Genomic DNA, 115,343 nt, shown 5'->3' with positions numbered 1-115,343 from the left:
CGATCAAACATTTTTATTTTCTCCTTCTTCCACTAAAAATCTCTTTAATTGCACATTAAGCGATGAATGAGTAAAAATATACCCTGCACAATCATATACAAATTTATCTTCCAGAAACTCCATCTTTGCTAATAGAGTTTCCGTCTTTAAAAGTGTTAACAACTTACCTTCACTCGGAGGGATTTCCACTCGATAACAATCCATTTCTTTCTTCATCTTCGTTTCTATCGCTTCTTTTATACGCAATAAATCACTTTCTTCAAAAGCACTAGTCATTAAGAAATCACTTTTCGGAAACGGAATAAAGTTTTGATGCAATTCATCTTTTTTATTATATAACGTAATAATAGGAATATGGTTAATTTCAAGTTCTGATAATAATCGTTTTACTGTTTTTTCATGCCCTATGTAGTTAGGATCCGCGGAATCAACTACATGTAAAATGACATCTGCTTCCCCCGCTTCTTCCAGTGTCGAACGAAAAGCAGCGATTAATGAAGTGGGTAAATCTTGTATAAAACCAACAGTATCAGTTAGTAATACTGTATAACCAGAAGGTAACGGCATCTTCCTCGTCGTTGGGTCTAATGTTGCAAACAGAAGGTTTTCTTCAAACGTATCAGCTTCCGTTAATCTATTAAACAGTGTCGATTTCCCTGCATTTGTATACCCTATTAACGAAACTTGAAATACTTTATTATCTTTTCTTCTCTCACGATATCTTTTTCGATGTTCCACAACAACTGCAAGTTGTTTCTTTATTTCATCAATACGGGATCGAATATGACGACGATCCGTCTCTAATTTCGTCTCACCCGGTCCTCTCGTTCCAATACCACCACCAAGACGCGATAAGGACAATCCTTGCCCCATAAGACGCGGCATTGTATATTGCAACTGAGCTAATTCTACTTGAAGCTTACCTTCCCTCGACTTCGCACGTTGCGCAAAAATATCCAGTATTAGTTGCGTTCGATCAATTACTCTCGCATCTAATACTGAGGATAAATTCCGAATTTGACTCGGCGTTAATTCATTATTAAATACAATAACATCCGGCTCTAATTCTTCAGTTAACATTGTAAGCTCTTCTAATTTCCCTTTACCTATGTAAGTTGCCGGATGAAACTTTGGTCGTTTTTGCGTTGTTGACACTAACAATTCTGCTCGTGCAGTCTTCGCTAGTGATGCAAGCTCTTTCATGGAATACATAAATTTTTCATCATCATCTTGTGGCAATTGACAGCCTACTAATATGACTTTTTCTTTTTCTTCCATCAAATATGTTCACTCATCCTTTTCGAAATTTAAACCTTCTAATATAATAGCAGAGGAAGCACATTTCATCTAGTTAGCGGGGGAGAAAATTCATGGCATGGGAGATTTTTAGCATCATAGGCACAATCGCTTTCGCACTAAGCGGAGCCATTGTTGCAATGGAAGAGGATTATGATATTTTCGGGGTGTATATTTTAGGAATGGCAACCGCATTTGGGGGAGGTGCCCTTCGTAATTTATTAATCGGTTATCCGATTGTCGCGTTTTGGCAACAAGACATGTTATTCCAAATCGCACTTTTATCAATGACTATTATTTTTCTTTTTCCAAATAAGTTAATTAGACATTGGAAAAAGTGGGAAAATATCACTGACGCTATCGGCTTATCAGCATTTGCTGTACAAGGAGCATTATATGCCCAAAAATTAAATTTACCAATTAGCGCCACAATTGTAGCAGCTGTTTTAACTGGTATCGGCGGCGGTATCATTCGCGATCTTTTAGCCCGCAGGAAACCTCTCGTTCTTCGAGCTGAAGTATATGCCTTTTGGACAATTTTAGCAGGTTTTTTAATTGGCGCTCAAATTATTGTTAGCGATTGGGCTCTTTACATTTTATTCATTTTAATTGTTTGCTTCCGCATGGTTTCTATTCATTACAAATGGCATTTACCACACAGACGTATCGAAACGAAAGAACGTTCAATCCATAAATAGCAATCTAACCTCTTTACATATCGTAAAGAGGTTTTTCTTTTCTAACGATTTTTTCTTTATATAATGTTTATACTAATTTTTAAAGTGAGGTGAATACAAATGACAAACCACGTTAATAAAGGAGCTCAAAAAAGCTCAGTAAATCAATTTGGACACGATCCTAATTCAGCACACGAAAAGAGCGCTAAAATGGAACACTTCCATAAAGTACACCAAGAAAAAGAAAAAAAAGAGTAAACGAACTTATACACAAAAATCGACGCACAGTTTATGTACTGTGCGTCTCCTCTTCGAGCATCAAATCCATACTCGATATTCCAATTAAATCATTTTTATCATAGGCATCTTCTTGCAACAACCGCATCGCCTGTGTACGAATTGATTTTTCAACAATATTCCGTACATACCGCCCATTACTAAACGATGTAATTTGCGACGAATACTTTACAGCATGTAAATGATCCCTAAATTTCCATTCAGCCTCTTTCGATAACTGATATTCACGCTCTTCATACATTCTTTTCCCAATTTCCAACAACTGATTTACCGAGTAATCCGCAAATTCAATAATAAATGGAAAACGAGATTGCAGCCCTGGATTTAATGAAAGAAAGTGATTCATCTCTCTTGAATATCCAGCTAAAATCAATACAAAACCATGTTGTTTATCTTCCATATGTTTTACAAGCGTATCAATTGCTTCTTTTCCAAAGTCCTTCTCTCCTCCTCGAGCTAAAGAATACGCCTCATCAATAAACAAAATACCTCCCATTGCTTTTTTTATTAAGTCTCTTGTTTTTTGAGCTGTATGGCCGATGTACTCTCCTACAAGATCAGCACGTTCAGCTTCAACCAAGTGCCCTTTTGATAGAATATTCATCTCAAACAGCAATTTTCCTATCATTCTAGCAACAGTTGTCTTCCCTGTACCCGGATTCCCTTTAAACAGCATATGAAGTACTTGCTTCTCAGACTTCAATCCCTTCTCTTGTCTTTTTTTATTCACATAAATCCAAGCATATATTTCTTTTATTATCTTTTTTATATCATCCATCCCAACAAGCTTCCCCATCTCTTCTTCAATTCTCTGCAGCATTTCATGTTTAATTGCAGTTTCATTTGAAATTACCGTTTTATTTTCTGCGGCTGGCAAAGAAATTTTCTTTCGATGGTTTAACACAATATTAATTTGATTGTTGTTTTTCTTTCGCATCGATTGTTCCATACAATCACCTCATTTTATCCACTCACCAAATATTATTATTCCTGTCCCCCTTGTAAATGCCTATTTTCAGAAAAGTTTGCTATAATATAAGAAATAATTAAGGTGGTGGGACTATGGAGACAACGGAATTCCATGATACAATACAAGCCTTTTCTATTTTTTTATTGAATAAAGGCCGAAAACCCTCAACTATTAAACGTTATGTTTATGACGTTGAAGACTTCGGACATTGGTTAGAAAAAAACAAAAAGCTCCCTTCCAGTAATATATGGGCTACACTTTGTACAAAAGACTACGAAGATTACTTTTCCGATTTAAAAACGAATCGACATTACTCAGAAAAAACGATGCATCGTGTATTTATTGTACTAAATAGAATGCATCATTTTCTAAACATTCCTAATCCATTAAAAAATATGGAAATATCTATTCAACCAGACCGTACACTTCGTAACGAAGATTTCATTTCACCTGATGAAGAAAAAAGGTTAAAGTATATAGTCACTTCATTAGAAGGACTTTCAGAAAAACAACTTCCTGTGCGCCCCTTATTAATGGATCGCAATATCGCTATTTTAAATCTATTGATTGACTACGGTTTATCCTTACAGGAACTTACAGCATTAACAATGCATCACGTTCACTTTGAAACTAACACATTGTCAATCCCAGCAACCGCAGGTGTAGAAAGAACAATTACATTAGCAAAAGAAGACAAAAAACAACTATATAATTATTACAAAAGCATCCCAGAACCAGTTCGCCCCAAATACCATAGTGATGATCCATTATTTGTCGCATTCGATTTTAACCGTGGAACATACAGGTGGGTATATGAAAATGATGCACCAAAGGCATTAACGGAAATTGCTATACAAAAAATGATTCGCCTCGAAGTGGCTAGAGCCAATTTACGTAAAGGAATTTCAGGACAACATTTTCGTAACACCTATATTTTAAACTTAATAAAAAAAGAAACTCCTGAATCAGAAATTATAAAACTCGCTGGATTCAAATCAAAAATTTCATTAAAGCGATATTATCAATACGCAGAAAATAGAAAAAACGCCTTATTGTAAGGCGTTTTTTCTATTTTTTTCTTTAAACAAACGATTTTACTATGACCATTTAACTAATTTCTGCATCTACTATGATGAGTTTCGTTCACATTTTCGTGAGAAAGGAGAGATTTAATGTCTCGTTATAACGACAATCAAAACAAATTCTCCAAACCATGCTTTCCAAGTAGCGCTGGACGAATCCCAAATACTCCATCAATCCCAATTACTAAAGCTCAACTTAGAACATTTCGTGCGATTATTATTGATTTAACAAAAATAATCCCAAAACTTTTCGCAAATCCATCTCCCCAAAATATTGAAGATCTAATCGATACATTGAACCTACTAAGTAAATTTATTTGTTCACTAGACGCTACTTCCTCCCTGAAAGCACAAGGGTTAGCTATTATTAAAAACTTAATAACTATATTAAGAAATCCAACCTTTGTAGCAAGCGCTGTATTTATTGAGCTTCAAAATCTCATTAACTATTTACTATACATTACAAAATTATTCCGAATAGACCCTTGCACACTTCAAGAGCTCCTTAAATTAATAGCAGCATTACAAACTGCTCTAGTTAATTCTGCTTCGTTCATCCAAGGACCTACCGGACCTACTGGACCAGCAGGCGCCACTGGTGCCACTGGACCTCGAGGTAACACGGGTGCTACGGGTGCTACCGGTGCTACTGGACCTCAGGGACCTCAAGGTAACACAGGCGCTACCGGCAATACGGGCGCCCAAGGACCTGCAGGGGCTACCGGCGCTACTGGACCTCAGGGACCTCAAGGTAACACAGGCGCTACCGGCAATACAGGCGCTCAAGGACCCGCGGGGGCTACCGGCGCTACTGGACCTCAGGGACCTCAAGGTAACACAGGCGCTACCGGCAATACAGGCGCTCAAGGACCTGCGGGGGCTACCGGCGCTACTGGACCTCAGGGACCTCAAGGTAACACAGGCGCTACCGGCAATACGGGCGCTCAAGGACCTACTGGTGCTACTGGCGCTACTGGACCTCAGGGACCTCAAGGTAACACAGGCGCTACCGGCAATACAGGCGCTCAAGGACCTGCGGGGGCTACCGGCGCTACTGGTGCTACTGGACCTCAAGGTATTCAAGGTAACACGGGTGCCACTGGCGCTACTGGTATAGGAGTTACCGGACCTACCGGACCTTCTGGCGGGCCTCCCGGACCTACTGGACCTCAAGGGCCTCAAGGTAACACAGGTGCTACTGGACCTCAAGGTGCTCAAGGTAACACGGGTGCTACTGGCGCCACTGGACCTCAGGGTGTTCAAGGTAACACGGGTGCTACTGGACCTCAAGGTGCTCAAGGTAACACAGGTGCTACTGGTGCCACTGGACCTCAGGGTGCTCAAGGTAACACAGGTGCTACTGGTGCCACTGGACCTCAAGGTGCTCAAGGTAACACAGGTGCTACTGGTGCCACTGGACCTCAAGGTGCTCAAGGTAACACAGGTGCTACTGGTGCCACTGGACCTCAAGGTGTTCAAGGTAACACGGGTGCTACCGGTGCCACTGGACCTCAAGGTGTTCAAGGTAACACGGGTGCTACTGGTGCCACTGGACCTCAAGGTGTTCAAGGACCTACTGGTGCTACTGGCGCTACTGGACCTCAAGGGCCTCAAGGTAACACGGGTGCTACTGGCGCTACTGGACCTCAAGGGCCTCAAGGTAACACAGGCGCTACCGGCAATACAGGCGCTCAAGGACCTGCTGGTGCTACTGGCGCTACTGGACCTCAAGGCGTTCAAGGTAACACGGGTGCTACTGGTGCCACTGGACCTCAAGGCGTTCAAGGTAACACGGGTGCTACCGGTGCCACTGGACCTCAAGGTGCTCAAGGACCTGCTGGTGCTACTGGCGCTACTGGACCTCAAGGGCCTCAAGGTAACACGGGTGCTACTGGCGCTACTGGACCTCAAGGGCCTCAAGGTAACACAGGCGCTACCGGCAATACAGGCGCTCAAGGACCTGCTGGTGCTACTGGCGCTACTGGACCTCAAGGCGTTCAAGGTAACACGGGTGCTACTGGCGCCACTGGACCTCAGGGTGTTCAAGGTAACACGGGTGCTACTGGACCTCAAGGTGCTCAAGGTAACACAGGTGCTACTGGTGCCACTGGACCTCAGGGTGCTCAAGGTAACACAGGTGCTACTGGTGCCACTGGACCTCAAGGTGCTCAAGGTAACACAGGTGCTACTGGTGCCACTGGACCTCAAGGTACTCAAGGACCTACTGGTGCTACTGGTGCCACTGGACCTCAAGGTGTTCAAGGTAACACGGGTGCTACCGGTGCCACTGGACCTCAAGGTGTTCAAGGTAACACGGGTGCTACTGGTGCCACTGGACCTCAAGGTGTTCAAGGTAACACGGGTGCTACCGGTGCCACTGGACCTGCTGGTGCTACTGGACCTCAGGGGATTCAAGGTAACACGGGTGCTACTGGTGCCACTGGACCTCAAGGTGTTCAAGGACCTGCTGGTGCTACTGGTGCCACTGGACCTCAAGGTGTTCAAGGTAACACGGGTGCTACCGGTGCCACTGGACCTCAAGGTGCTCAAGGACCTGCTGGTGCTACTGGCGCTACTGGACCTCAAGGGCCTCAAGGTAACACAGGCGCTACCGGCAATACAGGCGCTCAAGGACCTGCTGGTGCTACTGGCGCTACTGGACCTCAAGGTGTTCAAGGTAACACGGGTGCTACCGGTGCCACTGGACCTCAAGGTGCTCAAGGACCTGCTGGTGCTACTGGTGCCACTGGACCTCAAGGTGCTCAAGGACCTGCTGGTGCTACTGGTGCTACTGGACCTCAGGGGATTCAAGGTAACACGGGTGCTACTGGTGCCACTGGACCTCAAGGTGTTCAAGGACCTGCTGGTGCTACTGGCGCTACTGGACCTCAAGGGCCTCAAGGTAACACGGGTGCTACTGGCGCTACTGGACCTCAAGGGCCTCAAGGTAACACAGGCGCTACCGGCAATACAGGCGCTCAAGGACCTGCTGGTGCTACTGGCGCTACTGGACCTCAAGGCGTTCAAGGTAACACGGGCGCTACCGGCGCTACTGGACCTCAGGGACCTCAAGGTAACACGGGCGCTACCGGACCTCAAGGCATTCAAGGACCAACGGGTGCTACCGGCGCTACTGGCATAGGAGTTACTGGACCTACTGGACCTTCTGGTGGACCTACCGGACCTACTGGACCTAGCTTCCCTATAGCAACAATTGTTGTAACAAACAATATTCAGCAAACAGTACTGCAATTTAATAACTTTATTTTTAGTACTGCAATTAACGTAAACAATATTATCTTCAACGGCACAGATACAGTTACTGTTATTAACGGTGGTATTTATGTAATTAGCGTATCCATTTCTACAACTGCGCCAGGATGCGCTCCTCTTGGAGTAGGCATTTCAATTAATGGGGCAGTCGCAACTGATAATTTCTCTTCAAATTTAATAGGCGACTCACTTTCATTTACTACAATCGAAACATTAGCAGCTGGTGCAAGAATCTCTGTCCAATCTACTCTTAATGAGATTACGATCCCTGCAACAGGAAATATTAACATCCGCCTTACTGTATTTAGAATCGCTTAAATTTCACTATATATTGTTTATGACAAATAAAAAAAGAGCGAGAAACTGAACTGCACCCCAATTGTTAGACACAATCTAACAATTGGAGGTGCAGTTTTTCTATGGCTAAATTTACAGCTGATGAAAAAATACAAATCGTTCTACGTTATTTGAACGGAAATGAAAGTTATCGAGAAGTGGGTAGATCGCTCGGTATAAGTGACACAATCATTTTGAATTGGGTAAACCAATATAAACAGAATGGTCTGGAAGCTTTTCTAAAACGATGTACAAATTACACACAACAATTTAAACTAGACGTACTAAACTTTATGATTTAGTAAAGAAAATAAATCGTCCAGATGTAGATGCTGATTTGAAAGCTGAGATTAAAGCGATTTATGAGGAAAATGAAGGTCGTTATGGTTACCGTCGCATTCGTGATGAATTAACGAATCGTGGCCAGAAAGTGAACCACAAGAAGGTTCAGCGCATTATGAAAGAGCTTGGGTTAAAGTGTCTTGTGCGTATGAAGAAATATAAATCCTATAAAGGAAAAGTCGGTAGAATTGCACCTAATATTTTAGAGCGTAATTTTCATACAGATGCACCGAATCAAAAGTGGGTAACGGACATCACAGAGTTTAAATTGTTTGGAGAAAAACTGTATGTATCACCTGTATTAGATTTGTATAATGGTGAAATTATTACCTATACAATTGGTTCTAGACCGACGTATTCGCTTGTTTCAGACATGTTAGAGAAAGCATTGGAACCTTTACCTGAAACCCACCAGCTACTGATGCATTCGGATCAAGGATGGCATTATCAAATGAGACAGTACGTCCGGACACTTGAATCAAGAGCTATCGTCCAGAGTATGTCTCGAAAAGGCAACTGTTACGACAACGCAGTAATAGAAAATTTCTTTGGGATTATGAAGTCGGAGTTCCTCTACATAAAAGAATTTGAAAATGTAGAGCACTTTAAAATAGAATTAGAAAAATATATAGATTATTATAATACGAAACGGATTAAGGCAAAATTAAAAATGAGCCCGGTACAATACCGGACTCACTTTTATCAAGCTGCCTAATGAAATAACCGTGTCTAACTTTTAGGGGTCACTTCAGAAACTCGCTCTTTTTTGTTATGTACAATAATTCATTACTATTCTAATTCAATTGAAACATTTTTTTGTGGTACAAATGTAGAAATTGCATGTTTATAAATAAGCTGTTGCTTACCTTCTGTTTCCAGCAGGACTGTAAAATTATCAAATCCTTTAATTAGTCCACGAAGCTGGAAACCATTTAATAAGTACAGCGTAACAAACGTATTTTCTTTACGGAGTTGATTTAAAAACTGATCTTGAATATTGATTGATTGCTTCATGTCGAATCCTCCTCTTTTTCTCTACTTACTATTATTCGACTTTACTTGTAACTTTCCTTCTATGTATCGTAAAATTTCTGACGTTTTTTCACCGTCTGTAACATCAAACCACGTGACATCCATTTTATTACGGAACCACGTTAATTGACGCTTTGCATAACGACGCGAATTCGTCTTTAATTGTGATACCGCATCTTCTAAAGAGGCTCGATTCTCAAAATAATCATAGATTTCTTTATATCCAATCGCTTGAATAGATTGACAATCTCGTATCCCTCTATTATACAGCCCTTCTACTTCCTCTAATAGGCCTTGTTCCATCATTAAATCCACTCGTAAGTTAATGCGATCGTATAGCATTTCTCGATCCATTGTCAAGCCAATTAATGAAACATCATAGAGTAACTCTTTTTCTTGTTTCTCAATTTGGTCACTCATTTTTTCACCCGTCGTGTGGAAAATTTCTAACGCCCGAATGACACGTCGTGCATTATTTGCATGAATACGCTCCGCACTTTCTGGATCTACTTCTTGCAATTTTTTATGTACATATTCCACACCGCGTTCTAAAGCTAACTTTTCCATTTGCTCTCGGTATATCACATCACCAGCATCATCTGTAAACTGATAATCGAATAAAACAGATTGTATATAAAGACCGGTCCCACCAACTATAATTGGTAATTTACCACGTTCTGTAATTTCTCGAATATGCTTGCGAACACGTTCTTGAAATTCCGCGACAGAAAATGAATCTTCCGGATTTTTTATATCGACCATATAATGTGGAATTCCGTCCATCTCTGCTTTTGTTACCTTTGCAGTTCCAATATCCATCGTTCGATAGATCTGCATGGAATCACCACTAATAATTTCACCGTTCAACGCTTTGGCAAGGTCGATACTTAACTTCGTCTTTCCAACAGCAGTTGGTCCAATGATGACAGCAACTTTTTCACGTTGCACTTCTCCCATATCATTCAACTCTCTTTATGTAATATACTCCATCTATTGATTATACCCAATCTTACCAATTTTAACGGCATGATTGCAAGTTCTTTCATTTTGGTACATGAAATTATATATAAAAAGAACATAGTTTGTCCAATTCTGCATATACATGATAAAAATAGTTTCGAGAGGATGAGTTAACTATGAAACAATCCACCATCAATTTTTCATCTTTGACAAAAGACCTCATTTTAGCTACTTCTACAAAAGAACAAAATTGTTCACAAGAGGAGTTATACTTCGCCCTAAATTGTTTACTACGGGCTTTTCATTCTACTCTCCATGAAACAACATTACATCCAGAGAATGAAAATACAGAATATATACAAACGCAATTTTGCAGTGCATATAAAATTATTACAGGTAAAACTATTTATCCTTTTCAATAACCCATAAAAAGCGGTTGCTTACATAATTTCAAGCAACCGCTTTTTATATTAATATCGATAACCTATTGTATAACTTTCACTTTTACAGATTTGCGCCCCCAGCTATTAGCACTACCATCTGAACCGACCAATACATCAATACGATTTCCTTTAATCGCACCACCAGTGTCTCCAGCAATCGCTTCTCCATACCCTTCTACCCATACTTTTGATCCAAGCGGAATTACTTTCGGATCAACAGCAATTACTTTCATATTTGGATTTGCTGTTAAATCATGCCCCATTGCAGTTAATACACGACCACCATACGAACCATTCTCACTCGGATCTGCTGTATATGCCGTCGCTTTTACCGTAATTTCACGACCACCAGCAGGCGCACTTGTTTCAGTAGATTTTGCAACTGGTTTTGCAGCCGGTTTTTCTTTTACCACAGGTTTACTTGATTCTACCTTCTTAATAGACTCTTTATTCTTAACTACTGTATTATTTTTAACCGGCGTATTTATTCTAGCTGGCGCTTCTTCTTGAGCTACAACCTCTTTCTTTTCGATTACAGGTGCTGTTCCTGTTAAAAATGGCACGTGAACATATCCAACTTTTCCATTGTAGTCGAATTGTAACCATTCATTTTGAACTTGATTCGTCGTTTCAATCACATCATTTTTATTAAGTTTACCTAAAATTTCAGAATCAGTATTCGCTCCAGCACGAACATTTAATACGCCCGCCGTTACATAATATGTGCTCTTTGTAAAATCGGCACTTACAAACGCTTCCTTACCGTTCAACTTAATTTTTGTCCATCCATTTTCTGTATTTATAACATCTAGTGTATTCCCACTGAACACTTTACCTACAAGCTTTGACTCTACATTTGGGTTTTCTCTAACATTTAATACGTCTGTTGTTACAATTGTTTCCGCTTTAGCAGAACCCGCAAAAATCCCAAGACCAAAAACTGCTGCTGTTGCTATACCTAATAATTTTTTCATGAATAGCCTCCATTTGCTTTGTTTTCGTATTTTCATTATAGCAACAGATTTTTAGAATTTTTAGAAATCACACAATTACAAAGCATTCGTAATATACGATTAACGAGTTGTAACATAAATTTCCATATTAATAAAATGTATTTCTCATACAATCTCCAGTGGTTTTCATATATTTTTCATATACGAGCACAAGAACTTTTTTCCAGAAAAAATTACAGTGTTACTTTTTTGTTACAAAAAATTCACAATTCGTTACATCTTTTACCAAAAAACATCAATATTCAATTGTTAACCTATTTTTTTGTAATAAAAAGAGAGCAGCTACTAAAAACTGCTCTCTTTTTATTTGTTATTGAACTTTCTTTTTCCAAACACCTAGCATAACAGCCGAGACAATTGTTCCAATTAATATAGAGAAAATATATAGTAACGGTTTATTTACTAACGCTATTACAAATAATCCACCATGCGGTGCCGGTAATGTAATTTGGAATAACATAGATAACGCACCTGCAATACTTGAACCAACAACACAACTTACGATTACTCGAACCGGATCTGCAGCTGCAAACGGAATCGCACCTTCTGTAATGAACGACGCTCCCATAATATAATTTGTTAAACCAGATTTACGTTCCGCTTCTGTAAACTTTGATTTAAAGAATGTAGTTGCGAATGCAATCGCAAGTGGTGGTACCATCCCACCAGCCATAACTGCTGAGTGCACTCCAAAATTCTGCGCTTCTATTGCAGCAATACCAAACGTAAATGCCGCTTTATTAATTGGCCCCCCCATATCAATTGCCATCATACCACCTAAAATAAGACCTAGTAATATAGCATTCGTACCGTTTAAACCATTTAACCACCCTGTCAACATTTCATTTAATGCTACTACAGGCGGAATTACTACTTTTTGCATTACAACTCCTGTAATCAATAATCCAAAGACTGGATATAACAATACAGGTTTAATTCCTTCTAATTGTACTGGTAGTCCTGAAAATAATCTTTTCAACCCTAAAACAACATATCCAGCTAAGAAGCCAGCAATTAACCCACCTAAAAATCCAGCATTCGCATTCGCTGCTAAAAATCCACCTACAACACCAGGCATAAAACCAGGACGATCAGCAATAGAACTTGCAATAAATCCAGCTAAAATTGGTACAAGGAATAAAAACGCACCTGTTTTTCCTCCACCAATTGACATGAACAATTCAGCTAAAGGACCTTCCGCCTTTATACCACCAAACGAAAACGCTAACGCTATTAAAATCCCGCCACCAACAACGAATGGAAGCATATTACTTACACCGCTCATTAAATGCTTATAAATTCCTAATCCTTTTTCTCCCTCAATACTTTCTGATTTCCCGTCCTCTTTTACACCTTTAAAGATTGGTGCATCTTGTTTGACAGCTCGCTTAAGCAGATTTTCCGTTTTTCGAATCCCATCAGCAACTGGCACTTGAATGACATGTTTACCAGCAAAACGATTCATTTCTACTTGTTTATCCGCCGCAACAATAATAGCTGTTGCACGTTCAATATCCTCTTTCGTTAAACCGTTTTTAATACCTGTTGATCCGTTTGTTTCAACTTTAATCGCTATTCCTAACTCTGTCGCTTTTGCTTTTAAGCTATCCGCTGCCATATATGTGTGAGCGATTCCAGTTGGACAAGCTGTAACAGCAAGTACGTACGGTTCATTTCCTTCTGGTTTTGCGACTTCAATCTCTTCTTCTTTTTCATTCTCTTTTTCATCAAATAGTTGAAGAAGCTCACTTTCATCCTTTGCTTCTAATAGTTGCTTGCGAAATCCTTCATCCATTAATAATGTCGATAAACGAGACAACGTTTCTAAATGAGTATTATTCGCTCCTTCACTTGCAGCAATCATAAAGAATAACTGTGCTGGCTGTCCGTCAAGCGACTCATAATTGATACCGCTTACACTTCTACCAAAACAAATCGATGGTTGTTTAACAGCCTTTGTCTTCGCATGAGGTATTGCAATACCTTCCCCTATTCCAGTCGTACTTTGGGCCTCCCGCTTTAAAATAGCTTCTTTAAATTCCGTTTTACTATTTAAACGATTTGCCCCGTTTAATTTCTCAACTAATTCATCTATGACAGCTTCTTTATTTGAAGCTGTCAAATCCATAATGACTGTATCCCTTTTTAATAGTTCTGTAATTTTCATATGTTGCTTCCCCCTATCGCTTAGCTACAATTACTTGCGACAATAATTCTTCTACTTTTTCCTTCTTACATAAATCAGCTGAAAATGCTGTTGCACTCCCTGTTGCAACGCCGTATTGAAATGCCTTTTCAATATCTTTTGTCTGTTCATATTTGCCTACAAACCCTGCAACAAGAGAATCCCCGGCCCCAACTGAATTAATTACAACACCTTTTGGAACAGTCGCTTCATATATACCTTCTGCCGTAAATAATAAAGCTCCCTCTCCAGCCATCGATACGATAACGTGTTTTACACCTTGTTCAATTAATTTTCTTCCATAAGGTAAAACGTCCTCTACTGTTGAAAGCTCCACTCCAAACAACTCACCAAGTTCATGGTGGTTTGGCTTAATTAAAAATGGCTTATTTTTAATTACATGTTGCAGTGCACTTCCACTTGCATCTACTACTACACGAATACCTTTTTCAGCTCCAAACGCAGCAATTGATTCGTAAAAGGTACTTGGAATAGAAACTGGTACACTCCCAGCAAGTACAACACAATCTCCATGTTGCATACTCTCAATTTTTTTCATTAACTGTTCGAACTGCTCTTTTGTTACAATAGGACCTTGGCCATTTAATTCTGTTTCTTCTTCCCCTTTTATTTTCACATTAATGCGAGTATCTTCATCTACTTGGACGAAGTTTGTTGTTACACCTTCCGTCTGTAATACCTCTTTAATAAATTGACCAGTAAATCCACCAGTAAATCCAAGTGCTATATTTTTAACACCTAAACGCTGAAGAACACGAGAAACATTAATTCCTTTTCCTCCAGGAAACTTCATATCTTTTTCCGCTCGATTTATTGTTCCTAAATCAAAGGAAGAAACTTGCACTACATAATCAATAGATGGGTTTAAAGTAACTGTATAGATCATTGTTTATCAGCCTCAATTACATTGGTTTGTTGTTTATATTTTTCTAAATCAATTTCTAAATGGTTTGTAATAATATTTGCATCTTCAACATTTGCAATTTTCGCAAACGCAACTTCTGAAAACTTACTTTCATCAATTAAGAAATATCCTTCGTTTGCTAATGTTAATGCCATTTGTTTTAAGAGCGCTTCTTCTGGATCTGGCGTTGTAAAGCCAAGCTGTTCATGTACACCATTTGCACCTAAAAAACATTTATCAAAACGATACTTCTGCATACTTTCCTGTGCCATAGCACCGATTAAAGCTTTCGTCCTACTCTTCATCATTCCGCCTAGTAAATACGCACGAATATTATTTTCAACTAAAGCTTCAATATGCATAAGTCCATTCGTAACGACAGTAACATCTTTATTTATTAAAAATGGAATCATTTCAAATGTTGTACTTCCTGCATCTAAATAAATACAATCACCTTGTTCAATAACGCTAGCCGCATACTGAGCAATTTGTTGTTTTATTTGAATGTTTTTGGATGATTTTTCAACCATCGTTGGTTCTTGCCCTTTTCCTGTTAAAACAGCGGCACCACCATGAACTCTTTTTAATAACCTTTGCTTTTCCAATTGTGCTAAATCACGGCGAATTGTCGACTCAGAGCTTTCTGTTCTTTCAACTAATTGCTGTAATTTTACAACTTTCTGTTCTTTTACAAGTTGCAATATCATTTGATGACGTTCAGGCGTTAACATTTTATTCACCTCTTCTTTGATTACAGTATAATGAAAACGGTCACAAAAATCAACCATAAACAATCAAAAATAATCACAAACATTCATAAACGTTTATAAAAAGCAAAAAAAGAAACCTATTCGATCAAACAATCAAATAGGTTTCTTTTCTAAATTCACTTATAAAGAAGCTTTATATATACTTAGAACATCATCTTTATTTAATTTTTTAAAGTTACCAAATTCACCATACGCCATCGCTTTATCCGCCATTAAATCAATTTCATTTTCTCCAATAGCGTAATCAGATAATGTTACTGGCGCCTCAATTGAAGTCCAAAATTGACGTAACGCCTGAATTCCTTCTAACGCAATTTCTCGATCAGTCTTTCCATCTGTTTCTACATTGAATACTCGAATAGCGAACTGTTTAAAACGACTTACATTTTCATCTACGACATGCTTCATCCAGTTAGGGAATAGAATTGCTAAGCCGCCTCCATGCGGTATATCATGAACAGCAGAAACTGCATGCTCAATATTATGAGTTGCCCAGTCACCTCTTACTCCCATCGCTAAAATACCATTTAACGCCATCGTTCCGCAATATAAAATTGTTTCCCTATGTTCATAATTTTCTAAATCACTTAAAAGCTTGGGAGCTGTCTCAATTACTGTTTTTAAAACAGATTCACAATAACGATCTTGTAGTTCTGTATTCGTTCCATGATGGAAATATTGTTCTAATACATGTGACATAATATCTACCATACCATAAATCGTTTGATCTCTCGGCACAGATGCAGTATGAACTGGATCTAAAATTGAAAACTGCGGGAATGTAACTGGGCTTCCCCATCCATACTTTTCATTCGTTTCCCAGTTTGTAATTACCGAGCCTGCATTCATTTCAGATCCTGTTGCTGCAAGAGTAAGTACAGTACCAAATGGTAATGCCTCATTAGCAAATGTTTTTTTCGTTACAATATCCCATACATCTCCATCGTACTTACTACCAGCTGCAATTGCCTTCGTACAGTCGATTACACTTCCTCCACCAACTGCTAAAATAAATTCAACACCATTCTCTTTACAAATTTGAATCCCTTTCTTTACAGTTGATACACGTGGATTCGGTTCAACACCTGTTAATTCAAATACTTCTGCATTAATATCCTTTAAAATAGAAATTACATTATCATAAATACCGTTTCTTTTAATGCTGCCTCCCCCGTATACGAGAAGAACTTTTTTACCGAACTGTGGAATTTCAGTTTTTAACTGTTCTAATTGACCTTTACCGAAAATAAGTTTCGTTGGATTACGAAATACAAAATTTTGCATATTTCTTTACCATCCCTTCTATATGAAAAGCAACTATACTTTTGTATACCATATTTTTTTCATTTCACAAAAATATTTGCTTAATAAAAAAATCCCAGCCTACAGGCTGAGATTTTTTTATTGGTAATAAGGTGAGATCATTAAGTAAACAATAACACCAGATAAACTTACATATAACCAAATCGGCATCGTCCAACGTACAATTTTACGGTGACGTGTTAATTGATTTGTAAAACCAAATACAAGCGCAAACAATGCAAGTGGTACGATAATTGCTGCTAGGATAATATGTGTAATTAAAATGATGAAATACACATATTTAATGAATCCTTCTCCGCCAAAATGTGTTGCCGGTGCTAAGTAATGATACGATAAATACGACACACAAAATAGTAAAGTTGTCGTAAATGCTGCAAGGATAAAACCACGATGCATTTTCACATTCTTTTTAATGATAGAGAATAACGCTGCTAATAAAAATACGAACGTAAAGCTATTAAAAATCGCGTTTAACATTGGTAAAATCGTTACATCAAAATGTACTTCTCCTTCATAGCCAACAGGTCCAAAGAACAAAAATAAAATAATCGCATTTACAATTACAGAAAGCGTTATCACAATAGGAGCATAGCTTTTCTGATTTGTTGATTGATCCACCAAAATGGTCACTCCCTCTTCCTTCAAGTATGTATACATAACCTCACTATTTTAACATATTATTCACAGTGTAAATGTGACAATAGTTTGACACAGCAAGACCAGACAAAGAAAAAAATCCTTCTTAATAAAACTTCTTAAGAAGGATTTTATCGCTTTATTATTCAAATAGCAATGCGATTAGTTTTTGTTAAAAAATGTATCGCTATATGCTTGAAAAATTTCAGACACTTGATATCCCATTAATGAAATTGCTGTTAATGAAAAGAAACCAATCATAAGAAATCGAAACCACATATAAATCTCCTCCTTGTATTTAGCTTAAAAAACGTTAGCTACCTTACAAGTTGAGTGGCACTCTTCATCATCACTTTCCTTTTTCCTTACAATTGCTGTAATAAATCGAATCATAAAGAAAACTACAAAAGGAAATTGTTCGTAATTCACATTGGCATAGTTTAGCAACGGCTCGCGCTGCACATCGAACGGAGATGAGAAGGAATAGAACATACCTTGCTCTTCCATATATACAATTACAATTTTCATGCAAAATACGATTCCTAGAAACGAAACAATATCTTGCCATTCTGTCGTATATAACAGGTTATACAGCTCTAATACGTACTCTTCCATCATCATCCCCCCTTCCTTTTTTACCATTTTGCTCGCCTTCGTATAAAAAGTCAAGAAAAAAGTTTATATTCACTATGACAATAGTAATTACTTGTTTCTATGATTATATATGATTCTTTTATAGCAATGATTGGGTGTAACTCTCTTCGAAAATAAGAAAATTAGAATCGAACAGATTCCTCATTCTTACTTTTAGGATGCAAAACTGTGATATTTTTATTTCTATTAAAAATAAAATAAGAAAGTATGATAAGAACAGTAACAAACATTGTTAAAAATGCTTGTGAACGTAAAGTATCAATTGCGAACATCGCAACTAAAACTGCTATAATAGCAGCAATTGTAACATACGTTACATACGGAAAAAGCCACATTTTCACTTTCAAATTTTGTTGTTCTACTTTCCCCATTTTTTTACGCATCTTTAAATGCGAAACTGCAATAACGAGATAAACTAGTAACGCAATCCCGCCAGATGCATTCACTAAAAACAAAAAGACTTTATCTGGAGAAATGTAACTAAACACAACTCCAATATAAGCGAAGAAAGTTCCAAATAAAACCGCTCGAACGGGAACACCACTACTGTTCAATTTTAAAAATGACTTTGGCGCATCTCCTCTTTCTGCCATTGAAAAAAGCATTCTTGAATTTGTATATAAGCCTGAATTTAAGCAAGAAAGTACAGCTGTTAAAACGATAAAATTCATAATTTGTGCTGCCGCTGGTATTCCTATATGTTCAAGTACAGCTACAAATGGACTTTTTAATATGTTTGCTGAATTCCATGGCAGTAGCGTAACAACTACCGCTATAGACCCAATAAAAAATACAAGAATACGCCAAATCACACTGTTTGTTGCTGTTTTTACTGCTTTTACAGGTTCTGCAGATTCACCTGCGGCTACTGCTACAATCTCTGATCCCATAAATGAAAATATAACAACAGTAATTCCAAGCAGGACCGAACTTATACCGTTTGGCATAAATCCACCTTGTCCAATTAAATTCGAAGTGCCGGGTGCTTCTGTTCCTGGAACAAATCCTAAAATAACAGCAAGACCTAGACAAAGGAACAAAACAATACTTATTACTTTAATAAAAGAAAACCAATATTCAAACTCTCCAAATGATTTCACCGAAAAAACGTTCGTCAGCGTTAATAAAATTGTTAATATTAAACTTAATAACCAAAGCGGTATTTGTGGAATCCAATATTGGATAATACCAGCACCTGCTGTGGCTTCTATTGCAATAACAATTACCCAAAAAAACCAGTATAACCAGCCTATTGTATAACCCGCCCAAGGACCAATCGCTTCTCTTGCATACGTTGCAAATGAACCACTTGTCGGATTAACAGCTGCCATTTCTCCTAGCATTCTCATGACGAAAATGACTAGAAGTCCTGCTAATGCATATGAAACGATAGAACCTGGTCCTGCCGAATGTACAACTGCACCACTTCCAACAAACAAACCAGCCCCTATTACGCCGCCAATTGAAATCATTGTAATGTGGCGTATTTTGAGGTCTTTCTTTAGATTTTTATCCAAATCTTGTACATCCCCTTCCAAACTAAATTTTGAAACTTATGTAAGAGTACTGTGCGAAAGATTTTGTCCTATACTTTAAAATATATCAAAATATTCTGAATTTAACAATTACAATTCAACCTTCTTCAAAAATTATTACATTAGGTTTAATACTTTCCCATACACAATTGTTGAGAAAATTATAGTCCCCTTACAAAAGAAAGAATTTTCAGATATTATTAAATAAACAAGATTATACATCTAGACAACTTTTTGTATAGGAGTGTTGATATGTTAAACAAGTTCAAATTTTTTTGTTGTATTTTAGTAATGTTCTTACTTCTACCGCTATCCCCTTTCCAAGCACAAGCAGCAAACAATTTAGGTTCAAAATTACTCGTTGGATATTGGCATAACTTTGATAACGGTACTGGCATTATTAAATTAAAAGACGTTTCACCAAAATGGGATGTAATCAATGTATCTTTTGGTGAAACTGGTGGTGATCGTTCCACTGTTGAATTTTCTCCTGTGTATGGTACAGATGCAGACTTCAAATCAGATATTTCTTATTTAAAAAGTAAAGGAAAGAAAGTAGTTCTTTCAATAGGTGGACAAAATGGAGTCGTTTTACTTCCTGACAATGCCTCTAAGCAACGTTTTATTAATTCCATACAGTCTCTAATCGATAAATACGGTTTTGATGGAATAGATATTGACCTTGAATCAGGTATTTACTTAAACGGAAACGATACTAATTTCAAAAATCCAACTACTCCCCAAATCGTAAATCTTATATCAGCTATTCGAACAATCTCAGATCATTATGGTCCAGATTTTCTATTAAGCATGGCTCCTGAAACAGCTTATGTTCAAGGCGGTTATAGCGCATATGGAAGCATATGGGGTGCATATTTACCAATTATTTACGGAGTGAAAGATAAACTAACATACATTCATGTTCAACACTACAACGCTGGTAGCGGGATTGGAATGGACGGTAATAACTACAATCAAGGTACTGCAGACTACGAGGTCGCTATGGCAGATATGCTCTTACATGGTTTTCCTGTAGGTGGTAATGCAAATAACATTTTCCCAGCTCTTCGTTCAGATCAAGTCATGATTGGGCTTCCAGCAGCACCAGCGGCAGCTCCAAGTGGTGGATACATTTCGCCAACTGAAATGAAAAAAGCTTTAAATTATATCATTAAAGGAGTTCCGTTCGGAGGAAAGTATAAACTTTCTAACCAGAGTGGCTATCCTGCATTCCGCGGCCTAATGTCTTGGTCTATTAATTGGGATGCAAAAAACAACTTCGAATTCTCAAATAACTATAGAACATATTTTGATGGTCTTTCCTTGCAAAAATAACAAAGTAAAACTATAATTAGCCCCCATAAATCGGACATTTATGGGCAATCAATGCAGGATAAAAACAGCAATAGGACCCTTTATAGGTCCTATTGTTGTTTTTTATTTATGAAAATTACTTTGTCACATCTAAAGTTTTAAGAAACTGTTTTCCATCGCCCAACATCGCACGTTCCTCCGAATCATATTGTTAAATATTCTAGTCACTCTTTTGCTTCAACACAAAAACTGAAAGTTCAGGTACACTACAAAATCTAACAGGCATCCTAGTAGTCCCAATACCACGATTTACATATAAATATGACTGCTTACTCTTCCCCTTCACTTCATACATACCTTCAACATAACTCTCAGCTAGTTTGGTAGTAATTAACGGACCTACAAAAGGGATTTGGACTTGTCCTCCGTGACTATGTCCTGACAGTTGAAGATCAACTGGGTAACGATTTATTTTGGTTACAACATCCGGCTCATGTACTAATAACATGTTGAAATCATTTTGTTTCAAGTTTTTTAAAGTTGAATCTATTTTCGGCTTCCCTAATAGAAAATCATCCAAACCTGATATTGTAATATATTTGCCGTTTTCCACTTTAATTTTCTGCACTTCATTTACTAATACAGAAAAACCAGCTTCCTCCATATATTTTTTGTAAAATAAACTACCGCCCCCGCCCCTATCATGATTCCCAAACACAGCATATTTCCCTAAGGGAGCATAAATTTTCTGCAAAATAACCTTCGCTTCCTCTCTTTCTGCACTATAAGAACCAAATTTATCTATTAAATCTCCGGTAAAAACTACTATATCTGGATGTAATTCATTCATCTTCTCCACCAAATGTTCAAGTTGCTTCAATGTAAACTCTGGCCCTAAATGTACATCTGAAAACTGTAATATTTTTTTATTATTAAATTCTTTAGGAATTGCAGAAGCTTCTATTTCATTCCATGTAACTGTTACTAGTTTTCGTTCTATTTCTGTCGCATAATAATACAAACTTACTAGTATCATTAATATACTTATAAAACTAATAATAAATATCTTTACGATTGATTTTTTTCGTTCTTTTTTTACATGATTTGTATTCATGTTTTCACCTCTAGAAACACTTTAAATCCTTATTGTTACATTAATGTGACAACATGAACTATGTTATTAATATGTAATTTCCTCCCTATTCACTTTGACAATTTTATACAGAAGTCATACCATATTTTTATAATACATATATTTTCGAATCTTTTTCTATTCATTCCATCATTTTATTACGGAGGGGTTATTCATGTCTGTATTTACACCAGAAGAAATTACGGAACTTGCTGCGAATTCCGGAAGGAAAAAAGCTCATTTATCATTACTCCCTATGCTAATTCTCGGTTTTTTTGGCGGTGCTTTTATCGCATTAGGGTATTTACTCGATATTCATGTTATTGGAACAATGCCAAAATATTGGGGATCATTTACTAGTTTTCTAGGCGCTGCTGTATTCCCTATCGGTCTTATTCTCGTTATTCTTGCAGGCGGTGAACTAGTAACTGGTAACATGATGACAGTTTCTATGGCTTGGCTTCAAAAGAAAATTACTTTATTTCATTTCATACGAAATTTAGTTATTGTTACGTTTAGCAATTTCATAGGGGCTGTATTTGTAGCCTACTTTTTCGGCCATATCGTTGGCTTAACTGAAGGAGCTTTTTTAGCGAAAACTATTTCTATCGCTCAAGCGAAACTACAAGATACACCATTGCAAGCATTTATTTCTGCAATCGGATGTAATTGGCTCGTTTGTTTAGCTGTTTGGCTCAGTATGGGAAGTAAAGAATTTATCGGAAAGATTATCGGTATTTGGTTCCCAGTTATGACTTTTGTTGCGATTGGATTTCAACACGTTGTAGCAAATATGTTTGTCATCCCAGCCGCAATTTTTGCCGGTCATTCCACTTGGGCTGAATATTTTCCAAACTTTATTTTTGTTTTCTTTGGAAATTTAGTAGGAGGTATGTTATTTGTAGCACTACCTTACTTCATATCTTATAATAAGAAACTATCTTCTTATCAAGAGAAGACTGAAATGAAGAACAAATCTCTGTCGGCTTAAATAGAATGTCTATAAAGGACCCTAAAAATATTACAAATTTCATTTTTTTTGCGAATATATGTACGTACACTTGTTCTCGAATGTTTTATACGTTATAATAACAACTTAAATAGCATTATTTACATATGAGGTGAAAAACATGAACAAAACAGAATTAATTAAAAACGTAGCACAAAATGCTGAGATTTCTCAAAAAGAAGCTACTGTAGTTGTACAAACTGTAGTAGAATCAATCACTAACACTTTAGCTGCTGGTGAAAAAGTACAACTTATCGGATTCGGTACATTCGAAGTTCGCGAAAGAGCTGCTCGTACAGGCCGTAACCCACAAACTGGTGAAGAAATGCAAATCGCAGCTTCTAAAGTACCTGCTTTCAAAGCTGGTAAAGAACTAAAAGAAGCTGTAAAATAATGAAAAATATCCTTCTCATTTATGAGAAGGATATTTTTTCATAACATAATTAATAAAAATCTGACCATTATGCTGTTTCTTTTGTTCTTTTATGCAAATAAAATCTTTACTTTCAAAAAAAGGTTTTGCGGTAATGCTCGCCTCTGTATATATCTCCCTATGTCCCAAGTTCACTGCTTCTTTTTCTAACTTCTGTAGTATGTATGAAGCGACTCTTTTTCCTTGATAATCTTTATGCGTAAATAAACGATCTACGTAACGATCATCGTTATAATCCCCAACCCCCACAATCATACCTTTATGATCCGCTACATAGCTAATATTCTTTTCTAAAGACTGTAACCAATTTTCTCTATCTAGTCGCTCCGGTGCCCACGCCTGTAGCTGTAACTCATTATAATCTTTTGCATTAACCGTATGAACTGTTTCATAGAACAATTGTAATACTTGATCTAAATCTTTTTTCTGGAATGTTCTAATTATAATATCTTTTAACATATATAAGTCTCCTTACCAAACTACCTCTTAACTTTTCTACTACATACGATTCTATATTTCTGCTTTATTATATCGTTTTAATTTCTATACGAACAAAAAAACAATACTTATTCAAGTATTGTTTTTTAATTCTATTCAATTACTTAATGTAGCTTTTTAAGGTTTTAATTTAACTCTTTGTAATCGTAATGCATTTAATACAACGGATACAGAACTAAATGCCATCGCTGCTCCAGCAACCCAAGGGGCTAAGAAACCTAATGCCGCAATTGGAATTCCTAACGCGTTATAAGCTAATGCCCAGAATAAATTTTGTTTAATATTTCTTATCGTCATTTTACTCATAAATATCGCATCAGCAATACTATTTAAGTCACCGCGGATTAACGTTATATCCGCTGCTTCCATCGCTACATCCGTTCCCGTTCCAATCGCCATACCAATGTTCGCTGTAGCAAGAGCAGGAGCATCATTTATCCCGTCTCCAACCATCGCTACTTTCTTACCATTTGCTTGCAGTTTTTTCACTTCTTCTGCTTTTCCTTCTGGCAATACTTCTGCAATTACGTGATCAATACCAACTTGCTTTGCAATTGCCTGAGCAGTTTGTGTATTATCTCCTGTAATCATCACAACGTCTAGACCCATTTTTTTCAGTCTTGCGATAGCTGCTTTTGAAGTATCTTTCACAGTATCTGCAACGGCAACTATACCAGCATATTCTTTATCGATTGCAATAAGCATTGCTGTTTTTCCTTCTCGTTCTAGCGCTTCCATTGATTTAGAAACTTCTTCAATATCAATATTGAATTTCTTCATTAATCGACGTGTACCAATTAATAAGTGTTTTCCTTCTACAACTGATTCGATACCAAATCCCGGAATCGCTTCAAACGTTTCTGAACTTGGGATATCAATTTTCTTTTCTTTAATTCCTTCTACAATCGCTTCTGCAAGCGGATGTTCAGAATTTCTTTCTGCTGCCCCTACTAATCTAAGCAGTTCATTTTCATTGAATCCATCTGCTACAATTACATCTGTTAATACCGGCTTCCCATTTGTCACTGTACCCGTTTTATCTAGAATAACCGTATCTAATCGGTGCGTTGCTTCTAAATGCTCTCCACCTTTAAATAAAATACCATACTCAGCCGATCTTCCTGATCCTGCCATAATAGATGTAGGCGTTGCAAGACCTAATGCACATGGACAAGCAATAACAAGTACTGCTATCATTTTCTCAAGTGCTCCGCCAAAATCACCAGGTGTAACAAATATCATCCATACTGCAAAGGTGATAATCGCAATCACAACTACAACCGGTACGAAAATACCTGAAATTTGATCTGCTACCCTTTGAATAGGAGCTTTTGAACCTTGTGCCTCTTCTACTACTTTAATAATTTGAGCTAATGCAGTATCTCTTCCTACCTTAGTTGCTTTCACTTTTAAAAATCCATTTTTATTTATTGTCGAACCTATTACTACATCCCCAATTGACTTATCAACAGGAATACTTTCACCCGTTAACATCGATTCATCAATTGCTGACTTTCCTTCTACAATCTCACCATCTACTGGTATTTTTTCACCAGGCTTTACATAGACGATATCACCAGCTACTACTTCTTCAATCAAAATTTTTATTTCTGTTCCATCTCGCACAACTGTAGCTGTCTTCGCTTGTAAACCCATCAATTTTTTAATTGCTTCTGATGAGCGCCCTTTTGCTTTCGCTTCAAATAATTTACCTAAAATAATTAATGTAATAAGTACCGCACTCGTTTCAAAATATAAATCTGTCATATGTTCCGAAGAACCAATAGATTGAATACTTAAATATACACTATAGAAGTACGCGGCCGACGTTCCAAGCGCCACGAGAACATCCATATTAGCACTTTTATTGCGTAACGCTTTATAAGCCCCAACATAAAACTGTCCACCAATGATAAATTGAACAGGAGTTGCAAGTGCTAGTTGCACCCAAGGGTTCATTAACATATCCGGTAAATAAATAAATGACGTAAATGAGAAATGACTAACCATTGCCCACAATAATGGGAAAGATAAAATAAACGAAATAATAAACTTCTTCTTTTGTCTTTCAATTTCTTGTAATCGATGATCAGTTGATGCATCTTGATCATCTGGTTTCACTTCTAATTTATATCCTAGCTTCGTAATCGCGCTCTTCATTTCATTTACATTAACTTCATCAGGGTTAAAGTCTACTGTGGCTGATTCTAAAGCAAAATTTACTGTCGCCTTGTTCACACCATCTAACTTATTTAAACGCTTTTCAACTCTATTTGCACATGCTGCACATGTCATTCCTGAAACAGTAAATTCAGCTTTATCACTTACAATTCCATATCCTAATGATTCAACTTTTTCTTTAAATTGTTGCGGATTTGTTTTAGTTGGATCGTACATTATTTTTGTTTTTTCAAGCGCAAAATTTACATTTGCCTCATGAACACCTTCTACTTTTTTTAGACCTTTTTCAATTCTATTTGCACATGCCGCACATGTCATTCCTGATATTTGAAGATTGGCCTCTTTTTTTTCATTCATGTCTCTCACCCCTATATACCCTTATGAGGTATAATGATTAGCAAAATAAATCGTACTTCATTTAAAGTACGATTTATTTCCATATCTAAAAATAATTATTGAACATCGTATCCTTGATCTTCGATTACAGCAACGATATCTTTTAATGTTACAGCAGACGAGTCGATAGTAACTTCAACAGTTCCTTCTGCTAATTGAACCTTCACTTGTTCAACACCGTTTAGCTCTTTCACACTGCTTTCGATAGCATTTACACAATGTCCACAAGACATACCTTCAACCTGTAATGTTAACTGTTCCATTTAAAATCCTCCTCTTGTTTATTCATTGTTTGTTAATCACAATTACATCTTACCATACCCCCCTAAGGTAATCAATGGTTTTGTATCATGATTTTTCAATTATTTTCTAAAAGTTTATTTTACACACACTTTTTCACTACAATACACCCAAATCCAATATGAGGGTAAACAAAAAAACAAGCCAGTTAAATACTAGCTTGTTTTTACGCTTTTGAAAAACGTTCAAATACTGTCATTAATTCTTCAATTGCTTCGTCACCATTTCCATTTTTAATAGCTCCTGAAACACAATGACTCGTATGATTTTTGAGAACGCCCATTCCTACTTTTTTCATCGCTGCATTAATCGCTGAAATTTGCACTAAAATATCTACGCAATAACGATCATTTTCAATCATGTTTTGAATACCGCGGACCTGTCCTTCAATTCTCTTTAATCTATTTATAATCTGTTCTTTTTCTTTTTCTGATCTATGTGTTACTGCTTCATGCTCTTTATGATCCATATTATCACCTTCTTAAAGTTTCTCTTCATCCAATAAAACAATTGTTTTTTATGAGTATACCAATTATAGCATTAAATATCTACGCATGATACCCCATAAGAGTATATTTACACTTTATGATTATTCTTAACAACGCATTAGCTTCTTAATCTCAATTTTCAGTATACCCTTTCCTTTTTGTCAAAAAATCATTATATCTCTCATCAAAATTCAATAAAGTGAAACAAGAATAAGCGGGGATTACCCGCCCCCGCTTATTCTTCGTCTATAATGTTTTAATTTAAATTTTCAGATATTTAACCCAAGAATTTTTTCTTTCCATATATAATTATTGCTGATCACATACTTTTGTATCATTCACTACTGAAGTTCCTTCAACGGTTACCGTATGAAAACAGTCATTTACTCGAACTGTCACAACATTATCTTGCCGATCAATGATATGATATTCATTAAAATTTTTATTTAGAGCACTGCGAATTTGTTCTCCTTCATAAATTGGAATGCCATGTGATAGAACCCAAATAAGTCCAGCGATAGCAAGAATAGTTTTCATACGATCTACCTCCTTGGGAATATAGTGAACTTTTCATCCATACTTTTTCAGCTCTACAAATCATGATCGGAATAAACCAAGCCTTTTTGGAAATAAGTTCATTTCGTCTATTTTATGTTTATGCTAATTGTGACCGATTTGTGACAACTTTTTGTCTCTTTAGACGAAAAGTTGAAACAAAACTTTCGAAAAGGACAATTCTACATATTAAAAAAGGTTATGGAATGTTTCATCCATAACCTTTTTTCCTATACGTAACTAATAAACCTCAATCCTTTACTTAAAGACGTCGGCACAACAGATGCATGATTCTCCCCTTCAGCTTCATAAAACTTAAATTTAAGTTTATCGTGGTTTACTTGGAGAAGGCGCTCTGATAATTCATTTGCACCTACAACCATATGCTCTCGTTCAAGTGATCCAACTGTAAGGAACACTCCTGTTTCAAACTTAGCATTGTTTAATTCATGTATAAGGTTCTCTTCTTTTTCAAGAACGGATTTATTATTCCACCATATAGATGGACTACTAATAAAATAATTTTGAAAAGCGTTTAAGTTTGTAAATAGTATATGCAAAGCAAATAGTCCACCTAAAGAATGTCCAAATAACGTTTGCTTACTTTTATCAATCTCAAAATTCTTTTCAATTTGTGGTTTCAGTTCTCCTTCAATAAAAGTAAAGAAATTATGTGCTCCTCCTGTTTTAGGCCACGGTTTACCGTCTGGTTTTAAAGGGGCATCTTTTGAAATTACGCTAGGCGTAAAATCATAGCACCTTTCTTCCCCTGAAAATGCGCCTTCAATCGGATAACCCACTCCAACTATAACAGCTGGTGAAACACCAGTTTTTTCCGCTCTTACTGATTGTATTTTAACTGCTTCATGAAATGTTTGAAAAAAGGCATTGCCATCTAATACGTAAATAACGGGATATCCTGAATCCGGTGCTGGTTGCCTCGGCTTTGAAATATGAATTTGATATTCCTTACCTTCTAATTTTGAATACATTTTCCACTGCTCTGTATTAGATGTTATAATCTGCTGTTTTTCAATTGTAGTATTCACCCTATCCCCCCCTTTTAACTTGTTACATATATTTCGATTTTTTCTTCTTGAGATACAACGCTATCATAACCGAAACAAACAGGAGCCCCATTATGCGGATCAATCATGACACGCGCATCAATATGAAATACTTCTTTTAACACTTCATTTGTAATGATTTCTTCTGGGCTACCAGTTGTAACAATTTCGCCTTCCTTCATTGCAATAATTTCATCTGAAAACCTTGATGCATGGTTAATATCATGTAATACCATAACAACCGTACAATTATGTTCTTTATTTAACTTCTCCACAATTTGTAATACATCTAATTGATGAGACATATCAAGGTATGTAGTTGGCTCATCTAATAGCAACACTTCTGTCTCTTGTGCTAATGCCATCGCTAGCCATACCTTTTGTCTTTGACCACCTGATAAATTTACAATTTGTCTCGTTCGAAATTCAGAAGTTTTCGTTATATCTAATGCCCAATCAATCATTTCTTTATCTTTTGTCGTTAACTTATTTACGTTATTTCGATGTGGATAGCGTCCATAAGAAATTAATTCTTCCACTTTAAGCTCACCTGGTGCAATTGGAGTTTGCGGGAGTAAAGCTAACTGCTTCGCAATTTCTTTCGTTGGAATTGTATGTAAATCCTGTCCTTGCAAATATACTTTACCGCTTTTTTGTTTTAAAATTCTTCCCATTGTTTTTAACAATGTCGATTTACCGCAACCGTTTGGACCTATAATTGTCGTTACTTTTCCTTCTTGTATTTCCACATTTAAATCGCGAAACACTGTAAGCTTTTCATAACTTGTTTCTAAATTTTTTGCACTTAAAATACTCACTTTTATTCCTCCTCTTACGCTTTCGCCTTATAAAGTAAATATAAGAAATACGGTACACCGACAATAGAAATAACGATTCCAACTGGTAGCTCTACAGGTGTAAAAACTGTTTTCGCAATAAAGTCTGAAGCAATTACAAGAAACATTCCGATTACGCCGCACGTAGGAATTATATACTTATGTTGAATACCGACAAGCCTTTTCGCTATATGCGGTGCCATTAAGCCAATAAAACCGATACTCCCTGAAACAGCAACACATGCGCTCACAAGCCCGATACTACTTAATAGTAAAATCGATTTCTCTCTTTCTACTGAAACACCTAAACTTGTAATACTCGTTTCTTCCAATTGAAATAAATCTAATAAATAAGCTTTCTTTTGTATAAGCGGAATTAAGATAATAAGCCATGGTAACATAGCCACAATATACTTCCAGTTTGCACTATATATGCTTCCAGACACCCACACTGCGGCCATTTCAAAATCAGTTGACTTCATTTTGAGTGATAAGTACATAGAAAAGGCTCCAAATCCTGATCCAATTGCAATCCCTGTTAATAAAAGTCGTTGCGAATCTAATTTACCGTTTTTCCAAGAAAACAGATAAATGATGATAGCTGCACCTAATCCGCCTACTAAACCAAACATTGGCATCATCATAATAGAAACCCAGTCTGTGCTTTTTAATTGCCCTTGAAAGAAAAACATAAAAATGACAATCGCTGTTCCTGCTCCGGCATTTACGCCTAAAATACCTGGGTCCGCCAACCCATTTCTCGTAATCCCTTGAATAACGGCACCCGCAACACCAAGGCCTAATCCTACTAATCCAGCAATTACGATGCGCGGAAGGCGAAACTCAAAAATAACTAAATCATGTTCTGGTACTGGATCAATTCTAAACAGTGTTTTAAATACATCTGTAATCGTAATGTCGAACGTACCATTTGTTAAACTAATATAAATAGCACATAGTATTAAAAATATAATAATCCCCATCGTCATTCCGAAACGTTGACTTGAACTTTTAAGCATGTCTCTCTCCTCCTCTAGTACGGATTAAATAAAGGAAGAAAGGAATTCCAATTAAAGAGGTAACGACTCCAATAGGTGTTTCAAATGGATAGTTTACAAATCTACTCAAAACGTCACATAACGCTAAGAAAACGCCACCAATAACACCTGCACATGGCAAAATCCACTTATAATCTACCCCAATTATAAAGCGCGTAATGTGCGGAATAATTAAACCTACAAAACCAACTTTCCCCACTAAAGCAACTGCTGTTCCTGTTAAGAAAATTACCGATAAAATTGCCATCGCTTTAACTAGTTTTGTACGTTGCCCTAAATTAATAGAAACCTCTTCGCCTAATGAAAGAATGGTAATAGATTTTGATATTAACAATGCTAAAATTATTCCAATTATCCCAAACGGTATCGTGATTTTAATGATATTAAGATCTACTTGATCTAACTTTGCATTAAACCAAAAACTAACATTTTGAGAAATTTGGAAATACGAAGCCATTGCAGCCGATACACTACTTAAAAATGTTCCAATAACTGTTCCTATAATCGCTAACCTAACTGGTGATAAGCCATTTTGAAGGAGCGAACCAAAACCAAACACGATACCGGCTCCTAGTGCAGAACCAATCATTGAACATACAACCATACCAATTGATGACATTCCCGGAAGAAAAATCATGCTAAGTGTAATAACAAAGGCAGCGCCATCCGTCACACCCATAATAGAAGGGGATGCAAGATAGTTTCTTGTCATCCCCTGCATAAGTGCTCCTGATATGGCTAGAAATGCTCCGACTAAAAGAGCTGCAACTACCCTTGGTAAACGTGAAGTAATAATAATATTATGATTTACATCGCTTGAATCAAAATGAAATAATGCGTTCCACACTGTTTCAGCGTCAATACTTTTTGCCCCATACAAAATCGAAAGTATAATTGTAAATAAGATGAGTATGGGTGCTATACATAATATAGTTACTGGTACTGCATTTGTTTTCTGCATATCATTCAACGCACCTTACTTATTGTATTATTTAGATAAATTTTTCACGGCTTCTTTTAAGAATGCTGTTTTACTCCAAGCTGTACCACCTTGTGCCATTGGATCTACAACATTTACAAATACTTTCTTTTCCTTCGCAGCATTCATACTTTGCCAAATTGGATTACTTTCAATTTCTTCTAACACTTTCGGGTTTTTATTTTCACTTGCCTCATATTGTAAGAAAATATAATCTGGGTTAAGTTCAGCAAGTTTTTCAAATGAAATTTTCTCTTGTGCTTTTACAGTTTTCAATTGTTCTGGAGCAGTTAGTCCAAGATCTTTATAAATTACAGGGTTGAAGTATACTCCTTCTGGATATAGGAATAATTCGTTTGCTCTTAGTCTTATGACAAGTACTTTTTTATCTTTTAACTTATCTCCTAGTTTTGCTTTTGCTTTTTCAGCGTCCGAATTGTAATCCTTAATAATTTTTTCTGCTTTATCTTTTTTACCAGTTAATTCTCCCATTAACTTTAAGTTATCTTCCCAATTTGTTGAAACGTGTGATACCGGGAATGTAGGAGCTACTTTCGTAAACTTTTCAGCTGTTTCTGCTGGGAATTTCGTACTCGATGTAATAACATCTGGTTTTAATTGTAGTAATGTTTCGAAATTGGGTTGCATTTTCTCACCAACAGATTTAGCACCTTCTAACTCTTTTTCAAGATATTTTGGTAATTTACCACCTACAGTAATGGCACCAACTGGTTTAATTCCAAGTACTGCCGCATCTTCCATTGACTCTAAACTAGCTGTCGCAATTTTATCTACTTTTGCTGGCACTGTATACTCTTTACCTAAATATGTGATTTTTCGTTTTTCATCTTTTTTCGTTTCCGTAGCTTTTGTCTGTTGTTTTTGCTCGCCTGAAGTTTTATCCGCACTATTACATGCCGCTAAACCTACACTTAAAACTGTAACCATCCCTAAAGTAAATAATTTCTTGTTCATCTTTATATGTCTCCTCTCGAATTTTCAAACTATATTCTCAATAAAATTTAACTATATGAACTTTGTCCCATATATATTTCATTAGATTAATAATTTTATCCAGAACTCATTCCCGTTCACTTCCCCTAGACTATAATTCTTTTACGCCTTCCTCACTTGATAATCATTTTCACTGATAATGATTATCGTTACTAAGTATATATTTAATATGAAATTATTTCAAGAATGATTTGAAAAATTTTAACAAACTGAATTAAAAAAAGAAGTATCTCCCTAATATTAGGGAGATACTTCTTTTTTTTGAAATTTATATGTAATTCAACTGGACAATGGTCTGACCCCATTACTTCACTATTAATTTTCGCTTCTGTTATTTTGTCTTTCATTCTTTCCGAAACAACAAAATAATCTAAACGCCATCCGATATTTTTCGCTCTCGCGCCCATACGATACGACCACCACGAGTATGCACCTTCTTGATTAGGATAAAGGTAACGATATGTATCAATAAATCCTTCTTCTAAAATACATGAAAATTTCTCTCGTTCCTCATCAGAGAATCCAGGATTTTTACGATTACTTTTCGGATTTTTCAAATCGATTTCTTTATGAGCAACATTTAAGTCTCCACAAAAAATAACTGGTTTCTTCTCATCTAATCGTTTGATATAGGACCTGAAATCATCTTCCCATTTCATTCTGTAATCTAATCCTTCTAATCCACGTTTTGAATTTGGTGTATATAACGTTATCATGTAAAAATCTTCGAATTCTAAAGTAATAAGTCGCCCTTCTTGATCATGCTCTTCAATGCCTAAACCATATGTAACTGAAAGCGGTTCTTTTTTCGAAAAAATAGCAGTTCCTGAATATCCTTTTTTCACAGCATAATTCCAGTATGTATAATATCCCTCTAAATTTAAATCAATTTGCCCTTCTTGTAATTTAATCTCTTGTAGACAAAATATGTCAGCACTTGATTCCTCAAGATATTCCAAAAATCCACCTTTTGCGATAACAGCTCGCAAACCATTTACATTCCATGAAATTAACTTCATCTATAGTCCTCCTCTTGATGTTTATTTCCAAATTTCATGCTATCACAAAATAGAAAACAATCATATTTTCACCTTTGTAATCTTGCTCTTACATTTATGAATACATACATACGCACTTTATTCAGGTTATACTAATTTCAGAGGTGATGTTCTATGCACAATGAAGGAGTTACATTAACAAATGAGTATTGGCAAGCAATTATTCATAATGATTCTTCCTATGATAGCAAATTCTTTTATGCTGTGAAATCAACTGGAATCTTTTGCAGACCATCATGCAAATCAAGAATACCGAATAGAAACAATGTACGAATTTTTCATCATGTAGAGCAAGCATTAAGTGAGAACTTTCGCCCGTGCAAACGTTGTAAGCCAAATGGGATCACTTTACCTAATGAAGAGTGGGTAGAACAAATTAAAGACTATATCGAAAAGCATTATGACGAATCCTTAACTCTCGACATGCTTGCGGAAATGTGTCACGGTAGCCCTTTTCATTTACAACGTACTTTCAAAAGAATAATAGGGTTAACTCCTATAGAATATATACAACAATTCAGGGTTCTTAAAGCAACCGAATACCTTTTACACACAAATCAATCTATTAAAGAAATTAGTACTGCTGTCGGGATAGAAAACCCAGAGTATTTCGCAACTTTATTTAAAAAGAAAACCGGATTTACTCCTACTGAATATCGAAAAAAGAACGAAATGAAAGAGAGATACGATAATGAATTCCTACAAAAATAATTATATATATTGGACGCTACTTACACATAAAAATTGGCGATTTCATATTGCTGCAACTGAAAATGGACTATGTTTCATTGGATCACAAGACGAAAACTTTGAAGAATTAAATATATGGGCTAGAAAAAAACTGCCCCAACATATATTGACCCATAGTCCAGATTACTTGCAAATATATACGCAAGAAGTTATCGAGTATTTAGAAAACAAGCGAGAAACTTTTACATTTCCTATCGATGCTTATGGAACTAATTTCCAATTATCTGTTTGGAGTACGGTACGTGAAATTCCTTATGGAAAAACATATTCTTATACAGAAATTGCTGAAAGAATTCAAAAACCTAAAGCTGTGCGCGCCGTTGCTTCTGCTATTGCTGCTAACCCTCTTCTTATTACCATTCCTTGTCACCGCGTTATTGGGAAGAATGGGAAACTAACCGGATTTAGGGGTGGATTAGAAATGAAGAAAAAATTGCTTACATTAGAAAAGTTGCAGGTGGAATTCATATGACAGCAGAATATAATAGCGCATTATCTATAGCAGTTCCAAAAGAATTTTGTTTCCAAGAAAATTTACGTTATCTATCACGCTCTAACAATGAATGTATGTTCCATATTGAAGATAACAAAATTTATAAAGTTATCCCTGTTCAAGATGTAAATCCTTTAGTTGAAATTAGTGTGAATACAGATGGGAATATTCAAATACGTTGTTTAGAAGAACCATATACATCTGAAAAATCGATACGTGAAGCTGTAGTTAACTATGTAAAAGAATGGTTTGATTTAACTACTGATTTAGCCCCATTTTATACATTAGCTAAACATGATTTACTCCTTCAAGGACCAATTGAACAATATTATGGCCTTCGTACTTTAGGCATTCCAGACTTATTTGAGGCACTTTCCTGGGGAATTATCGGTCAACAAATTAACCTAACATATGCTTATACACTAAAAAGGAGATTAGTTGAGCAATTTGGAAGTTATGTAGAATGGGACGGTAGAAAACATTGGATATTCCCATCACCTGAAACAATTGCAAATCTACATGTAGAAAATCTTCAACAATTAAAAATGACGACTAGAAAATGTGAATATTTAATCGGTATTGCGAAGCTTATTACAGAGAGAAAATTATCAAAAGAGGATTTACTGCAAACACAAGATGTAAAGGTTGCTGAGAAACAATTAACTGCTATCCATGGTATAGGACCATGGACTGCCAACTATGTTTTAATGCGTTGTTTAAGATTTCCTTCGGCTTTTCCAATTGATGATGTTGGTCTGCATAATGCAATTAAATTTATAACAGGTTCCGAAAATAAACCGACAAAAAATGAAATAAAAGATTTCGCGGCTAATTGGGCTAATTGGGAGTCTTATGCGACTTTTTATTTGTGGCGAGTACTATATTAAAAGAACCAAGTAGCACATTCGTACTACTTGGTTCTTTTTTAAGCTTGCTCCTCAAAACGTCTTGCAATTTCCACAATAACTTGAACGGCTTTTTCCATAGTATCTACCGAAACATACTCAAATTTACCGTGATAGTTTTCACCACCAGTGAAAATATTCGGCGTCGGTAATCCCATATATGATAATTGTGATCCATCTGTGCCTCCGCGAATCGGATGAATATTTGGTTCAATGTCTAAACTTTTCATTGCTTCATATGCAATATCAACAATTTCTCTTACCGGTTCAATTTTTTCAAGCATGTTATAGTATTGATCATTCATTTCTAAAACGACTGCATCTTCGCCATATTTTTCTTGCATAGTCTTCACAATATTTTTAACGTTATTTTTACGTGCCTCAAAATTTTCACGATCAAAGTCTCGAATAATATAATATGCTTTACTTTGCTCAACATCACCATTTAAAGAAAGTAAATGATAGAATCCTTCATAGCCTTCTGTATATTCTGGCGCATCTTCTACTGGTAAATACCCATTAAATTCCATAGCAAGTTTAGTAGCATTGCGCATTTTATTTTTTGCTGTTCCAGGATGTGTATTCGTTCCGTTAAACGTTAACTTAGCACCTGCAGCATTAAAACTTTCATACTCTAAACCACCTAATGGACCTCCATCCATCGTATAAGCGAATGATGCACCAAACGCTTCTACATCAAAATGCGCTGGCCCACGACCAATTTCTTCATCCGGTGTAAATGCTACTCTTATTTTCCCGTGCTTAATTTGCGGATTATGTATTAAATGGTTCATTGCAACCATAATTTCTGTAAGACCAGCTTTATCATCTGCTCCTAGAAGTGTTGTACCATCAGTTGTAATAATGGTATGTCCTTTATATGATGGTAATTCCGGAAACTGCTCTGGTGTTAACACAACATTTAGCTCTTCATTTAACGTAATTGCATTACCATCAAAATTTTCATGAATTTGTGGTTTGACGTTTTTCCCTGTAAAGTCTGTTGCCGTATCTAAATGGGCTAAAAATCCGATTACAGGAACATCCTTGTCCGTATTAGCTGGAAGTGTTGCCATTACATAGCCATTATCATCCATTGTTACTTCTGTTAAACCAATTTCTTTTAGCTCTTCCACTAATAACTTACCAAACTCAATTTGTCCTGGTGTTGTTGGTACTGTATGACTTTCTTCATTTGATTGCGTATCAATTTTTACATATCTCGTAAATCTTTCAATAAGTTCTTGTTTCAAGTTCATTCACTCCCTTTTATGTTCCTCCCTCCATTATAATCCTTAAAACGAAATATTTTAACTTTTTTGACTGTGAAGATGTATATTTCATTTACATTGTTAACACTTTTACATAACAAAAAGAAAATTAGTGAACATATTTAAAGTACAGCTTAATACAAATAAATTCACCCTATTTACGACTCTCATCGCAAATAGGGTGTTTCTGTTTTTATCTCGCAATTTAAGAATATATACTACTCATTTACAATAAAAGTATATACATCATCATAAATACAGCCATTTACTTTAATCACATACTTCCCAGGTTTATTAAAACTAATTGTGTATTTATTTAACTGAATTGCTTCTTTATCTCCAGAAAGAATATCAATGCTTCTGCCACTTAATACATACAATTCATTTAGATTCATCGTTACATCAATTGTATTGAAATTTTCTACTTTCACTTGCTGTGCTTCCGCAATGCTTACACTTGGTTCTAAAAACAGTAATCCACTTAATCCAATCGTCCCCGCTAAAGCAACTCCCGCAAACTTTTTAATCTGTTTCATTACAATGACCTCCTTATAGATTTTACGTAAAGGCAATGTCCTCCCTTACACCACAAAGCCTATATGTAATGAAATGAAAAGTAAACGGGGACTGTAAGACAAAATTCTACATCTTTTTCTCCTATTGAATATAAATCCAACGTTTGGAATTTTGACACATTTAAAATTGTTTCCCTAAACCAATTTCTCCATAATTTATTCAAAGACTGAATAATTACTTATTTATTTAACATTCTAACAATAGTTGATAAAGATGCTTTCTATTCAAAAAAAGACTTTGCTATAAAAGTAACTTTTACAACAAAATCCATGCAACTAATTTTATTCAGCTTTCCATAATCTCTCTACATTCATTAATTGTTCTTCTTTAAATTCCATCTTATATATATCCGGTTTTGACGTATTCATTAAAAATTCAAAACCATATTGTTTATCAAAATAGTTCATCATTAATGTCATGACAAGCCCATGTGTACCAATTACAATTTTGCATCCTCGAAAATCCATTAAGATTTCTTTTAATACTTTCACTACTCTTCTCTGGCAATCTGCATATGACTCTCCTTCCGTTCGTGCAAAGTCCGGATTAGAGAACATCTTCTGTACAAGTGGATACACCTCTTTGTCTGATATAACCTGATCCTCACTTGAAAACATACACTCTTTAAGATTTTCATATACTACTATTTCTTTTTCATGGAAATTAGCTGACTCCTCTATCGTTAGCATAGCCCGATTATAAGGACTGGAAATAAAAGTATCAATCCTCTCCGCTTTTAATATGTCAGTTACTCTACGGGCATCCATATGTCCCCTCTCAGTTAATCCACGCATTCTTTCATTTCCTTCTAGTTTTGGTGATTCACCATGTCTAACCATATAAATATATGTGCTCATAATTTCTCCTTAAAATTTTTTATAAAGTGAAACGTTAATCAGCCCTCACTAATCGGGCTGCCCGGCAAATAGCGAGATAAGTTAATAAATCACGTTCATTTATCCCATTTCAACACTTAGGGGTAATACTAAAATACTTTATAAACTGTGCTGATTTGTTCGTCTAATCCATTCTCCTACTAAACTCTCAAATAATTCAGGCTGCTCAATTTGCAAATTATGCCCTGCCATATCTAAAACTGCTAATGTTGCCCTTGGATATTCTTCAATAATTTCTATAATATTTTGATAACCTACTGATATATCTTGTCTTCCAGTCAGTAAAAGAACGGGATTTTCATATTTTTCATGCTGAAAATCCATAGTAAGAGAGTAATTCTTTTGCAACCTTTCAATAAATTCATAATTAGCAACATCTAACCCAGGCTTAATTTCTTCTTTAAATCGCTTATATGTATATTCATTTGCTATTACAGCTAACTCACAAAACTCCTCTCTTTCTGTGGAAGTGAGCGTATTTAAAAATTCCTCATCTTGTACAATTACCTGTTTATCTGGAAGAATCCTTTTTTCTGGCTCCGCTACAACAACAGGACATACTAATAGTAATCCGCTAACTCTCTCAAACATCTTTGCAAGTATACCTTTGGCTAAATAGCCTCCATATGATTCTCCTACCAATAAAAATTTTTCAGTAGAAATGATTTCCTCAATAAATGTGATAAGCACTTCTACTATACGATCTGAACTATTTATCCAATTTGGAGCATTCGATTTTCCCATTCCAGGTAAATCAATATATATTCGCTTATAACCTTCATATTTCTGAAATACTGATTCCATACATTTCATCATTAACCTATGGTCAGGGGTGCAGCCATGTATGATAATGACCGGTTTACCCTCTCCCATAATTTCATAGTATATTTCTGCATCTTTAATTCGATATATCATAAAAAAGCCTCCCTATTTAGTGGCAATACTATTCCACTCTGTAAGAATACACGTTCTTATTTTATATCTTTTCTCAACATTTTCACAAATATTAATCTTCAGATTAAAAATAAAAAGCTCACCAAAAAAAGATACTCATCATTTTATATGCAATTTTGCATCTCCACTTACAAATCACTAAAAAAACTTTACAATTCAAAGGATGACTAAATATACAATTTCTATTTAAAGTCTTGATACAGTCTATACTATCAACCGCAATATTTTTTCAACCTTAAGAATACTTACACTCTTTAACACTTTCCTTATAAACATGATTTTTATAAGGAAATCTGATACAATTCTTAAATAATATTATTATGTATAGATATAACGAACATAGTGCATAATTAAAGAAGGTGATTTCATTGAAATTAAATAAAAATTTACAATTATGTATATTAATCGGAACATTAATATGCTATTCAATCTATTTTATGTTTTTCTATCTGTTCCCTACTCATTTTTCAAATTCAGATGTACGCTTCGCTTCACTTGTCGTTGAAGCCATTACATTTGTATCACTGATTTACTCTATATATTCTAAAAAAGTCAGTTCAAATCCGTTTTGGATATGTATTACAATAGCAATTGGTAGTTTTTTATTAGGGAAAATAGTATATACATATCAAGATAGCTTCTTCGAAATTCCAATACATCGTTTTACGGTTTCTGATGTATTTTACATGTTTTTTCTATTTTTCTGTCTTATCGCTTTCTGCTATAAAATCTTAAAGGAATGCAATAAATGGGAAAAAGCGTTCTTTATTTGTGATATATGCATAGTGCTTACTTCCATATTTACATTAGAATGGTATTTATTTAATCAACCAAATTTAAATATATTCGCTCTTTCACTAGGAGATGTTTTCCTTTCATTTTTATACCCAATTGCAGATTTATTATTTCTACTGCTAGGTGTTAGTCTCTTTTTCCGTCCAACAATTTTTAATTCCAAACGGAAAATTTATATCTTTATTTTTGTATTAATAAGTTCTGCAACTTTTAACTATATTTATTTTTACTTAAATAATCACTTATCAACTGAAACGATAATATTATTACGTCTTTTATATAGAATACCTATATTACTTATTGCAATAGCTGGCTCTATTTCAGAAGATCATAATAGCCATAGAAATTATTTCCTTGTAAACCCTATAATAGGAAAAAAAGCTTTAGTTGTATTTCCCTATCTTGCTGTTGCAATACTAATCGGGTTTACATTAAAAGAACAAACATCATCTTCAACTCTCATTACAGGGAATTGTATTACTTTTATTTTCGTACTCATTCGTCATTCTATCGTACGTATGCAAAACAATTCCTTAACAAAACGTTTGCAGGCATTTAATGCCCAACTAGAAGAAAAAGTTACTTTACGGACGTCTGATTTAGTTCATAAATCAGAGGCTCTTTCTCAAAAACAGCAAAAGTTTAAATCATTATATGAATATCATCCTGACCCTATCTTCACCATTGATTTAAATGGAATATTCTTAAATGTAAATAAGGCTGGGAGTGTACTACTTGGGGCACCAACAGATGAGTTACTAGGTGAAACTTGTTTTTCGATTATTTTAGATGAAGATAAGCATAAGCTAGCATTGGCGTTAGAGAAAGTGAAACAACAAGAATCGGCATCCTTACAACTTAGTTCTCAATATAAAGATGGCTTTACTTATTTTTTATACGTTACAATCATTCCTATTATAATAGACGGACAAATTTCAGGAAGCTATATTATGGTGAAAGATATTACTGCACTAAAAAAACAGCAAGAAGAAATAAAATATTTAGCATTCCATGACACTGTAACGAAAATTGGTAACCGTGCCTTTTTCCATAAGAAATTAAAGAGAGTTATAAAAAATGCTGAAATAACAGAAAGCGAGTTCGCATTATTATATTTAGATTTAGATCGCTTTAAAGCAATTAACGATACACTTGGACATTCATCAGGAGACTACATATTAGAAGAAGTAGCAAAGCGCTTCCAATCATGTCTTCCATCACATACTCATCTTTCAAGAATCGGTGGCGATGAATTTACAATCATAATTGAAAACTATACTGACGAAGATTACTTATTCCAATTATGTAACCAATTATTTAAATGCATGAAAAAGTCATTTATCATACATGAGCATAAATTAACTTTATCACTGAGTATCGGCATCGCTATTTATCCACATTCCGGAATCGATACCGCTACACTTCTGAAAAACGCTAATGTTGCAATGTATGATGCAAAAGCAAAAGAGCTTAATTCTGTCTCTATTTATGACGATGTAATCGCTAAAAAAATTGAAAGACGATTACGATTAGAAAAAGATTTACCAAACGCACTACAAAATGAAGAATTGTTCCTTTTGTATCAACCTCAAGTTGATAGTGAATCTAATAAAATTATCGGTGCAGAAGCTTTAATTAGGTGGAATCATCCTGAATTAGGTATTATTTCTCCATACGAGTTTATTCCGATTGCAGAAGAAACACTACAAATTATTTCAATAGGTAAATGGACATTAGAGCAGGCTTGTAAACAAATGAAACGTTGGCACGCACTCGGATATTCACATTTAAAAATAGGTGTAAATTTATCTGCTAAGGAATTTGAACAAGAGGATTTTGTAAAATCTATTTCTTCTACTTTAACAAATACAGGTTTACCAGCAAGCTCTCTTGATCTTGAATTAACAGAGCGAATTGCAATGATGGATGAGCGAGAAACATTGATAAAACTGCGTACACTAAAAAGTTTAGGGATTCACATTTCTATCGACGATTTTGGTACAGGTTATTCTTCGCTAGCCTACTTACCTTTGTATCCAATTGATACGTTAAAAATCCCGAGAGAATTTATTACAATGTCTGAAACATGTGATGATGGAATGGAAATTATTAAAACGATCATCACATTAGCAAATACATTAGGAATGTCTGTCATTGCTGAAGGTGTAGAAACGAAAGAGCACGTAAATTTCCTTCAAAAAAATAAATGTCAGTTTATTCAAGGTTATTATTACAGTAAACCTATTCATATTCATGCATTTACTGAGCTATTAGAAAACGGCATTCACCCATAGTACATAACTAATTAGAACAAATATAGCAAAAAGGAAAGAAGATACCTTCTTTCCTTTTGTTTTTCTATTTACATTTCTATTACTTCACCACTTCATTTATTATATCTATTATTTGATGAATTCCCTCATCATTTGTTTTCTTATATCCATTCATGTTTTGAATATATTTCTCCTTATTTGTATACAACTTATTTACTGCATGTATAAATGTATTCGTACTTACTCTGTCTTGGAGTATAACTTCCGCATATCCTTGCCGTGAAAAATATTCAGCATTTAAAACTTGATCTCCCCTACTGGAACTGTTAGTTAACGGGATAAGCAACATCGGTTTCTTCAAAAATAACAATTCAGAAATAGCAGTAGAACCCGCTCTAGAAACTACAACACTTGCCATATTTAGTATATGCGGCAACTCGTCGCCTATATATTCAAATTGCATATATCCCTCCATGCCAATAGATGGGTCTACCTTCCCTTTACCACATATATGAATAATATTAAAGTTTAATAGTGTTGTATCTAAACATTCCCTTACCATATCATTTATCCACTTAGCACCTTGACTCCCACCCATAATTAATAATACTGGTTTATCTTGCTGAAATTCACAATATCTTCTTCCTCGTAATACGTTACCCTTCTCAATTTCTTCCCTTACAATTGGTCCTACATAAACCTTCTTCTCATTACTTACATTTTCTCCTGCCTGAGGAAATGTTGTGCATAGCTTTGTAGCAAAAGGTAATGCTATTTTATTGGCAAGCCCTAATGTGCTATCTGGTTCACGTATAATTATAGGCACACGATTTAACCATGCTCCTATAGCTACAGGAACTGAAACAAATCCTCCTGCTGAAAAGATAACGTCAGGCTTTGTTTTCTTAATTAAATTATAACTTTGTAAACAACCGCGTATAATTTTAAAAGGATCTTTAAAATTCTCCCAATCCCAATATCTCCTAAGCTTTCCCGTTGAAACACTATTGTATTTAACATTTTGCACTAATGATTTTTCAATTCCATTTTTGGATCCAATATACTCGACTCTCCAGCCTTTCTCTATAAATTTAGGAATTAATACAATATTAATCATAACGTGTCCGGCTGTACCGCCCCCAGTAAAAAGAATCGTTTTGCTCATAACTTATACCCACCTTTATTATTAAAAATCTAGCTTTCTCTTTACCTTTTAAATGTAAATAAACTTATTATTTTTTATATAAATCTTTAACTCCACCTCTATATCTTGTAAAAGATCGTTAATGAGTTCATAAAAATCATTTCCATACTCACTACACTCGTATTGAGCAAAGATTTGAATCACATATCTAGTTTCCGTCTCTAATGCTGACTTTATTCGATTAACCCTTTTTTCTTCTACATACGCTTGATATTTATGTATTGCCTCATAAATAAGCAATACATGCGCTTCTTCATCTCTCCAGTCCAGCGTATCAACAATTGAAAGAAATAGCGTATTTTGATTATCTATTACTTCATAACCATTCATATATTTCTTACACCCTTTTTTTTTTTCATTGCATGCAGATGTCACTACACTTCGCATACTCAAGTACATCTTTTAATGATTGATGAAATTCAATTTCTGGGATCCAACCTAAATTTTTTATTTCCTCTGTTGCTAAACTCTCATTTGAGTCGCTCCCACTTTTCTCTGTTTCCTCTATAAAAAAATTTAGCTGTGTTAATTCTTTATATTGTTCTAGTACATCTAATAAAGATCGTTTTACTCCTGATCCGATATTATATTGTTTTCCATTTATTCCATCTCGTAATAACACATGATACGCTTTGACCGCATCACGTACATCTAGAAAATCTCTACTATCTTTCAAACTGTTTACTTCGATAATAGCCTTACTTCTACCTGATTCTATATCTATTATTTTCTTTGCGAGAATCGAACAAATACCATTCGATACCCCTGGACCAATTAAGTTTGAGGGCTTTGCAATGATAATATTTGAATCCATTAATCCTCCCCAAGCCTCTGCAATAATGACTTGCATCGTTTTACTTAAACTATATGGATTTGAAATTTTCATTTCGTTCATACTATCTGCTTGCAAAGCAGATCCTATAACTAATGTTCTACAATGCGAGGCTTCTTGCTTAATTGCTTCTAATAAATATAACGTTCCTATTACATTAATCTCTATATACTCAAGAGCAGCTGTCCAAGATTCTATAACCGAATTCCTTCCTGCTAAATGCAATACGTAGTCTGGCTTTATTTGTTTCATTACCTTCATTACTTCGCTCTTATTAGTTAAATTACACGTAATACCATTTCTAATTTTTTCTCTATGTGCACGATTTTGAAACATAGGAATTACATGAAAGCCCTGCTCTAAAAAATAGTGGCAAGCATGGCGGCCTGTGAAACCATTTGCACCAGTTATTAAAAGACTCGCATTTTTTTTCATCGCAAAAACCCTCCTTTTAATAGCATTTGTTTCACCTCATGTTTTGCAAGTAAATCTTGTTGAGAACTAAAACTCTTCACATCCACTAGCGGATAGCTAGAATAATATTCTTGAAGTCCTTCGATAGGAATCGTCGGTAGTACCACAAAATAATTTTGATCAAAACTTATACTTGTTTTACTCTCTACCTCAGATAGAAGCATTTCACTTAATTTTTCACCCGGTCTTATCCCTACCTCTTTCACCTTAATATTTTCTTTTTTCGAATCTTCAATTAATATTTCCGCTAAATCTGTTATTTTACATGCCGGCATTTTCATAACAAAGATTTCCCCGCCTCTACCTTGATATACGGCTTTAAATAACAATCCAACAGCATCTTCAACTGTTAAGAAAAATCTAGTCATATTCGCATCGGTAATCCCTACTTCTGAAGATCTTTTAATTTGTTGTTTAAAAAGCGGTACTACACTTCCACTCGTTCCTAAAACATTTCCACCACGAACACAAATGAATTTTGTTTTCTTCGTTTGTATATTCGCATGAACCATTAATTTTTCACCAATTGCTTTTGTCATCCCATACGTATTTGATGGATCAGCTGCTTTATCCGTTGAAACATATATAACTTTTTCAACTTGCATCTGTGTAGAGGCTTCAATTACATTTTGCGTACCATGTATGTTAGTTTTTATAGCTTCATAAGGATAATACTCACATACTGGAACGTGTTTTAAAGCTGCAAGATGGAATACATAATGTACACCTTGGCATGCATAGACTAGTTGATCTTTATCACGAATATCTCCAATAATAAATTTTAGCCTATCATCATTTATAAACTGTTGCTGCATTTCAAACTGAACCGTTTCATTTCTTGAAAAAACTCTAATTTCTTTCGGTGATTTTTCTAATAGTTGTTTTATAAGTTCATGCCCCCACGAACCTGTACCACCAGTAATTAAAATTATTTTATTTAACATTCCTTTTCCTCCTACGAAACATCTCAATTTAAATAATATTTATTGAATTATTTTCAATTGATTCAAATCATAATCGTCGTTTGTTACATTTAATTGACAAAATAAAAAAACAGAAACTATTAAACTTAGTTTCTGTTTTTCATTTCACCTCACAACAGTAAGATTTTCCATACTGTTTGCATGATAAATAAATTCCTTGTAAAAAAACACCGCTCATTTATTTCTTATACTCGTAATAAAATAAATAGAATGATTCATGGCCAATAATCATGTTTAAATTTATGAAAAAGGGAGGTAACGGAATGGACCGAAACAATTCATATCATACATATAACGGACCTTCCAAAGCACTGCCTCTCTCCCTATTCGATGTAAAAAATGAATTGAAACAAAAAAGCAAACTTATTCCTTCTGATACCATGTATAAATTAACGAAAGAAGAGCAACTCATCATCAACAAAATAAAAATACAAACAGAACAGCTAAATAAAAATAATGTTACAAGAACACGCGCATACTACCAATTTTACATTCAATATCCAGAAATACATTGGGCACTGCTTGGGCATATGGTATCACGTAACGGCGGTTGGAATATGACTGATTTAAAGGGCGATTTATATACGAGAATTTTATCAGAGAAAGATCAATTCATATTTTTTTCTTTTTTAGAAAGAGGGAATTGGCTTATTTTCCAAGATGTATACCCTCAATTTTTACTTTACGAACAAAGTGTAAAAAGATCACAAAAGTTATTTCACCTTCTCCCTCACCTAAATGTTTCTACATTTATGGAAACGATGTGGAACCATTTTTGGAAAACAGGTAACAAAAAAACTTTAGCGATTGCCACTATTATTAATGAACAAAACTACTTAGAAAAAAGAGTGATTCAAAATGTACAATTTAAAAAGACTGTACTAAATAGTATTGGATTTAAACTCTTTGATTTCTTTCAGTTTAATCATATTCTTTTCCCATTCTACGAAAATGATAAGAAACAAAAAGTGTTACTATTTGGTGATACAATGAAACATTTCACTTCCTTACATGAACGAATCTTAATTGGAAAAAGATTGTATTCATTATTATTTCGAGATACACATGTTTTATCTCAAATAATAAGCTGGGCCCAACATCATCCGCATACAGGCTCAAGGAAAGATTACTGGCCCCATTTATTTTCAAGTGTAAATGAATCTTTTTCCCGTGAGTTTTATAAGCGCCGAATAAAGAAATGCCAGTTACGAAATGGCGCTTATCGCATATACAGCCCTGCACTCATCTATGCATGGCGAGATATGAAGCATGAAGAAGTTGACAGTGAAGATTGGTTTACTGATTGGCAAGTTGTAAATTACTTAGTTGATAAGGAGGAAAATATAAATGGACAAATTACAGAAGACTACTGCAAAACACTCGAAAAAATTGAACTCGCCATTCTCGCAAAGAAAAATGTCCTCCTCCGAGAAGAAGAATGAGTTTCTAGCATTAGTAGTTACAATCTTTCTCTCTTCTATTATTGGAACTTGCTTAGATGCCTTTTTTGTTCATAAACAAATATATTCCTTTCCGGCTAGGCCCTTCTCATCCACATTTTCGGTTAATATAGCTTTTACATTGTTCGTACTGCCGATTTTAACAGTTATCTTTATACACATTTCAAAAAAATTATCTAACGTTTCTAGAATTTTATTTATTATTTCAATCGGTATTTGTGCTAGCCTTTTTGAACAGATTGCTGAAAGTTTAGGTTTATTTGTACATAGCGCGAATTGGAACCATACATATTCTTTATTTGGTTATATGATTTTTCATTCTTTTATTTGGAACGTATATAATTGGATAAAAAAATAAAGAGACCATTATAGGTCCCTTCTTAAGCATACTCTTCCGTTATTGCTAATGGTGCCAATGTTTGAAGGCTTTTAGAGCGTAAACGATAGGCAACGACTTTCTTCTTATATTGCTTAATGACATCAACATGTTCTTCATAGCTATATAGCGAAAATCTAATCTCTTTATTCCCTTTCTTCGTATCAATGACTATGGGTGTCCCTTCTCCGTGCGGCGGGAAATAATGTTTATCTAAAAACAAAGCCTCATTAAATTCATGAATAACTTGTAGTTTCATTTCTCCCTCTATATTTTTTCCATCTATCGATATAGAAGTATTTTCCGCCTCAAGCTTTTGATGCAATTCAAATTTACTAATAATTGATTCTACAACAGAAGTGGGCATGCTAGAAACTAATACTTTAATAGCTCCAAAAACAAATAATGTAACTATAAACCATGTTGTCATTGTTATCATCTCCATTACATTTAAAAAATAAATTTCGTTCCATACGGTATTAGTATACTAATGAGTATTCCAGTTACAATCATCGTTACCGAACCGATTGTCGCCTCTTTCTCGCCTTCCTTCACGAGACGGCTCACACCGATAATATGTGATGCACAGCCCATTCCAACTCCTTTTCCAATCGTACTTGTTATACTGAAAAACTTAAGTACTGTTGGTCCGATCATAGCGCCTGTTATTCCTGCAACAACTACAAAACTAGAAGTCATAGATGGAATACCACCAATTTGATCCGCTAATGATAGGGCAATAGGCATCGTTGCTAACTGTGGTAAAGTAGTTAATATAAGTTCCTTATCTATATTTAAAATTCCGCCAATCACTACATTCATACTCGTTACAGCCACTATACCTATCACTACTCCAATAAGTATCGATAAAAAATTTTTCATAAGTATCTTTCGCTCTTTAAATAGAGGTATGGCTAATGCTACAATTGCAGGGCTCAATAAGCTTGAAAGAATGTCTCCTCCATTTTCCCTATACTCATGATGAGAAATACCAAAAATGAAAAATAAACAAATCATAATTGCCGTAACTGTTAACACCGGTAACGTAAATGCAAACGTAAATTTTTTATATAGCTTTGTCGCCAAGAAATAAATTGCTACAGTAATAATAATTAAGACCATTTGAATCGTGCACCTTGTCGATTTTATTTTTTTGTTGTTATTAATATTTGACTTATATACCCTGAAACAATCAAAGTTACTACAGTACTTGCAACTACTAAAAGGAATATAATACTCTCCTTACTGAAAAGAAAAGACCCGTATTCCATGAGCCCTGTTGTCGAAGGGATTAAAAATAACGGTAAAAATACGATTAACTTTTCCGCACCTAACTCAAACCATTTTAACGGTAAAACGCGAGTGGAAAGGAGCAGGAACAGTATTAACATCCCTATTAAACTTCCTGGCATTGATAGATGGAATACTCCTTGAATCCACGTACCCACTAGGCTAAATACATATAGCACGCCTACTTGAAGTAAAAGCGTCACATACTTCATTTCTTTCCCTCATTTCACTATCACACATCCATATTATGAAATCTCATTTAGCGTGTCGGCAAACCGTTTAATTCCAAGTTGAATTTGTTCTATATTCGCTCTACCAAACGTAAATCGTATATATTCATTTTTCGAACCTAAAACACTGCCCGGAACAAATGCGACACCATTCTGTATAGATTCACCTAATAAGTGATATTCATCAAACTTTCCTTTCACTTTACACCATACATGTATTCCACCCTCTGGCACGAAACATTCAACTCGGTCTCCCAATGTTCCTTCAAGCTCTGCAATTAATACATCTCTTCTTTGCTTCAATTGTCCACGAAGTATCGTAATATGTTTATGGAAATCCTTTGATTCTAAAAATTGATTTGCTACCCACTGCGTAAATACACTATGGCCAAAATCAACTTGTTGCTTTGCATCTGCTAAACGCTCAATTACACGTGTAGGACCAATTATCCATCCAATACGTAATCCTGATGCAACAATTTTTGATAATGAACTTATATAAAGAACATTTCCATTTTGGTCCATTGATTTTAATGTCGGGTTCACTTCTCCATTAAAAGAGATTAAACTATACGGATCATCTTCTACAATTGGTATACCGAACTCAGAAGACAGTTCTAAAATTTTTTTACGTCTCGCTAATGAAAGCACAGTCCCCGTCGGATTCTGATAATCTGGATTCAAAAACACCATACGAATGCGATGCTTTTTGTGCAAATCGATTAAGTCATCTGGATTCATTCCATGCTCATCAACAGGTAAATGAAATATGTTTAAACCGGCCGATTTAAACATTGGAAGCGAAAAACAATACGAAGGATCTTCAATCGCTATCGCATCGCCAGGTTTTAATAAACATTGAACGATAAGATTAAGCGCCTGTTGTGCTCCTGACGTAATAAGAATAGAGCTTGAATCTGCTTCAATTTGTTTATATTGCTGAACATGTGCTGCAATTGTTTTTCTCAACATCTCATTTCCAAGTGGATGATCATAACCGAGGTTTTCCATAAATGTTTTCTCCGACAAAATTGTTCGAAATCTATCACTTGGAATTAATTCTGGTGACAGTTCACCGCTTGCTAAATTAATTAAATCATCTTTTTGTGTTTCCGTTCGAATTTGTTGAACGAGTGGTACGTTAGGTAAGAACGATCCATCCTCCACGTACCTACCCCAGTTCGGTATTCGTTTATGTGAGACACCCCATATGTCTGTATTGACCCGTGTTCCGCTTCCCTTTTGCCGTTCTACTACTCCAAGTGATTTTAATTCTTCATACGCAGCTACTATTGTACTCCGGTTCACCTGTAATTCCTTTGCTAACATACGCTCAGAAGGTAACTTACTATCAGAAGGAAATTCACCTGAAGAAATGCCTCTTTCAATATAATCCGCGATTTGTTTATATACAGGTGTCTTATCTGCACGATTTGGTTTCCATTCCATCTAGTTTCCTCCTTTCAAAACGAACTATCCTCATTTTTTACTAACAGTATTCACCGTAAAAATAGTATTAATTAGTCACATTTTCTTATCCGTAAATGGATATATCCAAAATGGTTCTCTTTCTGATTACTCAATAGCTTCTGAAATTCCAACTTCATACTCTCATTTCAGTTCTTTTACAAACTATTAAATCATTACCGCGTACCATGTTACCCCGGCCAGTAGAACAAAAAGAAGAAGAATATAGATTGCAGATAAGTTTTTCACATTTCTTTTTGTAGACTTACCGTAATTCTCCTCCACGTTTCTTGCAACTAGTACAGTCCCAAATAGCGATACAATTACAATAATAACGACTAGTGAAATTGCAAAACTCATTGTCTTTTCACCTCTCTAAGACCCATCTATTTTAATTAAAGAACTTACATAAAAATCTTCCTCTTTAAAACGTTGATAACATACTACCTTTCTTCTCTTATCATAATAGATGTTTGCAAAAAGCGGACCAACCACTTTCGTGTTTTTTTGCTCATCCACTTAAAAAATAAAAAGCAACTGATCACTTAGGACCAGTTGCTTTTTTCACACGATAATTTTTCATTTAAAATTAATTCGATTTAAAAGTTTCGCCTTTTCATAATGAAACATCGACTGAGATAACTCAAAAATTGTTCCATTTACAAGATACACTGTATTTTCAATAAGAAGCGCCGGATCACCTTCATTTAATTCTAAAAGCTGTGCATTTTCTTTATTTACTTTTTCACAACTAATAACTTTATCAGCAAAACCAATATTTAATCGTAAATCTTCAATGAAATAACTGTATACAGAGCTTAATGCTATTTCTTCGTTCAAATATGGAATAATATCCTTTTTGAAATAACTTACTTCAATAGAGAATGGTTTAGCATCTACAATTCTTAAGCGCTTCAAAAAATACAACCTAGTTCCAGCTTCGCATTGCATCCGCTTTGCTATCTCTTCGTCCGCATCTATTACTTCCAGCTCTAACACTTTCGTTTCAATATTTTGTGAAACAAGATTTTTCGTTAATCCACGTAAACTTCCTAAATTAATGTAATCTGTTACAGAAGTTTCGCGTAAAAACATGCCACTACCTTGCACTTGAAAAATATAACCTCTATTCACAAGCTGACTAATTACTTTACGTATCGTATTACGGCTTACTTCAAATCGATTCATCAACGCTTCTTCTGTAGGTAGTTTTTTCGTTTCATTAAAAAGCCCATCTCGAATGTTTTGCTCTAACACATCTGCAATTTGTTTATACTTTGCACTCATACACTTTCTCCTAAAATACGCTTTTATCTGTTATAACTCTTCCCCTCTCGTTTCGATCACACGTTTATACCAATGAAACGAAAGTTTCTTCTTACGTTTTAAGTTATCATTATGATCGACAAAAATAAAGCCATATTGCTTTTTATATCCATTTAACCAACTTAAAAGATCAATCACTGACCATGCATAATAACCTTTTAAGTTAATTCCCTCTTCAATTGCACGCTTCATTACTTTTAAATGCGCTTCAATAAATTTAATTCTCGGAACATCTACAATTTCTCCGTCAATGATTGGATCTTCATCACCAAGTCCATTTTCCGTTACATACATCTTTATGTCACCGTAACGCGCTTTCAACATATGCAATCCCTCTAAGAAACCTTCGGGAGATATTTCCCATCCCCATTTTGTATATGTTTTATCATCCATTTTAACTGTTCGATAAAAACCATCAAAAGAAGGGTTACCTGGAGCAAGCGTTGAGTTTTCTCGAGAGTGTTCCTCACTCTTTATATCCATATCGTATCTTTCTACTCGTATTGGTTGATAATAATTCAAGCCAATAAAATCATTTTCTTCTGCATTTTGTTTAATGATTTCTAATTCTTCAACCGTCCAATTAGGAGTCCATCCTTTTTCCTTTAATTGTTGTACAACATAAGACGGATACTCGCCTTTTAAAATTGGATCATAATACCAATACGTTTCATATTCATTCGCATGATTTGCTGCTTGTATATTTTCTTTTTGATCATCCACACTATAAGCTGGTAAGAAAACATGTGTAATCCCAATCTCACCATATTGTTTCAGCTGCTTGTACACCGCAACTGTTTTCGCGTGTGCATAAAATACATAATGAGTCGCTTGAAAATACTTTGGAACATCATTTTGTATTCCTGGTGGATGTGCACCTTTTAAATAACCTAATCCACAAAACATTACGGTCTCATTAAAAGTAATCCAATGCTTAACTCTGTCACCAAATGCCTTAAAACAAGTTTCTGCATATTTTACGAAAGCCTCTGCTGTTCTTTTATTCGTCCATCCACCATCTTTTTCTAACGGTAATGGTAAATCCCAATGATATAAAGTGACAAACGGCACAATCCCGTATTTTAAACATTCATCAATTAAGTTGTTATAAAATTCAATCCCTTTTTCATTTACCTTTCCATCTCCAGTCGGCAATATTCTCGCCCAAGAAATAGAAAAACGATACGATTCTAATCCCATCTCAGCCATTAAGCGAACATCTTCCTTATATCGATGATAATGATCAACAGCTACATCACCATTTGTTCCATTGTATGTTTTGCCAGGAATTTTTGAAAACTCGTCCCAATTCGTAACACCTTTTCCATCTTCATTCCATGCACCTTCTACTTGATAAGAAGCTGAAGCAGCTCCGAATAAAAAATCATGTGGAAACTTCATAGTATATACCTCCATTTCATTACAACAAATCAAATTCAATCATACATATAAAATTTATAGGTACAAATTTTATATGTATGATTATATCTTATGTTTTTATTTTTTTCTATTATAAAAGTACAATTTATATTGTTGGTTATTGGAAAAGAAATAAGAAGCGATATATTTTATCGCTTCTCACTCTCATCATCTTTATTCTTTTATTAATGACTTATTCGCTCTTATAACTTCTTGATACAATAATGGTGACCACTTTTCATTTATGTAGTCTTGAATTACCCAGCCTACTCTCGCAGGATTCTTTTGTTTTATATGGTTTGCAATTTCAGGATTTATATAAGAGGCATAGTAATATGGACTATTCCATGCTGTACCACCAGAAGACAAGCTTGTAAAATTTATATATAGATGATTTAAATCCTCGCTATTGTTCATCGTTTCATTCATTGTATCTTTAATAGATTTTACTTTCTCATCATAACTCACTTTATATTTATCTTGTACTGTTACATTTACATTTTGATTTACAGTTATGGTAAACGTCTCATTATCTGGCCAATAAAAATTATTATATCCTCCAGATTCATTACTACCACTATATCTTTTTAGTAGTACAATTTTCCCACGAGCATCTCCAAGTTTTATATTTCCTTCTGTTTTTAAAAAGATAGGATCAACAAAATAATTTTTTTCAAACGTACTACTAAATGAATCTTCTGCCCCTTTCATATCCTCATACTCTTTTTTTAAAGACATAATAATCGTTTCACTCGGGTTATCTCTTAAAAATTGTTTCGCTTCGTTTATGAATTCATGCAGTGTTACATAAAGATATAATGGCCCATGATGAAGAACTATCGTATTATCATCTGTTAAACGTCCTCTTATATCAAAAATGCGAGCTCCATGGTCCATTTGATAGCGAAAATCATATTCTTGCGTCATTCCCCATACTTGCTTAATCGGATTTTGCAACTTGAACGTCCCACTATCGTGTGTTCCTGGAATTGAAATTCGTGCTAACGGGATATTATCAGGTATAGGTTGCATCCATTTCGACCAATTTTCAAGCTCATTAACAGAGCTAGCTGCAACTACTCTCTTATCATGTAAAGCAAATACAAATGTGATAAATATTGTACTACATATGAATAATTTCAAAATTAACTTCTTATTGCTCATTATTATCCCTCTCTTTTTCTGTTTTTATATCAAACTTATTGAATATAATATAAGCTAGTTCAGAAAAAATAAATAACATTTCATCAATATGAAATATTGCATAGAAGTAAAGTTAAAAAATCATTCACATATACTAAATTAGAAAATTTAAAGGAACTTCATCTGAAGTTCCTTTTACTTATTTTATGTTCAATACGTATGAACCATCTTTATTCTCATATTTATAGACGTATAAATAATATTTACCTGGCTTTGCATTATAAGTTCCTTTAACTACATTGCCTTCATTTTCACCATATGCTACATAGTTATTTAAATCTGATTCATGATGAAGTACCCATGTCATTCCGATATTTTGTTCATTTAGTAGAGAAATATTAATATTTTCCGGCGAGTCAATTTGGAAAGTAAATACATCTACTCTATCACTATTATGTAGCATTCCTTTCACCGGTGTATGAAAGTTAACTTTATTTGCCTGTCTAGGCTCATTATTTGGTTCATTTTCTGTTACTTGTAATTCATTCCCACCGTTTGGTTTTCTTTGTTCATAGCCTAAGTTTACTAGTATAGACTTCAAATCTGGTAAAACACCAATTTTATCTGCATATGGATCTTTAGATTTTGTTCCTGTGCTCTGGTTGCTTAATATTGCTCTTAGTTCACTAGGTCTATATGGTTGTCCTAAATTTTCTTTAGCAATGCTTTGTACTAAAGTCGCTGCCCCAGCAATAATTGGCGAGGCACTAGATGTTCCGCTAAAGCTTGAAGTATAAAGATTTACAGCACTTCTACTTTGTTCAGCTGTAGTTGTATCTACATTTTCTCCCCATCCGTACACATCAATACGGCTTCCATAATTCGAAAACCACATACGTTCATGAGGGAAAGATGAAGAGCCAGCGCCTACCATAATTGCACCCGAATCTTTAAAATCTTTACTATTACGATTTAAGACTTGCTTACCTTTTCTATCTTTGAACTGGTCTAAATCATTCCACCCATTTGCTCCAGCCTCTATAATTACAATCCCTTTATCTGTACCAGCACGAATTGCATCAAAAATATCTGGTTGTACTTCAACAGGTAAATATTTATCACCATATCCATCAAAGGATGCTTGCGCCTCTAATAATAAAACATCCCCAGCTTCTAACTGATTTACAGCGCTTAATATTGCATCAGCCGTATTATACTGTCCGTTATCTCTTATTTGAGAGATAACCTTTGCTTTCGCTTTTGGCGCAATCCCAATATTCCCGACTTCATTGTCCTCAGAGGATACAATTCCTAGTACAGACGTCCCATGACCGACATGCTGATCTATATTTCTTCCAGACATTAATTCAATATTTTGATGTAATAAATCCTCATGATTTAATAGCCATCCGTATTCCATATCAACAAAAGTAATACCATTTCCATTACCGCCTTGAATTCCCCAGGCGAAAGGCGCATTAATACCGTATGGGGCTGCTTCAAGATAACCTTGTTTTTTAAATCTAGGATTGTTATTAGGATTAAGAGCTACACTTGATGATTGCACTTCAGGTGGCATTATTTTCTCTTGTTTCTTCATATACGCATCTTCTATTAAAGAAGATGCCTTTAACTTATCTACTATTTCTTCTTCATACCCACTATTTTGATTTTGAAGAATATAGTAGTTTAATAGACTTGTAGATACATGATTAGGTGCTTTCACTTCAAGGTTTTGTATTTGTTCCGGGCTTACAGATGTGAATAAACGAGTAAATGTTACATCTGGATATTCTGTCAAAAGATCTTTTATTATTTTATCATTCGTTTGAGATTGTATTTGTTTTTCAATACCATCTTCATATGGCAAATCCAAATCCGCTTTAAATTTTACAATGATTTGCTTATCTGTTTCTTGTTCTATCCCTAATTTACTCTGCTGTTCTATAGAATCAGCATATACACTATTGATAGTGCCTCCTGTTCCTAAAAGTGTTGTAATGATTACAGTTGACGCACACATTTTTTGAAATATTTTCATTACATCAATCCTCCTATTAATAATTATTAATCATTATATTAATCTATAATGATTAATCCTATAACGTATTCCCTTTCTACTAAATAGATTATAGTAATCAGAAATATGAACTTCAATGTATTTTCATATGCAATATTTCATATTCTGACTCTACACTAAACGAATATGAAACTTATAGTGATTATTTATTTTATATGTGCTAATATACTTACATTAATATATTACGCATATACACATTTCAAACTACATTACTTAATCGTTTTACCTTAATTTTTTCTTAGGAGGATTTACAATGAAATTACTAAAAATAAAACATATAATTCCTTTATCTGCGGCCGCAATTACATTCGTATGTAGTCAAAGTACAGCTGAAGCTTCTACCATTCATACAGTAAAAAAGAACGATACACTTTGGAGCATTAGTAAACAATACGGAGTTTCAATACAATCCATTAAACAGGCTAATAATAAAGGAAACGATAAAACCTTTATTGGCGAACAGTTACATATTCCAGGGTCCGTGAAATCAAATGAAATCACTGTTCCTCAAAATGCCAAGCCTGCGAACATTTCTGAACAAATTATTTATCAAGTACAACCGGGAGATTCATTAGAAACGATAGCAAAGCGTTACAATGTCACTGTCCAATCTATAAAACAAATGAACAATACAGTCGGAAACAAGCTTTATACAGGACAACATTTAAAAATCAACTCAAGTATTTCACAAAAAGAAAAAGACTTAATGGCACGCTTAGTTACCGCTGAAGCAGGTGGCGAATCCTATAAAGGAAAAGTAGCAGTAGCCAAAGTTATACTAAATCGTGTAAATGCAAAAGGTTTTCCAAATACAATAACAGGCGTTATTTATGAACCTATTAAATACGGATATGCATTTACTCCTGTTACAGATGGAAGAATTAATCAACCTGCAAGTGCAGAAGCAAAAATGGCTGTAGAAGAGGCTATCTCCACAAATGGAGTAGATTCAGACTGGATTTATTTCTACAATCCAAAAACATCAACGGACAAGTGGATTACGACACGTCAAACAGTAGCAGTAATTGGTAATCATGTGTTTGCTAAATAAGATTTAAAATCATTAACAGACCTCTTCACTTAAAAGGTCTGTTTTTTCTATGTAAGATGTTATTAATCATATGACATAGTTATTTTTTAAACTGTTTCTTCTTTCAAATAAAAATTTTTGTATTTACTCCACCACTCGTAGAAATTAATAAAGCATCAAGTTCAAAAACTCCCACTTTATTAATAAAAGCTATTTCTTAACTTCATAAAATTGTTATACACTAGAAAAATAAAAAACAAACTATTCGTTAGCAGGTGGAAGAATATGTATGATGTTACGATTATCGGCGCTGGAGTAAGTAGCATTTTTATGGCTTATTCACTAGCTAAAAGTAACAAAAAAGTTTTAATTCTTGATAAAGGTAAAGCGCTAGAAGATCGCCATTGTCCTTTAGACGAAGGAAAAGTGTGTAATTGTACTACATGTGATAAATATTTCGGGTTTGGTGGTTTAGGCAAATCTGAAGGGAAATTTAATTATACAAACGGATTTGGCGGAGAACTTGAGAAAAAAGTCGGTAAAGAGGGTTTTTTACAACTCATGGCTGAAGTAGATGAAATTCTATGTCAGTTTGGTGGAAGTTCGGTTTCAAAATATTCTACTGAAAATTCAAGTCTCACTAAGAGAGCTGAAGCGTCTGGTTTACAAATGCTAACAACAGAAGTAAGACATCTTGGTACTACACTTTCCAGTAACATTTTTCAGCAGCTCTATGAATTTTTACTGACGAAAATAAAGATCCAATTTCATATAGATGTACAACATATTCTGAAACAGGAAGATCATTTTACAATAGATACAAATCAAGGAACAGTTCAAACTAAGCAACTAGTATTTGCAACTGGGCGCTCTGGGGCCGATTGGTTAAAAGAAATGTGCAGTTCCCTAAATATTTCTCAGGAGCAAACACGTGTAGATTTAGGAATTAGAGTAGAAATGAAAGAACATCAATTACGTTCTATATTAAAAGATACTTTTGAAACAAAACTTTCTTATCAAGGTGAGCATTTCACAGCAACTACTTACTGTATGAATCCAAAAGGACGCATCATTCGAAAGTACGAAGAAGGTTTAGTTATGCCTGACGGTCAAAATTTTCGAGAGCAAGGAACTGGCACTTCTAATTTAAATTTCACTTTATTTATTCCTAACTATTTTCCAACTCTCAAAGAAGCAAATGTATACGCAAGTTCAATTATTAAAGGCATTAACCAAGGACGAGATCGGATTGTTATACAGCGCTTAGAGGACTTACTAAAGAAACAACCTACGGCGGAAAACAGCATGGAACATAGCCGTATACAGCCTACACTACAGGGGGATTATGGAGATTTGAATCAAGAAATTCCTCAATTATATATTGAAGGACTCAAAGAATTTTTATTACGTTTAGAACAATTTATACAAGAACCTATTGATCAACATACTTTACTATATGGAATTGATGGAAAGTTCTATGCTCCTACGATAAAAATTAATAATCATTTTGAAACTAGTATACATGGGCTATTTTTAATTGGAGATTGTTCAGGCGTTACGCATTCATTATCTCAAGCAGCTGCAAGTGGTCTGTATGTTGGAAAGTACTTATCTGACATTTAATTTCTATCATTAAAATGTCAGTCAAATATTTTCAATTTCAAAACACTTTACTTACATATAGTAAAATTATATTAATAAACCCCCTATCCTTCCCTGCTAATAATTAACCGACAAAAAATCGGGATTTTACAAAATACATATGTAATATAACTGTATATTTAAAACGATTGACATTCAATTCTAATAAATTGAATGTCAACAGTTTTAAAAGTCTCTATCCATTTTCACTTCTATTTGTTCGATATTTTGTAACATCATCATAGTGTTTAATATGGTAGGATGTCTATAAGTCAATTTCACTACAACTATGACTTGTTCTGCCCGTTTCTCAAAAAGAGTTATATTTATGCTACTACGCTTTAAAAATCCCCATTGTATATATATGAATACTTAAAATTATTCCCTTTAGAAAACAAAGTCTAAATGGTTCATTACACTCTAATAGTTATAAAAACATAATATATAACTTTAGTTAAATAAATTATATAAAGAAGGTGTAAAAATGAAGAACAAAATAAATTTACAAATGCAAAATATAAGTTTTGTTATAATAATGGCTTTAGCAGTATGGTTAAAAACATATCTTATTACACGATTCAGTTTTGATTTAAAAATCGAGTCTTCAACGCAAGAGCTCATTTTGTTTATTAGCCCTCTAGCCGCATCATTAGCATTTGTTGGATTAGCATTATTTGCAACTGGTGAAAAGCGAAATTATATAGCGGTCTGTATTAATTTCTTATTAACAATCGTGCTTGTTGGAAATGTAATGTTCTATGATTTTTATAGTGATTTCGTTACATTACCAGTACTTGGACAAACCTCAAACTTCGGCCAATTAGGCGGCAGTATTATAGAAATATTAAACTACAAAATTATACTCGCATTCGTAGACATTGTTTTCTTCTTTATTTTATTAAAAAAGAAATCATTGGTCTTTAAAACAGAACGTGTAACTCATTCTACGCGCTTGTTATACTTTCTTTTAACGATTGGTGTATTCTTTGCGAATCTACATCTTGCATAAAAAGAGCGCCCTGAATTATTAACAAGATCATTCGACCGAGTCATGCTTGTCAAAAATTTAGGCTTATATACTCACCAAGTATATGACTTAACACTGCAAGTAAAAGCTGGGTCACAAAAAGCACTTGCTGATAGTAGTAAATTACAAGAAACTGAAAACTACGTAAAAGCAAATCAAAGCGAGCCAAACCCTAATATGTTTGGTGCAGCGAAAGGAAAAAACGTAATTGTCGTCACTCTTGAATCCTTGCAGACCTTCTTAATAGGCGCATCAGTGAACGGGCAAGAAGTTACACCATTCCTAAATGAATTCATAAATGAAAGTTATTACTTTGATAACTTTTTCCATCAAACTGGTCAAGGGAAAACATCTGATTCTGAATTTCTAATCGATACGTCGTTGTATCCATTAAATCGAGGAGCTGTATTCTTTACACACGGTAACAATGATTATACTGCAACTCCAGAAATTTTACGTCAGCAAGGTTATTTCACTTCTGTATTTCATGCGAATAACGCAACATTTTGGAATCGTAATATCATGTACTCTGCTCTTGGTTATGATCGTTACTATAATGAGCTTGATTACAAAATTACACCAGAAACAAATTTAAATTGGGGATTAAAAGATATCGAATACTTTGATCAATCAGTAGATATATTAAAAACTGTTAATCAACCATTCTATGCTCGTTTCCTTACTTTAACAAACCATTATCCATTTACGTATGATGAAGATACAAAATTCATTGAACCATACAACTCTGGTAATGGCGTATTTGATCGTTACATCGTAACAGCACGTTACTTAGACGAATCAATTAAAAAATTTATTGAACGTCTAAAGGCCGAGGGGCTTTACGATGATTCTATTATTGTGTTATACGGTGATCATTATGGTATTTCCGAAAAACATAATCGTGCAATGGCACAGTTTTTAGAAAAAGATCAAATAACAGAATTTGATACTTTAAATTTACAACGTACACCTTTCTATATTCATATTCCTGGACAAACAGAAGGTCAAACTATTTCAAAGCCTACTGGACAAATCGATATGAAACCTACTATTCTAAATTTATTAGGTGTTGATTCTACGAATGATATTCGTTTTGGCCATGATATGTTTTCAGATGAATATACTGGCTTTGTTGTTTTACGTGATGGTAGCTTCGTTACAGATAAGTATGCATACAAAAACAACACTTTCTACGACCGTATAACAGGTGAAATTGTAGATTTACCAAAAAAAGAAGCTCAAGCCCTCATTAAACGTGCCCAAAATGAATTACGAATGTCTGACAAAATTATTGAAGGCGATTTATTACGCTTCTCAGAAAGCAATAAAATTAAAACTGGCGAAGTACAAACTAAAATTAAAGAAACAGAAAAATAATCTATATATGAAAAAGGAGCAACTTATTACAGTTGCTCCCTTTTACTTTTATTCTACGCTTGTTTCTAAAGCTACATCCGCAAAAGTATTATCATCACCTATATTTAAAATCACTTCACATTGACGCAATCTCAATTCAAAGAGCATGATAGAATCGTGATAGATTTCAGGATTTGATTTCATCTTATGTAATATCTCTTGTTTTTCTTGTATTTCTAAATGCGTGTTTTCTACAGCTTGCTTTAAGGAGTTAAATGGATTCCTAAAGAATATATTAATATCTCGCTCTTGTGTGTTTTCAAACAGCTCAAATTGCAAGAAAAATTTCTTCATAATAGAAGCCGTTACTTCAGTATAATCTTCATTTTCTACATACTGTTTGTATTTGTTATATAGCATAGATTTATTTTTAGGAAGAACTCCAAATAATTTACCGGCACTTTTCAGTAAGAATTGTGCTGGCGTAAATCGACGTAAAATATTTACTTCATCCATTTGTATTCTAGTCGTCATCCTGTCAGTATCTCTGCGCCAGTCATCAAGCACTTTAAAGTCACATTCTAACTGTATTCTATTTTCTCCAAATAGTGAATTAAGCCCTTCACTAAGTTCTTCTAAATACGTTTGACTTTGAAGAAGCTCATTATTAGAAGTTGCAATCCAATTTTGCATAGAAAGAGCCAGATTAGGTAACACAGTTTGTTCTAAATATTTATGCACTCTTTCATTCATTGCTTTATTTAGTTCCGTATCCATGTGCCCGAAATCACTTTCTTCACTAATTAAATTAGAACAGCTCTTTAATATCTTCGGAATATTTTCAGTAAGATCATTTGTAATTTCAGTCTTCATTGAACGATATGATTGTGTAATGAAATGAATTTTTTCCCTCTCAAATGTAGTAAGGTTATTAATGCTACCGTTTAGTTTCACTAGCATATCTTCATTCCAATTAATAGCATCCACCAGATTATTTTCTTTCTCAACACGTTTATCCAAAAGATATGTAATTGTTTTTCGAATGAAAAATAATAACTTTTCAGTACGTTCTGCATCGATATTTTTATGATTAAAGTTAAAATGAATAAACTCAGTTAAATCATTTAATTGTTGACTACTTGTATATAACGAGGAATAAGGGAAAATTCTCGCATACGGGAAATATGTGTTTATTCTCGTTGCCGTATCATGTAATACCCTTTTCACTTCTGCTTCACTGTAAATGTTATCGATTTTATTTAATAAGAAATGAATTTGTAAATTTGGCGTATGTTCTTGAATACTTAATAGAATGTCACGTTCTTTATCAGTAAAAGGTGAATCCGCATTCAATACGAACAGTAATTCGTCTACAGAATTTAAATATTCGAATATCTCATCTCTAGTGTCGTTATTCCTATTAAAGCCAGGTGTCACTACAAATGTAAGTTTATTTTCATTTAAAAATCTGCATGGTAATTTAAATTCAACACACGCTCTATCTCTATATGTTTGATGGTGCTGAGACATCATATTATGGTAATCAGAGACATCTTCCGTTGTTGTAATCGCTGAGTCTGTTATAGCGTTTATTTCTATATGAGCATCATTTTTTAAAACTACTACATTTGAAATTGATTTTTCTAATATATTTTCTCCTAATATAGAGTTAATAAATGTAGTTTTTCCGTTCCCTGAAGTTCCCGTTACTAAAATACGATTTGTTCTTAAATCTGCGAGCTCGTCAACTAACCATTTAAATCGGTGACCTATTTCTATATTCTGCTTTTGTGCCCACTGTGTAATAGATTCAAAAAGGTGTAAGCTGTACTCTAAGCCATTTACATGATTAATAGAATGTGACAGTAAGTTTTCCGCATGTTCTATATTTGCTGAATCTATTTTGGAAGGGAAAATCTCATCCCATGCCAATACAGCTGCAGATGGAAATACAGCATAAGATGGATTGACTACCTTTAACCAATTTGCTAACAGATTTGGTATGATATCGTTTAATTGTCTAAGCGTATATTGACCTTGAATTAATGCAAAGTACGTTTCTTCGTAAAGAGCAGAAACTTTGTTCCATATATCAGACGAATGTATTTCAATATGTAAGAAAAATTCATTTATTGTGTTAAGCCACAATAAGTAATTTTTTTCATTTTTATAACTGTTCCAGAGTGATGAAACCATTTGCGTAAATTGTACTTGATCTACATTATTTAATGTAGCTAATGCATCATAAAAATAGTCTGGTGAAATATGTTTAGTAAACCCTTTATCGATATATCCTTTTAACACCTCAAACCACGGATACGATTCTATGCGAATTAACTCATTCACAGCAAGCTCTACTGCACTATCAAAATCTTGCTGTTCCTCATAAAAGGAACGGGCAATTTTTGTGACATTCGGATAATCAGGATTTAAAGAAACTGCTTCTTTAATAACACCGAAAGCTGAGTCAAAATTATTTTGCTCAATGTAAAGAGAAAGTAATTGTAGTCTAATTTCGGTCATCAATATTTTATTATCAGTAGTAATAGAAGTATAAATATTTTCAGCAAATGATAACTGATTCAGTTCGAAATAAGCATCCGCAATATTTTTTTGTGCCCATGGTGCTAATTCATTACTAACCTTCTCCCATTTAAAAATAGCTGCTTCAAAATCTTGATGACGATAATAAAATTCACCTTGTGCAAAACGAATATAAGACCCATCAGAAATCTCATTTTTTTCTTCGTTTACATAAGCTTGTCCAAGTACGTCAAGAGTTGGTTTTGTTTCATTCTCCATTAGGAATGTTTCATAATACATCTTTTTTATTAATTGTTTTTCTAATCTCATCTTTTCCCCCACTATATCTTGAAAATACATTTTTAAGATATGTCAATACTTTTTGTATGTATGCTTTTTATCTTAACAAAGAATATCTTTTGGAAAATTTCATTTTCCTTTCATTTTTCAAGTTAGATTGAATTTTTATGAGAAAAGTTTCAGTTTTTTTTCAATTACCTTTCAGTTATGAAACAGCATTAAATGTTCCTAATAACCTAATAACACTATAATATTCCACATTATATTATCAAGAAAACCCCATATAAACCATATTATAAAAACAATCTATATTGAATTTATATACATAATTAATTGTGCTGTCAAACAAAAAAAACAACAATAGGAGCCAACAGCTATTCATACCATTTCTTTCTCAAATTGTTTTCCTTTAAAATGTTTCAGTAGTTATGTAATTAAATTCCATTAACCTATATAAATAACTAGTCCAAAAAATATCTATATGCATATCATGTTATAGTAAAGAATTTAGGAGATCCTAAAAGGAGGCATTTTCATGTTTGAAGATAAATCTAAAATAAATTACCCATATGAATTTACTGAAACTACAACAGTTCCTCTAAAGAACCCCATTGATAAAAAATTCAAGAACGGCACAGGTACACATAACTTCCCAATTAAGAAGCACTATAAAGAGCAAGTTCTATACACTGAAAAAATTAATAATAATAAAAATAAGTAATTGTATAGATCTTTATAACAATTAGCTAAATAAGAAGCAACATTCAACCATGCATAGTTATTTAGTTAGTAATGATACAATTCATGCACATTTTAAAAAGTGCTGTATACAGCGCTTTTTTATACATAGATAAATTTAAGCTAACACAACCAAGAAATAAACGGTAAAATTACTCCACCATATTCTCGTTTAACTATTAAATCTACATATGAAAAGGGAGCAACAGTAAATGTTGCTCCCTTTTGAAATATAATTTATTCACTCTACATAACCCTCTTAAACATCTTCTCCAACTCATAAGTAGAATGATGCACAAGAATCGGTCTTCCGTGTGGGCATGTGTATGGGTTTGTTGTTGTACGTAATTCTTCCAGTAAGGCAAATATTTGATCGTTCGTTAAATATTGATTCGCTTTAATGGATGCTTTACAGCTCATCATGATGGCTGCTTCTTCACGTAACTTTTTAATATCCACTTTTTTTAGTTTGACAACTTGCTCCATCATTTCATCGATAATTTCTGTTTCTTGTCCTTTCGGGAACCATGTTGGATGCGAGCGGACGATAAAGGATTGATGGCCGAATTGTTCTAAAAATAGCCCAACTTTTTTTAGTTCTTCTAACTGTTCTTCGACACGTAAAAATTCAGTAAGAGATAGATCAATACGGTACGGTACAAGTAACTCTTGTACTTCTTGCGCTACCCTTCCTACTTTATCACGGAAGTATTCATAATTAATACGTTCCTGCGCGGCATGCTGGTCAATCATATATAAGCCTTTATCATTTTGAGCGAAAATATATGTTCCATGCATTTGTCCAATTGGATAAAGCGGTGGTAAGTCATTCCCGTTCATTTCAATCTCTTTTATTTCCCGAACTTCTTCTTCTAATTCCTCTAGTTCAAAATCCTCTTCATTACTATCCCACGATTTCTCTTCTTGAATTGGTTCTTCGATTATCGGTTTAGTGGATGGTTGCCAACTTTGTTCTTCTCTTATGAGCGACTGTGGTGGTTGCCATTCTTGTTTCGGCGGTTGCCACAGTTGTGGTGGCTGTTTCACAGCCTGCGGTTCTTCTTGTTTTGCATCCATGCCAGTTGGTAAAACAATGTCCGGCATAGATGGTTCTTTCGGCTTCGCATGCTCAAACTGGAACTGTTCTTGCACACTTTCGTCTTTTTCTTTTTTCTTCGTTGTTACGCCTGCATCTGGAATGAGCTGTATTTTTTTAAATGCAGCTTGCAATGTTTCTTCGATCAGCTTTAGCAATTCTTGTTCTTTACTAAAACGAACCTCTAACTTCGCTGGATGTACGTTAACGTCAACTAGCATTGGATCCATTTCAATCGATAAGAAGCCAATTGGATACCGGCCAACTGGCAGTAATGTATGGTAGCCTTGCTGAATTGCTTTCATTAGTACAAAGTTTCGAACGTAACGACCATTTACGATCGTTGACATATAATTACGAGATGCTCTCGTTACTTCTGGTAATGTTACATAGCCTTTAATTGTAAAATCTAAAGATTCAGCTTCAATTGGAACAAGCTTCTTCGCAACTTGAATACTGTAAATCGATGCAAGTACTTGTCTTACATCACCGTTACCTGATGTATGAAGCAATTTCTTTTCATTATGAAACAGTTTTAACGATACTTCTGGATGTGACATTGCAATACGATACACGATATCTGTAATATTCCCGAGCTCCGTATGAATGGTTTTCATATATTTAAGACGCGCTGGAGTATTAAAGAATAAGTTTTGTACTGTAATATCTGTTCCTTTTCGGCTCGCAGTTTTCTCTTGTTTTATAATGTCTCCACCTTTAATTATGAGGTGTGTACCAGGCGCATCACCTGTGCTAGTAATTAATTCTAATTCACTAACAGAGGCAATACTCGGCAATGCCTCACCGCGGAAACCGAGTGTTCTTATGCGAAACAGATCGTTTTCATCTTTAATTTTACTCGTCGCATGGCGTTCAAAAGCGACGATACAGTCTTCTTCTGCAATACCATCACCGTTATCAATGATACGAATTTTCGATAACCCAGCTTCTTCTAAGTGGATTTCAATAGATGTACTATTCGCATCGATAGAATTTTCCACAAGTTCTTTTACGACTGAAGCAGGGCGCTCTACTACTTCCCCTGCCGCAATTAAGTTAGAGAGTTGGTCATCGAGTTTGCGAATTTTCCCCATCTACTTACTCATCCTTTCTTTAACTTTTTCTGTAAGCGATACAATTCGTTCATCGCTTCTAAAGGTGTCATATCAAGTAAATCGATTTTTTTAATTTGCGCCAATACTGCTGTTTCTTTTTGATCTAGCAGAGGTTTGTCTTGTTTCTTCGAAGACTGTTCTCCTCCAAAGAAAGATAGTTGCGATTCTTCTTCAGTCTCTACTTTCGTTTCCTGTATTTCTGCTATTTCCTCTTTTACAACTACAGGTTCTGGAGCAGCTTCTTGTACTTTCACTTCTACTCGTTTTGGAATAATAATTTCTTCCTGTCCTTCTAGCTGTGCTAACACTTCTTTCGCGCGGGCGATTAAGCTATCTGGAAGCTCTGCAAGTTGCGCAACGTGAATTCCGTAACTTTTATCAGCTGCCCCGTCTTGAATTTTATGAAGGAATACTACTTTTCCATTCTCTTCAATTGCTGAAACGTGTACATTTTTCAGTTGATCTAAACTCTCTTCTAACACAGTCAATTCATGATAATGCGTAGAGAATAACGTTTTTGCACCAATTTGGTCATGAATATGTTCAATGATTGCTTGTGCAAGTGCCATACCATCATAGGTAGATGTACCTCGTCCAATTTCATCGAATAAAATTAAACTTCTTTCTGATGCGTTTGCAATTGCATTTTTCGCTTCTAACATTTCGACCATAAATGTACTTTGACCTGATATTAAATCATCCGCTGCACCAATTCTCGTAAAGATTTGATCAAATACAGGTAATACTGCTTCTGTTGCTGGTACGAAACAACCGATTTGCGACATAACAGTTACAAGTGCTAATTGTCTCATATACGTACTTTTACCAGACATGTTCGGTCCTGTAATTAAAAAGACATCCATCTTCTCTGGCATAATACAATCATTCGGTACATACAATTTCCCGTTCAATACTTTTTCAACGACAGGATGACGACCATCTTTAATAAAGATTTCACGCTTCGTTGTTAGTACAGGTTTTACAAACTGTTCTTCTTCACTAACTGTCGCAAAACTTTGCAGTACGTCTAATTCACTAATTACTTTTGCTAAATGTTGTAATTTCGGAATAAATACTTTTACTTCTTCACGAAGCGCTGTAAATAAATCGTATTCTAGTTGTACAATTTTTTCTTCTGCTTCTAAAATTAACGTTTCTTTTTCTTTCAGTTCATCTGTAATGAAACGTTCAGCATTAGCAAGCGTCTGTTTACGTTCATAGCGACCTTCTGGAAGTGCTGCAAGATTCGCTTTCGTTACTTCAATGTAGTAACCGAAAATACGGTTGTATCCGATTTTTAACGATTTAATTCCAGTAATATCACGTTCTCTTTTTTCAAGCTCAGCAATCCACGTTTTCCCGTTTTTACTCACGTAACGATATTGATCAAGCTTGTCATTATAACCATCTTTAATAATATCTCCATCTTTAATTGAAAGCGGTGGGTTTTCTTGAATACTTCTTCCTAGTAATTCTGTTAAGCTTTCACATGGATCTGCACCTTGAATTAATCTCGATGCATAAGCGTTATCTAACAAACTAATTGCTTCTAAAATAGCTGGCACTTGAAGTAATGAACGTCTTAATTGTAATAAGTCTCTTGCATTTACGTTACCAAATGCAACTTTTCCTGCTAAGCGTTCTAAATCATATACTTCTTTTAACTTTTCTTTTAAATCTTCACGTAAGAAGTAATCATTTACAAACGTTTCAACCATTTCTAAACGCTCTTCAATTCTTTCTTTCTGTATAAGTGGACGTTCCATCCACTGTTTTAACATACGACCACCCATAGCTGTTTTCGTCTTGTCCAATAACCATAATAGTGATCCTGTTTTTTCTTTCGTCCGAAGTGTTTCTGTCAGTTCTAAGTTTCGCTTTGAATGTACATCAATTTTCATAAATTGATTCGTATAATAAATTTCTACTGGTTGCAAATGATCTAAAGAACGTTTTTGCGTTCTTATTACATAGTTAAATAAACGTCCAACTGCTTTAATTAATTTTGCTTGTGAAACATTTTTCACAAGATGTTCTAATCCTTCCGGAATTGCCGTTGCATCTTCATACGAAATCGTCATTTTCAATGTTTCAGTTAACTTGTTTAGTTCATCTTTAGAAAATGAAGAATCAACAACAATTTCTTTCGAACCAGTTGCATACACTTCTAATAAAATATCTTCTACTGAACCAGTCAGTAACGTTACTGTATTTTGTCCAGTCGTTAAGTCGTTACAAGCTAATGCATATGATCCATCTTCAAAATGTGTTAATGCGGCTAAGAAGTTGTTTTCTTTCTCATCAATTGTACGCCCTTCCATCATCGTTCCTGGCGTAATTAATTGTACTACTTCACGACGTACTACACCTTTAGCTGTTTTCGGATCTTCTACTTGCTCACAAACAGCTACTTTATATCCTTTTTCAACAAGTTGTTCAATATAGTTTTTAGCCGCATGATATGGTACACCGCACATTGGTATACGTTCACTACTACCACCATCTCGGCTCGTTAATGTAATTTCAAGTTCATGGGCTGCTTTAACAGCATCCTCAAAGAACATTTCATAAAAATCGCCTAAGCGAAAAAATAAAAAGGCATCTTGATAATCTGCCTTAACCTTTAAATATTGCTGTATCATAGGCGTATATTGAGTCATACTTTTCCTCCATAATTCTTACATGATAATCTATTTTCATATATGTCGCATTTCACGGACACTCTTATCTCCTATTTCAGGAGTCTTTCTTCATTATAACATATTTCATAAAGAATCATGTTCATTCAGCGCCACTTATGTAAAGTAAAAAGCTAGGAAGAACTTCTCCCTAGCTTTCTATTACTCTTCTTCTGCATCAACGATAAAGTTCGGATCTAATTCTTCAAATTCATCATCAGCAATTTGGAAATCATCATCTGATTCTACGCAGCCTTCAGGATTTACACTTACACAAATTTTCGTTTCTCCAACTACTTCTGTTACAAATTCACGTTCTACAGTTACAACAATTTTATTACCATTTGGTGATACAAGTGCTTCTAAACAATTTGGCGGCTGAATAACACGAGCAATAATTTCTAAATCGTCACCAGAAAAGTTTTTATCACGATAACCAATACTTACTTCGTCCGTGTAGTTCACACGTTCTGTTACAACTTCAGTCTTTGTATTTCCATCAAATGAATACCAAGTGTTCACATCATAGAAACCTTCAATTTCCACATGTTTTCCATTCTTTCTTGCTTCGTACGAGTGGTTAATTACCCAGCACCCTAAAATACTTGTTGGCTCATTATTCGATTCACATGTATGCGTTGACTTTGTATACTTACGTCCTTTTCCAACCACTGCTTTTGTAATAATCTCTCTAAATTCGGACATTCGTAACCCTCCTCAATCACTATTCACTTAATCATATGCGTGACAATAGCGGAATGTGTCATTCTTTTTTTGAGAAGACCTTACGTTTAATCCACAAAAAAAGAGATGTCAATATGACATCTCTTTAACAACCACAATTTCCTTTTTTACTTTCTACCGCTGCGCCAGTTTCACCCTTTAGTACATCGCCACCAGTTGAAATTAATATTTCATCTGTTACGTTGTTAGAAATTGTACTAGCAACTAACTGTAATAAGTCATTTACGTATGTTTGTGAAGATTTAAATTGTTGTACGACTGGAATACTGTCTAACTTATCTTGCAATGCATCAATTTCAGCTTCTACCTTTTTTAAAGCTTCCCATTTCCCGTAATGTTGCAAGTTTACTGCTTGTTTTTGCAGTGCTTTAATTTCATCGATTGCGCGCTTTACATTTTCATTTTTATGAATTTGCGCCTCTGCTTTCTTAAAAAAATCAACTTCTTCTGTTTCAGAAATCATTTTTGCTAATTCTTTCGCTTGTTCAACAATGTCATCTTTCGAATATACTTTCATCTATTATTTCACCTCAATCGGCTCTTCAACTAATTCCCCGTTAAGAGACCAAGTTTTTGCTTCCGTTATTTTTACTTTCACAAGCTGACCAATTAAAGATTTTGAAGCGACGAAGTTTACAAGTTTATTCGTACGAGTATAACCTGCAAGTACTTCCGGATTATTTTTACTTTCCCCATCAACTAACACTTCTACAATTTGACCTTTGTAACGACTATTCTTTTCAATTGCCAACGTATTTACTAGTGTATTTAAGCGTTGAAGACGTTCTTTCTTTACTTCCATCGGTACATTATCTTTCATTTTTGCAGCTGGTGTACCTTCGCGAGGAGAGTAAATGAATGTAAAGGCAGTATCAAACCCTACTTCACGATATAACGACATCGTTTCTTCAAATTGCTCATCTGTTTCATTTGGAAAACCAACGATAATATCTGTTGTTAATACTGCATCTGGAATTGCTTCTTTAATTTTTCTTACAAGTTCTAAATAATGCTCACGCGAATATTTACGTGCCATAATTTTCAGCATATCCGTACTTCCAGATTGAACTGGTAAATGAATATGTTCTACTAGGTTGCCACCTTTGCCAAGCACTTCAATTAAGTGATCATCGAAATCACGTGGATGGCTCGTTGTAAAACGAATACGGGCAATATCAACTTTACGAAGTTCGTCCATTAAATCGCCAAGACCGTATTCTATATCTTCAAAGTCTTTACCATATGCATTTACGTTTTGACCAAGTAAAGTAATTTCTTTATAACCATTTGCAGCTAAATGACGAATCTCTTGGATAATATCTTCTGGACGTCTACTTCGCTCTTTTCCGCGTGTATACGGTACAATACAATACGTACAGAATTTATCACAGCCATACATAATATTTACCCAAGCTTTAATATCACCACGACGTACTTTCGGAAGGTTTTCAATTACGTCACCTTCTTTTGACCATACTTCAACTACCGTCTCTTTCGAGAACATCGCATCTTTTAGAATGTACGGTAATCTATGAATATTATGCGTTCCAAATACCATATCTACATGCTGATTTTTTTGCATAATTTTATTTACAACAGATTCCTCTTGAGACATACAACCACATACACCAATTAAAAGGTCTGGATTTCTTCGTTTGAGTGACTTTAAATGGCCTAGCTCACCAAACACCTTATTTTCAGCATTTTCACGAATTGCACAAGTGTTTAATAAAACTACATCTGCATCCTCAGTTGAAAAAGTTGGTTCATATCCAAGTGCGGTGAAAATGCCTGCCATTACTTCCGTATCATGCTCATTCATTTGACAACCATATGTACGAATATAGAACTTTCTTCCTGTACCAAAATTGCGAAACTCTTCAGGTAAGCCAAAATCCCGTTCAATTTTAACTTCTTCTTTCCCGCGCTTTTTCGCATCCTTTAAGGAAGGTGGTTGATATACACTTTCAAAGTATTTACTATAATCTTTCTCTTCTTTTTTCGTAGAGGAATTTGCTTGTTGACTTGCTAATCGTTGTTGCTCGTTCATCGGTAATCTCCTTTCACCCTTAACTATACATACTCTATAGTCCATTTTAATGCGCCTAGACTCACCTCAAAAATGGTTAGATAGCTTGAGAGATAACTTGTCCTTTGAAACTTGAGTAATCAATCTAATCATTCATAAGAATGAAGTCTTCCCCACGCAAATAGACATTCCCTTTTTATCATTTCTTGTTGTCCTACCAAAAAGCATATTGCTTTATCCCTATAAACATTACCATAGTATGATGTATTTCGCCAATTTTAACAATAAAGAGGCCCTTTATTATCTTACATTTCATAAGCAATGAACTTGCCATTTTCATACAACGATTTATATATTATTTTATCATTCTGAATTTTCTAAGTAAATAAGACTACCCTATATTTTTGTACATAAAAAAAGGTTACCAAATCGGCAACCTCCTCTTCTTACATTACATAAATTCAGCAACAAGCTCATCAAACATTTTCTGATCCATATTTAAATCAGATTTCACTAAAGGCTCTTCACTATAGCCTTTAACAAGTTCTTGATATGATGGTTGCTTAGTATTTTGATAAATTAACCCTGTTACTAAACCGTTATTTTCCATTAAAGTTTGCATAGCCATCATGCGATTAGATGGATCATATCCCTCTACTGTGCTTAGTTTCGTTAAATTCTCTTTAAACCAATCGTAAGTATTTACTTTATTGTAAGTAACACATGGGCTAAATACGTTAATTAATGAAAATCCTTTATGGTTAATACCAGCTTCAATAATTTGTGTTAATTCTTTTAAATCACTCGAAAAGCTTTGCGCCACAAATGTCGCACCAGCTGTTAAGGCCATTTCCATTACATTTAGTGATGGTTCAATTGAACCTTGTGGTGTGCTTTTCGTTTTAAATCCAGCTTCACTACGTGGTGAAGTTTGCCCTTTTGTTAATCCGTAAATTTGGTTATCCATTACGATGTACGTAATGTCGATATTACGACGAATAGAATGGATTGTATGACCCATACCAATCGCAAATCCATCACCGTCACCACCTGAAGCGATAACTGTTAAATCACGATTTGCCATTTTCACACCTTGCGCAATTGGAAGGGCACGACCATGAATACTATGCACACCATATGAATTAATATAACCTGAAATACGGCCTGAACAGCCGATACCAGAAATAACAGCAAGTTCATCTGGATTTAGGCCAACGTTAGCTGCCGCACGTTGAATTGCAGCTTGCACTGAGAAGTCTCCGCAACCTGGGCACCAGTTTGGCTTTACACTGTTACGAAAGTCCTTAAATGTTGCCATTTAATACAACCCCTTTTTTGCATTCGTTGTAAATCTCTTTCGGCAAGAATGGGTTTCCATCATATTTTAAAAGACTAGAAATTTTCTCACCATTACCAAGATTCATTTTCATAATGTTAGCAAGCTGACCTGTTGCATTGTTTTCTACTACTACAACACGCTTCGCCTTTTTCACAAGTGGAACGATTTCAGCTGTTGGGAACGGGTGAATTAAACGCACATGAGCATGGTTTACTTTCATACCCTCTTGTTCTAAACGCGTCATTGCCTCTTCGATCGCACCACGAGTTGAGTTAAATCCAACAAGCAATACGTCTGCTTCTTCATGCTTAACATTTTTATAAACAGGGGTATTAAACTTCAAGTTCTCCATTTTACGGAAACGTTTGTCCATTTGATCTTTACGGTTTATTGCTGATTCCGATGGTTTTCCAGTTTCATCATGTTCTACACCTGTAACATGGTGAACACCATTTTTCATACCAGGTAAAACACGTGGTGAAACGCCGTCTTCTGTTACTTCATAACGCTTGAAGTATGCTTTATTTTCACGTTCTGGTAATTCTACTTCTAAATCAAGCTTACCACGACGAATTTCCACTTTATCTAATTTAAGTGGTTCTACTGTTTGTTTTCCTAAAGAAAGCTGTAAATCTGTTAAGAAAATAACAGGAACTTGATATTCTTCAGATAAGTTAAATGCTTCTACAATGTCATAGAAAGCTTCTTCAACTGTACTTGGCGCCATTACGATTTTTGGAATTTCACCATGCGTACCGTAAATCATCGCCATTAAGTCAGACTGTTCTTGCTTAGTTGGTAATCCTGTACTTGGGCCGCCACGTTGTGTATCAACAATTACTAATGGAGTTTCTGTAATACCTGCTAAACCGATTGCTTCCATCATTAATGAAAGACCTGGACCAGCAGATGCCGTTAATGTACGAACACCAGCATAGTTTGCACCGATTGCCATTGTACAAGCTGCGATTTCATCCTCAGTTTGGATTACTGTTCCGCCGACTTTCGGTAATTTTTTAATTAAGTATTCCATAATTTCTGATGCAGGTGTGATTGGGTATGCTGACATAAAACGAGCACCACCAGCTACCGCACCAAATGCGATTGCATCGTTCCCAATCATAAACATGCGTTTTTTACCATCAGCTTTTTCAAGCTGCATCATGTTTACTTTCTCACCTAGTAATTCTTTCATATATTGAGAGCCACGTTTAATTGCGTCCATATTCTTTTGAACGACTTGCTCTCCTTTACGACCAAAGATTTCTTCAACAACATCTAAATAAGCTGTTTCATCTAATCCTAATACTGCACTTGATGCTCCAACAGCAACCATGTTTTTCATTAATGATGTACCTAATTCTGAAGCAATATCTGTAAACGGTATCACATACAGATTTACATCTGTATTGTCAGGTATTGTCGGATTAAATTTCGCATCTGCAACTACAATCCCGCCCGGACGTAGTTCGTGGAAATTAAAATCAATTGTTTCTTGGTCAAAAGCAATTAAAATATCTAAATCATCTGAGATCGCTCGTACTTCTGTTGTACTTACACGAATTTTATTATTTGTATGGCCGCCTTTTATACGTGATGAGAAGTGGCGGTAACCGTATAGGTAATATCCTAATCGGTTTAATGCAATACAGAAGATTTCTCCTGTACTTTCAATTCCTTCACCTTGTTGGCCTCCAACTTTCCATGAAAGTTGACTAATCATCTCCTACACCCCTTTTGGCTGCATTCATTGTAGTGTATTTTTTTACAGTAATAGTTTAGCATTTTTTATGCAAATAAACTACAACGGACGCAAATTATGCCTCTTCTGATTTCCCTGAATCTTTAGTATAAAGCTATTTTGTTTTTCATTCTAGTATTAGGTCTTAAAAAAAGCAATAAAATCAAATGAATTAATTTTAATTTTTCTGAATTTTAAACCAAAACTTAAAAACTCATATGTTCTACAAAATTATCATATAAAAATCGTTCTACAGTAGATGCAGCATAGTGTTTACAAAGCTCATTCATTACATTTTCATAATCTCGATAAACTGATACATTTACAACTGTTTCTAAAATCCCATCAAAATCTGAACCAAATCCTATATTGTACTCTCCACCTAATGAACAAATATATTCGATATGTCTTACTATATCTGTTATATTTGCTTCATTTTCATTCGTTAGAAACTGCGGTACAAAAGTGACACCGATCATGCCATTTTTCTTTATAAGAGCTTTAAGTTGTTCATCGTTTAAATTACGTGGGTGCTCGCAAAGTTTCATACAATTTGAGTGGGAAGCAATAGGATTTTTTGCAATCTCTATAACATCCCAAAAACTTCTTTCATTCAGATGAGACACATCAGTCCATACATGTAGCGCATTCAGTTCTTGTACAACCTGTTTACCAAAATTCGTTAAACCCGCCCCACGTGTCTCTAGCGCACCATCAGCTAAGAGATTGGCATAATTCCATGTTAGTCCAAAAGAACGTACTCCTAGGCGATACAACAACCGTAATTTCATTGCTTCTTTTCCAATTGCTTCGCATCCTTCTAGTGTTAATATCGCTCCAACCTCGTCCTGTTTTAACATGTTAATATCATCTTTTGTCTGAATAAACTTTACACCTGGTAGGGATAAAATTTCATTATAAAAAATATCTACCATTTGTAATGCTGCTTCAAATCGGTTTTCATATGCCACTGTTTCTGGTACATATATAGCAAAACATTGTATACTTCCTTTTCTTCTCTTTAACTGTTCAAATGTAATATGTAATTGTGAATCATCGTTAAAATTCCTTTTCCCTTGTGCACTCCATAACTGAAGAAGCACGTCACAATGAGCATCAAAAATTTTCATTTTCATTCCTCCATTATAAAAACAACCTGTTTGCATACTGCAAACAGGTTGTTTAAAACTTAACGAGGTTCTACAATTAATTTTATTGCTGTACGCTCTTCGCCATCAATCATAATATCTGTAAACGCTGGGATACAAATCAGGTCCAAACCACTAGGCGCTACAAATCCTCTTGCGATTGCTACTGCCTTTACCGCTTGGTTCAATGCACCTGCACCAATAGCTTGAATTTCTGCTGTTCCGCGTTCGCGAATAACACCTGCAAGTGCACCAGCTACAGAATTAGGGACCGACGTTGCTTTAACTTTTAATATTTCCATTCCGCGTTTCCTCCTCGTTTCTTTAAAAAGTATTAGCAATTATTTCACTTTAACTTATATTCACGAGGAATAGCGCGTATTCCTGCTAAATTTTCGTAATTTTTCTAAAAAATTAAAATATAATAACTTATCTAAAATTTAACGGGAATTTACTCAAAAAATGGTTGATCGTCATTAATTAAAATACGTTCAATTTTCTTTGCTTTTCCTGTATTTGGATCCACATCAATTAACACTGCACTTAATTGCGTTCTACCATTTGTTACTTCAAATCGTACTGGTAAGTTTGTTAAAAACTTCTTCAATACTGCTTCTCTATCCATACCTAATATTCCATCATACGGCCCTGTCATTCCAACATCTGTAATGTATGCCGTTCCGCTTGGTAAAATACGGTTATCTGCTGTAGGGACATGCGTATGCGTACCTACTACTGCTGTAGCACGTCCATCTACATACCAACCTAGCGCTTGTTTTTCACTTGTAGTTTCCGCATGGAAGTCAACAAAGATAATATTCGTACGTTTTTTCGCAATATTAATTAATTCATCCACTTTACGGAATGGACAATCAATCGGAGGAAGGAAAGTACGTCCTTGTAAGTTAATAACTGCAACTTCTGTTCCATTACAGTTCACAAAGATAAGTCCTTTTCCTGGAGTTCCTTCTGGGAAGTTAGCTGGTCTTGCAAGATATTTTGCATCATCGATGAATTCAAATACTTCACGATTATCCCAAGCGTGGTTTCCAAGTGTAACTGCTTGCGCCCCACATTCTAAAAAGTTTCGATATATTTTTTCTGTAATCCCACGGCCACCTGCTGCGTTTTCTCCATTAATGATTGTTACTGTAGGTGTATATTTTTTCTTTAATGCCGGTACGTATTGTTGAATCATACCTCTACCAGGAGATCCTACTACATCCCCAACAAATAATATTCTCATATGTCTTACCCTTTCTATGTACTGCATTTTTTATTGCTATAGCATCAAGTAAATTCCTTATAATATGTTTATTATAAGTTTGTTTCACTTTTATACTATATAACTAACTGTCTTTATTTTATCCAATTCCAACACAAAAAAATAAAGTGGTGTTTCACCACTTTATTTTGCGTATTCCACTGCACGTGTTTCACGAATAACAGTTACTTTAATATGTCCTGGGTAATCCAGTTCATTTTCAATACGTTTTCGGATATCACGAGCTAAACGATGAGCTTCTAAGTCATCGATTGTATCTGGTTTTACCAAAATACGAACTTCACGTCCTGCTTGAATTGCAAATGACTTTTCAACGCCTTCATAAGACTCTGAAATCTCTTCTAACTTTTCAAGACGACGAATATAGTTTTCAAGTGTTTCACTACGAGCTCCCGGTCTTGCAGCTGATAAAGCATCTGCTGCTGCAACTAAAACTGCAATGATAGAAGTTGGTTCTGTGTCACCATGGTGAGATGCGATACTGTTTATAACTACAGGATGCTCTTTATATTTCGTTGCAAGTTCAACACCAATTTCAACGTGGCTTCCTTCTACTTCATGGTCAATCGCTTTTCCGATATCATGTAATAGACCTGCACGTCTTGCTAGTTTTTCATCCTCGCCAAGCTCTGCCGCCATAAGTCCAGTTAAATATGCAACTTCCATAGAGTGTTTTAAGACGTTTTGACCATAACTTGTACGGTATTTTAAACGACCTAAAATTTTAATTAAATCTGGATGTAATCCGTGAACACCCACTTCAAACGTTGTTTGCTCTCCGACTTCGCGAATATACTCGTCCACTTCACGTCTTGATTTTTCGACCATCTCTTCAATACGCGCTGGGTGAATACGTCCGTCCTGTACTAGTTTATCAAGAGCGATACGAGCTGTTTCACGACGAATTGGGTCGAATCCAGAAAGGATTACTGCCTCTGGTGTATCATCGATAATTAAGTCAATACCCGTTAACGTTTCTAACGTACGAATATTACGACCTTCACGCCCGATAATACGTCCCTTCATTTCGTCATTTGGAAGATTTACAACCGAAACGGTTGTTTCAGCAACATGATCAGCTGCACATCTTTGCATTGCAAGAGATAAAATCTCTTTTGCTTTCTTATCCGCTTCTTCTTTCGCGCGAACTTCACTTTCTTTTACCATAACAGCGATTTCATGAGAAACTTCACTTTCTACTTTACCAAGAATAATTGCTTTCGCTTGTTCGCGTGTCAGATTGGAAATGCGCTCTAATTCTGTTTGTTGCTTTTGAACTAACTCTCCCACTTTGCTTTCCAACTCTTCAATCTGTTGTTGTCTCGCTACAAGAGATTCCTCTTTCTTCTCTAACTGTTGCTCGCGTTTATCGAGCGTTTCGTCTTTACGATCAAGGTTCTCTTCTTTTTGCATTAAACGATTTTCTTGTTTTTGTAATTCGCTTCTACGGTCACGAATTTCTAATTCAGCTTCTGTACGAAGTGTATGAATTTCATCCTTTGCTTCTAAAAGCGCTTCTTTCTTAAGTGCTTCAGCATCACGATTCGCTTCGTCTAAAATACGTCTCGCTTCATTAGCCGCACCATTAATCTTCGCTTCAGCAATAGACTTTCGAACAAAAAAGCCAACAACTGCACCGACTGTTGCAAGCAAAATGGAGATGAGTATCCAAACTGTACTCGTCATGATTTCACCTCCCCTTGCTATGAATGAAAAAAGACTGTCGGCATGTACATTGAATTACAACATACAGCAAAGACCGTCGTCCCGCTTTTTTAAGGGACTTTCTTCATTTCACAATTAAAATGTCATATTATTATTTCGGTAAGATTTAAACCTTACTCCGAATATTACTTCTCTTCTTGAGAAGAGTATATTGTATATAAGAAAAAATATACATTCTCATTGTATCTATCGTAATTTTCATTGTCAAGCGTTGTCTACTTTTACTTTCTTTGCCTTCAGCCTTGAATGTGACCTAAATTTTAAAAGTAAGGAGCCTACTATACTGGAAAACCTTAGTAATTCCCATTTCTTTTACTTAAAATATTTATATATCCCTCTTTACACAACGCATTTGAAGTAAAAAAATATTTTTTATCTATAGTATTATGCTCCTTAATAGTAGATAAAAAAATAAAAGACACGAGGCCGTGTCTTTTATTTTTTTAATCAAGAAGAGTTGAATCTTCTGCGCCCTCAGCACCAGAATCTTCACTAATTCCGTGATGCTCACGAATAAAGAAAGCAATTTCTTCTCTTAAATCTGTATTTTCTTTTAAGAACTGCTTCGAATTTTCACGACCTTGTCCTAGGCGTTCTTCATTATAAGAATACCAAGCACCGCTCTTTTGAACGATATCAAGCTCAGAAGCCATATCCAAGATTTCACCTTCTCTTGAAATACCTTCTCCGTACATAATATCAACTTCAGCAACACGGAATGGTGGTGCTACTTTATTTTTCACTACTTTTACTTTTGTTTTATTACCAACGATGTCGTTACCTTGCTTTAATTGCTCCGCACGACGCACTTCAAGACGAACAGTTGAATAGAATTTCAACGCACGACCACCTGGAGTTGTTTCTGGGTTTCCGAACATAACCCCAACTTTTTCACGAATTTGGTTAATAAAGATTGCAATTGTTTTTGATTTGTTGATTGCTCCTGAAAGCTTACGAAGTGCTTGTGACATTAAACGTGCTTGTAAACCTACGTGTGAGTCACCCATGTCGCCTTCAATCTCTGCTTTCGGTACAAGAGCTGCTACAGAGTCAATTACGATAATGTCAACCGCACCACTTCGTACAAGTGCTTCCGCGATTTCTAATCCTTGCTCCCCTGTATCAGGCTGTGATAATAGTAATTCATCTATGTTAACGCCTAATTTTTGTGCATATACAGGATCCATTGCGTGCTCCGCATCGATGAATGCTGCTTGTCCACCTTGACGTTGTACTTCTGCAATTGCATGTAATGAAACTGTCGTTTTACCTGAACTTTCAGGTCCGTAAATTTCGATAATACGGCCACGTGGATATCCGCCTACCCCTAGTGCCACATCAAGTGCTAAAGAACCACTAGAAACCGTAGAAACTCTACGCTCCGCTTGTTCTCCTAATTTCATAATTGAACCTTTACCGAATTGCTTCTCTATTTGTTTTAACGCCATATCTAACGCTGCTTGACGATCACTCATTCAAAATTCCTCCTTAACTGAATTGCTAATCTTATTATACCTATTTTCAATTCAATTTGCCAACAAAAATCGAACATTTATTCGATTTTTTTATTTTCTATCAAATAATATCTAAATTTAACCGTAAAAAAACTAGAAGAAACTTATATCTCTTCTAGCTTTTTATATAAATGATAAAATCCATATTTTGCTGTTCGTTCTCTAATTTGTTGACGACTTCCGCTTAAATTAAGAGGAAAGACTACAGTTGGTTCATCCTTAATCGAAAGCCCAACAAATACTGTTCCTGGTTCTTTCTGTTCTGAAGCATCTGGCCCTGCTACCCCAGTGAAACTAATTCCAATATCCGCTTTTAGTACATCCTTAACATTTTCAGCAAGATAACGAGCACATTCTTTACTAACTGCACCATCAGTATGCAACACTTCTTCAGGCACACGTAAAACATATTGCTTCACATCATTATGATAACAAATGACACCGCCTTTAAACACAGAAGAAACACCAGCGTTTTCAGTTACTTGATTTCCAAAAAGACCACCTGTTAAACTTTCTGCACACGCTAAAGTTAACCCTTTTCTCTTCAATAACTCGATTGCCTTATAATGCAAAAATTCTTGGTCATATCCGTAGAAAAATTCTCCTACTCTTTCTAAAATCAAATCTTCCACATGTTGAATTAGTTTCTCCGCTTCGCTAACATTTTGATGCTTAGCGGTTAAACGTAATGTCACTTCTCCATCATTTGCTAACGGGGCAATTGTTGGGTTTGTTTGTCCATCAATTAAATCTTGAACTTTCACCTCTAATTGGGACTCCCCAATGCCGAAGAAACGAAGCACACGAGAATAAATGTTTTCTCCTGTTGTAAAATTACGTAAAAAAGGCTCTACGTAACTTACATACATTGGTTTCATTTCTTTTGGCGGCCCTGGTAATAAAATATAAACTTTTCCGTTCTTATTTACCCCCATACCCGGCGCCATACCGTGGTCATTTGCAAATACTGTTGCTCCATTTAAAACGAGCGCTTGCTTTTTATTATTCTCCGTAAATTCACGGCCTGTACGCTTAAAGTAATTACTTATTAAGGCTAATGCCTTTTCATCATACACAAGCTCTTCATCTAAACTAGCAGCTATCGTTTCTTTCGTTAAATCATCTTTTGTCGGTCCTAATCCACCTGTAAAAATAAGTATATCAGCACGTTCTTCCGCAGCTTCAATCGCCTTTTGCAATCGCTTATTATTATCACCAACAACAGTATGATAGTACACGTTAATTCCGATTGAAGCTAACTTTTCAGATAAAAACTGGGCATTTGTATTTGCAATTTGTCCAAGTAATAATTCAGTTCCAACCGCAATAATCTCAGCATTCATCCCAATTCCCCCATAAACTTCTATTTTGAGTTTACAAAAGCAGCTCTATTTTTCCAGAAATAATCCCATCCTGAAATAACAGTAAAGATTAATGCAATCCATATGAAGATATCCGCAACTGGAATATGGATTAAATTTAAAGGTACATCGTGTAATAAATATGCTGCAATCGCAATAATTTGTGTCCATGTCTTAATTTTTCCTAGCTGGTTTGCTGCAACTACTTCCCCTGTTCCAGCAAGTACAAGACGTAAACCAGTTACCGCAAACTCACGACTGATAATTACAATAACAATCCAAGCCGGTACATATTGCATCTCTACCAATGTAATAAGTGCTGCCGAAACAAGTAATTTATCAGCTAACGGGTCAAGAAACTTCCCTAAATTCGTTACAAGATTATATTTTCTTGCGTAATGTCCATCAATCCAATCTGTAGCTGAAGCAATGATAAAGATAAGTGCCCCCACTAAATGTTGAATCGGTAAATCAACATCACCAATTTTGTATGAACCCCAATCAAAGGGTGCTAACATAATTACCATAAAAATTGGAATTAAGAAGATTCTAGATATTGTAATTTTATTTGGTAAATTCACAGCTATTCCTCCATCATATCAAAAACATTTGTTCATCGAAAAAAAGTCATCGAAGCGATGACTGTTATTGTGCAGGTTGCTCTATCCCTTGGTTTTTTATCACCAATCTTTGGTGAAGTTCTTTTTCTGGATCCAATGGATAAGCGACCACTTGGCCATTCAGTTTAACTTCAACATTCGTTGCATTTCCAATATTAAGTCGCACTTCTTTTAATGTTGATACATCACGTTTTTCTATTTGGCCCTCTTGTACTGTAGCGTTTAGAATCACATTCCCAGCATCATCTTTAACATCTACATAACTCGCACCTTTACCCGATAATTCCAGTTCTAATGTTTTATTATTATGAATTTCCAAAGTAGATACCTTTCCAGTTGTTCCAACTACTTTCACTTCTTGCTGTCCAGTTGGTTGTGCTGGTTGCTCCTCTTTCTTTGGTTCTTCTTTCTTTGGTTCCTCTTTTTTTGGCTCTTCCGCTTTCACTTCATCTTTCTTCGTATCTAACGGAGAATCTTTCGCTTTTTGAACTTCAATTTTCTCACTTTGAGCACTCGGAACTTTTTCATCATCTTTTCCAGTTAACGCTTGAAACACAAACCAGATTACCACTCCAACTGCGATCACTAACAGCGCAACTAAGATTTTCGGCATGTGATCTGCAATTGGCCATGATGAAGATTTTTGCATTGTTTCTTGTGTTTTTTGTCCCGTTGATACTTGTGGAACTTCACGCTTTTCAGATTGTGGTATCGTACTCTGATGTTCTACGAGCAGTTCCTCTCCATTTAATCCAACCGCATCTGCGTATTGTTTAATGAATGCACGCGCATAAAAAGCTCCTGGCAATACATCATAATTGCCTTCTTCAATTGCCACTAAATGGCGTTTTTGAATTTTTGTAATCTCATGCAGCTGATCAATAGACAAGCCTTTCGCTTCTCTTGCTTCTTTCAGCTTTTGTCCCAATTCCGTCACTACTAACACCTCAATATTTCTTTAAAAGTCAAACATAGAGAAATTATTTTGCGTACCTTGCTCAATTTCATCTACTAAATTATATTGAATTTCTTCATCATAATCGTTACGCAACTCGATAATATAATCAAAATCATCCAATGTGTATTCTGACTGACTCACAAATACATCAGGATGTTCCACAACTTTCGTTGCAGGCAATCTCATAATTTCACGAACGAGCTGCCAATGTCTTTCGTTAGCACGCTTCGTTGACACAATTCCATCTAGGATGAAAATATTGTCATCGCTATACTCATCTTCAATTAATTGACTACGAACAGTTTGCTTAATAAGAGTAGATGATACAAATAACCACCTTTTATTTGCACAAACACTTGCAGCAACAATGGATTCTGTTTTTCCGACACGAGGCATTCCGCGTATCCCAATTAGTTTATGGCCTTCTTTTTTCATAATTTCTGCCATAAAGTCTACAAGTAGGCCTAATTCATCACGCACAAATCGAAATGTTTTCTTATCATCTGCATCTCGTTGTATGTACCTACCATGTCTAACCGCTAGCTTATCTCTTAGCTTGGGCGGACGATATTTCGTTACCGTTATGTTATCCATCGTATTTAAAATTGATTCAAGTCTAGAGATTTGCTCTTGATTATCACACATAAGAAGTAACCCACGTCGTGCATTATCTACACCATTAATTGTGACAATATTAATGCCGAGCATACCGATTAACGAAGAAACGTCACCAAGCAAGCCAGGTCGGTTTTTATGTATTTCATATTCAAAATACCATTCAATCATCCAAGATCACTCCCCTTGCTTACTTTACACCTACGTACTATATTATATGATTTCACCTTAATAGGGAAGCTAAATGTATAATCTACCCTGTGTAATTATTATACAAAAAAAGTAGAGAGGAGAATCTCCTCTCTACTTTTACTTATGTTGTACGAACTTAACCATTAAATTTGCAATTGTATGTTGCTCCTGTTCATCAGCAACTTTCCAAAGCTCAGCTAATAATTTCTCTTGGTCATTGCGTCCTTCTACCTCATTAGCAAGATAGTCGCCAACACGAAACGCCATATCTGATACCGCACCGCCATCTAAACCTTTGTCTTGCGCTTGCTCTAAACGTTCTCCTAAAAAGCTCTTCCACTGATCAAAATTATCTAATACTGACATAATTAAGCACCTCACTATTGAGTAATAAAATCATCCTTAATTTGTGCAACTATTCATTTTTTATGTAAGAATTTTTTAGCAGTGCCAACCGCCATTCACTCCGATAATTTGTCCAGTTATGTAAGACGCTCCTGGTGATACGAGGAATGAAACTGTTTTCGCTACTTCTTCTGGTAATCCTATTCTACCTAATGGTATATCTTCAGCAATTCCCATTTTATCTTCTTCAGAAAAAACACTTAACATTTCCGTTTCAATTGCTCCTGGTGCTACTGCATTCACACGTAATCCACTTAAAGAAACTTCTTTCGCTAAAGCTTTCACATATGAATTTTGTGCCCCTTTTACCATTGAATAAAGCACTTCACAAGAAGCCCCTATTTGTCCCCATATAGATGAAACAATTACAATATTACCACTTCTTCTCCCGATCATAGGCGGAAGTGCCATAGAAAGTAATTTATATACGTTCTTCACTTGAAGTTCTACCATATAATCCAATTCATCGTTTGTTACATCTGTTACTAGTCCAAAAATACTCTTCCCAGCTGCGTATACAATAACATCAATAGGATGTTCAATTTGTCCCCACAATTGCTCTGCTCCATCACTAGAAGCTAAATTCGCTTGAACAGGGATAACTTCTCCCCATGCCTTCTGCAATTCCAATACCTTTTCTTCACTGTTATTGTAATGAACATAAACTGTATATCCATCTTGAATTAATTGTTTCGAAATAGCAGAGCCAATTCCTCCGCTCCCTCCAGTTACTAACGCATACTTTTTCATAAAGTCCCTCTCTTATCTCTACAAGTTCAATTTTCACATAACTAAATAATACCCTCATCTTACAATTTTTCAATGATAAGATGAGGGTATCTTTTTAATTTTATTTTTTCGGTAACACCTGACAAATACTCATTTTGTCTTCTGATAACAATAATTTCGCTACTTCTTGTAAGTCTTGAACGGTTAGTCCTTCTAATACAGTCAATGCGTCAAATAGGCTAGATTCATTAAACGCGTATCGTGTAAATTGATTTGCAATATATTCTGGTGAATTCAACGAGCGTAAAAAACCACCAATTTTCTTTTTCTTCACTCGTTCTAATGCCGCCGCATCTAATTGATCATAATCTGTTTTTAATAAAATATCTTTTAAACGATTTGCCAATTCATCAGGTTGTTTCGTATCACCGCCAACCATTGCAAAACCGAAGTTATTTTCTTCTGTATAGTCATACGAGAATGAATCATCAATAAGCCCTTCATTATATAAAGTTTCGTAATGAACAGAACTTTTCCCAAATAAATAATCTAAGAGTAACGTAAGCGCAATTTCTTGTTTTAAAAGCGCTTGCCCCTTTTCCTTTAAATTAGTCGCTTTAATACCAACTAAACATTTCGGTGTTTGCACAGGCATTGAAATAATTTTTTTCTTTTCATTTACCTCATTTGGTTCTTCTTCAAATGAACGCACAATTTCTGGCTGGTTTTTATAATCTTTTTTCGCTTGATTTTCACGTACTAAATCCATTGTTTTCTCTGGATCAATTGCACCCACAACAAATAATAACATATTGCTCGGATGATAAAATGTTTCATAACATTCATACAATAAATCTTTCGTAATTTTACTAATAGATTCGATTGTCCCTGCAATATCAATTTTAATTGGGTGTTTTACAAACAAGCTATCAATTAACCCGAAGTACAAACGCCAATCTGGGTTATCTTGATACATTTGAATTTCTTGCCCAATTATCCCCTTCTCTTTTTCAACCGTTTTTTCAGAGAAATAAGGCTCTTGCACGAAGTTTAGCAATGTATTTAAATTTTGTTCTACGTTTGAAGTACATGAAAAAAGGTAAGCTGTTCGTGTAAAGGATGTAAAAGCATTTGCCGATGCTCCTTGTTTACTAAACAATTGGAAAGCATCGTGATCTTCTTTTTCAAATAATTTATGCTCAAGAAAATGTGCAATTCCATCAGGCACACGAATCATTTCTTCTTTCCCTAATGGTACAAATGTATTATCTACAGAACCATATTTCGTCGTAAACGTCGCAAATGTTTTATTAAATCCTTGTTTCGGTAAAACGTATACATCTAATCCATTAGGAAGTTTTTCATAATAAAGTGTTTCTTTTAATTGCTCATAAACAATTTTCTCCATTTACTCTCCCTCCGTTCCTTGTAAAAAGTAAATTGTATCTAGTTCAATATTTTTAGCAACTTTTACAATTTCTTCTTTCGTCACACTTTCTATACCTGTAAGCCATTCTTCAACTGGACGTGTACGATCTGAAATAATACCATGATATAGCATTTCTACAAAGCCACGTGGTGTATCAATTGCCTCTAATATTTGATTTTGGATGACACTTTTTGTTTGATGTATTTCTTCTTCAGAAAACTCTCCGTTTTGCATCGCAAGCATTTGTTCTTTAATAATCTCAACTGCTTTTTCATAATTTTTCGCTTCGATTCCTGACATAACAAATAATAAACCTTTATGACTTTCAAAGCGCGATGCTGCATAGTACGCTAAACTATTTTTTTCACGCACATTTACGAATAACTTCGAATGAGAAAAGCCACCAAACAATCCATTGAACAATTGCAATGCAAAATAATCTTCATCTTTATATGTGACAAATGTACGATAACCGATGTGTAATTTACTTTGTTTTAATTCTTGTTTTTCAACAACTTCTTTTTCTTCATTATTTCGTCTATGAAGGAGTACATTTCTTTCTCTCACTGGACGAGTTGAAATAGAAAAATACTTACTTACAAGATCAACGGCGTTTTCTGAAATATCACCAATAATATATAGATCCATTTCATCTTCCGCTAACACCTTTTGATAATATTGATACAAACTTTCATTTGTAATAGACATAACACTCTCTTTTTTTCCATTTGCACTTAAACGATACGGTTCTACTTTGCACATTTCTTCAATTAAACGCTCGTTTGCATAACGCATTTTATCATCATAAGTAGCTTCAATTCTCTGTAACAGTGCTCTTTTTTCACTTTCTACGATAGAAGATAGGAAACCGTTCCCCTCCGTTGCTGGATGTAACACAATATCTGACAACATAGAAAGCGCTTTTTCAAATAACGGTGGTGCATCATGTAAATAAACTTCATTTGCAATGTCTACATAAATGGAGATAATATGGTCTTCCCCTTTTTTACTTACATCTACCGCTAAAGAAGATCCGTATAATTCTTCTAAATATTGACGAAGACGAATTACAGAAGGTAATTTTTCTGTCGCACTTTGCAATACGTATGGCAATAGGGCACGCTCTGTCACCGTCTCCTCATTTAAAGGCGCTTTAAAACGAAATACAAAGGTATTCGTTTTATATTTATCAGTCGGAATAATATGTACGCGCAAACCACCTAACTCATGTAGTTGTTGTTCCATTAGTTTCATTTATAGCCCTCCTTTACGTATATAGGAATATTCCTCTTCAATATACAGTTTTTAGAAATAAAAAATCAACTTTTCTCCCTTATTATGCTTACATATGATTCTTTCTAAAAACTTTAATATGTAAGGAACATAGTAAAATTCCGTATTAAATATATTCTATGTAAAAAAGCCCACACTAATGTGCGAGCTTTTTTATACTTATAAAATACTTATCGTTTTCCTTTTTCATAAGGAGTTCCTAAAGCTTTCGGAGCTTCAGAACGACCTACAAAACCAACAAGCGCTAATATTGTGAATATATATGGTAATATCGTTAATAAAACACTTGGAATTTGATCTAATACAGGGATTGTTCCGCCCGTTACACTTAGAGATTGCGCAAAACCAAAGAATAGAGCTGCACCTAGTGCGCCTAGTGGATTCCACTTTCCAAAAATCATAGCAGCTAAAGCTAAGAAACCTTGTCCTGTAATAGTTGCCCCTGAGAAGTTATTAGAAATTGACATTGCAAAAATCGCTCCACCAATTCCAGCAAACACTCCTGAAATACAGACTCCAATATAGCGCATTTTATATACGTTAATCCCCATCGTATCCGCTGCCATTGGGTGTTCACCAACAGCACGTAGACGAAGACCGAACGGTGTTTTATAAATAACATACCAAACAACGAATGCTAAAATAATGGCAATATATGACGTTATTGGTACGTTCGAGAAAAATATTTTCCCTAAAACCGGAATATCCGAAAGGCCTGGAATATCAATCTTTTCAATACGATACTGAATAAAGTCAGTCTGCCCTTTATCAAAAATCTTCTTAATTGCAAATACTGTTAAACCAAGAGATAAGAAGTTAATGGCTACACCACTTACAACTTGATCTGCTCGGAATGTAATAGAAGCTACCGCATGAAGTAATGCAAATAATCCACTACCAATTGCCGCAAATAGTAACGCAATCCACGGAGTCATCGTTCCCCAAGTATCACCCATTAATAAGTTTGTAACGACTCCAATAAATGCACCAAATAGCATTAGTCCTTCTAATCCGATGTTTACAACACCCGATCGTTCACTAAATACACCACCTAGTGCTGTGAAAATGATAGGTGCCGATGTATATAACGTACCCGTCACAAGAATGGCTAATATATCTAAAAAGCTCATTTATTTCCCCTCCTTGCTCATGCGTGTAAGCGCCCATCTTAACACATAACTACATGCAACAAAGAAGATGATACATGCAATAATTACATTAATAAGCTCTGACGGTACATCTGCCTCAAAGTTCATTTGAGGGGAAGCACTTTTCAAACCACCAAATAATAAAGCTGAAAGGATTATACCAAACGGATTATTCCCTCCAAGTAATGCTACGGCAATCCCATCAAATCCTACTCCTGTAAACGAAGACATCGCTGTCATACTCTGGAATGTCCCTAATCCTTCCATCGCTCCACCAATCCCCGCAAATGCACCAGCAATTGTCATGGAGAATACTACATTACGAGAAACTTTCATACCTGCATATTGAGAAGCATGCTGATTAAATCCTACTGACTTTAATTCGTAACCTAAAGTTGTTCGATCTAATAAGAACCACATTAAAATAGCGATTAAAATTGCTACAATAATTCCCCAGTGTAGACGTGAACCATCAGTAATAGAAGCAAGCCAGTCTGAAGATAGTGACGCACTCTCTTTAATATCATACGTTTTGTCATTACCCGCATGTAAGAAACGCTTAATGATGTCATACGTTACATACAAAGCGATATAGTTCATCATAATAGTTACAATAACTTCATTCACTTGAAACTTCCCTTTTAAATATCCCGGAATGAAGCCCCAAATTCCGCCCACCAATGCTGCAAATAAAATAGATAATGGAATATGAAGGAAAGCTGGTAGTGAGACTGCATAACCGAACCAAACCGCTGCAAGCCAACCAACTAACAATTGACCCTCTACCCCGATATTAAATAAACCTGTACGAAATGCAAACGCCACCGATAAGCCAGCAAGAATAAGCGGTATCATTGTACGAAGCGTTTCACCAATCGCACTTGCGCTGCCGAACATTCCTGTCCAAAGTGCACTATAACCAACAATTGGATCATAGCCACTAACTAGCATTACAATCGCTCCTACAAGTAAGCCGAAAATAACGGATAGTACTGGGACTAAAATATTTATCGTTCGTTCTGTTAAAAGCTTTTTAGCCATTTGTACCCACCTGCTCCTTCTTTGTTCCTCCAGCCATTAACAATCCAAGCTGTTGTTCATTCGTTTCTTTCGCATCAACTATTGCTACAATTTCCCCTTCATAAATAACAGCAATTCGATCGCTAACATTTAAGATTTCATCTAACTCTAATGATAAAAGTAATACACCTTTTCCTTTATCCCTTTGCTCTATTAATCTCTTATGAATAAATTCAATTGCTCCTACATCTAAACCACGTGTTGGCTGTGCCGCAATTAATAAATCTGGATTTCGGTCTACTTCACGTGCAATAATTGCTTTTTGTTGATTCCCCCCAGATAGAGCGCGTGCTAACGTTTGCTCACTAGGTGTACGCACATCAAACTGTTCAATAAGAGCCTTTGCTTTTTCTGTAATTTTGCTGAAATTTAAAATCCCTTTCTTTGAAAATGGATTTTTATAATACGTTTGCAGAACTATATTATCTCTAACAGAAAAATCAAGAACGAGTCCGTGTTTATGACGATCTTCTGGAATATGACCAATTCCTTCTTCTGTTATTCTTCTAACAGGCCAATTTGTTATTTCTTTTCCTTTAATTGCAATAGAACCTGACTCAACTTTTCGTAAACCAGTAATTGCTTCTATTAATTCACTTTGTCCGTTTCCATCAATCCCTGCAATCCCAACAATTTCCCCCGCACGAACAGTTAAGTCAAGGCCTTTTACAGCAGGTAGTTGACGTGCATCGTGAACAACAAGGTTTGCAATTGAAAGTACCTCTTCTTTTGGCTTCGCGTCTATTTTTTCTGTTTTAAAATTCACTTGACGTCCGACCATTAATTCTGCAAGTTTATTTTCATCCGTATTTGCAACGTCAACCGTTCCAATCCCTTTTCCTTTACGAATAATCGTACAACGATCGCAAACTTCCATAATTTCTTTCAACTTATGTGTAATAAGAACAATAGATTTTCCTTCTTGCACAAGCTTTTTCATAATTTGAATTAGCTCATGAATTTCTTGCGGTGTTAACACAGCTGTTGGTTCATCAAATATTAAAATTTCTGCACCGCGGTAAAGAGTTTTCAAAATCTCAACACGCTGCTGCATACCAACTGAAATATCCTGTATTTTCGCATATGGATCTACAGATAAACCGTATTGTTCAGACAGTTTTTGAATTTCTTTAGCAGCTTCCTCAACAGCAATTTTCCCTTTTTTCTTCGGTTCATTTCCGAGAATAATATTCTCTGTAACTGTAAAATTATGAACAAGCATAAAGTGTTGATGGACCATTCCAATACCAAGGTCATTTGCTATATTCGGATTTGTGATTTTTACAGGTTTACCTTTAATTTTAATTTCACCCTGCTCTGGTTGGTACAAACCAAATAGTACATTCATCAATGTGGATTTCCCTGCACCATTTTCTCCAAGTAAAGCATGTATCTCACCCTGCTTTACTTGCAGCGTAATATCATCATTCGCTACAATGCCTGGGAATACTTTCGTAATGTTATTCATCTCAATTACGTATTCCATTGTGTTCCTCCTTTTAACAGGGAACATTCCCTATTACACTATTAACTTATTAAGCAATTCGGAAGTTTTATACATACAAAGGTTAGTTCTATGAACTAACCTTTGCTATTTCTCTATTTATTTTTTTAGAGAAGCTTCATATTCTTTATACTCTTTATCTGTAGCTGGCACTTTAATTTCACCGGCTGTAATTTTCTTTTCAAGCTCTTCTACTTTTGTTAAAATTTCAGGGTTAACTTTTTTCACGTTATCAGTTGTTTTTGAAATACCAATACCGTCATCTTTTAAGCCAAACTCTTCAATTTTCCCGCCTTTTAAATTCCCATCTTTTGCTTCTTTAGCTACTTTTTCTACTGCTACATCAACACGTTTAATCATTGAAGTTAATGTTACATTTTCAGGCATACCTTCTTGATGTTGGTCACGGTCAACACCGATTACCCAAACATTTTCACCTTTTTTCTTACGGTTTTTCGCTTCTGTGAACACACCGTTACCTGTACCACCAGCAGCATGATAAATTACGTCTACGCCTTGACCATACATTGCTGAAGCAAGAACTGTACCTTTTTCAGGCTTATCGAATGCTTCTGCATATTCAGATACGATTTCAATGTTTGGATTTACTGCCTTTGCACCAGCTTTAAATCCATTTTCAAATTTACTAATTAAATCACTTTTCATTCCACCAACAAATCCTACTTTATTCGATTTTGTTGACATAGCTGCTACCGCACCTACAAGGAATGATCCTTCATGATCTTTAAACGTAATACTCGTTACGTTCGGTGCATCTACAACAGTATCTACGATTGCAAATTGTTGTTTTGAAGATTCTTTTGCTACTTCTTTAATTGCACCTTCTAATTTATAACCAATTCCGAATGTTAAATCATATTTATCTTTTGAGAATTTTTTTAAATTCGGAATATAATCAGCTTCTTTTTCAGACTGAAGGTAACGATAATTTGTCTTTTCTTTTAAACCATTATCTTTACCAAACTTTTGTAACCCTTCCCAAGAAGATTGGTTAAATGACTTATCATCAACGCCCCCAACATCCGTTACGAGACCAACCTTGAAGTCTTTATTGTCTTTCGTGTCTTTCTTGTCACTGCTCGCCTTATCCGAGTTACCACATGCACCTAAAACTGTACTTGCTGCTAAAGTTAATGATAATAAAAGGCCTGCTTTTTTCTTCATACTAGAAACCCCTCCAAAAATGATATATATTTATTTATTCTTACGCTGCTGTTCCTTACTTCTTGCTGTCACCTCCCTAAAAAGGAATTTACCTACATACGCTTTCTTAATACGTGGAAGCTAAATTTATCAGCTCTAAAGTAATTGATAGAATATAAGATTGGCTCATCATTTTGATCATAGTGCATTTGTTTTAATACAAGCAGTGCTGTTTCAGGCTCACATTCTAAAATTGGTGAGATTTTAGGGTGATAGCCAATTGGCTCAATGTGAGCAACCGCATATGTTATGCGCTTATGCGTGTTATTATGTATCACCGTTAATAATGATTCCTCATTATAACCCGATAAGTCTGGCAATATTTCTTTTGCAAGTTTATCGATACAATACACAACAGGTTCCCCATCTGCTGTACGCACGCGTTCAATCATCACTGCATTAAAACCATCTTCACTATTAAACTTCTCTTTTTCCTCTTCTGTTAAAGTTGTAGTAGATGATGATAAAAAGATTGTTCCTGGTGTTTTCCCCACACTAGAAATCATATCTGTAATACTAGAAAGTTGTTCTATTCCAGAAGAAAATAATGGCTTTGCATTTACAAATGTCCCTACACCATGTCTACGAATGACAACATTTTCTTCTTCTAAAATACGCAACGCTTCCCTTAAAGTCGCTCTACTTACGCCAAGTTCTTTCGCTAAATCAAACTCTGATGGTAACTTTTGTCGTTCTTTATAAGCGCCATCTTTAATTTTTTCTTTGATGTGATCAATCACCCGTAGATATAGGTGACGACTATCAGATTTTACTGACATAAGACTCCCCCGCATTTCAATTATTCGACCTCTGATGTAAGACTTCTTTTCTCTTTTTTCAACTTACAACATAGTACAAATGACTAAACACCAAAATAAGTGTAATTGTCGAATAAATAATAATAATTTTTTAAAATAAAATTTTCACTCTTTATTGCATAAAAAAAACTTTGCACCATAAACATTCCTCATTTCGAGAAAAAGTTCGGCACAAAGATCCTTTACATCCTTTGTTACACACTTTTCCCCTCATAGTCTAGCAATTCATGGTTGCCAGGTAGAAACTTATGGACCTTATCTCCAAGATTATATGAGGCAGTGATTCTTTTCGAAGTAATCTTACCACTTGCTCTCATACGTGTCAACAAAATCTAACATTTTTCTGCATTAAATATCGAACATTTACATAAAACATACTCAAAGTATTCGTATTCTAAAGGGCGCCCCTAAATGTAAGCCCTTTCTTTATCGCTGAGTATAGTATATAACAAAAACACTATATAAAAAAGCCTAATTGTAAAAACAATTAGGCTTTTTTTAAGAACTTTTTTCTTGTACATCATTAATGAGTACTTCTCTCGGTTTACTCCCTTCATACGGACCTACTACACCATTCATTTCCATTGCATCAATTAGGCGAGCAGCTCGCGTATAACCTACTCTAAACCTACGTTGTAACATAGAAACAGATGCTGTTTGCATTTCCACTACAAGTTGAACCGCTTCATCATATAATTCATCTTCTACTTCCTGCTTCGTATCAGGAACATCTTGCGGAATCATATCTTCTTGATATTGTGCTTTTTGCTGTCCAATAACATATTCTACAACTCTCTCAACTTCATCATCTGATAAAAATGCGCCTTGTACACGTACAGGTTTCGATGCACCAATTGGTATAAACAGCATGTCTCCACGACCTAGTAGCTTCTCTGCACCACCACCGTCAAGAATTGTACGAGAATCTGTTTGAGAAGATACAGCGAATGCAATACGTGATGGAATATTTGCTTTAATAACACCCGTAATAACGTCAACTGACGGACGTTGCGTTGCAATAATTAAATGAATACCAGCAGCACGAGCCATTTGCGCTAGACGCATAATCGCATCCTCTACATCAGACGAAGCAACCATCATTAAATCTGCTAACTCGTCCACAATTACTACAATATAAGGTAATTCGGGTTGTTTCGCTTCTGATTGACTATTATGCTCTTTTATATAATCGTTGTATCCTTCAATGTTACGTGTACCACTATGAGCAAACAATTCATAACGACGTTCCATTTCACTCACAACTTTTTTCAATGCTTGCGATGCTTTTTTCGGATCAGTTACAACTGGCGTTAACAAATGAGGCACACCGTTATATACATTTAGCTCTACCATTTTCGGGTCAATCATCATTAATTTTACTTCATGTGGTTTTGCACGCATTAAAATACTAACAATAATACCGTTAATACATACACTTTTCCCGCTACCTGTCGCACCAGCTACGAGTAAATGAGGCATTTTATTTAGACGGGCTAATACAGCTTCACCTGTAATATCTCGGCCAAGACCAATTAACAACTTCTCTTCCGGATGATTATTAGCCTTAGAGTCAAGAACTTCCCTCAGCGTTACCATCGAAACTTCTGAGTTTGGAACTTCGATCCCTACAGCTGATTTCCCGGGAATTGGCGCTTCAATACGAATGTCCTTTGCAGCTAAAGCAAGGGCTAAATCATCACTTAAACTGACAATTTTGCTTACCTTTACCCCCATATCAGGATACACTTCATATTTTGTAACTGCAGGACCTCTATGCACTTTTGTTACTTTCGCTTTCACTCCGAAACTTTGGAATGTACGTTCTAATTTACGAGCATTCTCATAAATTTCCGCATTTTCATTTGTAACTTGCTTATTCTTTGGAAATTTTAATATATCAAGTGAAGGAAGCTTGTAATCTTTATTTTCTACATTTGAAAATTGCATAGGAGGTGCTTGCGCTTCACTCTCTAACGATTCAACAATTTTTTCTCCACGCTTTTTCTTTGGTTCTTCAATTGGCGGAGTCTCTTCAATAAACGGTGAAGTGATCAACTCTTCTTGCTCTACTTCGATTCGTTTATCCTCTTCTTCATTTACAGGATAATTCTCAGTGAAATTCGAAATAATCGGAGGATCAATTGAGATTTCTTCCATCGGCTCAATAATTTCTTCTTGTTCTGCAGCACGTTTGCTTCTTGTGCTTCTTGTTGTTTTTTTCTTTTCTGTTTGTTCAGCCGTTCTTTTGGCTCTCCAATCTTTATAATCCCCTTGCATCACTTGAAACTGACTTCTAAGAATTCTACCAACTGGAGCTAACACTTCTCCAATATGCTTATTTGTTATACAAAGTATACCGAGAATAACTAGAATAATACCAATGATATAAGCTCCTACTTCGTCAAATAAGAAGTAACATGTTGCGAACATAAGCGCACCAAACATACCACCACCTAAATGAACGCTATCTGGCCCCTTTTTCATTTCAAGAAAGAAGTTATCTTTCGTACTCACAATAACAGAAGTATTTTGCACTGCTCCATCTTTTGTAAGAAGGTTAAATAATGTAATATGACTAAACATTAATATCGCCAATACAATTAAATAAAATCCAATTAATCGTTTATTTAAAAGGTTCGGCCATCCGCGTTTTATAACAAAGGAAACCGATAAAGCTATTACACCTAACACACCAATTATGTACCACTCACCAAAGAAGAAGCGAAAAAATAACACAAACGATTTCCCTACAACGCCTAGCTGTAAAATCGTAATGATTGAAAGTGCAAAAAGAGTTAAACCGACGATTTCATAATACAAAGTTGGCTTTATCGTACGTCTTGCCTTTGCCTTCGTCCCTCTTTGCTTTTGTTTTGCCATTTCTTCACCTCGTGTTCTACATATAAGTAAAGCTTCCTTCAAAACGCTCTATTTATATGTCTGTTTTCTCTATTTTTCTGGTCTTTATATCTTCTATTTTTACACTTCTTGTAAAATGCTAAATAAACAGAAGAAAGCAGCCTACTCATGGCTGCTCAACCGTCTTGTTTTTTATATTATACCATAGCTTCTAAACAAAATCCTTCTTTTTGCTAAAAGGTTATTTTCTGACCGGGCTCAAACTCTAAATAGTGAAGTGGGTCCGTACTTAGCACACGTACAATAGAATAACATCCATGTTCCTCTTCAGAAACCATTAATTCCACACCATTTATATTTACAACTTTTTGACTTTCACATTGTGAATAATCGACCGGATACACAAGTTGCTCTGGCATAATTGTATATAAAATCATTGTAGCATTGTCCCTTCTGTACTATCTTCCGCACGAACATCTATTAATTCGTTTAATTTTCGAATCGCATTTCCAATACCGCCGACATCATCTATAAGACCGTACTTTACTGCATCCCCACCAATTACATTCGTCCCAATATCTCGCGTTAAATTTCCTTTCGCAAACATAAGCTCTTTAAAACGATCTTCTGTTACTTTCGAGTGCTTCGTCACAAAACGAATGACTCTTTCTTGCATCTTATCCAAATACTCAAATGTTTGTGGCACACCTATGACAAGACCTGTTAAACGAATTGGATGAATTGTCATCGTCGCAGTTTCCGCAATAAACGAATAGTCAGTAGAAACAGCAATCGGTACACCGATGGAATGTCCCCCACCTAAAACTAGAGATACTGTTGGTTTTGAAAGTGAAGCTACCATTTCAGAAATTGCTAGCCCAGCTTCAACGTCACCTCCAACTGTATTTAATATTAAAAGCAAACCTTCAATTTTCGGATTTTGTTCAATCGCAACAATTTGCGGAATGATATGCTCATATTTTGTTGTTTTATTTTGCGGTGGTAATTGAACATGACCTTCCACTTGTCCGATAATCGTTAAACAATGAATACGTGATTCATTCATCTGTGGTACATTTGTCTGTCCAAGCTGTTGAATTTTTTCAACTATTGAAGCCTCTTTTCCAGCTTCTTTTGGCTCAGCTTCTTTTTCTTCATTTGTATATCGATCACGTTCTGTCATTTCGCATCCCCTTTCACTCGTATATAACTATTATTTCTTAAGTTATAAATTTCATTCGATAGGGTTAAAAAGAAAAAAGATCACCCATAAGGGTGATCTTTTTATACTTCCATAATAATCGGTAAAATCATAGGTTTCCTCTTTGTCTCTTCGTACAAGAACTGTCCTAATAATTCACGAATATTTTGTTTTAACATTGACCATTCAATTGAATATTCTTTAATTGACTGCTCAACAATCATACGTACAATCTCTGTAGATCGTTCAATTAACGCTTCTGATTCACGAACATATACGAAACCACGTGAAATGATTTCTGGACCAGAGATAATTTTCTTTTCATCTTTACCAAGCGTTACAACAACTACTAGTATTCCATCTTGAGATAACATCTTTCTATCTCGAAGAACGATATTACCAACGTCACCTACACCTAATCCATCAATTAAAACATTACCAGCTTGTACTTTACCGACTAAGTTTGCTTCATCGTCACCAAAAGCAATTACATCGCCTTTTTCTACGATAAAGATATTTTCTCTTGTAATACCTACATCTTCAGCTAAATATGCATGTGCTTTTTGCATACGGAACTCACCATGTACGGGTACAAAGTACTTTGGTTTCATTAAATTTAACATTAATTTTAATTCTTCTTGGCTACCGTGACCTGACACGTGAACTTTTCGTTCGCCGTAATAAACAACTTCAGCTCCAGCTCTAAATAACAAATCAATAATTTTTGATACAGATATTTCATTACCCGGAATTGGCGAAGCAGCAATGATAACAGTATCACCTTTACGAATTGAAATTTGTTTATGCGCTTGTTTTGCCATTCTAGATAGAGCAGCCATCGGTTCACCTTGACTACCTGTCGTTAAAATAGCTACCTTTTTCTCTGGGAAGTTGTCTACTTCTTGTAATGAAATAACCATACCTTCTGGAACATCTAAATAACCAAGACGTCTTGCAATGTCTACTACTTTCACCATACTACGTCCTACTACTGCTACTTTTCGCCCTGTTTCAGCAGCTGCATCAAATACTTGTTGAATACGATGTACATTCGATGCAAATGAAGCAACGATAATGCGACCTTCTGCGCCGTAGAACACTTTAGAGATTTCTACACCAACTTCTTTTTCTGAACCTGTATAGCCTGGGCGCTCTGCATTTGTACTATCAGATAATAAGCAAAGTACGCCTTCATTTCCGATTTGTGCCATTTTACCAAGGTCTGCTCCACTATTTCCAATTGGAGTTTGATCGAATTTAAAGTCTCCCGTATATACGACTGCACCTTTTGATGTATGGAAACAAACGCCAACAGAATCCGGAATACTATGTGTCGTTCCGAAGAATGACACCGTTGTAGTGTTAAATTCTACTGTTGAATTTGAATCGATTGTTTTTAGGTCTACACGGCCTAACATGCCCGCTTCACCAAGTTTTTCTTGTATAAGTCCTACTGTTAATTTCGTTGCATAGACTGGAATAGATAATTTACGAAGTACATACACAATTCCACCAATATGATCTTCATGACCGTGAGTAATAAATAAACCTTTTACTCGCTCTTGATTTTCCACTAAATATGTAATATCAGGAATAACGATATCAATTCCAAACATTTCATCTCCCGGGAACATTAACCCTGCATCTACGATAAAGATTTCAGAATCAATTTCAACACAGTACATGTTTTTCCCGATTTCACCTACTCCACCAAGAGCAAATACTTTAACAGACTCATTCTCTTTTCTCTTCATGTTGTTGCCTGGTTTAAAAATCTTTCAAACACTGATTTCACTAAAATTGCAGAGACACCAGGGGAAACTCTACAACCACCATATATTCACCGTCCAAGACGAATGTCCTTACCGTTATGCGATATCATGTCCTTGTTTATTTTTTAAACCAGGTTTCACCTCTCTTTCATTATATAAATCAAATATCTTATTCGATATGATATGAAAATGTAATCAAATTATAATTTTTACCAATTTTGCTAAGCATACCCGTACTAAGCTACTTAGCCATATTATACCTGATACAAGAAATAGAACACAAGTTAAATCGTGCGAAAGAAAGAGTAAAAGAACGGAATGACAATAAAAGTATCGAACGTATTTCCTTTATATTTACTCCGATTTTATACTCCATATTATTTTGAAGAACTAGCCATACATACGCTAAATTCATTTCATAATAGGGAGTTTCAAGATTTATTTTTCTAGAATCCAACAAAAACACTTACAAAATGGAGTTTTTTTATGAATTACGTCACATTTTAGGGGATTTCTCTAAAAACAGACACCGTGGTTTATTACGTTTATTCCATAATATCTATCATTTTTTGACTCAGTTAAAGGGGGATGATTATTTTCTTATACATATAATGAAGAAGCGATTAATGTTCTTATAAAAACACATATAGGTGAAAAAAAGAGGAAAAGATTTGCATATAATAAAAAATGACCTAGTTCTACACTAGGTCATTTTTTATTAACGAGGGATAGATTGCATAACAGATTGTAACGTTACTCTTTCCTCTTCTGTTAATGGAAGAAGTGGTAAACGTACAGAACCTACATCTAATCCAACCATTTGTAACGCTGTTTTTACTGGAGTTGGACTTGGCGCCATAAATAATGAATCAGTTACTCTTACAAGTAATTGATGTAATTTTTGTGCCTTCTTAAACTCTCCTACTTGAAATGCTGTAATCATCTCTTGCATTTCGTTTCCGATAACATGAGATGCTACCGAAACGATACCTTTCGCTCCAACTGCCATAGCTGGTAACGTTAAACCGTCATCACCGCTGTATACCGCAAAGTCGTCCGCTGTTTTTTCAATGATTTCTGTCATTGTTAACACATCGCCGCCGGCATCTTTAATAGCAACAATGTTTTCTATTTCTGATAAACGAACAACTGTATCAACGGAGATTTGTACAATAGATCGTCCTGGAACGTTATATAGCATAACCGGAAGCGGCGTGCTTTCAGCAATTGCTTTAAAATGCTGATACATTCCTTCTTGACTCGGTTTGTTATAATACGGTGCTACTAGCATTACTGCATCCACACCAACTTCTGTTGCCTTTTTAGTTAAGTCAATAGAAGCATGCGTATTATTGCTACCTGTTCCAGCGATTACGGGCACTCTTTTATCGACAACAGATACGACATGGCGATATAACGCTACTTTCTCTTCTGAAGTTAATGTAGGAGATTCTCCTGTCGTTCCTCCTACCACGATTGCTGTTGTACCGTTATCAATTAAATAATTTACCAATTTCGTTGTCTTTGCAAAATCGATATTCCCGTTTATATCAAACGGTGTTACCATCGCGGTTGCAATTGTCCCAAAATCTATCATGGTCTCACTCCTTATTGTTCCAGTTGCTTTTCTTTTGAAAGCTCAAACGCACTATGTAATGCATTTACAGCCTCCACTAAATCAGTTTCTTTTACAAGAACCCAAATTGTTGTATGACTATCTGCCGATTGCAGGATTTGAATACCTTTTTCCGCTAAAGCTGTAACGATTTTCGCAGTAACCCCTGGGTATCCTGCCATTCCAGCCCCAACGATAGATACTTTCGCACAATGTTCTGTCACAATTGGCTCATATCCAAGGTTCTGTAATAATTTAACTGCATGACTTGATACATTATCACTCACTGTATATGCTACGCCAGTAGGTGAAATATTAATTAAATCAACACTTATTCCTTCGTTCGCCATCTCTTTAAACACATGTTGTTGCAAATCATATGCCGTTTCTTTTGCAAGCACTTTAATTTGCGTTACGTTTGATACGTGGGCAATGCCTGTAACAGGACGTTCTTCTACATCACGACCTCTTGTAGCACCGTCATATGCTGAAATAAGCGTACCTTCACTATCAGAATACGTAGAACGTACACGAAGTGGCACTTTTGCATGCATCGCAATTTCAACTGCACGTGGATGAACGACTTTCGCACCTTGATAAGCCATGTTACAAATTTCGTTATACGTTACAGTTTGAAGATGACGTGCATCTTTTACAATACGAGGATCCGCAGTCATAACACCTTCTACATCAGTGAATATATCGATGTATTCAGCATGAAGTGCAACACCTAATGCTGAAGCTGAAGTATCACTACCTCCGCGTCCAAGTGTTGTCGTATCACCTTTTTTCGTTTGTCCCTGGAATCCTGTAACGACGATTACATCTACATTTTCTAACTCTTCATGTATACGATCGCAATTCATTTCAATAATCTTTGCATTCGTAAAGTCATCATTCGTTACAAAACCAGCTTGTGCACCATTTAATGCTGCTGCTTTTATACCGTTCTCATTCAACATATTAGAGAAAACAATTGCAGAGATTAACTCTCCACACGATAATAATAAATCTTGCTCACGCTTAGAAATAGTAGATTCCTCTTGATTTACAAGACTTAATAACGTATCCGTTGCATATGGTTCACCTTTACGGCCCATAGCAGATACGACAGTAACTACTTTATAACCAGCAGCTAATGATTTTTTTATATGATGAAGCGCATGCTTACGTCCATTGTCATCACGTACTGATGTGCCACCAAATTTTTGAACAATTATTTTCATATTTTGCACCTTCTCTTAGCCGTTTACACTAATTGTAATTTTACTAAGCTCTCTGCAATTTGAACAGAATTCCATGCAGCGCCTTTTAATAAGTTATCAGATACGACCCAAAGATGGAATCCTTTATCGTTATTTAAATCTTTACGGATTCTTCCAACGAATACTTCGTTTTTACCTACTGCAGTAGCTGGCATTGGATATAACTGCTCTTCTGGATTATCTTGTAGAACAATACCTTCCGCATTTGCAAGTAAGCTCTTTAATTCTGCTACTGTTACGCCTTCTTTTTCTACTTCGATGTAAACAGACTCAGAGTGTCCTGATACAACTGGTAAACGTACACATGTTGCCGCTACTTCTAATTCAGGCATATGCATAATTTTTTTCGTTTCGTTAATCATTTTCATTTCTTCAAACGTAAATCCATTATCTTGGAATTTATCAATCTGTGGAATCGCATTAAAAGCAATTGGGAAATGCTTCTTATCACCTGATACAGGAAGAACATTTGCCTTAACTTCTTCGCCATTTAAGATTGCTTGTGATTGTTCATGCAGTTCTTCAATAGCTGCCGCACCAGCACCTGATACAGCTTGATATGTGGAAACGATTACTCGTTTTAAACCATATTGCTGACGAACTGGCTCAAGAGCTACTACCATTTGAATTGTAGAACAGTTTGGATTTGCAATAATACCATTATGTTCTTTTAAGTCGTTTTCATTTACTTCAGGTACAACAAGTGGCACGTTTTCTGTCATACGGAATGCACTTGTATTATCAACAACAATCGCACCGCGTTTTGCTGCTTCTGGCGCTAATTGTTTCGATACAGATCCACCAGCACTAAATAGTGCAATATCTACTCCTTCAAAGCTTTCAGGAGTTGCCTCTTGAACTGTAAATTCTTCGCCTTTAAATACAAGTTTCTTACCTGCAGATCGTTTAGATGAAAGTAACGTTAATTTCCCGATTGGAAATTCTCGTTTCTCTAAAGTATTTAACATTTGTTCACCAACTGCGCCGGTTGCTCCAACTACAGCGACATGAAAAGTTTTTTGCTTTTCCATCACTATGCCCCTTTCTAGATACCAATCCTTCTATAACTTAGAATCAGAAGGAGTATACAATACCCCTTCTAATCTTAATAACGTTAATTTTATCATATTCTACAGTAAGAATGATGGTTTCATCAAAAATTGTCCGTTTTTTTTCGTTTTTTAATTCATATATCTGAATTTTTCTACGACCACCGGTTGCAATTGCTTCCCTTGCAGCGCTTCTAATACTGTATCTTCCAGTAACTCCATACGAGCTACCATTGAGTTCGGTTTTTTCTCTGGCGCATCTTGACCGAATGGGACGAAGTAGATGTTTTTCGTTGCCATTAGGCGCATGAGGTTGACACCAACAGGGTGATAACAAAAGTAGGATTTTTTATTTCTTCTATTATATATAGAAATCATGTTTTGTTAAATTGTTATAATTTTATATGGAAGAAAAATTTTCTAAGCATAAAGTATTCATTTTATTATTTCATAAACAATCTCTACATCTTTGTTTTTTGATATAATAATACAGTTATTAACATCAACTAGGAGGAACATTCTTTGAAAAAACTAATTATTGCAGGACTATCAATAGGACTTTTAGCTGGATGTGGTTCTACAGATAGCAAGAGTGAAGCTAAAGACAATACAGCACAAAGTAGCACATCAGAAACTAATAATAAAAAAACAAGTAAGCATCCTTTCCCTAAAGATGCCACACCAGTTGGAGAAGGAAAGATAAAAGTTAGTACACCAGCAGGAAACTCTGAAAATGGAAATGCACCAGTTTTATTTGCAAATAATAATGATTTAATGCTGCATCTTGGTATAGATTATGCTAACTTCCAAGGAGACAAACAAACATTTGTTTATGTTGATAAGATTTTCAAAGAAACATTACAAGTCGCAGAATTAACTCAAACGTCAATTATTTTAAGTGAAGATACATTAAAACCAGGGGTACATACAGTTACAGCAGTTCAATTTGAAAATGATGATCCAAAAGGTAAAGTATTAAATTTCATTGAGGCTAAATACGAAGTTAAAGAAAAGAAATAATACATACTTAATATATAATTTCTTTTAGGGGGCATCTTCATGAAAGTTGTACGCTCTATATTTAAAGGCTTTCGTTTAATGGGTTTAATTGTAAAGCCAGTACTTAAAGCATTATCTAAAAGTAAATTTTAAATCTCATAAATATTAAAATCCCCTTCTGCATATAGGTGCAAAAGGGGATTTTTTCAAATTATTCTATTCGTTCTACAGACAGTACTCATAGATAAATAAGAAACGGTGTATATTTACCGTAACATTTATAAAGATGAAAATCAATATATAATTATCTACATATAGAACCAGATAATAATTCTTGTTCATAAAACTATTCTTTTGTTTTATTTTTTAATGTACTCGTACCACCAGTTTCTTTCATCCATCCAAGCTGTAATCTGATCAAGTTCGCCATTAGGTAGTACTTCAGTTTGTAAGTACGCTAATCCAGTTAATGGATCAGAGACAACCTTCCCTTTTGTTCCACGCTCATTCATAGCGTTTACGACTTCCTGAACCAATGAAATACCAAAACCACCAGATTTAACATATTGATAGCCGCCATTGGCAATAGCTTGTTCTGGTTGTTTTTCTCCTGTAAACCAAGATAATGATTTACTGCCAATCAATTGGTTCAAATCACACTTACCGATACCAGGTACATTACCTGTCTCTGTGTATTGCCAAATATCGCATGGATAAGCTGGCTTATTACTGCCATAACGAGGAATCCAAACAAAGTCAGATTTTACATTTGCCATACCAAACGGAGCATACATATGATGACCAACGTATAAGCCAACTTTCTGAGCACCTAATCGGCGTAGTTCATCAATAAATGCTTGTGCGCCCGCTCTCATATCATTCATTGTTTTTACTTCAACATCTGCAACCCAGACTGTCGCGCTCTTGTCTCCACGGTTCCAGAAGTCACGAGCTTCTATTCGTGCATCATTTTCAGAAACGAAACGACAGAATGCATAGTTACCAAAAGGAATACCATGTTGCTTCATGGCTTGTACATATCCTTTATACAATGGATCTACATAATTTGAACCATCTTGTACACGAGCGATGATGAAATCAATGTATTGCTTTGCTATAGGCCAGTTAATGTCACCATTCCATTTTGAAATATCAATAATTTGTCCCATTACTTAACATCTCCTTTTCTATCTTCTTGTTTTTGTTTACCGCCTAAAATCTCAACTGCATTTGTTAAAGCTTGTGGAAGCGGAATACCCATTCGTCCGGCATTTTCTAAAAGTGAAAGTAATTCATTACCCATGAAGAAGAAAATTGTCGCTTCACGAATAGCACTATTACTTCCTAACGCTGCATCTAATTGAGCTGCCGCTCCGACCAAAAGAAAAAGCACCACCTTTTTGGCGATGCCTTTGAAACCAACTTTACTTTTTAATTCTCCGTTATACCCTGCTGCAATCATGCCAGTTAGATAATCAATAACTGCCATCGTCACTAAGATTTTCAATGTTGCATCCCATCCTCCCAAGAAATACCCACAAAAGCCGCCAAATGTAGCGATAAATGCTTTCATTAATACATCAATACGATCCATCTTTCCATCTCCTTATTTATAATAAAAAAGAGAGACGCTTGTCCCTCTTTTCTCAAAAACCATTCAATTGTATTAATCCAATTAAGTTTATTTATCTGTTTTATCAAGATCATCCGATAATTTCTTTAAAATATCACGTGCTTCTTTCTTCTCTTCATCTGTTAATTTAGCATTCTTACTTTTTGCTTCCAACGATTTTAGTACTTCCATGTATGTACTATCTTTAGTGCATACAGTGTCTGTATAAGAATCGCCAATAGCTACTACTGAATAATACGTTTCTTTATTCTCCTTAGGCACATGCCCTAGAATATACAAAACTCCATCTTTACCAATGCTTATAGAGTTATTTGAAGTACCACCATGGAAAATAGGAGATGACCATTCGGTCTTCCATTTCAGTGTACCATCTGGGTTTAATGCATATAATTGTTGAGATGAATGAACATAAATCACACCATTTTTATCGATTACCGGTGAGTTAATAATAACCTGAGTACCCGTTTCATATTTCCATTTCAGTGTATAGTCTGGATTATATGCATATACACCACCACTTTTAGCTATATAAATGGTTCCATCTTTTGAATATATTGTAGGAGCAGATTTTGAACTAATCTCATCCTGTTCCCATTGTTTCATTATATTTCCATCTTTATCTAAAACGTATATAATAGACCCACCATTTATATATAATTCGCTATTTAAACCTAAAGAAAAACCAGGATTACCTCCATTCCCCTTAATCTTTTTATTCCATAATTCTTTACCGTCTTTGTCATGAGCATATAGATAATAATTTTCACCACTTGAAGATACAGTATAAATAATTCCATCCTTTGACATAAGCATAGAATTAGTTCCCGTTGTCGTTCCTTTAAACAGTTCACTTGATACCCATTTTTTTGATCCATTTGGATTATATGCGTGTATTGTTCTCTTATCATAAGCAGCATAGCGTACATAAAGTGTACCTTCACTATCTAGAATAGGAGTATCAACATAACCATTATCTGTAGTTTGCCATTTTATTGAACCATCTGGATTTAAAGCTGTTAATTTTCCTCCTACAACATAAATAGTTCCATCTGCCGCTATAACAGGTGAAGTGTAAATATTCGCTATACCATCTTTAACCCATTTAACTGAACCATCTTTATTAAATGCATACAGTTTTTGGTTTGCATTTCCTATATAAATCGTCCCATCACTTCCAATTGCTGGTTGACTGTAGAATGTTTGAATACCACCTTCTTTGTAAAAAACCTTATACTCCCATTTCACTTTAGGTGTTTCTGGTCCAACGTAAGGTGAATTTTTATTCCAATTCTGACCAAAAGAAAACTCAGCTTGTAAATCATACTTCCCTTGTTCGAATTGTTCACCTTGTACGCTCGTAGTTTCGGCTTTGGTCATTGAATTAGGGTGTACCCCTACCATTAATGCAAACAGAAGCATCATTAACATAAATTTCTTTTTCATAATATACCTCCTAAATGAAACCTTAAATTATACGATAATAAAATCATATTTATTATATATTATAATTAATAATTTAAATACTTAAAAACTAATATAAACAGAAATAAAAAAAAACCAGCTAATACTGCTCCTGCTCTGTTTGCGTATTATTTTCATTAGTTGGTTTTAGTGGTTCTTTTGGTGGATAAGAACTGGTAAGCGATGTATAACACTCCATACAAATGTACTTTTTTGCAAATCCCATATCTAGTTCATATAGACGTGCTCCACGTTTACAGATTTCGCATCTTGTTGCGATTCTAAAGCTTATAGTTCCATCAAGTTCCCTCCATACCTCGACTTTATTCATGCCATTTGAAAGCCCTGCATTATTTAATACATTAATAGGGATGTTTACAAAAACTCCAGTTTCAGATCTTTCCAGCTCTACTAAATATCCCATAAACGGTGTTACATCCCCAGGTTGTGGAGGTGCAACAGCTGAATTTTGATTCTGATTCATATACTATTACTCCTTTCTTCTTTATCCCAAACTATTAAAGTGCCATCCATTTGAGTTACAGACATAGAATCCTAATCCTCGGTTTCCTTCTACAAAACGAATATGTCCCCATTGTTGGAATCCACCGCCGCCTAAATTAATTCCTTGCATCGCCCTTATATTAGAAAAAACTTTTACATCCTTTTCTGTACTTATATCAAACGTTTGTCCGTCTGCTGCTGGTTTTATATTATTATTCACACCACCTACAGCAAGTGCGTTAAACGGCTGAATGCCATCCGCTCTTTCTGCTGCAGCACGATTCCAATTATACATAGATGCATATTTGCCACTGTATAGCGTTACACCACTTACACAAAGTGCTGTCCCTTGTCTCATGTCAGCACTTCCAGAACAAACTTTAATAATCAATGCATGTTGTTGTGGAATATAGTTTTTCGGCACTTTGAAGGTAAATGAATATCTTCTAATTTCTCCATAAAATGTAGACGGCTCAGGAAAGTCCATTTTTTGTTCATTCCATATATCGTAACTTACATTGTCTCGGAATTTAACACAACATACATGCAAGCGTGGTTTCCCTGTTTTACGTACACCATTTATCATAGATGCTCTAAAGTGAGCAGATACTGTGTATTCATTTCCGGGATGTATGCCATTATTCACGATTGCTTCTGGATAGTTATACATGTCTACCCTTGTAGCATTCACCATTTGCTCGTAATCGAATATATGTGTATTCTTTTCTATTACGACATTTCCCCATGACCTCCAAGTAAGACCGTATCCACCTTCAAACCCATAATAATCGTTATGTCCAATGTTTTTCTTTGTAACACTAGAAAAGTCGGGATCTGCTATTAGGTTTCGTCTTGATACCGCAGTTGTTTTTGTTCCCCATTCGTCTTGGAATAGAAAATCTAGCATTTTAACAGTTACACCATCTTTATCAATAGTTATCTTGTCACCGTTAATTCTAATAAGATTCGTATCAATGCCTTTTGCTGTTAGCCATTTGACCATTGTATCTGCATTAATATCCAGTTTTGCAGCATTGATTGTAATTTTCCCAGGAGACATATTGATGGCAGTGACAATTCCGTCCTTTAAAATCTGCGCTAAAATCCCTTCATCTAAAACTTCTAACCTAGATTCCGTTTTCCTTGCATAGGCATTATAAGTCTCATTTATAAACGTTTCTTGTTTTCTAGAAACGATTGTAATACCTTTTTCATTTGCGCCAATACTTCTTTCTAACTCTGTAACTTTCTGATTGTATTTCTCAGTAGCTACTCTATTAGCTATATCTTCTAGCATTTTATCAACATCGGTTTGATCTTTCGGATGTAACCAAAATTCTGTAGCTATCGTGCCACGTTGTAACATAGGTGCAGCACACCATAAACGCCCATTTCTTGTAACGTAATAACGCCATCTCACAAACGCTGCATTGGCTGGTGCTTTATCTGTACATACAGCACGAATCCATGTATGATTTACAACCTTGATATTCGTTCTAGCTGTTTTAATGCGAGTTTTTTTGTCAGCAGTCCACCATTCAATTTCAATAAATGCGCCGCCACTATCAATAGGTGTTTTCCCATCAGTATTGAAATAACCTGATGCAACAAATTCTTCGTTAACCTGACACTCAATGAATTGACTTGTAAGTCCCCACCAACGATCTTGAGTCTGGCCAGTAACGGTAATTGCAAATGTATTCATACCCTTGTATTTTAAATTCGTATCAACAGAACCAATTGCCCCATTACTGCTATTCCAAAACCAATATTTCTGTCCTAACTTAAAATCAGCATCACGCAACTCGTTGACAGTACCTAAACCGCCTACATAATCCTCAACATCTTTCTTTTTCATTGTTAATTTCAATGCTTCAGAGTGTTGCTGTATCGTTGTGGCCGCCTGAGTTAATGTTTTCCCTTGCTCAGTTTGTGTTTCCTGTAATTTCCTAACACTTGCAGTTGTTCCTTCTGCATTCTTTTCTACAGTGTTAACACGTTCATTAAAAGAGGTTTGTGTTTTTTCTACCGTTTTTATACTTTCTTTAATACCATCCACACTTTTTTCAATCTCGGTTGTTTTCTTAGTGAATTCATCACTCGTTACTTGATTTTCTGGAGCTGGTGTCCAATCCTGTGGCTTATTACCTTTATATAAAGCAACCCATTCTACAATGGCTTTTGTAGTGTTACTTGGAAAGTTATACAGACTCAGCTTTCTTTCATTTCCACTCGTTGCTGCTACAGCTTTAAAAGTTACATAAGTAATTCCATTTGCATAAACACTTGTTGCATATCCAACATTATTCGAACCGCCATTTTGCCAAATCCCGAACTTCTGCCCCTTCGGAACGCTACCTTTAATTACAAATGTATATTCTTCACCTGTAGAGAAATTTTCGGTTAGAGAATATGGATTGATTAGATAATCTGTTTTTTCGTATTTAGCATTTGAATCTAATAACAGATTACGTCCTCCAGCTTTATCGTTATTAACTTTCTTTTCTACGACCTCCAACTTCTCACTAATCCGGCCAGCCTTTTCTGTAATTTCAGTTGTGGTTTTCTTTAGATCATTAGTTATTTGCTGCACCTCAGAGATTGTCTTTTTTGTACCTTTGAAAGTCTCTTCTACTGTATTAAACTTTTCAGTGATTTCACCGTCTTTTTTTGTTAAAGATTCAATAGATTTAGTAAACCCCTCATTAGTTTGTTTCATTTCAGAAACTGTTTTATTAATTTCACCTTGAGAGTTTTGTACATTTTTAATAGTTTGCGAAACTTCTTGGAGACTATTTTTAACTTCCTTGAATTGTCCTGAAGCTTCTTTTTGCGCTTCTTCCACTTTTTTATTTAATTCTTCTTTTGTAAGTTTAATATCCTTATTAACCTGCTCCATTGTTTCTTTCTTGATAGTTTCCACATCAGGAATAAGAAGCTCCCAACCTTTACCGTTCCACACTTTTAAAATACCTGGTTTACCGTCACTAATATCTCGCCATAGCGTCTTGCCTATTATAAGGTTATCGGTCGGTGGATTTTTAGCTTCAATTATATTTAACATATTATTTTTAAGATTCTCTTGAACTTTTTCAGCCAGTGTTTTTGCTACTTCTGATTCTTTCTTAGCATTATTAGCTGTTTCATTTGCATTTTTCACTAATTCATCTAACTGATCTATCAGTTCTTGCTTACTTCCTAGTGAACTAAGAATACGATTGTATATCTTTCGTAGTTCTTCATTTGAATCTGTAATCTCACGATAATCACCAAATGCGTATTTATCTTGCGAAGGATCAGTATGTGATTCATCACCAGCGATTGCCCTTGCTTCTAAATAAAGCTTAGGTGTGAATCCAACATCTTTAATTCGGATTGTATCTCCTTCATTGATTAACTCGTGAACCAATCCAAATACACGCCCTATACTTTGTGCTTGAACATCATAAGAAATAGAGGTATTCACACGTTTTGCTAACTCTGTTTTCATAAGAGTCAACAATCGTTCTGGTGTTATATCTTGTTCTGTTTCTGGAGTGTAAAATCCAAATTTATGTTTGCCTTTTTCATTCCAACGTTGAAAAGCATCGTTATCCACAATATATGGCATACCTTTGTTTATATCTGCGATGGTGAGAACTTCTCCACCTTCTTTTTTGATAAAGCCAATTAGAGCTGTACAAATGTTTTGTGAGTTTTCAATACGTTTAATTCCAACTAAATCTTTACCTAACGTGACTTCCTTTCCTGTTTCTCTTCCTCTTTTTTTCACCATGTCTACATACCAACCTGCAATTCGAGAACCAACCACTTCAACACGGTATATAATTTCTAGTTCAAATAGGGAGGCAATCTTTTTTAAGAAACTCAATGGATCTATAAATTCATCAATAGTCATAGAATGAAATCCAGCATACTCCGTCTTACCACGCTTCCATTTTGTACCTACAAGAGCAATATCCATAAATTCATTTACTGTCTTACCTTCAATTTTCTGCGGACGAATATAGTCATCTTTAGCAAGATTAATCCATGCACCTGATGCATAAGTAATGACGGATCTATCGTCAGGGTCTTTTTCTACCTCAGTGATTACATACGGAACAATACGCCCATCCCTTACTTCTTTTAATACTAAGTTTTGTTGCATAAGTGTTGCTACATATTTCGTGTTATCAAATACTTTAAACTCTAAAGTATCGATATTATTCTTGATTTCCCAATGACGTTTATCATCCCAATAATCTTTTGGTTGTATAGCTGAAACAATTTGGCTAGTTTTAAAATCAATAATATGTAAGACTCCACTTGGCGTCCTCATCTAAATCGCTCCCTATATTTAACCTTTGCTGTTCCGATATCAGAAGGCCTGATTTCTAGTGTATTCATACCTTTATTAATGATAGGAAAATTACTGAAAATGTCCTTAATATTAATCGCATCCTTCCCTTCAATCGTTACATGACTATTTTCTGTATCAATTACGACTTTATCGCCAACATCTACTATATAAGGCGGTGTATTTTTCGTATTTAAATTTACTTTCCAAAACTTTAAATCACTAACTGACATCGCTTCTACTGGCGGTACATCTTGCCATTGCATAATGCTAATCTGTATTTGAGCTGCTTTTTCCATGTGATAGTTATTTTCATCTGTCCACCGTGCAAAACGCTCTGAATCATCTTTTTCTGTCCCAGGAAGAAATTTCGAAATATACGCTTCCCATACATTTCCTGTTCTAGCTATCCACAATCGTCCAAAATATTGATTCCATGTATTCGGATAATCACCACTCTCATAAATCAGCCCTGTTTTCCCTGGCTTGTTATCGTATCCAATAACCATCGTTCCAAAATTTTGTTCAGCTTGCCAAAAGAGATCATTCATAGCAACTTTCGAAAGTACCTTACTATTTTCATCGAGTATTGCTATCTCAACTCGTCCCATTTCATTGATTTTCTTACTCTTACAAGTAACGTAGGCTTGCATAATAAAATCTTGTACTGGACCACCAGGTATACTCTTTTTGACAGCTGCACCGTGCCACCCTTTTCCCGTTCCAGCTCCAAAATCAGAACAATAGAATTGGTATTTATCTGATTTCATTTCACCAACCGGTTCACCATCTTCCATTGAACTGACTTTACTCCATCCAACAGTAGTGGCCATTTCATCCCATACTATACGTTGATTCCTTTCCACAGGCTTTTCTACAGTTTTGAGTGGCATACCGATACGAAAATAATCTCGATTACTTAAAGATATCCCACCAAACCATACATCTAAAAAAGTGTTTGGTTTTTTAATGTCAAT

Annotated in this window: 99 protein-coding genes, 4 pseudogenes and 1 riboswitch (2 of these 104 cut by a window edge); of the genes and pseudogenes, 21 read left to right on the top strand and 82 right to left on the bottom strand. The window is 35.2% G+C overall.

What is annotated here, in order from left to right; translation table 11 throughout:
- Together ACTFO4_RS06140 and hflX are read right to left on the bottom strand one after the other, a co-directional pair.
- Positions 1-11, bottom strand: the 5' portion of a protein-coding gene (locus tag ACTFO4_RS06140) for a methionine gamma-lyase family protein (protein ID WP_000460302.1). It extends 1,261 nt beyond the left edge of the window; the window shows 11 of its 1,272 coding nt (coding positions 1-11); the start codon lies at positions 9-11; its stop codon lies off the left edge, out of view.
- Positions 4-1,278, bottom strand: a complete 1,275-nt coding sequence (hflX, locus tag ACTFO4_RS06135; RefSeq protein WP_440013339.1) for a GTPase HflX — start codon at positions 1,276-1,278, stop codon at positions 4-6. Before hflX ends, ACTFO4_RS06140 begins: the two co-directional genes overlap by 8 nt.
- 92 nt (positions 1,279-1,370) lie before the next feature.
- On the opposite strand from hflX, the gene ACTFO4_RS06130 reads away from it, so the two are divergent.
- Positions 1,371-1,994 carry a trimeric intracellular cation channel family protein gene (locus tag ACTFO4_RS06130; protein ID WP_000312266.1) on the top strand — a complete coding sequence of 208 codons (624 nt, stop codon included), beginning with the start codon at positions 1,371-1,373 and terminating at the stop codon, positions 1,992-1,994.
- Between the two features lie 99 nt (positions 1,995-2,093).
- On the top strand, positions 2,094-2,231 hold the full coding sequence (locus tag ACTFO4_RS06125; protein ID WP_000181503.1) for a hypothetical protein: 138 nt from the start codon (positions 2,094-2,096) through the stop codon (positions 2,229-2,231).
- A 31-nt stretch (positions 2,232-2,262) separates the two neighbouring features.
- On the opposite strand, the gene spoVK is transcribed toward ACTFO4_RS06125, so the two are convergent.
- Positions 2,263-3,219, bottom strand: a complete 957-nt coding sequence (spoVK, locus tag ACTFO4_RS06120; RefSeq protein ID WP_061457619.1) for a stage V sporulation protein K — start codon at positions 3,217-3,219, stop codon at positions 2,263-2,265.
- Between the two features lie 113 nt (positions 3,220-3,332).
- Between spoVK and ACTFO4_RS06115 the strand changes: the two genes are divergently transcribed.
- From ACTFO4_RS06115 to ACTFO4_RS06100, 4 genes and pseudogenes are all read left to right on the top strand, one after another.
- Positions 3,333-4,298: a tyrosine-type recombinase/integrase gene (locus tag ACTFO4_RS06115; RefSeq protein WP_000450326.1), complete on the top strand. Its 966-nt coding sequence runs from the start codon at positions 3,333-3,335 to the stop codon at positions 4,296-4,298.
- 114 nt (positions 4,299-4,412) lie between these two features.
- A complete protein-coding gene (locus ACTFO4_RS06110) occupies positions 4,413-7,913 on the top strand; it encodes a Gly-Xaa-Xaa repeat protein (RefSeq protein ID WP_440013036.1) in 3,501 nt (1,166 codons plus the stop codon).
- A 101-nt stretch (positions 7,914-8,014) separates the two neighbouring features.
- Positions 8,015-8,233: a transposase gene (locus tag ACTFO4_RS06105; protein ID WP_440013039.1), complete on the top strand. Its 219-nt coding sequence runs from the start codon at positions 8,015-8,017 to the stop codon at positions 8,231-8,233.
- Positions 8,212-8,988: pseudogene (locus tag ACTFO4_RS06100) on the top strand (IS3 family transposase); the annotation flags it as partial. The gene ACTFO4_RS06105 and the pseudogene ACTFO4_RS06100, both read left to right, overlap by 22 nt.
- A gap of 74 nt (positions 8,989-9,062) precedes the next feature.
- Here the strand turns inward: ACTFO4_RS06100 and hfq are convergent.
- Together hfq and miaA are read right to left on the bottom strand one after the other, a co-directional pair.
- The gene (hfq, locus tag ACTFO4_RS06095; RefSeq protein WP_000813896.1) at positions 9,063-9,287 is read right to left on the bottom strand and encodes an RNA chaperone Hfq; all 225 of its coding nucleotides are present in this window, start codon (positions 9,285-9,287) and stop codon (positions 9,063-9,065) included.
- Between the two features lie 21 nt (positions 9,288-9,308).
- A complete protein-coding gene (miaA, locus tag ACTFO4_RS06090) occupies positions 9,309-10,262 on the bottom strand; it encodes a tRNA (adenosine(37)-N6)-dimethylallyltransferase MiaA (RefSeq protein WP_000504932.1) in 954 nt (317 codons plus the stop codon).
- Positions 10,263-10,441: 179 nt separating this feature from the next.
- Between miaA and ACTFO4_RS06085 the strand changes: the two genes are divergently transcribed.
- Positions 10,442-10,687 (top strand): hypothetical protein, encoded by a 246-nt coding sequence (locus tag ACTFO4_RS06085; RefSeq protein WP_000814428.1) that lies wholly within the window; start codon positions 10,442-10,444, stop codon positions 10,685-10,687.
- Between the two features lie 62 nt (positions 10,688-10,749).
- Here the strand turns inward: ACTFO4_RS06085 and entD are convergent, their stop codons facing one another.
- The 8 genes from entD to gabP all read right to left on the bottom strand — a co-directional run bounded on the left by entD (position 10,750) and on the right by gabP (position 19,731).
- Positions 10,750-11,682 carry a cell wall-binding protein EntD gene (gene entD / locus ACTFO4_RS06080; protein ID WP_440013041.1) on the bottom strand — a complete coding sequence of 311 codons (933 nt, stop codon included), beginning with the start codon at positions 11,680-11,682 and terminating at the stop codon, positions 10,750-10,752.
- Between the two features lie 349 nt (positions 11,683-12,031).
- Complete coding sequence (locus ACTFO4_RS06075) at positions 12,032-13,888, bottom strand: PTS fructose transporter subunit IIABC (RefSeq protein ID WP_098771937.1); 1,857 nt, start codon at positions 13,886-13,888, stop codon at positions 12,032-12,034.
- 13 nt (positions 13,889-13,901) lie between these two features.
- Entirely contained in the window at positions 13,902-14,813 is a 912-nt protein-coding gene (pfkB, locus tag ACTFO4_RS06070; protein WP_098771936.1) for a 1-phosphofructokinase, read from the bottom strand.
- Positions 14,810-15,562 carry a DeoR/GlpR family DNA-binding transcription regulator gene (locus ACTFO4_RS06065; RefSeq protein ID WP_098584463.1) on the bottom strand — a complete coding sequence of 251 codons (753 nt, stop codon included), beginning with the start codon at positions 15,560-15,562 and terminating at the stop codon, positions 14,810-14,812. Before ACTFO4_RS06065 ends, pfkB begins: the two co-directional genes overlap by 4 nt.
- A gap of 159 nt (positions 15,563-15,721) precedes the next feature.
- Positions 15,722-16,885 (bottom strand): iron-containing alcohol dehydrogenase, encoded by a 1,164-nt coding sequence (locus ACTFO4_RS06060; RefSeq protein ID WP_098771935.1) that lies wholly within the window; start codon positions 16,883-16,885, stop codon positions 15,722-15,724.
- Positions 16,886-17,002: 117 nt separating this feature from the next.
- Positions 17,003-17,545, bottom strand: coding sequence for a DUF420 domain-containing protein (locus tag ACTFO4_RS06055; protein WP_000228315.1), 543 nt, complete (start codon positions 17,543-17,545; stop codon positions 17,003-17,005).
- A gap of 318 nt (positions 17,546-17,863) precedes the next feature.
- Positions 17,864-18,202, bottom strand: a complete 339-nt coding sequence (locus tag ACTFO4_RS06050) for a hypothetical protein (RefSeq protein ID WP_121868051.1) — start codon at positions 18,200-18,202, stop codon at positions 17,864-17,866.
- A gap of 134 nt (positions 18,203-18,336) precedes the next feature.
- Entirely contained in the window at positions 18,337-19,731 is a 1,395-nt protein-coding gene (gabP, locus tag ACTFO4_RS06045; protein WP_000360111.1) for a GABA permease, read from the bottom strand.
- Positions 19,732-20,001: 270 nt separating this feature from the next.
- Here gabP and ACTFO4_RS06040 point away from each other — a divergent pair, with 270 nt between their 5' ends.
- On the top strand, positions 20,002-21,084 hold the full coding sequence (locus tag ACTFO4_RS06040; RefSeq protein ID WP_098584466.1) for a chitinase: 1,083 nt from the start codon (positions 20,002-20,004) through the stop codon (positions 21,082-21,084).
- 199 nt (positions 21,085-21,283) lie between these two features.
- Here ACTFO4_RS06040 and ACTFO4_RS06035 read toward each other — a convergent pair whose 3' ends face one another.
- Entirely contained in the window at positions 21,284-22,177 is an 894-nt protein-coding gene (locus ACTFO4_RS06035; RefSeq protein WP_098771933.1) for a metallophosphoesterase, read from the bottom strand.
- A gap of 193 nt (positions 22,178-22,370) precedes the next feature.
- Here ACTFO4_RS06035 and ACTFO4_RS06030 point away from each other — a divergent pair, with 193 nt between their 5' ends.
- Together ACTFO4_RS06030 and ACTFO4_RS06025 are read left to right on the top strand one after the other, a co-directional pair.
- A complete protein-coding gene (locus ACTFO4_RS06030) occupies positions 22,371-23,186 on the top strand; it encodes a formate/nitrite transporter family protein (protein WP_098771932.1) in 816 nt (271 codons plus the stop codon).
- Between the two features lie 139 nt (positions 23,187-23,325).
- A complete protein-coding gene (locus ACTFO4_RS06025) occupies positions 23,326-23,598 on the top strand; it encodes an HU family DNA-binding protein (RefSeq protein ID WP_001043904.1) in 273 nt (90 codons plus the stop codon).
- Between the two features lie 15 nt (positions 23,599-23,613).
- On the opposite strand, the gene ACTFO4_RS06020 is transcribed toward ACTFO4_RS06025, so the two are convergent.
- The 11 genes and pseudogenes from ACTFO4_RS06020 to ACTFO4_RS05970 form a co-directional block, all read right to left on the bottom strand.
- A complete protein-coding gene (locus tag ACTFO4_RS06020; RefSeq protein ID WP_098771931.1) occupies positions 23,614-24,096 on the bottom strand; it encodes a GNAT family N-acetyltransferase in 483 nt (160 codons plus the stop codon).
- Between the two features lie 156 nt (positions 24,097-24,252).
- Positions 24,253-26,673 carry a heavy metal translocating P-type ATPase gene (locus ACTFO4_RS06015; protein WP_001003178.1) on the bottom strand — a complete coding sequence of 807 codons (2,421 nt, stop codon included), beginning with the start codon at positions 26,671-26,673 and terminating at the stop codon, positions 24,253-24,255.
- Positions 26,674-26,768: 95 nt separating this feature from the next.
- Entirely contained in the window at positions 26,769-26,975 is a 207-nt protein-coding gene (copZ, locus tag ACTFO4_RS06010; RefSeq protein ID WP_000436973.1) for a copper chaperone CopZ, read from the bottom strand.
- A 203-nt stretch (positions 26,976-27,178) separates the two neighbouring features.
- Positions 27,179-27,481, bottom strand: a complete 303-nt coding sequence (locus tag ACTFO4_RS06005; RefSeq protein ID WP_000349637.1) for a metal-sensing transcriptional repressor — start codon at positions 27,479-27,481, stop codon at positions 27,179-27,181.
- A 328-nt stretch (positions 27,482-27,809) separates the two neighbouring features.
- On the bottom strand, positions 27,810-28,037 hold the full coding sequence (locus ACTFO4_RS06000) for a hypothetical protein (protein WP_000849103.1): 228 nt from the start codon (positions 28,035-28,037) through the stop codon (positions 27,810-27,812).
- A gap of 248 nt (positions 28,038-28,285) precedes the next feature.
- Complete coding sequence (locus ACTFO4_RS05995; protein WP_098584469.1) at positions 28,286-29,104, bottom strand: alpha/beta hydrolase; 819 nt, start codon at positions 29,102-29,104, stop codon at positions 28,286-28,288.
- 14 nt (positions 29,105-29,118) lie between these two features.
- On the bottom strand, positions 29,119-29,940 hold the full coding sequence (locus tag ACTFO4_RS05990) for an ABC transporter ATP-binding protein (protein ID WP_440013047.1): 822 nt from the start codon (positions 29,938-29,940) through the stop codon (positions 29,119-29,121).
- Between the two features lie 14 nt (positions 29,941-29,954).
- Positions 29,955-30,977, bottom strand: a complete 1,023-nt coding sequence (locus ACTFO4_RS05985; protein ID WP_000920450.1) for a FecCD family ABC transporter permease — start codon at positions 30,975-30,977, stop codon at positions 29,955-29,957.
- Positions 30,970-31,977 carry a FecCD family ABC transporter permease gene (locus ACTFO4_RS05980; protein WP_001173041.1) on the bottom strand — a complete coding sequence of 336 codons (1,008 nt, stop codon included), beginning with the start codon at positions 31,975-31,977 and terminating at the stop codon, positions 30,970-30,972. The genes ACTFO4_RS05985 and ACTFO4_RS05980 overlap by 8 nt, the downstream gene beginning before the upstream one ends.
- Positions 31,978-32,004: 27 nt before the next feature.
- Positions 32,005-32,970, bottom strand: a complete 966-nt coding sequence (locus tag ACTFO4_RS05975) for an iron-hydroxamate ABC transporter substrate-binding protein (protein WP_001035506.1) — start codon at positions 32,968-32,970, stop codon at positions 32,005-32,007.
- Between the two features lie 302 nt (positions 32,971-33,272).
- A pseudogene (locus ACTFO4_RS05970) lies at positions 33,273-34,028 on the bottom strand (exodeoxyribonuclease III); the annotation flags it as partial.
- Between the two features lie 153 nt (positions 34,029-34,181).
- Between ACTFO4_RS05970 and ACTFO4_RS05965 the strand changes: the two are divergent.
- The 3 genes from ACTFO4_RS05965 to ACTFO4_RS05955 are packed head-to-tail and all read left to right on the top strand — an operon-like array spanning position 34,182 to position 36,197.
- Entirely contained in the window at positions 34,182-34,778 is a 597-nt protein-coding gene (locus ACTFO4_RS05965) for a bifunctional transcriptional activator/DNA repair enzyme AdaA (protein ID WP_098771006.1), read from the top strand.
- Positions 34,759-35,289: a methylated-DNA--[protein]-cysteine S-methyltransferase gene (locus ACTFO4_RS05960; protein ID WP_098771005.1), complete on the top strand. Its 531-nt coding sequence runs from the start codon at positions 34,759-34,761 to the stop codon at positions 35,287-35,289. Before ACTFO4_RS05965 ends, ACTFO4_RS05960 begins: the two co-directional genes overlap by 20 nt.
- Positions 35,286-36,197, top strand: coding sequence for a DNA glycosylase (locus ACTFO4_RS05955; RefSeq protein ID WP_000123504.1), 912 nt, complete (start codon positions 35,286-35,288; stop codon positions 36,195-36,197). The genes ACTFO4_RS05960 and ACTFO4_RS05955 overlap by 4 nt, the downstream gene beginning before the upstream one ends.
- Positions 36,198-36,235: 38 nt before the next feature.
- Here the strand turns inward: ACTFO4_RS05955 and pepT are convergent, their stop codons facing one another.
- The 4 genes from pepT to ACTFO4_RS05935 form a co-directional block, all read right to left on the bottom strand.
- Complete coding sequence (pepT, locus tag ACTFO4_RS05950) at positions 36,236-37,468, bottom strand: peptidase T (protein ID WP_002164459.1); 1,233 nt, start codon at positions 37,466-37,468, stop codon at positions 36,236-36,238.
- 236 nt (positions 37,469-37,704) lie between these two features.
- Entirely contained in the window at positions 37,705-38,022 is a 318-nt protein-coding gene (locus tag ACTFO4_RS05945) for a hypothetical protein (RefSeq protein ID WP_098584474.1), read from the bottom strand.
- A 321-nt stretch (positions 38,023-38,343) separates the two neighbouring features.
- Positions 38,344-38,919 carry a histidine phosphatase family protein gene (locus ACTFO4_RS05940; RefSeq protein ID WP_000109179.1) on the bottom strand — a complete coding sequence of 192 codons (576 nt, stop codon included), beginning with the start codon at positions 38,917-38,919 and terminating at the stop codon, positions 38,344-38,346.
- Between the two features lie 138 nt (positions 38,920-39,057).
- On the bottom strand, positions 39,058-39,873 hold the full coding sequence (locus tag ACTFO4_RS05935) for an alpha/beta fold hydrolase (protein ID WP_098771004.1): 816 nt from the start codon (positions 39,871-39,873) through the stop codon (positions 39,058-39,060).
- A gap of 407 nt (positions 39,874-40,280) precedes the next feature.
- Between ACTFO4_RS05935 and ACTFO4_RS05930 the strand changes: the two genes are divergently transcribed.
- On the top strand, positions 40,281-43,001 hold the full coding sequence (locus ACTFO4_RS05930) for a sensor domain-containing protein (RefSeq protein ID WP_000773561.1): 2,721 nt from the start codon (positions 40,281-40,283) through the stop codon (positions 42,999-43,001).
- Between the two features lie 79 nt (positions 43,002-43,080).
- Here ACTFO4_RS05930 and ACTFO4_RS05925 read toward each other — a convergent pair whose 3' ends face one another.
- The 4 genes from ACTFO4_RS05925 to ACTFO4_RS05910 are packed head-to-tail and all read right to left on the bottom strand — an operon-like array spanning position 43,081 to position 46,434.
- Complete coding sequence (locus tag ACTFO4_RS05925; protein ID WP_098771002.1) at positions 43,081-44,145, bottom strand: undecaprenyldiphospho-muramoylpentapeptide beta-N-acetylglucosaminyltransferase; 1,065 nt, start codon at positions 44,143-44,145, stop codon at positions 43,081-43,083.
- Positions 44,146-44,193: 48 nt separating this feature from the next.
- On the bottom strand, positions 44,194-44,514 hold the full coding sequence (locus ACTFO4_RS05920) for a DUF6572 domain-containing protein (RefSeq protein ID WP_001014794.1): 321 nt from the start codon (positions 44,512-44,514) through the stop codon (positions 44,194-44,196).
- Positions 44,515-44,539: 25 nt separating this feature from the next.
- Positions 44,540-45,451: an NAD-dependent epimerase/dehydratase family protein gene (locus tag ACTFO4_RS05915; protein WP_000739077.1), complete on the bottom strand. Its 912-nt coding sequence runs from the start codon at positions 45,449-45,451 to the stop codon at positions 44,540-44,542.
- Positions 45,448-46,434, bottom strand: coding sequence for a UDP-N-acetylglucosamine 4,6-dehydratase family protein (locus ACTFO4_RS05910; RefSeq protein WP_000932609.1), 987 nt, complete (start codon positions 46,432-46,434; stop codon positions 45,448-45,450). The genes ACTFO4_RS05915 and ACTFO4_RS05910 overlap by 4 nt, the downstream gene beginning before the upstream one ends.
- Before the next feature lie 302 nt (positions 46,435-46,736).
- Here ACTFO4_RS05910 and ACTFO4_RS05905 point away from each other — a divergent pair, with 302 nt between their 5' ends.
- Both ACTFO4_RS05905 and ACTFO4_RS05900 read left to right on the top strand, forming a co-directional pair.
- Positions 46,737-47,915 (top strand): DUF2515 domain-containing protein, encoded by a 1,179-nt coding sequence (locus ACTFO4_RS05905; RefSeq protein ID WP_086403766.1) that lies wholly within the window; start codon positions 46,737-46,739, stop codon positions 47,913-47,915.
- Positions 47,890-48,291, top strand: a complete 402-nt coding sequence (locus tag ACTFO4_RS05900; protein ID WP_033693203.1) for a CBO0543 family protein — start codon at positions 47,890-47,892, stop codon at positions 48,289-48,291. Before ACTFO4_RS05905 ends, ACTFO4_RS05900 begins: the two co-directional genes overlap by 26 nt.
- Positions 48,292-48,313: 22 nt before the next feature.
- Here the strand turns inward: ACTFO4_RS05900 and ACTFO4_RS05895 are convergent, their stop codons facing one another.
- From ACTFO4_RS05895 to ACTFO4_RS05855, 9 genes are all read right to left on the bottom strand, one after another.
- Entirely contained in the window at positions 48,314-48,739 is a 426-nt protein-coding gene (locus ACTFO4_RS05895) for a YfmQ family protein (protein WP_000214634.1), read from the bottom strand.
- 20 nt (positions 48,740-48,759) lie between these two features.
- Positions 48,760-49,431 (bottom strand): LrgB family protein, encoded by a 672-nt coding sequence (locus tag ACTFO4_RS05890; protein WP_000242940.1) that lies wholly within the window; start codon positions 49,429-49,431, stop codon positions 48,760-48,762.
- Positions 49,432-49,454: 23 nt separating this feature from the next.
- Positions 49,455-49,811: a CidA/LrgA family holin-like protein gene (locus tag ACTFO4_RS05885; RefSeq protein ID WP_061457635.1), complete on the bottom strand. Its 357-nt coding sequence runs from the start codon at positions 49,809-49,811 to the stop codon at positions 49,455-49,457.
- 33 nt (positions 49,812-49,844) lie between these two features.
- Positions 49,845-51,278 (bottom strand): MocR-like pyridoxine biosynthesis transcription factor PdxR, encoded by a 1,434-nt coding sequence (gene pdxR, locus ACTFO4_RS05880; RefSeq protein WP_000454965.1) that lies wholly within the window; start codon positions 51,276-51,278, stop codon positions 49,845-49,847.
- A gap of 186 nt (positions 51,279-51,464) precedes the next feature.
- Entirely contained in the window at positions 51,465-51,656 is a 192-nt protein-coding gene (locus ACTFO4_RS05875; RefSeq protein WP_000006458.1) for a hypothetical protein, read from the bottom strand.
- Positions 51,657-51,875: 219 nt separating this feature from the next.
- Positions 51,876-52,583, bottom strand: coding sequence for a GntR family transcriptional regulator (locus ACTFO4_RS05870; protein WP_001274912.1), 708 nt, complete (start codon positions 52,581-52,583; stop codon positions 51,876-51,878).
- A 30-nt stretch (positions 52,584-52,613) separates the two neighbouring features.
- Positions 52,614-54,023, bottom strand: coding sequence for a glycoside hydrolase family 1 protein (locus ACTFO4_RS05865; protein WP_000671628.1), 1,410 nt, complete (start codon positions 54,021-54,023; stop codon positions 52,614-52,616).
- Between the two features lie 192 nt (positions 54,024-54,215).
- Positions 54,216-55,205, bottom strand: coding sequence for a phosphatidylinositol diacylglycerol-lyase (gene plcA / locus ACTFO4_RS05860; protein WP_017672881.1), 990 nt, complete (start codon positions 55,203-55,205; stop codon positions 54,216-54,218).
- 178 nt (positions 55,206-55,383) lie between these two features.
- A complete protein-coding gene (locus ACTFO4_RS05855) occupies positions 55,384-57,225 on the bottom strand; it encodes a S8 family peptidase (RefSeq protein WP_242259265.1) in 1,842 nt (613 codons plus the stop codon).
- 292 nt (positions 57,226-57,517) lie between these two features.
- On the opposite strand from ACTFO4_RS05855, the gene ACTFO4_RS05850 reads away from it, so the two are divergent.
- The 3 genes and pseudogenes from ACTFO4_RS05850 to ACTFO4_RS05840 all read left to right on the top strand — a co-directional run bounded on the left by ACTFO4_RS05850 (position 57,518) and on the right by ACTFO4_RS05840 (position 62,339).
- Positions 57,518-58,315 carry a cell wall hydrolase gene (locus tag ACTFO4_RS05850; RefSeq protein ID WP_061457637.1) on the top strand — a complete coding sequence of 266 codons (798 nt, stop codon included), beginning with the start codon at positions 57,518-57,520 and terminating at the stop codon, positions 58,313-58,315.
- A gap of 264 nt (positions 58,316-58,579) precedes the next feature.
- Positions 58,580-59,917: an NAD(P)/FAD-dependent oxidoreductase gene (locus ACTFO4_RS05845; protein ID WP_098770999.1), complete on the top strand. Its 1,338-nt coding sequence runs from the start codon at positions 58,580-58,582 to the stop codon at positions 59,915-59,917.
- A gap of 502 nt (positions 59,918-60,419) precedes the next feature.
- A pseudogene (locus ACTFO4_RS05840) lies at positions 60,420-62,339 on the top strand (LTA synthase family protein).
- Positions 62,340-62,387: 48 nt separating this feature from the next.
- On the opposite strand, the gene ACTFO4_RS05835 reads toward ACTFO4_RS05840, so the two are convergent.
- The gene (locus ACTFO4_RS05835) at positions 62,388-65,171 is read right to left on the bottom strand and encodes a dynamin family protein (protein WP_098770997.1); all 2,784 of its coding nucleotides are present in this window, start codon (positions 65,169-65,171) and stop codon (positions 62,388-62,390) included.
- A gap of 505 nt (positions 65,172-65,676) precedes the next feature.
- Between ACTFO4_RS05835 and ACTFO4_RS05830 the strand changes: the two genes are divergently transcribed.
- On the top strand, positions 65,677-65,862 hold the full coding sequence (locus ACTFO4_RS05830) for a hypothetical protein (RefSeq protein ID WP_000461138.1): 186 nt from the start codon (positions 65,677-65,679) through the stop codon (positions 65,860-65,862).
- A gap of 263 nt (positions 65,863-66,125) precedes the next feature.
- Here the strand turns inward: ACTFO4_RS05830 and mutL are convergent, their stop codons facing one another.
- The 33 genes and pseudogenes from mutL to spoVFB form a co-directional block, all read right to left on the bottom strand.
- Positions 66,126-68,069: a DNA mismatch repair endonuclease MutL gene (mutL, locus tag ACTFO4_RS05825; protein WP_000516465.1), complete on the bottom strand. Its 1,944-nt coding sequence runs from the start codon at positions 68,067-68,069 to the stop codon at positions 66,126-66,128.
- Between the two features lie 8 nt (positions 68,070-68,077).
- A complete protein-coding gene (gene mutS / locus ACTFO4_RS05820; protein WP_000196021.1) occupies positions 68,078-70,750 on the bottom strand; it encodes a DNA mismatch repair protein MutS in 2,673 nt (890 codons plus the stop codon).
- Positions 70,751-70,930: 180 nt separating this feature from the next.
- Entirely contained in the window at positions 70,931-71,473 is a 543-nt protein-coding gene (gene cotE, locus ACTFO4_RS05815) for an outer spore coat protein CotE (protein ID WP_001288799.1), read from the bottom strand.
- Between the two features lie 124 nt (positions 71,474-71,597).
- A complete protein-coding gene (locus ACTFO4_RS05810; protein ID WP_000870461.1) occupies positions 71,598-72,029 on the bottom strand; it encodes a RicAFT regulatory complex protein RicA family protein in 432 nt (143 codons plus the stop codon).
- Positions 72,030-72,032: 3 nt separating this feature from the next.
- Positions 72,033-73,562 (bottom strand): tRNA (N6-isopentenyl adenosine(37)-C2)-methylthiotransferase MiaB, encoded by a 1,530-nt coding sequence (miaB, locus tag ACTFO4_RS05805; RefSeq protein WP_001005386.1) that lies wholly within the window; start codon positions 73,560-73,562, stop codon positions 72,033-72,035.
- Between the two features lie 430 nt (positions 73,563-73,992).
- Positions 73,993-74,859: a 2-oxoacid:ferredoxin oxidoreductase subunit beta gene (locus tag ACTFO4_RS05800; RefSeq protein WP_000190155.1), complete on the bottom strand. Its 867-nt coding sequence runs from the start codon at positions 74,857-74,859 to the stop codon at positions 73,993-73,995.
- A complete protein-coding gene (locus tag ACTFO4_RS05795) occupies positions 74,846-76,603 on the bottom strand; it encodes a 2-oxoacid:acceptor oxidoreductase subunit alpha (RefSeq protein WP_440013057.1) in 1,758 nt (585 codons plus the stop codon). The genes ACTFO4_RS05800 and ACTFO4_RS05795 overlap by 14 nt, the downstream gene beginning before the upstream one ends.
- Before the next feature lie 224 nt (positions 76,604-76,827).
- Positions 76,828-77,751, bottom strand: a complete 924-nt coding sequence (locus ACTFO4_RS05790) for a dipeptidase (RefSeq protein WP_000688045.1) — start codon at positions 77,749-77,751, stop codon at positions 76,828-76,830.
- Between the two features lie 59 nt (positions 77,752-77,810).
- Positions 77,811-78,071, bottom strand: coding sequence for a stage V sporulation protein SpoVS (gene spoVS, locus ACTFO4_RS05785; protein WP_000404341.1), 261 nt, complete (start codon positions 78,069-78,071; stop codon positions 77,811-77,813).
- A 149-nt stretch (positions 78,072-78,220) separates the two neighbouring features.
- Positions 78,221-79,015, bottom strand: coding sequence for a TIGR00282 family metallophosphoesterase (locus ACTFO4_RS05780; RefSeq protein ID WP_001221095.1), 795 nt, complete (start codon positions 79,013-79,015; stop codon positions 78,221-78,223).
- 162 nt (positions 79,016-79,177) lie between these two features.
- Positions 79,178-80,740, bottom strand: a complete 1,563-nt coding sequence (gene rny / locus ACTFO4_RS05775) for a ribonuclease Y (RefSeq protein ID WP_000204911.1) — start codon at positions 80,738-80,740, stop codon at positions 79,178-79,180.
- Between the two features lie 482 nt (positions 80,741-81,222).
- A complete protein-coding gene (gene recA, locus ACTFO4_RS05770) occupies positions 81,223-82,254 on the bottom strand; it encodes a recombinase RecA (protein WP_001283860.1) in 1,032 nt (343 codons plus the stop codon).
- Positions 82,255-82,397: 143 nt separating this feature from the next.
- Positions 82,398-83,636 carry a competence/damage-inducible protein CinA gene (cinA, locus tag ACTFO4_RS05765; RefSeq protein WP_000990690.1) on the bottom strand — a complete coding sequence of 413 codons (1,239 nt, stop codon included), beginning with the start codon at positions 83,634-83,636 and terminating at the stop codon, positions 82,398-82,400.
- Positions 83,637-83,656: 20 nt separating this feature from the next.
- Positions 83,657-84,235 (bottom strand): CDP-diacylglycerol--glycerol-3-phosphate 3-phosphatidyltransferase, encoded by a 579-nt coding sequence (pgsA, locus tag ACTFO4_RS05760; RefSeq protein WP_001052967.1) that lies wholly within the window; start codon positions 84,233-84,235, stop codon positions 83,657-83,659.
- Positions 84,236-84,299: 64 nt separating this feature from the next.
- Positions 84,300-85,211: a helix-turn-helix domain-containing protein gene (locus ACTFO4_RS05755; RefSeq protein WP_000137461.1), complete on the bottom strand. Its 912-nt coding sequence runs from the start codon at positions 85,209-85,211 to the stop codon at positions 84,300-84,302.
- Positions 85,212-85,232: 21 nt separating this feature from the next.
- Positions 85,233-86,018, bottom strand: coding sequence for a DUF3388 domain-containing protein (locus ACTFO4_RS05750; protein ID WP_000574107.1), 786 nt, complete (start codon positions 86,016-86,018; stop codon positions 85,233-85,235).
- A 138-nt stretch (positions 86,019-86,156) separates the two neighbouring features.
- Positions 86,157-86,405 (bottom strand): DUF3243 domain-containing protein, encoded by a 249-nt coding sequence (locus ACTFO4_RS05745; RefSeq protein WP_000114450.1) that lies wholly within the window; start codon positions 86,403-86,405, stop codon positions 86,157-86,159.
- Positions 86,406-86,480: 75 nt separating this feature from the next.
- Positions 86,481-87,194: an elongation factor P 5-aminopentanone reductase gene (gene ymfI, locus ACTFO4_RS05740; RefSeq protein WP_000759604.1), complete on the bottom strand. Its 714-nt coding sequence runs from the start codon at positions 87,192-87,194 to the stop codon at positions 86,481-86,483.
- A gap of 100 nt (positions 87,195-87,294) precedes the next feature.
- Entirely contained in the window at positions 87,295-88,581 is a 1,287-nt protein-coding gene (yfmH, locus tag ACTFO4_RS05735; protein ID WP_000411976.1) for an EF-P 5-aminopentanol modification-associated protein YfmH, read from the bottom strand.
- On the bottom strand, positions 88,582-89,856 hold the full coding sequence (gene yfmF, locus ACTFO4_RS05730; protein ID WP_000772418.1) for an EF-P 5-aminopentanol modification-associated protein YfmF: 1,275 nt from the start codon (positions 89,854-89,856) through the stop codon (positions 88,582-88,584).
- 209 nt (positions 89,857-90,065) lie between these two features.
- On the bottom strand, positions 90,066-91,025 hold the full coding sequence (locus tag ACTFO4_RS05725) for an ABC transporter permease (RefSeq protein ID WP_000008856.1): 960 nt from the start codon (positions 91,023-91,025) through the stop codon (positions 90,066-90,068).
- A complete protein-coding gene (locus tag ACTFO4_RS05720) occupies positions 91,026-92,084 on the bottom strand; it encodes an ABC transporter permease (RefSeq protein WP_001085254.1) in 1,059 nt (352 codons plus the stop codon).
- Positions 92,077-93,609 (bottom strand): ABC transporter ATP-binding protein, encoded by a 1,533-nt coding sequence (locus tag ACTFO4_RS05715; protein WP_000456914.1) that lies wholly within the window; start codon positions 93,607-93,609, stop codon positions 92,077-92,079. Before ACTFO4_RS05715 ends, ACTFO4_RS05720 begins: the two co-directional genes overlap by 8 nt.
- Before the next feature lie 117 nt (positions 93,610-93,726).
- A complete protein-coding gene (locus ACTFO4_RS05710; protein ID WP_000725771.1) occupies positions 93,727-94,812 on the bottom strand; it encodes a BMP family lipoprotein in 1,086 nt (361 codons plus the stop codon).
- A gap of 92 nt (positions 94,813-94,904) precedes the next feature.
- Complete coding sequence (locus tag ACTFO4_RS05705) at positions 94,905-95,630, bottom strand: GntR family transcriptional regulator (RefSeq protein ID WP_000114182.1); 726 nt, start codon at positions 95,628-95,630, stop codon at positions 94,905-94,907.
- Positions 95,631-95,862: 232 nt separating this feature from the next.
- A riboswitch (purine riboswitch) is annotated at positions 95,863-95,964 on the bottom strand.
- A gap of 203 nt (positions 95,965-96,167) precedes the next feature.
- The gene (locus tag ACTFO4_RS05700) at positions 96,168-98,549 is read right to left on the bottom strand and encodes a DNA translocase FtsK (protein ID WP_001118782.1); all 2,382 of its coding nucleotides are present in this window, start codon (positions 98,547-98,549) and stop codon (positions 96,168-96,170) included.
- Between the two features lie 212 nt (positions 98,550-98,761).
- Positions 98,762-98,965, bottom strand: coding sequence for a YlzJ-like family protein (locus tag ACTFO4_RS05695; RefSeq protein ID WP_000605036.1), 204 nt, complete (start codon positions 98,963-98,965; stop codon positions 98,762-98,764).
- The gene (gene tepA / locus ACTFO4_RS05690; RefSeq protein ID WP_000139806.1) at positions 98,962-99,711 is read right to left on the bottom strand and encodes a translocation-enhancing protein TepA; all 750 of its coding nucleotides are present in this window, start codon (positions 99,709-99,711) and stop codon (positions 98,962-98,964) included. The genes ACTFO4_RS05695 and tepA overlap by 4 nt, the downstream gene beginning before the upstream one ends.
- Positions 99,712-99,812: 101 nt before the next feature.
- Positions 99,813-101,483 carry a ribonuclease J gene (locus ACTFO4_RS05685; protein ID WP_000823096.1) on the bottom strand — a complete coding sequence of 557 codons (1,671 nt, stop codon included), beginning with the start codon at positions 101,481-101,483 and terminating at the stop codon, positions 99,813-99,815.
- A 736-nt stretch (positions 101,484-102,219) separates the two neighbouring features.
- Positions 102,220-103,098, bottom strand: coding sequence for a 4-hydroxy-tetrahydrodipicolinate synthase (dapA, locus tag ACTFO4_RS05680; protein WP_000564766.1), 879 nt, complete (start codon positions 103,096-103,098; stop codon positions 102,220-102,222).
- Positions 103,099-103,109: 11 nt separating this feature from the next.
- The gene (dapG, locus tag ACTFO4_RS05675) at positions 103,110-104,342 is read right to left on the bottom strand and encodes an aspartate kinase (RefSeq protein WP_000692451.1); all 1,233 of its coding nucleotides are present in this window, start codon (positions 104,340-104,342) and stop codon (positions 103,110-103,112) included.
- 23 nt (positions 104,343-104,365) lie between these two features.
- Positions 104,366-105,412, bottom strand: coding sequence for an aspartate-semialdehyde dehydrogenase (asd, locus tag ACTFO4_RS05670; protein WP_000414847.1), 1,047 nt, complete (start codon positions 105,410-105,412; stop codon positions 104,366-104,368).
- A 150-nt stretch (positions 105,413-105,562) separates the two neighbouring features.
- A pseudogene (gene spoVFB, locus ACTFO4_RS05665) lies at positions 105,563-105,751 on the bottom strand (dipicolinate synthase subunit B); the annotation flags it as partial.
- 201 nt (positions 105,752-105,952) lie between these two features.
- Here spoVFB and ACTFO4_RS05660 point away from each other — a divergent pair.
- Positions 105,953-106,450, top strand: a complete 498-nt coding sequence (locus tag ACTFO4_RS05660; RefSeq protein ID WP_257115638.1) for a hypothetical protein — start codon at positions 105,953-105,955, stop codon at positions 106,448-106,450.
- 338 nt (positions 106,451-106,788) lie between these two features.
- Here ACTFO4_RS05660 and ACTFO4_RS05655 read toward each other — a convergent pair whose 3' ends face one another.
- The 6 genes from ACTFO4_RS05655 to ACTFO4_RS05630 all read right to left on the bottom strand — a co-directional run.
- Positions 106,789-107,598 carry a GH25 family lysozyme gene (locus ACTFO4_RS05655; protein ID WP_257115639.1) on the bottom strand — a complete coding sequence of 270 codons (810 nt, stop codon included), beginning with the start codon at positions 107,596-107,598 and terminating at the stop codon, positions 106,789-106,791.
- Positions 107,598-108,023, bottom strand: a complete 426-nt coding sequence (locus ACTFO4_RS05650) for a phage holin family protein (protein ID WP_065703361.1) — start codon at positions 108,021-108,023, stop codon at positions 107,598-107,600. The genes ACTFO4_RS05655 and ACTFO4_RS05650 overlap by 1 nt, the downstream gene beginning before the upstream one ends.
- Before the next feature lie 87 nt (positions 108,024-108,110).
- Positions 108,111-109,505: a PQQ-binding-like beta-propeller repeat protein gene (locus ACTFO4_RS05645; RefSeq protein WP_257115640.1), complete on the bottom strand. Its 1,395-nt coding sequence runs from the start codon at positions 109,503-109,505 to the stop codon at positions 108,111-108,113.
- A 118-nt stretch (positions 109,506-109,623) separates the two neighbouring features.
- A complete protein-coding gene (locus ACTFO4_RS05640; protein ID WP_097826523.1) occupies positions 109,624-110,007 on the bottom strand; it encodes a hypothetical protein in 384 nt (127 codons plus the stop codon).
- 21 nt (positions 110,008-110,028) lie between these two features.
- Complete coding sequence (locus ACTFO4_RS05635) at positions 110,029-114,348, bottom strand: phage tail spike protein (RefSeq protein WP_257115641.1); 4,320 nt, start codon at positions 114,346-114,348, stop codon at positions 110,029-110,031.
- Positions 114,345-115,343 carry the 3' portion of a distal tail protein Dit gene (locus ACTFO4_RS05630; protein ID WP_098852157.1) on the bottom strand. 477 nt of this gene lie beyond the right edge of the window, so the window shows 999 of its 1,476 coding nt (coding positions 478-1,476); its start codon lies off the right edge, out of view; it ends in the stop codon at positions 114,345-114,347. Before ACTFO4_RS05630 ends, ACTFO4_RS05635 begins: the two co-directional genes overlap by 4 nt.

Source organism: Bacillus cereus group sp. MYBKT14-1 (assembly GCF_051915185.1).
GTDB classification, from domain to species: Bacteria; Bacillota; Bacilli; order Bacillales; family Bacillaceae_G; genus Bacillus_A; species Bacillus_A cereus.
The sequence above is the reverse complement of the archived record's forward strand: the minus strand, read 5'-3'. Positions and strand labels throughout refer to the sequence as shown.

Bases quoted from the DNA above. Each gene is read 5' to 3' on its own strand.
- hflX (WP_440013339.1), bottom strand. From the start codon at position 1,278: ATGGAAGAAAAAGAAAAAGTCATATTAGTAGGCTGTCAATTGCCACAA.
- ACTFO4_RS06130 (WP_000312266.1), top strand. From the start codon at position 1,371: ATGGCATGGGAGATTTTTAGCATCATAGGCACAATCGCTTTCGCACTA.
- ACTFO4_RS06125 (WP_000181503.1), top strand. From the start codon at position 2,094: ATGACAAACCACGTTAATAAAGGAGCTCAAAAAAGCTCAGTAAATCAA.
- spoVK (WP_061457619.1), bottom strand. From the start codon at position 3,219: ATGGAACAATCGATGCGAAAGAAAAACAACAATCAAATTAATATTGTG.
- ACTFO4_RS06115 (WP_000450326.1), top strand. From the start codon at position 3,333: ATGGAGACAACGGAATTCCATGATACAATACAAGCCTTTTCTATTTTT.
- ACTFO4_RS06110 (WP_440013036.1), top strand. From the start codon at position 4,413: ATGTCTCGTTATAACGACAATCAAAACAAATTCTCCAAACCATGCTTT.
- ACTFO4_RS06105 (WP_440013039.1), top strand. From the start codon at position 8,015: ATGGCTAAATTTACAGCTGATGAAAAAATACAAATCGTTCTACGTTAT.
- hfq (WP_000813896.1), bottom strand. From the start codon at position 9,287: ATGAAGCAATCAATCAATATTCAAGATCAGTTTTTAAATCAACTCCGT.
- miaA (WP_000504932.1), bottom strand. From the start codon at position 10,262: ATGGGAGAAGTGCAACGTGAAAAAGTTGCTGTCATCATTGGACCAACT.
- ACTFO4_RS06085 (WP_000814428.1), top strand. From the start codon at position 10,442: ATGAAACAATCCACCATCAATTTTTCATCTTTGACAAAAGACCTCATT.
- entD (WP_440013041.1), bottom strand. From the start codon at position 11,682: ATGAAAAAATTATTAGGTATAGCAACAGCAGCAGTTTTTGGTCTTGGG.
- ACTFO4_RS06075 (WP_098771937.1), bottom strand. From the start codon at position 13,888: ATGAAAATTACAGAACTATTAAAAAGGGATACAGTCATTATGGATTTG.
- pfkB (WP_098771936.1), bottom strand. From the start codon at position 14,813: ATGATCTATACAGTTACTTTAAACCCATCTATTGATTATGTAGTGCAA.
- ACTFO4_RS06065 (WP_098584463.1), bottom strand. From the start codon at position 15,562: ATGTTAACGCCTGAACGTCATCAAATGATATTGCAACTTGTAAAAGAA.
- ACTFO4_RS06060 (WP_098771935.1), bottom strand. From the start codon at position 16,885: ATGCAAAATTTTGTATTTCGTAATCCAACGAAACTTATTTTCGGTAAA.
- ACTFO4_RS06050 (WP_121868051.1), bottom strand. From the start codon at position 18,202: ATGGTAAAAAAGGAAGGGGGGATGATGATGGAAGAGTACGTATTAGAG.
- ACTFO4_RS06040 (WP_098584466.1), top strand. From the start codon at position 20,002: ATGTTAAACAAGTTCAAATTTTTTTGTTGTATTTTAGTAATGTTCTTA.
- ACTFO4_RS06035 (WP_098771933.1), bottom strand. From the start codon at position 22,177: ATGAATACAAATCATGTAAAAAAAGAACGAAAAAAATCAATCGTAAAG.
- ACTFO4_RS06030 (WP_098771932.1), top strand. From the start codon at position 22,371: ATGTCTGTATTTACACCAGAAGAAATTACGGAACTTGCTGCGAATTCC.
- ACTFO4_RS06025 (WP_001043904.1), top strand. From the start codon at position 23,326: ATGAACAAAACAGAATTAATTAAAAACGTAGCACAAAATGCTGAGATT.
- ACTFO4_RS06020 (WP_098771931.1), bottom strand. From the start codon at position 24,096: ATGTTAAAAGATATTATAATTAGAACATTCCAGAAAAAAGATTTAGAT.
- ACTFO4_RS06015 (WP_001003178.1), bottom strand. From the start codon at position 26,673: ATGAATGAAAAAAAAGAGGCCAATCTTCAAATATCAGGAATGACATGT.
- copZ (WP_000436973.1), bottom strand. From the start codon at position 26,975: ATGGAACAGTTAACATTACAGGTTGAAGGTATGTCTTGTGGACATTGT.
- ACTFO4_RS06005 (WP_000349637.1), bottom strand. From the start codon at position 27,481: ATGGATCATAAAGAGCATGAAGCAGTAACACATAGATCAGAAAAAGAA.
- ACTFO4_RS06000 (WP_000849103.1), bottom strand. From the start codon at position 28,037: ATGAAAACTATTCTTGCTATCGCTGGACTTATTTGGGTTCTATCACAT.
- ACTFO4_RS05985 (WP_000920450.1), bottom strand. From the start codon at position 30,977: ATGCTTAAAAGTTCAAGTCAACGTTTCGGAATGACGATGGGGATTATT.
- ACTFO4_RS05980 (WP_001173041.1), bottom strand. From the start codon at position 31,977: ATGCAGAAAACAAATGCAGTACCAGTAACTATATTATGTATAGCACCC.
- ACTFO4_RS05975 (WP_001035506.1), bottom strand. From the start codon at position 32,970: ATGAACAAGAAATTATTTACTTTAGGGATGGTTACAGTTTTAAGTGTA.
- ACTFO4_RS05965 (WP_098771006.1), top strand. From the start codon at position 34,182: ATGCACAATGAAGGAGTTACATTAACAAATGAGTATTGGCAAGCAATT.
- ACTFO4_RS05960 (WP_098771005.1), top strand. From the start codon at position 34,759: ATGAATTCCTACAAAAATAATTATATATATTGGACGCTACTTACACAT.
- ACTFO4_RS05955 (WP_000123504.1), top strand. From the start codon at position 35,286: ATGACAGCAGAATATAATAGCGCATTATCTATAGCAGTTCCAAAAGAA.
- ACTFO4_RS05945 (WP_098584474.1), bottom strand. From the start codon at position 38,022: ATGAAACAGATTAAAAAGTTTGCGGGAGTTGCTTTAGCGGGGACGATT.
- ACTFO4_RS05940 (WP_000109179.1), bottom strand. From the start codon at position 38,919: ATGAGCACATATATTTATATGGTTAGACATGGTGAATCACCAAAACTA.
- ACTFO4_RS05935 (WP_098771004.1), bottom strand. From the start codon at position 39,873: ATGATATATCGAATTAAAGATGCAGAAATATACTATGAAATTATGGGA.
- ACTFO4_RS05925 (WP_098771002.1), bottom strand. From the start codon at position 44,145: ATGAGCAAAACGATTCTTTTTACTGGGGGCGGTACAGCCGGACACGTT.
- ACTFO4_RS05920 (WP_001014794.1), bottom strand. From the start codon at position 44,514: ATGAATGGTTATGAAGTAATAGATAATCAAAATACGCTATTTCTTTCA.
- ACTFO4_RS05915 (WP_000739077.1), bottom strand. From the start codon at position 45,451: ATGAAAAAAAATGCGAGTCTTTTAATAACTGGTGCAAATGGTTTCACA.
- ACTFO4_RS05910 (WP_000932609.1), bottom strand. From the start codon at position 46,434: ATGTTAAATAAAATAATTTTAATTACTGGTGGTACAGGTTCGTGGGGG.
- ACTFO4_RS05905 (WP_086403766.1), top strand. From the start codon at position 46,737: ATGGACCGAAACAATTCATATCATACATATAACGGACCTTCCAAAGCA.
- ACTFO4_RS05900 (WP_033693203.1), top strand. From the start codon at position 47,890: ATGTCCTCCTCCGAGAAGAAGAATGAGTTTCTAGCATTAGTAGTTACA.
- ACTFO4_RS05895 (WP_000214634.1), bottom strand. From the start codon at position 48,739: ATGACAACATGGTTTATAGTTACATTATTTGTTTTTGGAGCTATTAAA.
- ACTFO4_RS05890 (WP_000242940.1), bottom strand. From the start codon at position 49,431: ATGGTCTTAATTATTATTACTGTAGCAATTTATTTCTTGGCGACAAAG.
- ACTFO4_RS05885 (WP_061457635.1), bottom strand. From the start codon at position 49,811: ATGAAGTATGTGACGCTTTTACTTCAAGTAGGCGTGCTATATGTATTT.
- pdxR (WP_000454965.1), bottom strand. From the start codon at position 51,278: ATGGAATGGAAACCAAATCGTGCAGATAAGACACCTGTATATAAACAA.
- ACTFO4_RS05875 (WP_000006458.1), bottom strand. From the start codon at position 51,656: ATGAGTTTTGCAATTTCACTAGTCGTTATTATTGTAATTGTATCGCTA.
- ACTFO4_RS05870 (WP_001274912.1), bottom strand. From the start codon at position 52,583: ATGAGTGCAAAGTATAAACAAATTGCAGATGTGTTAGAGCAAAACATT.
- ACTFO4_RS05865 (WP_000671628.1), bottom strand. From the start codon at position 54,023: ATGAAGTTTCCACATGATTTTTTATTCGGAGCTGCTTCAGCTTCTTAT.
- plcA (WP_017672881.1), bottom strand. From the start codon at position 55,205: ATGAGCAATAAGAAGTTAATTTTGAAATTATTCATATGTAGTACAATA.
- ACTFO4_RS05855 (WP_242259265.1), bottom strand. From the start codon at position 57,225: ATGAAAATATTTCAAAAAATGTGTGCGTCAACTGTAATCATTACAACA.
- ACTFO4_RS05850 (WP_061457637.1), top strand. From the start codon at position 57,518: ATGAAATTACTAAAAATAAAACATATAATTCCTTTATCTGCGGCCGCA.
- ACTFO4_RS05845 (WP_098770999.1), top strand. From the start codon at position 58,580: ATGTATGATGTTACGATTATCGGCGCTGGAGTAAGTAGCATTTTTATG.
- ACTFO4_RS05835 (WP_098770997.1), bottom strand. From the start codon at position 65,171: ATGAGATTAGAAAAACAATTAATAAAAAAGATGTATTATGAAACATTC.
- ACTFO4_RS05830 (WP_000461138.1), top strand. From the start codon at position 65,677: ATGTTTGAAGATAAATCTAAAATAAATTACCCATATGAATTTACTGAA.
- mutL (WP_000516465.1), bottom strand. From the start codon at position 68,069: ATGGGGAAAATTCGCAAACTCGATGACCAACTCTCTAACTTAATTGCG.
- mutS (WP_000196021.1), bottom strand. From the start codon at position 70,750: ATGACTCAATATACGCCTATGATACAGCAATATTTAAAGGTTAAGGCA.
- cotE (WP_001288799.1), bottom strand. From the start codon at position 71,473: ATGTCCGAATTTAGAGAGATTATTACAAAAGCAGTGGTTGGAAAAGGA.
- ACTFO4_RS05810 (WP_000870461.1), bottom strand. From the start codon at position 72,029: ATGAAAGTATATTCGAAAGATGACATTGTTGAACAAGCGAAAGAATTA.
- miaB (WP_001005386.1), bottom strand. From the start codon at position 73,562: ATGAACGAGCAACAACGATTAGCAAGTCAACAAGCAAATTCCTCTACG.
- ACTFO4_RS05800 (WP_000190155.1), bottom strand. From the start codon at position 74,859: ATGGCAACATTTAAGGACTTTCGTAACAGTGTAAAGCCAAACTGGTGC.
- ACTFO4_RS05795 (WP_440013057.1), bottom strand. From the start codon at position 76,603: ATGATTAGTCAACTTTCATGGAAAGTTGGAGGCCAACAAGGTGAAGGA.
- ACTFO4_RS05790 (WP_000688045.1), bottom strand. From the start codon at position 77,751: ATGAAAATTTTTGATGCTCATTGTGACGTGCTTCTTCAGTTATGGAGT.
- spoVS (WP_000404341.1), bottom strand. From the start codon at position 78,071: ATGGAAATATTAAAAGTTAAAGCAACGTCGGTCCCTAATTCTGTAGCT.
- ACTFO4_RS05780 (WP_001221095.1), bottom strand. From the start codon at position 79,015: ATGAGAATATTATTTGTTGGGGATGTAGTAGGATCTCCTGGTAGAGGT.
- rny (WP_000204911.1), bottom strand. From the start codon at position 80,740: ATGACGAGTACAGTTTGGATACTCATCTCCATTTTGCTTGCAACAGTC.
- recA (WP_001283860.1), bottom strand. From the start codon at position 82,254: ATGAGTGATCGTCAAGCAGCGTTAGATATGGCGTTAAAACAAATAGAG.
- cinA (WP_000990690.1), bottom strand. From the start codon at position 83,636: ATGAATGCTGAGATTATTGCGGTTGGAACTGAATTATTACTTGGACAA.
- ACTFO4_RS05750 (WP_000574107.1), bottom strand. From the start codon at position 86,018: ATGATTGAATGGTATTTTGAATATGAAATACATAAAAACCGACCTGGC.
- ACTFO4_RS05745 (WP_000114450.1), bottom strand. From the start codon at position 86,405: ATGTCAGTATTAGATAATTTTGATCAGTGGAAGAGCTTTTTAGGAGAA.
- ymfI (WP_000759604.1), bottom strand. From the start codon at position 87,194: ATGAAAAAGTATGCGTTAGTAACTGGAGGGAGCGGAGGAATTGGCTCT.
- yfmH (WP_000411976.1), bottom strand. From the start codon at position 88,581: ATGGAGAAAATTGTTTATGAGCAATTAAAAGAAACACTTTATTATGAA.
- yfmF (WP_000772418.1), bottom strand. From the start codon at position 89,856: ATGAAACTAATGGAACAACAACTACATGAGTTAGGTGGTTTGCGCGTA.
- ACTFO4_RS05725 (WP_000008856.1), bottom strand. From the start codon at position 91,025: ATGAGCTTTTTAGATATATTAGCCATTCTTGTGACGGGTACGTTATAT.
- ACTFO4_RS05720 (WP_001085254.1), bottom strand. From the start codon at position 92,084: ATGGCTAAAAAGCTTTTAACAGAACGAACGATAAATATTTTAGTCCCA.
- ACTFO4_RS05715 (WP_000456914.1), bottom strand. From the start codon at position 93,609: ATGGAATACGTAATTGAGATGAATAACATTACGAAAGTATTCCCAGGC.
- ACTFO4_RS05710 (WP_000725771.1), bottom strand. From the start codon at position 94,812: ATGAAGAAAAAAGCAGGCCTTTTATTATCATTAACTTTAGCAGCAAGT.
- ACTFO4_RS05705 (WP_000114182.1), bottom strand. From the start codon at position 95,630: ATGTCAGTAAAATCTGATAGTCGTCACCTATATCTACGGGTGATTGAT.
- ACTFO4_RS05700 (WP_001118782.1), bottom strand. From the start codon at position 98,549: ATGGCAAAACAAAAGCAAAGAGGGACGAAGGCAAAGGCAAGACGTACG.
- ACTFO4_RS05695 (WP_000605036.1), bottom strand. From the start codon at position 98,965: ATGATTTTATATACAATTATGCCAGAGCAACTTGTGTATCCGGTCGAT.
- tepA (WP_000139806.1), bottom strand. From the start codon at position 99,711: ATGACAGAACGTGATCGATATACAAATGAAGAAAAAGAAGCTGAGCCA.
- ACTFO4_RS05685 (WP_000823096.1), bottom strand. From the start codon at position 101,483: ATGAAGAGAAAAGAGAATGAGTCTGTTAAAGTATTTGCTCTTGGTGGA.
- dapA (WP_000564766.1), bottom strand. From the start codon at position 103,098: ATGATAGATTTTGGGACAATTGCAACCGCGATGGTAACACCGTTTGAT.
- dapG (WP_000692451.1), bottom strand. From the start codon at position 104,342: ATGAAAATAATTGTTCAAAAATTTGGTGGCACATCAGTACGTGATGAC.
- asd (WP_000414847.1), bottom strand. From the start codon at position 105,412: ATGGAAAAGCAAAAAACTTTTCATGTCGCTGTAGTTGGAGCAACCGGC.
- ACTFO4_RS05655 (WP_257115639.1), bottom strand. From the start codon at position 107,598: ATGGGACAAATTATTGATATTTCAAAATGGAATGGTGACATTAACTGG.
- ACTFO4_RS05650 (WP_065703361.1), bottom strand. From the start codon at position 108,023: ATGGATCGTATTGATGTATTAATGAAAGCATTTATCGCTACATTTGGC.
- ACTFO4_RS05645 (WP_257115640.1), bottom strand. From the start codon at position 109,505: ATGAAAAAGAAATTTATGTTAATGATGCTTCTGTTTGCATTAATGGTA.
- ACTFO4_RS05640 (WP_097826523.1), bottom strand. From the start codon at position 110,007: ATGAATCAGAATCAAAATTCAGCTGTTGCACCTCCACAACCTGGGGAT.
- ACTFO4_RS05635 (WP_257115641.1), bottom strand. From the start codon at position 114,348: ATGAGGACGCCAAGTGGAGTCTTACATATTATTGATTTTAAAACTAGC.